The organism is Dehalogenimonas sp. NIT-SK1 (assembly GCF_055384165.1).
The window spans coordinates 792,566-907,908 of sequence record NZ_AP042352.1; the positions used below are offsets into that span (position 1 = coordinate 792,566).

109 protein-coding genes, 6 tRNA genes, 1 pseudogene and 2 other annotated features (2 of these 118 running past the window's edge) are annotated in these 115,343 nt (G+C 48.0%); of the genes and pseudogenes, 68 read left to right on the forward strand and 48 right to left on the reverse strand.

Annotated elements, in window-relative coordinates; genetic code table 11:
• Both ACZ48S_RS04155 and typA read right to left on the reverse strand, forming a co-directional pair.
• Positions 1–679 carry the 5' portion of a Maf family nucleotide pyrophosphatase gene (locus ACZ48S_RS04155; protein ID WP_464214388.1) on the reverse strand. Its footprint begins 1,166 nt before the window's first position, so only the first 679 of its 1,845 coding nucleotides appear in the window; the start codon lies at positions 677–679; its stop codon lies off the left edge, out of view.
• 42 nt (positions 680–721) lie between these two features.
• The gene (typA, locus tag ACZ48S_RS04160; protein ID WP_464214390.1) at positions 722–2,533 is read right to left on the reverse strand and encodes a translational GTPase TypA; all 1,812 of its coding nucleotides are present in this window, start codon (positions 2,531–2,533) and stop codon (positions 722–724) included.
• A gap of 221 nt (positions 2,534–2,754) precedes the next feature.
• On the opposite strand from typA, the gene ACZ48S_RS04165 reads away from it, so the two are divergent.
• Positions 2,755–3,744, forward strand: a complete 990-nt coding sequence (locus ACZ48S_RS04165) for an ATP-binding cassette domain-containing protein (RefSeq protein ID WP_464214392.1) — start codon at positions 2,755–2,757, stop codon at positions 3,742–3,744.
• Complete coding sequence (locus ACZ48S_RS04170) at positions 3,741–4,574, forward strand: ABC transporter permease (protein WP_464214394.1); 834 nt, start codon at positions 3,741–3,743, stop codon at positions 4,572–4,574. Before ACZ48S_RS04165 ends, ACZ48S_RS04170 begins: the two co-directional genes overlap by 4 nt.
• Positions 4,575–4,590: 16 nt before the next feature.
• Here the strand turns inward: ACZ48S_RS04170 and ACZ48S_RS04175 are convergent, their stop codons facing one another.
• The 4 genes from ACZ48S_RS04175 to ACZ48S_RS04190 form a co-directional block, all read right to left on the reverse strand.
• Positions 4,591–5,226, reverse strand: a complete 636-nt coding sequence (locus ACZ48S_RS04175) for a response regulator (protein WP_464214396.1) — start codon at positions 5,224–5,226, stop codon at positions 4,591–4,593.
• A 4-nt stretch (positions 5,227–5,230) separates the two neighbouring features.
• Positions 5,231–8,032 carry a histidine kinase N-terminal 7TM domain-containing protein gene (locus tag ACZ48S_RS04180; protein ID WP_464214398.1) on the reverse strand — a complete coding sequence of 934 codons (2,802 nt, stop codon included), beginning with the start codon at positions 8,030–8,032 and terminating at the stop codon, positions 5,231–5,233.
• Positions 8,033–8,149: 117 nt separating this feature from the next.
• Positions 8,150–10,636 (reverse strand): endonuclease MutS2, encoded by a 2,487-nt coding sequence (locus ACZ48S_RS04185; RefSeq protein WP_464214400.1) that lies wholly within the window; start codon positions 10,634–10,636, stop codon positions 8,150–8,152.
• A tRNA-Asp gene (locus tag ACZ48S_RS04190) sits at positions 10,609–10,685 on the reverse strand. The genes ACZ48S_RS04185 and ACZ48S_RS04190 overlap by 28 nt, the downstream gene beginning before the upstream one ends.
• 257 nt (positions 10,686–10,942) lie before the next feature.
• Here ACZ48S_RS04190 and rpsF point away from each other — a divergent pair.
• From rpsF to ileS, 10 genes and pseudogenes are all read left to right on the forward strand, one after another.
• Positions 10,943–11,257 carry a 30S ribosomal protein S6 gene (gene rpsF, locus ACZ48S_RS04195; RefSeq protein WP_464214402.1) on the forward strand — a complete coding sequence of 105 codons (315 nt, stop codon included), beginning with the start codon at positions 10,943–10,945 and terminating at the stop codon, positions 11,255–11,257.
• Positions 11,258–11,294: 37 nt separating this feature from the next.
• Positions 11,295–11,696: a single-stranded DNA-binding protein gene (locus ACZ48S_RS04200; RefSeq protein WP_464214404.1), complete on the forward strand. Its 402-nt coding sequence runs from the start codon at positions 11,295–11,297 to the stop codon at positions 11,694–11,696.
• Between the two features lie 42 nt (positions 11,697–11,738).
• A pseudogene (gene rpsR / locus ACZ48S_RS04205) lies at positions 11,739–12,020 on the forward strand (30S ribosomal protein S18); the annotation flags it as partial.
• Between the two features lie 269 nt (positions 12,021–12,289).
• A complete protein-coding gene (gene rpmH / locus ACZ48S_RS04210; protein ID WP_464214406.1) occupies positions 12,290–12,430 on the forward strand; it encodes a 50S ribosomal protein L34 in 141 nt (46 codons plus the stop codon).
• Between the two features lie 36 nt (positions 12,431–12,466).
• Positions 12,467–12,799, forward strand: a complete 333-nt coding sequence (gene rnpA, locus ACZ48S_RS04215; RefSeq protein ID WP_464214408.1) for a ribonuclease P protein component — start codon at positions 12,467–12,469, stop codon at positions 12,797–12,799.
• Positions 12,796–13,056, forward strand: a complete 261-nt coding sequence (gene yidD / locus ACZ48S_RS04220) for a membrane protein insertion efficiency factor YidD (RefSeq protein ID WP_464214410.1) — start codon at positions 12,796–12,798, stop codon at positions 13,054–13,056. The genes rnpA and yidD overlap by 4 nt, the downstream gene beginning before the upstream one ends.
• Complete coding sequence (locus ACZ48S_RS04225; RefSeq protein WP_464214412.1) at positions 13,035–14,105, forward strand: PQQ-binding-like beta-propeller repeat protein; 1,071 nt, start codon at positions 13,035–13,037, stop codon at positions 14,103–14,105. The genes yidD and ACZ48S_RS04225 overlap by 22 nt, the downstream gene beginning before the upstream one ends.
• Before the next feature lie 13 nt (positions 14,106–14,118).
• The gene (locus ACZ48S_RS04230; protein ID WP_464214414.1) at positions 14,119–15,072 is read left to right on the forward strand and encodes a YidC/Oxa1 family membrane protein insertase; all 954 of its coding nucleotides are present in this window, start codon (positions 14,119–14,121) and stop codon (positions 15,070–15,072) included.
• Positions 14,990–15,643, forward strand: coding sequence for an RNA-binding cell elongation regulator Jag/EloR (jag, locus tag ACZ48S_RS04235; RefSeq protein WP_464214416.1), 654 nt, complete (start codon positions 14,990–14,992; stop codon positions 15,641–15,643). The genes ACZ48S_RS04230 and jag overlap by 83 nt, the downstream gene beginning before the upstream one ends.
• Before the next feature lie 86 nt (positions 15,644–15,729).
• Positions 15,730–15,974 (forward strand) — a binding site (T-box leader).
• Positions 15,975–16,009: 35 nt separating this feature from the next.
• Positions 16,010–19,045 (forward strand): isoleucine--tRNA ligase, encoded by a 3,036-nt coding sequence (gene ileS / locus ACZ48S_RS04240; RefSeq protein ID WP_464214418.1) that lies wholly within the window; start codon positions 16,010–16,012, stop codon positions 19,043–19,045.
• A gap of 32 nt (positions 19,046–19,077) precedes the next feature.
• Here the strand turns inward: ileS and pdxT are convergent, their stop codons facing one another.
• Genes pdxT through ACZ48S_RS04265 form a run of 5 tightly spaced genes read right to left on the reverse strand, consistent with a single transcriptional unit; the run spans position 19,078 to position 24,626 of the window.
• Positions 19,078–19,674 carry a pyridoxal 5'-phosphate synthase glutaminase subunit PdxT gene (gene pdxT, locus ACZ48S_RS04245; RefSeq protein ID WP_464214420.1) on the reverse strand — a complete coding sequence of 199 codons (597 nt, stop codon included), beginning with the start codon at positions 19,672–19,674 and terminating at the stop codon, positions 19,078–19,080.
• Positions 19,675–19,705: 31 nt separating this feature from the next.
• Entirely contained in the window at positions 19,706–21,286 is a 1,581-nt protein-coding gene (serA, locus tag ACZ48S_RS04250; protein ID WP_464214422.1) for a phosphoglycerate dehydrogenase, read from the reverse strand.
• A 47-nt stretch (positions 21,287–21,333) separates the two neighbouring features.
• On the reverse strand, positions 21,334–22,422 hold the full coding sequence (locus tag ACZ48S_RS04255) for a pyridoxal-phosphate-dependent aminotransferase family protein (protein ID WP_464214424.1): 1,089 nt from the start codon (positions 22,420–22,422) through the stop codon (positions 21,334–21,336).
• A gap of 48 nt (positions 22,423–22,470) precedes the next feature.
• A complete protein-coding gene (gene tyrS / locus ACZ48S_RS04260; protein WP_464214426.1) occupies positions 22,471–23,685 on the reverse strand; it encodes a tyrosine--tRNA ligase in 1,215 nt (404 codons plus the stop codon).
• Positions 23,685–24,626: a bifunctional riboflavin kinase/FAD synthetase gene (locus tag ACZ48S_RS04265; RefSeq protein ID WP_464214428.1), complete on the reverse strand. Its 942-nt coding sequence runs from the start codon at positions 24,624–24,626 to the stop codon at positions 23,685–23,687. The genes tyrS and ACZ48S_RS04265 overlap by 1 nt, the downstream gene beginning before the upstream one ends.
• A 180-nt stretch (positions 24,627–24,806) precedes the next feature.
• Here ACZ48S_RS04265 and ligA point away from each other — a divergent pair, with 180 nt between their 5' ends.
• From ligA to ACZ48S_RS04280, 3 genes are all read left to right on the forward strand, one after another.
• Positions 24,807–26,861 carry an NAD-dependent DNA ligase LigA gene (gene ligA, locus ACZ48S_RS04270; protein WP_464214548.1) on the forward strand — a complete coding sequence of 685 codons (2,055 nt, stop codon included), beginning with the start codon at positions 24,807–24,809 and terminating at the stop codon, positions 26,859–26,861.
• Complete coding sequence (pth, locus tag ACZ48S_RS04275) at positions 26,861–27,430, forward strand: aminoacyl-tRNA hydrolase (RefSeq protein ID WP_464214430.1); 570 nt, start codon at positions 26,861–26,863, stop codon at positions 27,428–27,430. The genes ligA and pth overlap by 1 nt, the downstream gene beginning before the upstream one ends.
• Before the next feature lie 68 nt (positions 27,431–27,498).
• Positions 27,499–28,806 (forward strand): DUF1015 domain-containing protein, encoded by a 1,308-nt coding sequence (locus ACZ48S_RS04280; RefSeq protein ID WP_464214432.1) that lies wholly within the window; start codon positions 27,499–27,501, stop codon positions 28,804–28,806.
• A gap of 58 nt (positions 28,807–28,864) precedes the next feature.
• Here ACZ48S_RS04280 and ACZ48S_RS04285 read toward each other — a convergent pair whose 3' ends face one another.
• Positions 28,865–30,226 (reverse strand): TrpB-like pyridoxal phosphate-dependent enzyme, encoded by a 1,362-nt coding sequence (locus ACZ48S_RS04285; RefSeq protein ID WP_464214434.1) that lies wholly within the window; start codon positions 30,224–30,226, stop codon positions 28,865–28,867.
• Between the two features lie 101 nt (positions 30,227–30,327).
• Positions 30,328–30,590, reverse strand: a binding site (T-box leader).
• 140 nt (positions 30,591–30,730) lie between these two features.
• On the opposite strand from ACZ48S_RS04285, the gene ACZ48S_RS04290 reads away from it, so the two are divergent.
• The 10 genes from ACZ48S_RS04290 to ACZ48S_RS04335 all read left to right on the forward strand — a co-directional run bounded on the left by ACZ48S_RS04290 (position 30,731) and on the right by ACZ48S_RS04335 (position 42,920).
• Positions 30,731–32,242, forward strand: coding sequence for a class I adenylate-forming enzyme family protein (locus ACZ48S_RS04290; protein WP_464214436.1), 1,512 nt, complete (start codon positions 30,731–30,733; stop codon positions 32,240–32,242).
• Positions 32,243–32,290: 48 nt separating this feature from the next.
• The gene (locus ACZ48S_RS04295; RefSeq protein ID WP_464214438.1) at positions 32,291–32,872 is read left to right on the forward strand and encodes a P-loop nucleotide/nucleoside kinase family protein; all 582 of its coding nucleotides are present in this window, start codon (positions 32,291–32,293) and stop codon (positions 32,870–32,872) included.
• 11 nt (positions 32,873–32,883) lie between these two features.
• A complete protein-coding gene (locus ACZ48S_RS04300; RefSeq protein WP_464214440.1) occupies positions 32,884–34,389 on the forward strand; it encodes a leucyl aminopeptidase in 1,506 nt (501 codons plus the stop codon).
• 276 nt (positions 34,390–34,665) lie between these two features.
• Positions 34,666–36,558 (forward strand): AMP-binding protein, encoded by a 1,893-nt coding sequence (locus ACZ48S_RS04305; protein WP_464214442.1) that lies wholly within the window; start codon positions 34,666–34,668, stop codon positions 36,556–36,558.
• A 2-nt stretch (positions 36,559–36,560) separates the two neighbouring features.
• On the forward strand, positions 36,561–37,445 hold the full coding sequence (locus ACZ48S_RS04310; protein ID WP_464214444.1) for a branched-chain amino acid ABC transporter permease: 885 nt from the start codon (positions 36,561–36,563) through the stop codon (positions 37,443–37,445).
• 56 nt (positions 37,446–37,501) lie between these two features.
• Positions 37,502–38,557: a branched-chain amino acid ABC transporter permease gene (locus tag ACZ48S_RS04315; RefSeq protein WP_464214446.1), complete on the forward strand. Its 1,056-nt coding sequence runs from the start codon at positions 37,502–37,504 to the stop codon at positions 38,555–38,557.
• Positions 38,558–38,630: 73 nt separating this feature from the next.
• Positions 38,631–39,914 (forward strand): ABC transporter substrate-binding protein, encoded by a 1,284-nt coding sequence (locus tag ACZ48S_RS04320; RefSeq protein ID WP_464214448.1) that lies wholly within the window; start codon positions 38,631–38,633, stop codon positions 39,912–39,914.
• 71 nt (positions 39,915–39,985) lie between these two features.
• Positions 39,986–40,777, forward strand: a complete 792-nt coding sequence (locus ACZ48S_RS04325) for an ABC transporter ATP-binding protein (protein ID WP_464214450.1) — start codon at positions 39,986–39,988, stop codon at positions 40,775–40,777.
• Positions 40,778–40,804: 27 nt separating this feature from the next.
• Positions 40,805–42,067: a phenylacetate--CoA ligase family protein gene (locus ACZ48S_RS04330; protein ID WP_464214452.1), complete on the forward strand. Its 1,263-nt coding sequence runs from the start codon at positions 40,805–40,807 to the stop codon at positions 42,065–42,067.
• A gap of 1 nt (position 42,068) precedes the next feature.
• Positions 42,069–42,920 (forward strand): ABC transporter ATP-binding protein, encoded by an 852-nt coding sequence (locus tag ACZ48S_RS04335; protein WP_464214454.1) that lies wholly within the window; start codon positions 42,069–42,071, stop codon positions 42,918–42,920.
• On the opposite strand, the gene ACZ48S_RS04340 is transcribed toward ACZ48S_RS04335, so the two are convergent.
• Positions 42,917–43,177, reverse strand: coding sequence for a hypothetical protein (locus ACZ48S_RS04340; RefSeq protein WP_464214456.1), 261 nt, complete (start codon positions 43,175–43,177; stop codon positions 42,917–42,919). The genes ACZ48S_RS04335 and ACZ48S_RS04340 overlap by 4 nt on opposite strands.
• 98 nt (positions 43,178–43,275) lie before the next feature.
• Between ACZ48S_RS04340 and ACZ48S_RS04345 the strand changes: the two genes are divergently transcribed.
• Complete coding sequence (locus ACZ48S_RS04345) at positions 43,276–43,515, forward strand: hypothetical protein (RefSeq protein ID WP_464214458.1); 240 nt, start codon at positions 43,276–43,278, stop codon at positions 43,513–43,515.
• A gap of 13 nt (positions 43,516–43,528) precedes the next feature.
• Here the strand turns inward: ACZ48S_RS04345 and ACZ48S_RS04350 are convergent, their stop codons facing one another.
• Together ACZ48S_RS04350 and ACZ48S_RS04355 are read right to left on the reverse strand one after the other, a co-directional pair.
• On the reverse strand, positions 43,529–43,933 hold the full coding sequence (locus ACZ48S_RS04350; RefSeq protein WP_464214460.1) for a PaaI family thioesterase: 405 nt from the start codon (positions 43,931–43,933) through the stop codon (positions 43,529–43,531).
• Positions 43,930–45,447 (reverse strand): cobyric acid synthase, encoded by a 1,518-nt coding sequence (locus ACZ48S_RS04355; RefSeq protein ID WP_464214462.1) that lies wholly within the window; start codon positions 45,445–45,447, stop codon positions 43,930–43,932. The genes ACZ48S_RS04350 and ACZ48S_RS04355 overlap by 4 nt, the downstream gene beginning before the upstream one ends.
• A 97-nt stretch (positions 45,448–45,544) precedes the next feature.
• Between ACZ48S_RS04355 and nth the strand changes: the two genes are divergently transcribed.
• The gene (gene nth / locus ACZ48S_RS04360) at positions 45,545–46,183 is read left to right on the forward strand and encodes an endonuclease III (protein WP_464214464.1); all 639 of its coding nucleotides are present in this window, start codon (positions 45,545–45,547) and stop codon (positions 46,181–46,183) included.
• Positions 46,184–46,564 carry a hypothetical protein gene (locus tag ACZ48S_RS04365; protein WP_464214466.1) on the forward strand — a complete coding sequence of 127 codons (381 nt, stop codon included), beginning with the start codon at positions 46,184–46,186 and terminating at the stop codon, positions 46,562–46,564. It abuts the gene before it with no gap.
• Here the strand turns inward: ACZ48S_RS04365 and ACZ48S_RS04370 are convergent.
• The 13 genes from ACZ48S_RS04370 to ACZ48S_RS04430 all read right to left on the reverse strand — a co-directional run bounded on the left by ACZ48S_RS04370 (position 46,558) and on the right by ACZ48S_RS04430 (position 58,681).
• Positions 46,558–47,343: a TatD family hydrolase gene (locus ACZ48S_RS04370; RefSeq protein WP_464214468.1), complete on the reverse strand. Its 786-nt coding sequence runs from the start codon at positions 47,341–47,343 to the stop codon at positions 46,558–46,560. The two genes, ACZ48S_RS04365 and ACZ48S_RS04370, sit on opposite strands and share 7 nt — an antisense overlap.
• Positions 47,344–47,455: 112 nt before the next feature.
• Entirely contained in the window at positions 47,456–48,916 is a 1,461-nt protein-coding gene (locus tag ACZ48S_RS04375; protein ID WP_464214470.1) for an NADH-quinone oxidoreductase subunit N, read from the reverse strand.
• On the reverse strand, positions 48,917–50,407 hold the full coding sequence (locus tag ACZ48S_RS04380) for a complex I subunit 4 family protein (protein WP_464214550.1): 1,491 nt from the start codon (positions 50,405–50,407) through the stop codon (positions 48,917–48,919).
• Positions 50,408–50,429: 22 nt separating this feature from the next.
• Positions 50,430–52,391 carry an NADH-quinone oxidoreductase subunit L gene (gene nuoL / locus ACZ48S_RS04385; protein WP_464214472.1) on the reverse strand — a complete coding sequence of 654 codons (1,962 nt, stop codon included), beginning with the start codon at positions 52,389–52,391 and terminating at the stop codon, positions 50,430–50,432.
• A gap of 16 nt (positions 52,392–52,407) precedes the next feature.
• The gene (gene nuoK, locus ACZ48S_RS04390; protein ID WP_464214552.1) at positions 52,408–52,713 is read right to left on the reverse strand and encodes an NADH-quinone oxidoreductase subunit NuoK; all 306 of its coding nucleotides are present in this window, start codon (positions 52,711–52,713) and stop codon (positions 52,408–52,410) included.
• An 8-nt stretch (positions 52,714–52,721) separates the two neighbouring features.
• Entirely contained in the window at positions 52,722–53,207 is a 486-nt protein-coding gene (locus ACZ48S_RS04395; RefSeq protein ID WP_464214474.1) for an NADH-quinone oxidoreductase subunit J family protein, read from the reverse strand.
• The gene (locus tag ACZ48S_RS04400) at positions 53,207–53,794 is read right to left on the reverse strand and encodes a NuoI/complex I 23 kDa subunit family protein (protein ID WP_464214476.1); all 588 of its coding nucleotides are present in this window, start codon (positions 53,792–53,794) and stop codon (positions 53,207–53,209) included. The genes ACZ48S_RS04395 and ACZ48S_RS04400 overlap by 1 nt, the downstream gene beginning before the upstream one ends.
• Positions 53,781–54,836, reverse strand: coding sequence for an NADH-quinone oxidoreductase subunit NuoH (gene nuoH / locus ACZ48S_RS04405; RefSeq protein ID WP_464214478.1), 1,056 nt, complete (start codon positions 54,834–54,836; stop codon positions 53,781–53,783). The genes ACZ48S_RS04400 and nuoH overlap by 14 nt, the downstream gene beginning before the upstream one ends.
• Positions 54,836–55,939 (reverse strand): NADH-quinone oxidoreductase subunit D, encoded by a 1,104-nt coding sequence (locus ACZ48S_RS04410; protein ID WP_464214480.1) that lies wholly within the window; start codon positions 55,937–55,939, stop codon positions 54,836–54,838. Before ACZ48S_RS04410 ends, nuoH begins: the two co-directional genes overlap by 1 nt.
• Positions 55,929–56,378: an NADH-quinone oxidoreductase subunit C gene (locus tag ACZ48S_RS04415; protein WP_464214482.1), complete on the reverse strand. Its 450-nt coding sequence runs from the start codon at positions 56,376–56,378 to the stop codon at positions 55,929–55,931. The genes ACZ48S_RS04410 and ACZ48S_RS04415 overlap by 11 nt, the downstream gene beginning before the upstream one ends.
• On the reverse strand, positions 56,378–56,989 hold the full coding sequence (locus ACZ48S_RS04420; RefSeq protein ID WP_464214484.1) for an NADH-quinone oxidoreductase subunit B: 612 nt from the start codon (positions 56,987–56,989) through the stop codon (positions 56,378–56,380). The genes ACZ48S_RS04415 and ACZ48S_RS04420 overlap by 1 nt, the downstream gene beginning before the upstream one ends.
• Positions 56,980–57,354, reverse strand: a complete 375-nt coding sequence (locus tag ACZ48S_RS04425) for an NADH-quinone oxidoreductase subunit A (RefSeq protein WP_464214486.1) — start codon at positions 57,352–57,354, stop codon at positions 56,980–56,982. The genes ACZ48S_RS04420 and ACZ48S_RS04425 overlap by 10 nt, the downstream gene beginning before the upstream one ends.
• 151 nt (positions 57,355–57,505) lie before the next feature.
• Entirely contained in the window at positions 57,506–58,681 is a 1,176-nt protein-coding gene (locus ACZ48S_RS04430; protein WP_464214488.1) for a tubulin/FtsZ family protein, read from the reverse strand.
• A gap of 137 nt (positions 58,682–58,818) precedes the next feature.
• Between ACZ48S_RS04430 and ACZ48S_RS04435 the strand changes: the two genes are divergently transcribed.
• Both ACZ48S_RS04435 and ACZ48S_RS04440 read left to right on the forward strand, forming a co-directional pair.
• Complete coding sequence (locus ACZ48S_RS04435) at positions 58,819–59,070, forward strand: toxin HicA (RefSeq protein WP_464214554.1); 252 nt, start codon at positions 58,819–58,821, stop codon at positions 59,068–59,070.
• A complete protein-coding gene (locus tag ACZ48S_RS04440) occupies positions 59,063–59,383 on the forward strand; it encodes a type II toxin-antitoxin system HicB family antitoxin (protein WP_464214490.1) in 321 nt (106 codons plus the stop codon). Before ACZ48S_RS04435 ends, ACZ48S_RS04440 begins: the two co-directional genes overlap by 8 nt.
• A gap of 309 nt (positions 59,384–59,692) precedes the next feature.
• On the opposite strand, the gene ACZ48S_RS04445 is transcribed toward ACZ48S_RS04440, so the two are convergent.
• The gene (locus ACZ48S_RS04445) at positions 59,693–60,142 is read right to left on the reverse strand and encodes a universal stress protein (RefSeq protein ID WP_464214492.1); all 450 of its coding nucleotides are present in this window, start codon (positions 60,140–60,142) and stop codon (positions 59,693–59,695) included.
• Positions 60,143–60,182: 40 nt separating this feature from the next.
• A complete protein-coding gene (locus ACZ48S_RS04450) occupies positions 60,183–60,350 on the reverse strand; it encodes a hypothetical protein (RefSeq protein WP_464214494.1) in 168 nt (55 codons plus the stop codon).
• Positions 60,351–60,472: 122 nt separating this feature from the next.
• Here ACZ48S_RS04450 and ACZ48S_RS04455 point away from each other — a divergent pair, with 122 nt between their 5' ends.
• The 3 genes from ACZ48S_RS04455 (at position 60,473) to ACZ48S_RS04465 (ending at position 62,805) form a co-directional block, all read left to right on the forward strand.
• Complete coding sequence (locus tag ACZ48S_RS04455; protein WP_464214496.1) at positions 60,473–60,916, forward strand: pyridoxamine 5'-phosphate oxidase family protein; 444 nt, start codon at positions 60,473–60,475, stop codon at positions 60,914–60,916.
• 40 nt (positions 60,917–60,956) lie between these two features.
• Positions 60,957–62,426, forward strand: coding sequence for a dihydrolipoyl dehydrogenase family protein (locus ACZ48S_RS04460; RefSeq protein WP_464214498.1), 1,470 nt, complete (start codon positions 60,957–60,959; stop codon positions 62,424–62,426).
• Between the two features lie 112 nt (positions 62,427–62,538).
• Positions 62,539–62,805, forward strand: a complete 267-nt coding sequence (locus ACZ48S_RS04465) for a DUF5661 family protein (RefSeq protein ID WP_464214500.1) — start codon at positions 62,539–62,541, stop codon at positions 62,803–62,805.
• Between the two features lie 35 nt (positions 62,806–62,840).
• Here ACZ48S_RS04465 and ACZ48S_RS04470 read toward each other — a convergent pair whose 3' ends face one another.
• The gene (locus ACZ48S_RS04470; RefSeq protein WP_464214502.1) at positions 62,841–63,341 is read right to left on the reverse strand and encodes a hypothetical protein; all 501 of its coding nucleotides are present in this window, start codon (positions 63,339–63,341) and stop codon (positions 62,841–62,843) included.
• A 336-nt stretch (positions 63,342–63,677) separates the two neighbouring features.
• On the opposite strand from ACZ48S_RS04470, the gene ACZ48S_RS04475 reads away from it, so the two are divergent.
• From ACZ48S_RS04475 to uvrA, 3 genes are all read left to right on the forward strand, one after another.
• Positions 63,678–64,388: an NERD domain-containing protein gene (locus ACZ48S_RS04475; RefSeq protein ID WP_464214504.1), complete on the forward strand. Its 711-nt coding sequence runs from the start codon at positions 63,678–63,680 to the stop codon at positions 64,386–64,388.
• Positions 64,389–64,644: 256 nt separating this feature from the next.
• Positions 64,645–65,082 carry a hypothetical protein gene (locus ACZ48S_RS04480; protein ID WP_464214506.1) on the forward strand — a complete coding sequence of 146 codons (438 nt, stop codon included), beginning with the start codon at positions 64,645–64,647 and terminating at the stop codon, positions 65,080–65,082.
• Positions 65,083–65,287: 205 nt separating this feature from the next.
• Positions 65,288–68,113 carry an excinuclease ABC subunit UvrA gene (gene uvrA, locus ACZ48S_RS04485; RefSeq protein WP_464214508.1) on the forward strand — a complete coding sequence of 942 codons (2,826 nt, stop codon included), beginning with the start codon at positions 65,288–65,290 and terminating at the stop codon, positions 68,111–68,113.
• A 19-nt stretch (positions 68,114–68,132) separates the two neighbouring features.
• Here uvrA and ACZ48S_RS04490 read toward each other — a convergent pair whose 3' ends face one another.
• Positions 68,133–68,987: an alpha/beta hydrolase gene (locus ACZ48S_RS04490; protein ID WP_464214510.1), complete on the reverse strand. Its 855-nt coding sequence runs from the start codon at positions 68,985–68,987 to the stop codon at positions 68,133–68,135.
• Between the two features lie 76 nt (positions 68,988–69,063).
• Between ACZ48S_RS04490 and ACZ48S_RS04495 the strand changes: the two genes are divergently transcribed.
• A complete protein-coding gene (locus tag ACZ48S_RS04495; RefSeq protein WP_464214512.1) occupies positions 69,064–69,612 on the forward strand; it encodes an HD domain-containing protein in 549 nt (182 codons plus the stop codon).
• Here ACZ48S_RS04495 and ACZ48S_RS04500 read toward each other — a convergent pair.
• The 7 genes from ACZ48S_RS04500 to ACZ48S_RS04530 form a co-directional block, all read right to left on the reverse strand.
• The gene (locus ACZ48S_RS04500) at positions 69,609–72,200 is read right to left on the reverse strand and encodes an AAA family ATPase (RefSeq protein ID WP_464214514.1); all 2,592 of its coding nucleotides are present in this window, start codon (positions 72,198–72,200) and stop codon (positions 69,609–69,611) included. The genes ACZ48S_RS04495 and ACZ48S_RS04500 overlap by 4 nt on opposite strands.
• A gap of 51 nt (positions 72,201–72,251) precedes the next feature.
• Positions 72,252–73,778 (reverse strand): RNA polymerase sigma factor RpoD, encoded by a 1,527-nt coding sequence (gene rpoD / locus ACZ48S_RS04505; RefSeq protein WP_464214516.1) that lies wholly within the window; start codon positions 73,776–73,778, stop codon positions 72,252–72,254.
• A gap of 7 nt (positions 73,779–73,785) precedes the next feature.
• Entirely contained in the window at positions 73,786–75,564 is a 1,779-nt protein-coding gene (gene dnaG / locus ACZ48S_RS04510; protein ID WP_464211371.1) for a DNA primase, read from the reverse strand.
• A 1-nt stretch (position 75,565) separates the two neighbouring features.
• Positions 75,566–76,603, reverse strand: coding sequence for a deoxyguanosinetriphosphate triphosphohydrolase (locus ACZ48S_RS04515; protein WP_464211373.1), 1,038 nt, complete (start codon positions 76,601–76,603; stop codon positions 75,566–75,568).
• Positions 76,604–76,834: 231 nt separating this feature from the next.
• On the reverse strand, positions 76,835–79,099 hold the full coding sequence (gene ppsA / locus ACZ48S_RS04520; protein ID WP_464211374.1) for a phosphoenolpyruvate synthase: 2,265 nt from the start codon (positions 79,097–79,099) through the stop codon (positions 76,835–76,837).
• Positions 79,100–79,205: 106 nt separating this feature from the next.
• Complete coding sequence (locus ACZ48S_RS04525; RefSeq protein WP_464211376.1) at positions 79,206–79,745, reverse strand: integrase core domain-containing protein; 540 nt, start codon at positions 79,743–79,745, stop codon at positions 79,206–79,208.
• On the reverse strand, positions 79,681–80,268 hold the full coding sequence (locus ACZ48S_RS04530; RefSeq protein WP_464211378.1) for a COG3415 family protein: 588 nt from the start codon (positions 80,266–80,268) through the stop codon (positions 79,681–79,683). The genes ACZ48S_RS04525 and ACZ48S_RS04530 overlap by 65 nt, the downstream gene beginning before the upstream one ends.
• Before the next feature lie 245 nt (positions 80,269–80,513).
• On the opposite strand from ACZ48S_RS04530, the gene ACZ48S_RS04535 reads away from it, so the two are divergent.
• Positions 80,514–81,074 (forward strand): bifunctional nuclease family protein, encoded by a 561-nt coding sequence (locus ACZ48S_RS04535; RefSeq protein WP_464211380.1) that lies wholly within the window; start codon positions 80,514–80,516, stop codon positions 81,072–81,074.
• Between the two features lie 103 nt (positions 81,075–81,177).
• Here ACZ48S_RS04535 and ACZ48S_RS04540 read toward each other — a convergent pair.
• Together ACZ48S_RS04540 and ACZ48S_RS04545 are read right to left on the reverse strand one after the other, a co-directional pair.
• Positions 81,178–81,267: transfer RNA gene (locus ACZ48S_RS04540), tRNA-Ser, on the reverse strand.
• Between the two features lie 91 nt (positions 81,268–81,358).
• Positions 81,359–81,448, reverse strand: a tRNA-Ser gene (locus tag ACZ48S_RS04545).
• A gap of 97 nt (positions 81,449–81,545) precedes the next feature.
• Here ACZ48S_RS04545 and ACZ48S_RS04550 point away from each other — a divergent pair.
• The 10 genes from ACZ48S_RS04550 to ACZ48S_RS04595 all read left to right on the forward strand — a co-directional run bounded on the left by ACZ48S_RS04550 (position 81,546) and on the right by ACZ48S_RS04595 (position 88,152).
• Positions 81,546–82,823 carry a cation:proton antiporter gene (locus tag ACZ48S_RS04550; RefSeq protein WP_464211382.1) on the forward strand — a complete coding sequence of 426 codons (1,278 nt, stop codon included), beginning with the start codon at positions 81,546–81,548 and terminating at the stop codon, positions 82,821–82,823.
• A 62-nt stretch (positions 82,824–82,885) separates the two neighbouring features.
• A tRNA-Arg gene (locus tag ACZ48S_RS04555) sits at positions 82,886–82,958 on the forward strand.
• A 30-nt stretch (positions 82,959–82,988) separates the two neighbouring features.
• Positions 82,989–83,564: a 2-oxoacid:acceptor oxidoreductase family protein gene (locus ACZ48S_RS04560; RefSeq protein WP_464214556.1), complete on the forward strand. Its 576-nt coding sequence runs from the start codon at positions 82,989–82,991 to the stop codon at positions 83,562–83,564.
• Positions 83,557–83,853, forward strand: a complete 297-nt coding sequence (locus ACZ48S_RS04565; protein ID WP_464211384.1) for a 4Fe-4S binding protein — start codon at positions 83,557–83,559, stop codon at positions 83,851–83,853. Before ACZ48S_RS04560 ends, ACZ48S_RS04565 begins: the two co-directional genes overlap by 8 nt.
• A complete protein-coding gene (locus ACZ48S_RS04570) occupies positions 83,853–85,028 on the forward strand; it encodes a transketolase C-terminal domain-containing protein (RefSeq protein ID WP_464211386.1) in 1,176 nt (391 codons plus the stop codon). Before ACZ48S_RS04565 ends, ACZ48S_RS04570 begins: the two co-directional genes overlap by 1 nt.
• On the forward strand, positions 85,028–85,951 hold the full coding sequence (gene porB, locus ACZ48S_RS04575) for a pyruvate synthase subunit PorB (RefSeq protein ID WP_464211388.1): 924 nt from the start codon (positions 85,028–85,030) through the stop codon (positions 85,949–85,951). Before ACZ48S_RS04570 ends, porB begins: the two co-directional genes overlap by 1 nt.
• A 186-nt stretch (positions 85,952–86,137) precedes the next feature.
• A tRNA-Pro gene (locus tag ACZ48S_RS04580) sits at positions 86,138–86,214 on the forward strand.
• Positions 86,215–86,240: 26 nt separating this feature from the next.
• Complete coding sequence (locus tag ACZ48S_RS04585) at positions 86,241–86,543, forward strand: hypothetical protein (RefSeq protein WP_464211389.1); 303 nt, start codon at positions 86,241–86,243, stop codon at positions 86,541–86,543.
• 6 nt (positions 86,544–86,549) lie between these two features.
• Positions 86,550–88,019, forward strand: coding sequence for a dihydrolipoyl dehydrogenase family protein (locus ACZ48S_RS04590; protein ID WP_464211391.1), 1,470 nt, complete (start codon positions 86,550–86,552; stop codon positions 88,017–88,019).
• A 58-nt stretch (positions 88,020–88,077) separates the two neighbouring features.
• Positions 88,078–88,152: transfer RNA gene (locus ACZ48S_RS04595), tRNA-Gly, on the forward strand.
• 130 nt (positions 88,153–88,282) lie between these two features.
• On the opposite strand, the gene ACZ48S_RS04600 is transcribed toward ACZ48S_RS04595, so the two are convergent.
• A complete protein-coding gene (locus ACZ48S_RS04600; RefSeq protein WP_464211393.1) occupies positions 88,283–88,801 on the reverse strand; it encodes a DNA polymerase ligase N-terminal domain-containing protein in 519 nt (172 codons plus the stop codon).
• 77 nt (positions 88,802–88,878) lie between these two features.
• On the opposite strand from ACZ48S_RS04600, the gene ACZ48S_RS04605 reads away from it, so the two are divergent.
• From ACZ48S_RS04605 to hisB, 6 genes are all read left to right on the forward strand, one after another.
• The gene (locus tag ACZ48S_RS04605) at positions 88,879–89,646 is read left to right on the forward strand and encodes a biotin--[acetyl-CoA-carboxylase] ligase (RefSeq protein WP_464211395.1); all 768 of its coding nucleotides are present in this window, start codon (positions 88,879–88,881) and stop codon (positions 89,644–89,646) included.
• Between the two features lie 150 nt (positions 89,647–89,796).
• Positions 89,797–91,035 (forward strand): ATP phosphoribosyltransferase regulatory subunit, encoded by a 1,239-nt coding sequence (locus ACZ48S_RS04610; RefSeq protein ID WP_464211397.1) that lies wholly within the window; start codon positions 89,797–89,799, stop codon positions 91,033–91,035.
• Complete coding sequence (hisG, locus tag ACZ48S_RS04615) at positions 91,032–92,432, forward strand: ATP phosphoribosyltransferase (RefSeq protein WP_464211400.1); 1,401 nt, start codon at positions 91,032–91,034, stop codon at positions 92,430–92,432. Before ACZ48S_RS04610 ends, hisG begins: the two co-directional genes overlap by 4 nt.
• Positions 92,433–92,470: 38 nt before the next feature.
• Entirely contained in the window at positions 92,471–93,715 is a 1,245-nt protein-coding gene (gene hisD, locus ACZ48S_RS04620; RefSeq protein ID WP_464211402.1) for a histidinol dehydrogenase, read from the forward strand.
• Positions 93,712–94,812, forward strand: coding sequence for a histidinol-phosphate transaminase (hisC, locus tag ACZ48S_RS04625; protein ID WP_464211404.1), 1,101 nt, complete (start codon positions 93,712–93,714; stop codon positions 94,810–94,812). The genes hisD and hisC overlap by 4 nt, the downstream gene beginning before the upstream one ends.
• Positions 94,799–95,386 carry an imidazoleglycerol-phosphate dehydratase HisB gene (hisB, locus tag ACZ48S_RS04630; protein ID WP_464211406.1) on the forward strand — a complete coding sequence of 196 codons (588 nt, stop codon included), beginning with the start codon at positions 94,799–94,801 and terminating at the stop codon, positions 95,384–95,386. The genes hisC and hisB overlap by 14 nt, the downstream gene beginning before the upstream one ends.
• Before the next feature lie 8 nt (positions 95,387–95,394).
• Here hisB and ACZ48S_RS04635 read toward each other — a convergent pair whose 3' ends face one another.
• The 6 genes from ACZ48S_RS04635 to guaA form a co-directional block, all read right to left on the reverse strand.
• On the reverse strand, positions 95,395–96,303 hold the full coding sequence (locus tag ACZ48S_RS04635; RefSeq protein ID WP_464211408.1) for a phosphoribosylaminoimidazolesuccinocarboxamide synthase: 909 nt from the start codon (positions 96,301–96,303) through the stop codon (positions 95,395–95,397).
• A gap of 39 nt (positions 96,304–96,342) precedes the next feature.
• On the reverse strand, positions 96,343–97,698 hold the full coding sequence (gene purB / locus ACZ48S_RS04640) for an adenylosuccinate lyase (RefSeq protein WP_464211410.1): 1,356 nt from the start codon (positions 97,696–97,698) through the stop codon (positions 96,343–96,345).
• Between the two features lie 3 nt (positions 97,699–97,701).
• Complete coding sequence (gene purE, locus ACZ48S_RS04645) at positions 97,702–98,160, reverse strand: 5-(carboxyamino)imidazole ribonucleotide mutase (protein ID WP_464211412.1); 459 nt, start codon at positions 98,158–98,160, stop codon at positions 97,702–97,704.
• An 85-nt stretch (positions 98,161–98,245) separates the two neighbouring features.
• Positions 98,246–99,499, reverse strand: coding sequence for a phosphoribosylamine--glycine ligase (gene purD, locus ACZ48S_RS04650; RefSeq protein ID WP_464211414.1), 1,254 nt, complete (start codon positions 99,497–99,499; stop codon positions 98,246–98,248).
• Between the two features lie 65 nt (positions 99,500–99,564).
• Positions 99,565–100,122: a hypothetical protein gene (locus tag ACZ48S_RS04655; protein WP_464211416.1), complete on the reverse strand. Its 558-nt coding sequence runs from the start codon at positions 100,120–100,122 to the stop codon at positions 99,565–99,567.
• A gap of 24 nt (positions 100,123–100,146) precedes the next feature.
• The gene (gene guaA / locus ACZ48S_RS04660; RefSeq protein WP_464211418.1) at positions 100,147–101,826 is read right to left on the reverse strand and encodes a glutamine-hydrolyzing GMP synthase; all 1,680 of its coding nucleotides are present in this window, start codon (positions 101,824–101,826) and stop codon (positions 100,147–100,149) included.
• Between the two features lie 80 nt (positions 101,827–101,906).
• On the opposite strand from guaA, the gene ACZ48S_RS04665 reads away from it, so the two are divergent.
• The 14 genes from ACZ48S_RS04665 to ACZ48S_RS04730 all read left to right on the forward strand — a co-directional run.
• Positions 101,907–102,530 (forward strand): L-threonylcarbamoyladenylate synthase, encoded by a 624-nt coding sequence (locus ACZ48S_RS04665; RefSeq protein ID WP_464211420.1) that lies wholly within the window; start codon positions 101,907–101,909, stop codon positions 102,528–102,530.
• 3 nt (positions 102,531–102,533) lie between these two features.
• Positions 102,534–102,965, forward strand: coding sequence for a ribose 5-phosphate isomerase B (gene rpiB / locus ACZ48S_RS04670; RefSeq protein WP_464211422.1), 432 nt, complete (start codon positions 102,534–102,536; stop codon positions 102,963–102,965).
• Positions 102,966–103,090: 125 nt separating this feature from the next.
• Positions 103,091–104,758: a dihydroxy-acid dehydratase gene (gene ilvD, locus ACZ48S_RS04675; RefSeq protein WP_464211424.1), complete on the forward strand. Its 1,668-nt coding sequence runs from the start codon at positions 103,091–103,093 to the stop codon at positions 104,756–104,758.
• Between the two features lie 9 nt (positions 104,759–104,767).
• Positions 104,768–106,456: a biosynthetic-type acetolactate synthase large subunit gene (gene ilvB, locus ACZ48S_RS04680; RefSeq protein WP_464211426.1), complete on the forward strand. Its 1,689-nt coding sequence runs from the start codon at positions 104,768–104,770 to the stop codon at positions 106,454–106,456.
• Positions 106,456–106,974 carry an acetolactate synthase small subunit gene (gene ilvN, locus ACZ48S_RS04685; RefSeq protein ID WP_464211428.1) on the forward strand — a complete coding sequence of 173 codons (519 nt, stop codon included), beginning with the start codon at positions 106,456–106,458 and terminating at the stop codon, positions 106,972–106,974. The genes ilvB and ilvN overlap by 1 nt, the downstream gene beginning before the upstream one ends.
• Positions 106,975–106,985: 11 nt before the next feature.
• Positions 106,986–107,987, forward strand: a complete 1,002-nt coding sequence (gene ilvC / locus ACZ48S_RS04690; protein ID WP_464211430.1) for a ketol-acid reductoisomerase — start codon at positions 106,986–106,988, stop codon at positions 107,985–107,987.
• Between the two features lie 146 nt (positions 107,988–108,133).
• Positions 108,134–109,672, forward strand: coding sequence for a 2-isopropylmalate synthase (locus ACZ48S_RS04695; RefSeq protein WP_464211432.1), 1,539 nt, complete (start codon positions 108,134–108,136; stop codon positions 109,670–109,672).
• 14 nt (positions 109,673–109,686) lie between these two features.
• Positions 109,687–110,100, forward strand: a complete 414-nt coding sequence (locus ACZ48S_RS04700) for an MgtC/SapB family protein (RefSeq protein ID WP_464211434.1) — start codon at positions 109,687–109,689, stop codon at positions 110,098–110,100.
• A 2-nt stretch (positions 110,101–110,102) separates the two neighbouring features.
• Positions 110,103–111,350, forward strand: coding sequence for a 3-isopropylmalate dehydratase large subunit (gene leuC / locus ACZ48S_RS04705; RefSeq protein WP_464211436.1), 1,248 nt, complete (start codon positions 110,103–110,105; stop codon positions 111,348–111,350).
• Between the two features lie 6 nt (positions 111,351–111,356).
• Complete coding sequence (gene leuD / locus ACZ48S_RS04710; RefSeq protein ID WP_464214558.1) at positions 111,357–111,860, forward strand: 3-isopropylmalate dehydratase small subunit; 504 nt, start codon at positions 111,357–111,359, stop codon at positions 111,858–111,860.
• A 2-nt stretch (positions 111,861–111,862) separates the two neighbouring features.
• A complete protein-coding gene (leuB, locus tag ACZ48S_RS04715) occupies positions 111,863–112,954 on the forward strand; it encodes a 3-isopropylmalate dehydrogenase (protein ID WP_464211438.1) in 1,092 nt (363 codons plus the stop codon).
• On the forward strand, positions 112,951–114,543 hold the full coding sequence (gene cimA / locus ACZ48S_RS04720) for a citramalate synthase (RefSeq protein WP_464211440.1): 1,593 nt from the start codon (positions 112,951–112,953) through the stop codon (positions 114,541–114,543). Before leuB ends, cimA begins: the two co-directional genes overlap by 4 nt.
• A gap of 176 nt (positions 114,544–114,719) precedes the next feature.
• The gene (locus tag ACZ48S_RS04725) at positions 114,720–115,310 is read left to right on the forward strand and encodes a hypothetical protein (protein ID WP_464211442.1); all 591 of its coding nucleotides are present in this window, start codon (positions 114,720–114,722) and stop codon (positions 115,308–115,310) included.
• Positions 115,311–115,312: 2 nt separating this feature from the next.
• Positions 115,313–115,343, forward strand: the 5' end (the start) of a protein-coding gene (locus tag ACZ48S_RS04730) for a hypothetical protein (RefSeq protein WP_464211444.1). The gene runs 689 nt beyond the window's last position; only the first 31 of its 720 coding nucleotides appear in the window; it begins with the start codon at positions 115,313–115,315; its stop codon lies off the right edge, out of view.

Here is a 115,343-nt window from a genome sequence, read left to right on the forward strand (position 1 = left end):
GGGACGAAACTCGGAAACGGCGCCCCTTAAGGATCTCGTGATAATGCTGTTGCCCGGTAATCACCGTTATATCAGGATTCTTTAGACGCGGCTGAATCAGGTATTCATCGGTGTTGATCCCGTAGCGGATCGAAAACTGGGTGGTTTCAGCGCATCGATCCCTGAGAGCCGAAATCAGGCTGTTAATACCCTCGCTCATCAGCATACAGTGGTCAACCGGAACAAAACGACGGGTAACGCGGTTGATGAAGCCGAATTGATTCAGCCGGCGCCTTACCGTAAAACGGGCGTGATTTCGGTATCCATACTCCACGGGGCTGGCTTCCACCGGCCTGAGAGCGGCGGAATCAATATCGGCAGCTTCAAGGTGATGCCGGACGATACTTTGCTTCAGCTCCAACTGGTTTTGGTAAGTTATATGCTGCCACTGGCAGCCGGAGCACCGTCCAAAAAAGGGACAGGCGGCAGAACGCCGGTAGGGTGAAGGCGTGATAACATCTTCAACTACCGCCTCTATTATATCATCATTATTTCGGCGGATTATCCCCGCGGTGACTTTTTCGCCCGGGATGGCGCCGAATACACTGACTTGTTTTCCCTGGTATTGACCGATGGCTTCGCCGTATGGTCCGATATCATCAAGTTCAATCGTAATTATTTCAACAGATTCGTTATTCAAAATGCCACCCTGGATATTGATGGGTAATTGAAGCCTGGGGGTTTATTTTTCCGCCCTTTTACGCTCATGGGCAGAAAGTAGTTTTTTACGCAGCCTGATGCTTTTAGGCGTAACTTCAACCAGTTCGTCATCTTCGATAAAGTCCAATGACTCCTCCAGTGAGAGTCTCATCGGGGGGGTCAGTTTAACGGAGATATCGCTGGTCGAGGAACGGATATTGGTCATTTTCTTTTCTTTGCAGACATTGACGGCAAGGTCGGTGCCACGGGCGTTAAGACCGACTATCATTCCTTCGTATACTTCAGTCATCGGTTCGATGAAAGTAAGCCCGCGCTCCTGGGCGTTGCTCAGCCCATAAGTGACGGCGGTACCGCTTTGGGAAGCTACTAAAACTCCGCTTCGGGTGCTGCCGATTTCCCCCTGCCATGGTTCATATTTTAAAAACAGGGTATTCATGATGCCCCGGCCGCGAGTGGCCGTCAGGAAGTTGCTGCGGAAGCCGATCAAACCCCTGGTAGGAATATGATACTCCAGCCGAACGTTGCCCATGCCGTCATGGTGCAGGTTTGTCATCCGGCCTTTGCGTCTGGCCAGCATCTCGGTCAATTCTCCGATGTATTCCTCCGCGGTATCAATGGTCAGAGCTTCCAACGGTTCAGTGAGGACACCATCCGCGTCCCTGGTTATAGCTTCCGGCTTGGAAAGCTCAAGTTCATAACCTTCTCTGCGGAGTGTTTCTACCAGTATTGACAGATGAAGCTCGCCGCGGCCGGATACCATAAAGACATCCGGTGAAGCCGTATCCTCGACCCGCAGACTGATATTGGTTTCCAGTTCCCGATACAGACGGGCCCGCAACTGGCGGGAGGTGCAGTACTTACCTTCGCGGCCGGCCAGCGGTGAAGTATTTACCCCGAAAGTTATTTTAACCGTTGGTTCACCGATGGTAATTCCCGGCAGCGCTTCCGGCTGCTCCGGACTGGCTACGGTATCGCCGATGTTGATTTCGCCCAGACCGGTAACCGCTACGATATCGCCTGCCTCAGCTTTGCTGGTTTCCTGCCGCGCCAGTCCAAGGTGGGTGAAAACCTCATTTACCTGCTGGCGGCATATTTCCCCGTCTTTATTGATAATAACTACCTGGTCACGGGGTGAAATACTGCCGCGGCGTATGCGTCCGATGGCGATGCGGCCCTTGTGGGTAGAGTAATCCAGATTGGAGACCAGCATCTGCAGCGGGCCGTCATCAATTTCCGGGGCCGGAATTTCTTTGACTATGCACTCGAACAGCGGCACCAGGTCAACGCCTTCGCTATCCGGGTCGTTTACGGCGAAGCCTTCCCTTGAACTGGAATAAATAACCGGATAATCCAGTTGAAAATCATCGGTGGCCAATTCCAGGAAAAGGTCCTGAATCATGGACAGCACTTCTTTTATTCGCCGGGTAGGCCTGTCCATTTTGGTAATTACCACTATGGGCTTTAATTTTTTCTCCAGCGCCTGTTTCAGCACAAAGCGCGTTTGCGGCATGGGGCCATCGGTTGAATCCACCAGAAGAAGACAGCCTTCCGCCATGTTCAGCACCCGCTCAACCTCACCCGAGAAGTCAGCGTGACCGGGAGTATCAATAATGTTTATCTTTTGACCGAGATAAACTACCGCCGTATTCTTTGCCAGGATGGTAATGCCCTTTTCCCGTTCCAGGGCGTTGCGGTCAAGAATAAGTTCACCCACCTCCTGGTTTTCACGGAAAACATGACTCTGCTTGAGCATGATGTCCACCAGGCTGGTCTTGCCGTGGTCGACGTGGGCGATAATAGCGATATTACGAATATCATTACGATATTTGGACACAAAAGTCTCCTTTAATAAATGGCACGGTGAAAAACAGGACAAACAAAAATGACGCCTGAATCAAGCGTCTAGAGTCTGAATCGGTGTCGCTGCGGTCCGGCAACGAAATATAAACTCAAAACCATCTGCAATCATTTTAGCCGTATTCCGTGTGCTTAGCAAGTCTGCATGTTCAGCAGCTTTCTTGACCATGACATTGAGGGGCAGTAAACTGAAGCGCCTTGAAAGAAGAAACCTCACCTGATTCAGCGCCTTTGGCTGTTGAAACCAACGGCCTGGTGAAATTATTTGGAGAAACCCGTGCCGTTGACGGAGTCAGCCTGGCTGTTCCCGCCGGAGGTATATACGGCTTTCTAGGTCCCAACGGCGCCGGTAAAACGACCACTATCCGCATATTGGCAACTTTGCTGAAACCCGACGCCGGCCGAGCCTCAGTCCTGGGCTATGATGTGGTTAAAGATGCGGAAAAAGTCCGCCGCCGTGTAAGCCTGACTGGACAGTTAGCCTCAGTTGATGAGGACCTGACCGGATACGAAAATCTGTTAATGCTGTCCAGGCTGCAGGGGTTCAGCTGGACCCGGGCCAAAGCCAGATCTGAAGAATTGCTGGATACATTTGATTTAGCTGATGCTGCCCGTAAGCAGGTAAAAAATTATTCCGGAGGTATGCGTCGCCGTATTGATATCGCTGCCAGCATTGTAGTAACTCCGGAGTTATTGTTTCTCGACGAGCCTACTACCGGTTTGGACCCTAGAAACCGGAATCAGGTATGGGATATGGTAAGGGCAATGGCTTACCAGGGTACTACTATTCTGCTGACAACCCAATATCTGGATGAGGCGGACCAGCTGGCGGACAGGATCGCTGTTATTGACAGAGGCCGTATTATTGCCGAAGGAACCAGTGGTGAATTGAAAGCCAGGGTTGGTTCCGGAGCGCTTCATCTACGGCTGGTAGAAACTGAAGCGCGTCAAATGGCTGAAAAGCTGCTGGGAGAAGTTCTGGGTTTTGACGTCCACCCGGATAACGACCCGGCAGAATTGCTGGTACGTATAAATGACCCCAGCCATGCGACGCGGGTAATTCTTGAGCTAACCAAAGCCGATATCGGAGTCAGCAGTTTTTCCTTTGGACAGCCCAGCCTGGATGAAGTTTTTTTAACCCTGACCGGACACACCGCTGAAAATGAGAGCACTGAGGTTGCAAATTGAAAAACCGCAATTATTTACCGGCCGGGGGTAAAAACTTCAATAGTGTCCTTTCTGTTGGTCAAAGACCGGAACCATTGTCACCTTGGTCATCGGCACTGGTCTTTACCTGGCGGGCTATACTTAAGATTAAGCACGTTCCTGAACAACTTTTTGATGTGACCGCATCGCCGATAATATTTTTATTGATGTTCACCTATCTCTTCGGCGGAGCGTTGGCTGGTTCACCGGGTGATTATTTACAATTCGTATTGCCCGGCATATTGGTAATGACGGTTATGCTTATTACCATATACACCGGTGTTGGAATCAACAATGATATAAAAAAGGGTGTTTTTGACCGTTTTCGTTCTCTGCCGATATGGAGTCCGGCCATGATTATGGGGGCGCTCCTGGCTGATTCTGTACGTTATACCATGGCTTCGCTGGTGGTGGTTTTGCTGGGGGTTGCTCTCGGTTTTCGGCCCGAAGCCGGCCCTATAGGCGTGCTGTTGTCAATAGCAGTACTTCTTGTGTTTGCCTTTAGCTTATCCTGGGTCTGGATAACACTGGGATTGATCATGCGGACTCCGGAATCTCTGATGGCGGTGAGCATGATGATACTTTTCCCCCTGACCTTTGCCAGTAATGTCTTCGTTATGCCCCAGACTATGCCGGTATGGCTGGAGTCTTTTGTGAACATCAATCCCATTACCCACCTGGTAACAGCTGTGAGGAGCTTGATGTCAGGAAACGCCGCGGCGGAAGAAATAGTAATCGTACTGGCAGCTAGTGCTCTGTTGGTGGTGATTTTTGGTCCGCTGACTATGCGTATATACCGTAGCAGGAAGTAAAATAACCGTACAGCTTTCAATCTTTACTGTCTTCGGAAGTGTCTTGAATTATCTGTTCATAATATTCCGGATATAGTTTTTTGGCGCAATCCGGACAGATTGAATGCGTAAAATCCGCCCCTGCGTGTTCGGACATATAGTTTTCAACTGTCTGCCAGAATCCCCGGTCGTTTCTGATGTGCTTGCAGGAAGCACAGATGGGAATCAAGCCTTTAAGAGTTTTGACGTTCTCCAGGGCTTCCTGCAGCTTGCGGGATAATTCCCGCCGCTCGGCTTCCATCCGGGCTTTGTACAAAGCGATATCCACCGCCGCCCGCAGGTCATTTTCATTGAAAGGCTTGGTGAGATAGCCCAGGGGCTCGGCTTTTTTGGCCTGTTCCAGGGTTGCCGCGTCAGCGTAGGCGGTTAAATAGACAACCGGTATTTCAAAACGGTTTTTTAACTCCAGGGCGGTAGCGATTCCGGAATGGGCGCCTTTGAGCACGATGTCCATCAACGCCAGGTCCGGCTTGTGCTTTTCCGCCATAACCAGGGCGTCATCGCCGTTGGCCGCGGTCCCGACCACCTCGTAATCCATATCTTCCAGACTCAACCGAATATCCTGAGCTGTGATGGCCTCGTCCTCAACCACCAGTATTCTGGCCTTGGTCATGCTCTCAACCTTTCTTGAATGTGATTATAAATTCGGTGCCTTTGTTTTGAAGGTGCTCCAGGGTACCGCCCAGTTGATGTCTGGCTAACGCATTAACCAGCCTCATACCCAGTGACCGGTTGTTCTGCGGGTCAAAATTATCCGGCAGTCCGATACCGTCATCTTTAACCGTCAATCGGTATTCCGCCGTTTTATCCCCTGCAGCCAAGCCCACCCGGATGATACCGCGTCGCCCGGCTGGGAATGCGTATTTCATAGAGTTTGTCACCAGTTCGTTTATTATCAAGCCTAACGGTATGGCGGTGTCAAGGTCCAAAGTAATATCGGCCGCGTCTATCTCGGCCGATATCGCTCCGGGGGATATAGCATAAGCGTGTATCAGATTATTGACCAGTTCATTGACATAATCTTTGATATTTATCATGGCCAGGTCTGGCGACTGGTAAAGCTTGTTATATACCAGCGACATGCTTTTAATACGTTCCTGGCTTTCTTTCAGCATCAGTTTGGTTGGTTCATCCTCAACGAACTGACTCTGCATCTTCAGCAGGCTGGAGATAACCTGCATATTGTTTTTGACCCGGTGATGGATCTCCTTGAGCAGCAGCTCTTTTTCCCGCAATGCCCGTTTGAGGTTATCCCTGGAGCGATTGGCTTCGGTAATATCGCGGGCAATGGTGGAAAAACCGGTAATGGAGCCCTGAGTGTCTTTTATCGGAGAAATTGTGACGGAAACATCTATTAACTTGCCGTCTTTGCGCCGGCGAACGGTTTCCCAATGGCTGGCTGTGCCTGTTTCAAGAATGCCCTTTATAATTTCCGGCGTTTCATTGGCCATGTCAGGGGGGATAAGAGGACTGTTGGTCTGGCCAATCATTTCCGCAGCGGTGTAGCCCAGCATTTTTTCGGCGGCCTGGTTCCAGCTGGTAATGATGCCGTTAAGGTCGCGTCCGATAAGCGCGTCCGAAGAAAATTCAACTATCGCCGCCAGGTGTGACTTGGTTTCCCATATTTGTTTGCTCTCAGTGATGTCGGTAAATATGGTGGCGAAGCCTTTATCTCCCCAGGGGGTGATAGATATGTCGAAATATTTCTCCATTGGGGGGAAATATACTTCAAGGTTTTCCGGGTGGCCGGTCGTGGCCACCCGGGCATATTCCTTGATGTAAGGAGCTTCAGTGGTACCGTAGACCTCGGTGGCCAGCCTGCCGATAACTGAATCTTTTTTGATGTCGAGTATGGATTCAAACATCGGATTAACATCGACTATCTGGTAATCTATCGGCTCACCTTCATCGTCGGTTACCAGTCTGTGTAAAGCCACGCCTTCGGTCATGTTGTTGAACAGCAGTCGGAGCCTGGATTCGTTTTCCTTAAGTGCGATTTCCGCCTGTTTTCTTTCTGTTATATCCTTGATTACATGAACCGAACCGGCGCAGGCGCCTTCAGCGCTGATAATGGGTGAAGTGGAAACTTCAATAAACCGGTTCAGTCCCGGTTCCAGAAATTCAGCGGTGGATTGAACGCAGTTTTCAATTGTATGTACATGCGGACACTCGGGAAATGGTTCATCAGTGCCATGAATGACTTCAAAGCAGTGACGGCCGATAATCTCGGTATCAGGTTGGCTGACCAGTTGGCTAAAGCTTTGATTTACCCGGACAATCCGATGTTTCGGGTCGATGATGGCGATGGGGTCTTTTATGGAATCGAAGGTAGTAGTCCATTGGTCCGCTGCCTGTCGGGTTGCGTCTTCGGCCTTTTTACGGTCGGTTATATCCCTCAGGAATACAATTTTACCGAAGTTTCCTTTATCACCGGCTGTTTTTAAATCGGTAACGGTAGCTTCCAGGTAACGTTCACCATCTGGAAATCCCTTTAACTCAACCGGGGTAGCGTTAAAGCTTTCCAACTGGTCTAGCCACGGCGCAAGAGCTGTCAGGCTGTGAATACTTTGCCCCAGGTGGCGTTCTCCAGAAATACCGGTAAGTTTCTCCGCCGAACGGTTGATATCAATAATACGGTTGTTCTCATCCAACACCAGCATGCCGTCAGGAATCATATCGATCACTATATTCCGGGCTATAGGGGTGATATCCAGCAGCCGGCGCCCGAAAATGGCCAGCAGGAAAAATATGCCGGAAAACCCAAAGGCTACCCGGGTCAGATCATAACCGGGTAAAGGATTCAATCCGGAAACATATATAAGACCGCCCAGCCAGGGTATGGCTACACCTGAAAGCATCAGTACCGCCCGAACACGGAACTCCCGGTGGGTCTGCAGTGTCTGGCGGAGTATCAGCAGACTGCCTCCCAAAAGACAGAAAGTTGAATAACCAATGTTGGAAAACCAGAACCATGGGCCGTGGTGATAGATGATAAGATTCGAGCCGGCCTGTCCGGGGCTGAATGAAGTCCAGATTAACTGATGATACTCATTGGTAGCGGCCAATACCAGCGTGAATACAGGAATGATAAATAAAAGGGTGATACAGCGAAGGGTGAGCCACCGCTTCGCGCCGGCATAGGCTGCGGCGAAGATTAAGAAAAAAACCGGCGTACTCAAACCGCCGATATACTCTAATTTGGAAAGCAGTATTTTAGTTTCCTGAGCGGTGGCTGAGACTTCCAGAAGACCAAAGAGAGTCCAGATAGACGCGGCCGTCATTAGCAGGGTCAATGCCAGCCCTTGACCGGTGTGCCTTTTCCGCCAGGCCACCGCGATTACGCTGACGGTAATAAACAGGGAAACCGCATAGCCTATGCTATAAGGAGTCAGAACAAACGCCGCTGTCGTATCATTCATCAGCTGTACTGAAACTAATTTTCCGTTGTTTATGTTTTTTCGAACGCAAAGTCATGGATTTACCTATGGTAGCATAACGTGCTTCGTTGTCAAGATAATCACCGGTTTACCGGCGGCTTATTTAAGCCGCAAGACCGTCGCACCGTCGCCCCCCTGGTCGGACGGGGCGCTGCGGAAAGAAGCGACCAGCGGGTGTCTGGCGGATTGCTCCCGGACTATGTCGCGAACGACGCCTGTGCCAAAACCATGAATAATGCGCACTTCTGTTAAATTGGCGGACGTCGCGCTGTTCAAATATTCGTCCAGCAATGGTTCGATGTCATCAGCTCTTTTACCGCGCAGATCAAGTTCCAGGCTGATGTATTTATCCGCGGACCGAATGCCGATGCTTTTTTCAGTGTTTTTGCTTTTTGGACCGTTTATTTTAACTACTCCGCTCTTTTCCAGTTTGAAGCGAACGGGTCCGGCGGCAACCTCAATCTGTCCTGATTTCTGGTTGATGTCAACTACACTGGCTTCTATTTCCGCTTCTTTCAGCCATACCGTGTCGCCGATTTTTATTATGTTGTCATCGGCGGTGCTTACGTCTTTAGCTTCCTGTTGCCAGATACCGTGTTTTAGTTGCGCCCTGGCCAATTCGGAAACCTTACGCGCCATGGCTAATGATTCAAAGGAACGTTCTTTTTTCAGTAAGGAATGGGCCTGCTTCAGTTCTTTTTGCAATACAGCCATTTCTTCAACGATACTGTCTCTGGCATTCCGGATAATGGTCTGCTTTTCGTCTTTGATTTTCCTTAGTTCCTCTGCCAGGCGCTGATTCTGCCGGGTAAGGTCCGCCTTTTCCCGTTCAAGGAGTTTATTCAGGTCGCCGAACCGTGTTTTCTCGGCCTGCAGCTCATTTAGTAATTTTTCCAGCTGCCGTGATCCTTCTTCCAACATATTTTTTGCCGCTTTGATGACGCTCTCGGGCATGCCGAACCGGGCAGCGGTGGCGATGGCATTTGAACCGCCGGGTATACCCAATGTCAGTTGATAAGTAGGTTCAAGCGTCTGAGGGTCGAATTCAAAGGAAGCATTCTGCATTCCAGCAGTGGCGTGGGCAAAGGCTTTAAGATCTGCGTAATGAGATGTCGCCGTTCCCAGTACTTTCATTTCATGAAGCCGCAGCAGAATTGCCCGGGCAAGAGCGGAACCTTCCTGGGGGTCGGTGCTGGCGCCTAGTTCGTCGAGCAGAACCAGGTCGCCCTCTCCCATATGGTGGAGAATACGGGCGATGTTGCTGACGTGTCCGCTGAATGTGGACAAAGCCTCCTGGACGCTTTGTTCATCGCCGATGTCGGCATAGATGCCATTGAAGACCGGTAAAGTCGTCCCTGGTTCGGCAGGAACGGGCAGGCCTGCCTGTGCCATAAGGCAAAGCAGCCCGATGGTTTTCAGAGCCACCGTTTTTCCGCCGGTATTCGGGCCGGTAATGACCAGGATCGAATAATCACGGCCTAACTCCAGGCTGAGAGGAACCGCCGTGCCTCCCAGCAGCGGATGCCGTGCGTTGTCCAGTTTGATTACGGCAGGTTCAGATGGGGATGGCTGATATACAACTGCTTCGACCGCTTTAGCACGGCGAGCGTAGAGAGCTTTAGCCAATGCCAGGTCAATAATCGCCGCCGATTCCAGGCCGGCAAGGATACTTTTGCTTGCGCGGCCGATTTCAGCAGAAAGCTCGGTCAGAATTCGCTCGATTTCCCGTCCTTCGGCTATTTCCAGTTCTTTGAGTTCATTACCTGATTCAAGCGCGGCGAAGGGTTCGACAAATACGGTAGCCCCGGAGTTGGAAACATCGTGAACGATACCTTTAATCTCACCCTTGTATTCCGCCTTTACCGCTATCGAAAAACGACCCTCTCTTTCGGTGATAATGGGTTCCTGGATAAATCGCCTTGATGATTCTGATTCAATCAGATGCTGCAGTTTATCGGTAATTTCTGATCTTTTATGACGCAGCTTGCGTCGTATGTCGGTCAGCTTGTCAGAGGCGTCCGACATAAGTTCTCCTTCCGGAGAAATGGTGCGTTCGAGGTTTTTTTCCAGCCGACGGTAATCACCGATTTCCGCGGCGATGGTTGTCAACAGGGGCGTTTCCGCGGCGGTTTCTGATAATTTGGATTTCAGATGTCTGAGTACTCCCAGGCTGCGCCGAATCTCAGCCAGTTTTTTAGTTTCCAATATACGGCCAAGTTCGGTGCTGTGAACCTCTTGGCTTATGTCGGATAGACCGAATATCGAAAAACCAGGTTCCATCTCTAGTAAGGTCCGGGCTTCAGCGCACTCCTTTAGCCAGGCATGGATCCGGGAAATATCAGTTGATGGATCTAGGGCTGATGCTTTTTCTCTGCTCAGCTCAAAAGAGCAGTAATCAGCGATCATACTGCGGATGCGGGGAAACTCCAGCAGGGCAAGGTCTTTTAACAACATCGTTTTGGTTACAACGGCGCCTTTTTCCAATGTTTGGGATAGCACCAAAGGAATATTAGCAATATTAAAGACTGAGTTCAAACAGGGAAAAACATAGAAAAAAATGGCGACCCCGATGGGATTCGAACCCACGATCTCCACCGTGACAGGGTGGCATGTTAGACCGCTACACCACGGGGCCGCGCGACGGGAAAATATACCGTAATATTGGGCCTGCTGTCAAACAGGCAGGCCTTGCGGACGATAAAACGCTTTCCTCTCAGCCCCGCGAAGCCTGTTAAAAGGGAAGCCCCGCTGCGCCGCTGACCGGGAAGTTAGTTGAATAGAGTCGGCTGTTGTTAGACAAGAGGGCTTATGCTATAATACCGCGGTATTTTTATACAAAGTGTAACTTGGGAGGGAACTACCATCGCTGTTAAAGACAAAAAAACCCGTGAGATGACCGATTTTCTGCGGACGCGGACTGAGCCGGTCAGGAATTATGAGCTGGTTACCATTTACCGCGCTGAGCTGGACCAGGAAAAACTGGACGGCAGTATAAAACATGTTACCGACATGATAAGTCAGAGCGACGGTGAAGTTGAAGCAGTTGACAAGTGGGGCAAGCGAAAACTGGCTTATCCCATTCATCTTCAGAACGAAGGGATATACGTGCTGATAAAATTTTCCGCTGTATCCTCCTTGGTTAGGAAGATTACCGCCGATCTGCGTCTTTCGGAAAACGTTTTAAGGCATATGGCGATTAAGCTGTAATCAGTCTCAGCCAGCCTAGCCTTATCCAGGAGTTTATATGGTCAGTTTGAATAAAGTGATGATTATTGGTAATGTCGGTAATGACCCCGAGATGCGTTTCACGCCTAATGGTCAGCCGGTAACCACTTTCAGCGTGGCTACCAACCGCCGGTATGAATCAGCGGACGGGGAGCGCAAAGAAGAAACAGAGTGGTTCAGAGTAGTTGCCTGGAGAAAACTGGCGGAGCAGTGCAATCAGATTCTGTCCAAGGGAAGACTGGTTTATGTTGAAGGGCGCTTCCAAACCAGGACATGGGAAAACCAGGATGGACAGAAGCAATACCGCACTGAAGTAGTGGCCAATACAGTAAGTTCGCTGGACCGGCCTCCGGCGGCATCTGCTGATAATAACCCCGGTGAAACTAGTAACGATATTACTCCGGAAGACCTACCTTTTTAGAAAAACCGGAACGGTATAATTTTAATATTCAGGAGAAAGAATTTGGTAGCATCACGAGGATTTGGTTCAAGGCCGCAGGGAAGACCGGGCGGGCGTTTTGGCGGTCGCGGACGTTTTCAGGCGCGGCGCAAAGTGTGTGCCTTTTGCGCCGATAAAAGCATAGTCATTGATTACAAAGACACGGCCCGGTTGAGCCGTTATATTTCCGAAAGAGGCAAGATAAATCCGCGGCGCCGCAGCGGAACCTGCGCCAAGCACCAAAGGGCGCTGGCCAACGCCATCAAGCAGGCGCGCATGATTGCCTTATTGCCTTATGTTCCCGACCACATCCGGCAATCCGGTGTGTTCTGGACGGTAAGCCCGGGAGTTCCGAAGACAGCCGCGCCGGCTGCTGAAACGGCAGTTGAGCAGCCGGTTGAAGCCGGGCAAGCGAAAACAGAAGAGAAAACTGAAGCAATGACGAATGAAGCCGAAGTTGCCGCTGCTGAATCTGAAACCGAAAAGCCCTCCGAGGGCGAAGCCGAGACTGAAAATTCGGCAGAGAAGCCAGCACAAGAGTAGATAATTTCTGATTTAATGTGTGAGGAATAAAAGTGCCCAAAAGGACATACCAACCCAAAAAAATACCTCGGAAACGAGAGCATGGTTTCATGGCCCGCATGGCAACCCGTGGCGGGCGCAACGTATTAAAAGCCCGTAGGGCCAAAGGACGTCTGCGCCTGACTGTTGTTTAATGACAGTAGCCCCGCAGACCATGAGTCGGAGGGGCGATGGAAAAAAGCCGAAGATTAAGAAAGAGTCAGGATTTTCGCCGGATTATGGCACGCGGCCGGACATGGGCCGATAGAAACCTGGTATTAAAAATAGAAACCAATGAAATCGGCGGAACGCGCATCGGCATAATAACCAGTAAAAAAGTGGGTGGTGCCGTGATGCGCAACCTGATAAGACGGCGATTGAAAGAGATAATGCGCAGTCTACCGCTGGGTGAAGGTTATGACATAGTAGTTATAGCGCGGCTTCCCGCCCGGACAGCGCCATTTTCAGAACTGGCTCAGAGCGTGCGAAAATTAACCTGGCGGGCCGGATTGGTGAACAAATGAAAAAGACGGCACTCTGGCTGATTAGGCTGTATCAGAATAGCATTTCCAAGGCGACGCCGCCTTCTTGCCGATTTTTGCCTACCTGTTCCCAGTACACTTACGAAGCAATTGCCAGATTCGGTGTTATTAAAGGAATTTGGCTGGGGAGCAAAAGACTGGCCCGCTGCCACCCCTTGAACAAGGGAGGGTATGACCCGGTGCCGGACAAGCCTTGGGGTGCGAAGGAGAATAATTGTTGTCACTATCTAAAAAACTAATTACAGTTGTCCTAATGCTGACTGTTATAACACTAACGGTCAGCGGGTGTCTTGGGGGAGCAACACGGCCGCTTGGCTGGAGCGGTGTGGCCGTAGCCGGGGATGATTTGTACTACGCCACCCGCGACGGGCGGCTGGTATCAATAGACCAGGATAACGGGAATCTCAACTGGCAGACCGAGTTGGAAAAAAGCCAGGGAGTTTATAACTCTCCCCTGGTGGTCGGTGATGATATTTATGTAGCCACTTATGGCGGCTGGATTTTCGCGCTCAACAGCGCCGGCACTCTTAGATGGACACATCCATCTGATAATAAATTGCACGACCCGGTGGTCAGCGGCCTGGTTTATGAAAACGATATGCTTTACTACGGGAGTGATGATGGACATATATATGCGCTGGACGCCGGGTCCGGAACCAGGACCTGGGAATTTAAAACCGATCGCAAGATATGGGCTACCCCGATTATTAACGACGGCATATTGTATATCGGCTCCTTTGATAGTAAGTTTTATGCCCTGGATGCTGAAACCGGAAGTCAGATATGGCAGTTTGAGGCGGACGGCGTATTCAATGGAACCGCGGTAATATATGAAGACAACGTTATTGTCGGTTCTTTGGACCGGAACATGTACGCTCTGGACAAGGAAACCGGTGAACTGGCATGGAGTTTCCAGGCTGAACGCTGGTTCTGGACGCAGCCAGTTGTTCATGACGGCGTAATTTATGCTCCTAATACTGATAATAAAGTTTATGCGGTTGAAGCGTCCAGCGGCAATCTGGTGGCTGAATACGAATTAAACGCTCCGGTATCTTCTACCCCGGTTGCCGTGAACGGAAAAATAGTAGTTGCTGACCAGGGCGGCACCATTTTTATTATTGATCCCGCGGAAGGGACCAGCGAAATATTAACCGAACTTGAGGTTACAGTCAGGGCGCCATTGGCTGCCAGCGGTGATGTAGTTTATGTTCATTCACAAACTAATGAGGCGATTTACGCTCTAAACATAGTCACCGGCGCTCAGATATGGCTGCACACTGTTCAATAGAAGAGGTATTTGAGTGGATATTGGCGCAATATGGGACCTTATAATACTGAATCCGCTGATCAACGTCATGGTTTGGCTGTCCAGCATCTTGTTCAACAGTTTCGGGCTGACGGTGGTGGTATTGACTGCAGTAATATTTGCCGTAATGTACCCCCTTACCAGGAAGCAGATGCGGGCGGCCAAGGCAATGCAGGAACTTCAGCCAAAGATTCAGGAGCTGCAGAAAAAGTACGCTAAAGACAGGCAAAAGCTGGCCCAGGAACAGATGGCTTTGATGAAAGAGTCAGGCGCCTCCGCCTCCGGGTGCCTGGTGCCGATGCTTTTGCAGATGCCTATCTGGATTGCGCTTTACCAGTCCATTATCCGGGTGCTGGCGGTAACTCCGGAAGATTTTCTTAACCTGTCCGGGCGCCTTTATGACTGGCCGGTCCTGTTTCAATCATTGCCTTTGGACAGCCAGTTTCTCTGGGTTAACCTTGCGGTGCCGGATTATCTGTTGGCCTTCCTGGTGGGCGGCGTCATGTTCATTCAGCAGAAAATGACCACACCTTCCTCAAGTGATCCCAAAGTGGCGGCCCAGAGCAAGATGATGCTTTATATGATGCCGGGTATGTTCGTTTTTATATCCATAACTTTCCCGGCTGGTTTGGCCCTGTATTGGCTGACCTCCAGTATATTGCGCGTTATCATGCAGTTTTTTGCTACCGGTCCGGGTGAATTGAAGCCGATGATAGAGGGTCTGATGGCGCGTTTCGACCGGGATCGGGATATCAAAAAACGTATCAAGAAAAACGAAAAAGCTGATGCAAAGCCGGCGTCCAACGTCGTGGTGGAGCAGTCCGAGGAGATAGTAGATGGAACACCTGGAGATATACGGGCGGACGGTGGAAGAAGCGACAAGCCGCGCCCTGGAAAAACTAAAGGCAAGCAAGGACGAAATAGAGATCGACGTAATAAGCGAAGGTAGCAACGGTTTGTTTGGATTGGGAGCTGAAGAAGCCTGCATTCTGGCCAGGTTAAAAGAGGACAGGCAACCCAAAGCCGCGCTGTGCGCCGATGAGGCAGTAGCCCAGATAAAAGACATTATTGGCAATATCGTTGAGCGTATGGACTTTGACGCCGATGTTGAATATCTGCCTGATGCCATGATTACCGAAGAAGCCGAAAACGAATCGGGTTTGGTTTTTGACATATTGGGTGATGATCTTGGGCTTTTGATCGGGCGGCACGGTCAGACCCTGTCCAATTTTCAATATTTGGTAAGGATTTTAGCCGCGCAGCGTATAGGTGAATACCTGCCGATTCTGGTTGACGTCAATGGTTACCGACAGCGGCGGTTTAAATCCCTGGAAACACTGGCCCGTCGCACCGCAGAGCAGGTACGTACCAAAAAGATGCCTTTTTCACTTGACCCGATGTCCGCCTTTGAGCGTCGCATCATTCACCTGGTGCTGGCTAATGACCCCGTAGTCACTACGCAGAGCGTGGGCATGGGAGAAGAACGCAAGGTTGTTGTGGTTCCCCGGGAAGATTCCTGACCATCCGGGGCAATACTAGACATAAAGCAGGATGTTTGGTGAGAAGAAATGATTTGCCGATTCCGTCAGTCTTATGCTAATCTTACAACAAAGCTATGACGGAGAGGAGTAGCCGGGTTTAAGCCACAGCGAGTCCGGTACGGTGCGAGCGGACGGGATACAACCTGGTGAAAATCACTCCCGAGCTTCCAGGTGAACGAAGTGTTTTTCCAGTAACCGGGGACGGAGCCGACCGTTATAGCGGCAGGGCATGGTTGTGCCTGAAATGAGAGCCTTCATTTTTGTGAAGGAAACAGGGTGGTACCGCGGGTTATATTTTCCCGTCCCTCAGAGGACGGGATATTTTTATTATAAGGGGTTTGTTTAATGTTTGAGCCAGTATCCAGCCGTGTCAGTTTTCCCGAATTAGAAGAAAACATCCTAGGGGAATGGTCGCGGAAAGATGTTTTTAAACGCAGCATCGAGAATCGCCGGGGTGGTAAAAGATTCACTCTATATGAAGGGCCGCCTACGGCCAACGGCAAACCGGGGATACACCATGTGCTTTCCAGAGTATTTAAGGATATAATACCGCGTTATAAAGTCATGAAAGGGTATTATGCTCCCCGCATAGGCGGATGGGATACCCACGGACTGCCGGTAGAGCTGGAAGTCGAAAAAGAACTGGGCTTTAAGAGCAAAACAGATATAGAACAGTTTGGAATTGCCGAATTTAACCGTAAATGCCGGGAATCGGTGTTCCGTTATGTGAATGACTGGAATACGCTGACGGAGCGGATCGGTTACTGGGTTGACCTGGATGATGCCTATGTAACCATGAACAATGATTACATAGAAAGCGGATGGTGGGTGGTAAAGCGGTTGTGGGACAAGGGATTGGTTTACCAGGGACATAAAGTTACCCCGCACTGTCCCCGTTGCGGCACCTCTCTGTCATCTCATGAGGTCGCTTTGGGGTACGAAGAAAATACCAAAGACCCCTCCGTATACGTGAAATTCCAGGTTGAGCCGTCATCAATAACCGGCGATTTGCGGCAGTTCCAGGATAAGCCTGTCAGCCTGCTGGCATGGACAACCACTCCCTGGACGCTGCCGGCAAATACGGCACTGGCGGTATCTGATTCGGCTGAATATGCCGTACTGGACCTGGGTGAAGAGTATTTGGTACTGGCTGAGGCTCTGCTCCACTGCAACGGCTTGGGGGATGAAACCAAAGCCGGTTCTATATCCGGCGCCAGCTTGGAAGGGCTGCGTTACCGGCCGCTCTACAATCCATTTGAGTTTGGAGTGCCGGTCAGCCGGTTGCAGAAAGGGGAGCTTAAAGCTGTCGCTCAAGAGGAATTGTTTTTTCCGGTAATCGCGGCGGATTATGTTTCCATGGACGACGGTACCGGGATTGTTCATACCGCACCGGCTTACGGCGAGGTGGATTACGGTTCCGGCCAGAAGCATGGCCTGTATTTTATTCACCACGTTGACCTGCAGGGAAAAGTGACCGGTAATTACCCGGGAGCCGGTAAGTTTGTCAAGCAGGCTGACACGATGATTATTAAGGATCTTGAACAAAGAAATCTGATGTTCAAGAGTGAACAAATCTATCATACCTATCCTTTTTGCTGGCGCTGTGCTACACCACTGCTGTATTTCGCCAAGCAAAGCTGGTATATCCGTACTACCGCGTGCCGCGAATCGCTGATAGAGGGCAACGAGGCAATCAACTGGTATCCCGGCCATATTAAAAACGGGCGCTTCGGCGACTGGTTAAAAAACAATGTTGACTGGGCTTTTTCCCGTGAAAGGTACTGGGGCACACCGGTACCTGTCTGGCGCTGCCGTGAATGCGCCCAGACCGAATGCGTTGGCGGCTTGGAAGAATTAAAAAATAAATCCGGATTTTCCGGGTTAACCGACCCGCTCGACCTCCACCGTCCCTATGTTGACCAAGCTGTTTATGATTGTTCCGAATGCGGCGGAAAAATGCAGCGTGTTGCCGATGTCATTGACTGCTGGTTTGATTCCGGGGCCATGCCGGTGGCTCAATATCATTACCCCTTTGAAAGCGGCAGTTCCGCTATTTTTGAAGACGGACGTTTTCCGGCGGACTATATCTGCGAGGCTATTGACCAGACCAGGGGTTGGTTTTACAGCCTGCACGCCTTGTCCACCCTGCTTTTTGAAAGACCAAGTTACAAAAATGTCATCTGCCTGGGGCATATACTCGACGCCAAAGGCGAAAAAATGAGCAAATCCAAAAAGAACGTGGTTTTGCCGGAAGCGGTTATCGGGAAATACGGTGCTGATGCCGTTAGGTGGTACCTGTTCACCGCTTCACCGGCCGGAAACGCCAGGCGTTTTTCGGAAAAACTGGTTGGGGAAGTATCACGATCATTCATGTCGACTCTGTGGAATGTATATTCGTTTTTCGTGCTTTATGCCAATATCGATGATTTCCGTCCGTCCGATGGAAATTCTAAACCGGCATCAGAGCTTGACCGCTGGATTCTTTCCGAACTGAATCAGCTTATCGCGGAAGTAACCGAAGACCTGGATAATTATGACCCGGTCTCAGCGGCTCGGGCCATTGAGGCCTTTGTTGACTACCTATCCAACTGGTATGTTCGGCGCTCGAGAAGGCGTTTCTGGAAATCAGAAAGTGACGCCGATAAACTGTCCGCCTACCACACGTTGTATGAATGCCTGGTTAAGACAGCCAAATTATTGGCTCCGTTTACTCCGTTCCTGGCTGAGGCCATATACTGCAATCTGGTTGTCTCCGCCGATGACAGCGCACCGGACAGCGTGCATTTGGCGGATTATCCCCAAGCTGACGCGGTCCGTATTGATACCGAGATTTCAACGGCCATGCGCCTGGCTATGAAAGTTTCCAGTATCGGTCGAGCGGCACGAGCGGAAGCCGGGATTAAGGTTCGTCAGCCGCTGGGCAAAGCCATGGTTGCCGGTCTGCCGGCATCCGAACAAAAAGGGCTTCAGGGACTGTTGGATGCCGTTATAGAGGAGCTAAATGTTAAACAGGTAGAACTAGTGGCCGAAGGCATTGAGCTGCCGGAAAACGTTGTGCAGGCAACAGAAAGTCAGTTGACTGTTGCCGTAGACCCAATTCTCACCCCGGAATTGGCTGATGAGGGACTGGTCCGGGAAATTACTCATCGCATCCAGGGTTTGCGGCGAAGTGCTGATTTTAAAATTGAAGACAATATCATTACCTGCTATCAAGCCGACCCGAAGGTGGAAAAGGTAATTGAGCAATGGGCCGGATATATCAAGAGAGAAACCTTAACTCGGGAACTCACCAAGGGTACGCCGGCTGATGATAATGAACTCACCACCGGCACCTACAAGCTGGAAGGGTATGCCATAGAAATCGGAGTGAAAAGAGTCTGAGGAATATTATGCTGAAGCCTGACAGGCCACGTTTAGGCGTAAGCCTGGTAGGCTTCAGCTATATTCACGAAATAACGGTGAAAACGGTCGTCACAGCCCAACTCCGGGTGAAAAGTAGTAGCTAAAAGAGTGTCCTGGCGGACAGCAACAATACTGCCGTTTCCCAATCGAGCCAGTACTTCAGCCGGTGGTTCAGCGCTTTCAATTATCGGAGCGCGGATAAAAACCGCCGGGAAAGATACCTCTCCCAAGGCCGGTATTTTAATCTTATCCTCAAAGCTGTCAACCTGGCGCCCGAAAGCGTTCCGGCGTATCTTAATATTCATCAGACCAAGTCCGGCGGGCATATTGGGGTTGGTATTGCCGACTTCTTTTGCCAGCAGGATAGCTCCGGCACAGGTGCCCCAGATAGGGAAACCGGAAGCCGCCATTTTTCGTAGTTCCTGGTCAAAACGGTAGGCAACTGCAAGTTTCATCATGGAAGTGCTTTCCCCTCCGGGGATAATAAGGCCGGCTAAGCCTTTTAGCTGCTCAATGCGCCTCACCAGAACAACATTAACCCCAAGTGCCTGAAAGGCCGCCGAGTGCTCCGCAAAGGCTCCCTGCAGGGCCAGGATGCCAATATTCATATTGCTTGTATAGCCGCTGCCCATATCATTCCTAAAGCTTAACCAGCTTAACCGAATTAACACCATCCAGCGAACTGACTGTGTTCATTTCCGCTGCTGAAAGCGCCTCATCCAGCGCCAGTACCATCAATGCCTGCCCCCGGGGTTTGAGCCGGGAAAGATGCATATAACTGACATTGACATCCGCTTTACCGGTTATATTTCCTACTGCCCCAATAAGGCCGGGACGGTCCGTATGTTCGGCAAAAAGAAAGTAGCCGCCGGGAGAAATATCTATCCAGTATTCATTAACCTTGACAACATGAACGGCCTCCCGGGTGTAGGTAGCTGCTACTGAAAGAGCCCCGGCGGTAGTGCCTGCTTCCACGGTAATCAAGCTCTGGTAGTTGTCGCATACCGGTTCATTCTGCTCAGCAATTGAAATGCCGCGTTTGCAGGCTACGATGTCGGCGTTTACCACGTTGACTCGTTCCTCCGAGATCTGTTCCAGTATGGCGCCGAGCACCGTGGCTTTGAGAGCCTGTGTTTCATAATTGGCGATTTCACCGCTGTATTTGATATTGATGTTTTTTACCTGTCCTTCAGCCATCTGCTGCACCAGTCGTCCCAGGGTGCGGGCTACTTTGACATAAGGAGAAATCACCGGCAGGCTTTCAGCCGGAATGTAAGGAGCGTTAACCGCGTACCGCGCCGGTCTGCCGGCAAAAACATCAATAACCTGGGCTACTACGTCCGAAGTGGCCATGTCCTGGGCTTCGGCGGTTGACGCCCCCAGGTGGGGTGTTACTATGATATTATCAACTCCGAAAAGAATGCTCTCCGTACAAGGTTCTTTAACAAAGACATCCACGGCGGCGCCGGCCAGTTTTTTGCTGTTGATCGCTGCTACCAGGGCTTCTTCATCAATAAGGCCACCGCGGGCTGCATTGATAATGCGGGTGGTTGGCTTCATCATGGCCAACTCTTTAGCTCCGATCATGTTCTCCGTTTGTGATGTTAATGGCACATGCAGGGTAATGAAGTCAGCTTCGGAATAAATTTTTTCCAGTGAAGCCAGTTCAACCTGCATACTTTTAGCCCGTTCTTCGGTAAGATAAGGGTCGTATCCCAAAACTTTCATTTCAAAGCCACGGGCCCTTTTTGCTACTTCAGAACCGATGTTGCCCAGGCCGATAACACCCAGCGTTTTGCCTTTTAATTCAGTGCCCATGAAACTGGAACGCTTCCATTGACAGCTTTTTAACGATACGTTGGCCTGGGGGATGTGACGGGCCAGTGAGAGCATCAGCGCTATGGCATGCTCCGCGGCGGAAATGGTATTGCCGGTTGGCGCGTTGACTACAATTATACCCCGTTCGGTCGCCGCGTTGATGTCAATATTATCCACGCCGACTCCGGCGCGGCCGATAATCTGCAGTTTGCTGCCGGCTTTAATAACTTCAGCGGTAACCTTGGTCTGGGATCTGACCAGCAAGGCGTCGTATTCCCCGATGATATCGACCAGTTCTTCGGGTTTTAAGCCTGTTTTGACATCGACGTGGGCAGCGGTCTTGATTCGTTCAATACCGCTTGATGACAACGCATCGGCAACTAATACCTTTTTCTGTGACACACTTTTCTCCTTGAATTGATATGATTCATCTTCCTGTGTAAAATCGTTTAACCGGTAAACCCGGCTTTGGGCAAGGCTATTTTCAGCGCGTCGAAAACCGCCTGGATATCGCTCTCCCTGACCATGCCGAGGTGGCCGATACGGAATATTTTACCTTCCAGCGGGCCTTGGCCGCCGGCCAAAACAATGTCAAATTCCTCACGCATTATTTTGTTGAGCTTTTTGGCATCCAGGCCATGGTCAGCCACGACCGAGGTGACGGTATTAGAAGCATATCTTTCGTCCGCCAGGAGGTTGAGTCCCAGGGATTTTACACCATCCCGGGTGAATTTTCCCATGCGTTGATGGCGTGAAAAAATATTGTCCAGACCCTCTTCCAGCATCATATCCAGCGCCACACGGAAAGCCAGTACCGCTGATACGTTTGGCGTCCAGGGTGTCTGCCCTTTTTCCGCGCTCTTCCTGGCCTTTCCCAGGTCAAAGTAAAACCGGGGCATTTTGGCTTCTGCATAAGCCTGCCAGCCGGCTTCGGATACGGCTACCATGGCCATGCCGGGCGGCACCATCCAGCCTTTTTGTGAGCCGGATATAGCCACGTCTATACCCCATTCATCCACCGGAACATTGACCGAGCCCAGTGAACTGATGCAATCTACCAGCAATAGCTTGCCTGCGTCCTTTACCACCTTGCTGATAGATTCCAGGTCATTGGTGATTCCGGTTGAGGTTTCGTTATGGGTAACCAGCACCGCTTTAACACCAGGATTGGACTGCAGCGCAGAACGAACCTCAGCTACATCAGCGGCTTGGCCGTGAGTAAAATTCAAAGGTATTACGTCGGCTCCATAGGTTTCGGCTATTTTTGCGAAGCGTTCACCAAAAACGCCGATAGAAACAGACAAAACGGAATCACCGGGTGAGAGCATATTTACCACTGCCGTTTCCAGTCCGCCGGTACCCGACCCGGTCAGCAGGAAAAGGTCATTCTCAGTCTGGAATACCTTTTTCATCTTGGTGGTGACGTCTTTGAGCGCCTCGGCGAATTCAACACCGCGGTGGTTGATCATCTGGTGTCCCATGGCAGTCAGTACTTCCGGGGGACAGGGAGTCGGCCCTGGGATTCTCAAGTTCTGCATCTTTAATCTCCTCTTTTAGAAATTGTTCGTATTAAGTAGAAACACTGTCTAGCTGTCGGTATTAATGATTCGGGCAAAACGGCGCTTGCCCGCCTTGATAACGCTGCCGCTGACGAGTTCGAAGTTGTTTTCCCCGGTCAGTTTGCGGCCTTGAATGGATACGCCGCCCTGTGAAATAAGCCGTTTGGCTTCCCCTTTGCTGCCGGACAACCCCGCTTCCACCAGCAAAGACACCAGGTCTATCCGGCCTTCATTTTTTGAGAAAAGTTCTGAGAATGATATTCGGTGTTCTTTTATCTCTTCAGGGAGTTCCCGACGCTGATGCACCCGTTCAAAGTGGGCCGCGGCATCTTCAGTTTCCTGATTTGTGTAGAGTTGGGCCAAAATTTCTTTGGCCAGTCGTTTCTTAATCAGCATGGGATTGGTTTGGCCGCTGTTGATATCGTTTTCAATCTGCTGTAATTCCGTATCGGAAATGTCGGTAAGCAACTCAAAATACTGGTGAATCAGGTCGTCGCCGATGGACATTACTTTTCCGTAGATCACCTCGGGCGGTTCGGCTACTCCAATATAGTTGTTGAGACTCTTGGACATCTTTTTGACTCCGCCGGTACCGGTAAGAATGGGGGTCAGAAACACCTGCTGCGGCGTTTGTCCTTCCATAGACTGGAGTTCACGGCCGACCAGCAGGTTAAACATCTGGTCATTGCCCCCGAATTCCACATCGGCATTGATAGCCAGGGAGTCGTATGCCTGGAGCAGGGGATACAGAAATTCAGTTATGGTAATAGGACGGTTGGAATCAAAACGCTTTTTAAAATCATCCCGGGCCAGCATCTGGGCTATGGTGAACCGGCTGGTGAGTTTGATGACATCAGCCAGGGTAAACTCCCCGAACCATTCACTCTGCCACCTGACTTCCGTCCGGGATTTGTCCACTATTTTAAAAAACTGGGCCAGGTACGTCTCAGCGTTGGCACGAACCTGTTCGGCTGTCAGAATAGGTCGGGTAACGGAAGCGCCGCTGGGATCGCCGATCTGCGCCGTCCAGTCCCCAACGATCAGAACCACCTGGTGCCCCAAGTCCTGAAACTGCCTCAATTTGCGCAAGCCCACCATGTGGCCAAGATGAATATCCGGTGAACTGGGGTCAAAACCTTCTTTGAGCCGCAGTTTTTTGCCTGATGCCAATAACTTGCGCAACTCCTCTTCCGAGATAATATCACTGACGGCGCGCTTGAGAATGAAATCTATATCAGGCATCAGGAGCACTCCACTTTTTCTAATATACGCCGGGCTTCCGAAATATCCTTTTTGATGCGGACTTTGAGGGATTCCGCTGAACTGAACTTCTGCTCCGGGCGTATCTGCTCTATTATAGCAACTTCCATCTGCTGACCATAAAGAGATTGGTCACCGCCGTAGTCAATCAGGTGGGTTTCAACGGTGCGCTGGCCGGGACCGAAAGTCGGCCGCGTGCCTATATTGGTGATGGCTGGTATCTTCCGGTCTTTAATCTCAGCCCAGCCGGCGTAGACTCCGTCGGCCGGCAGAGCCTGGTCGTGCGCGATTTCAAGATTGGCTGTTGGTATGCCGAGTTTGGTACCTCGGCCTTCACCGTGAACCACGGTACCAGTTAGAGTAAAACACCGGCCCAGCAAATCGTGCACTTTTTGCATGTCGCTCTCTGCCATGGCTTTTCTGATCAGGGTGGAGCTGATTTTTTGGCCGTTTTTATATTCCGGCGATACAACCGTAACAGTGAAGCCCATCTCATCTCCGATTGCCTTTAATGTGTCTGCGTTTCCTTCACGGTTTTTTCCCAAGGCGAAATCCGGGCCGATGACCAGCACCTTCATTGAAAGGTATTTTATTGCCAGGCTGATAAAATCAGCCGCTGATAAAGCTGCCAGTTCTTCGGAAAATGTAAGGCTTATGACCTTGTTTATCCCTGTTTGCCTTAAAAGCTCAAGCCGCTTTGGTAGTGTAGTCAGATGAGGCAGCTCACGGTGTTTGCCCAGCACCAGCCTGGGATGACCGGTAAAAGTAATCACCCCGCTGGTATATCCCTTGATTTGGGCCTGTCGAATCGTTTCATCGATTAAAGCCTTATGTCCCAGGTGGACTCCGTCGAAGACTCCGACAGTGAGCACTGACGGCTGTTCTATCCCGGCGGAAACGAATTCATTTTCTAATTTTGTCACACGCAATAAACCAAAAAAGGGGATACCCCCCTGTAAAAACACCTGAAAACTATAGTGTATCTTATCATGGTACGTTAAAAAGCTCAATCGTTGAAGCCTTAAAATAACCGGCTACTGATTCTTTATTATTTAGTTGCCATGCTACTGATGTGTGATATAACATTGTCTATCATGACACAGATTTTACAGGCCCAAAAGCGGGTCGCCGAATTAAGAGAACGCATAAATCATCACAATTACCGGTATTACGTTCTCGATGCTCCTGAGATTTCCGATGCGGAATACGACGCGTTGCTGAGAGAACTGCAGCAATTGGAAACAGATTTTCCATCACTGGTCGAACCTGACTCACCTACCCAGAGGGTCGGGGCTGAACCATTAAAAGCATTTGGCATTATCGAACATCGGAAGCCTATGCTGTCACTGGCTAACGCTTTCAACCATGAGGAATTGAGAAACTGGCACAAAAGGATAATGAAGCTGCTGCCGGAGGAAAAGCTGCAGTTTGTCTGCGAACATAAAATGGATGGTCTGGCTGTTTCTTTGACTTACAAAGACGGAAAATTGGACACCGGGGCTACTCGTGGCGACGGACTGCAGGGTGAGAATGTCACCCAGAACTTGCGTACCATACGCAGCATACCGCTCAGTATCAATGACGGTAATCTCAAGAATTTCGAGGTGCGCGGCGAAGTGTTTTTACCCCGGGAAAGCTTTGAAAAACTCAATCGGAGCAGGGAGGAACAGGGATTGCCGCTCTTTGCCAATCCACGGAACGCCGCCGCTGGTTCAATTCGTCAATTGGACCCCAGACTGACCGCCGCCCGGCCGCTGGATATTTTCATTTATGCCCTGGGCTGGGCTGAAAAGTCTGATGTCCCGGAAACCCATTGGGGAACGTTGGAATTGATCAAAAGCTTGGGATTCAAACTTAATCCCCACAACCGCCTTGCAGATAATATGGCGGATATTGAGGCCTACTATGATAAATGGCTTCAGGAGCGCGACAGCCTGCCCTATGAGGCGGACGGCATAGTCGTCAAGGTCAACAGCCTGTCACAACAGCAGCGCCTGGGTTCGGCCGGTCGAGAACCACGTTGGGCCATTGCCTTTAAGTTTCCGGCGCATCAGGCACAGACGCAACTGAATGACATCGGCATCAGTGTCGGCCGTACCGGAACTCTTAATCCATACGCCATCCTGGAGCCTGTGTATGTGGGCGGGGTAGTAATCCGGCAGGCTTCGCTTCATAACGAGGACTATATTCAAAAAAAAGATATCCGTGTTGGAGATACGGTTGTTATCCAGCGCGCCGGAGATGTAATTCCCCAGGTTATCGGGCCGGTAAAGGAACGCCGCCGCGAAAATTATCCGGTTTTCAGTATAAGAGAAAAACTGAAAGGCCATGACGGTGTAGCCAGGTGTCCGATTTGCGGCGCCGAAATAGTCCGCGCCCAGGGTGAAGCCATGTATTATTGCCCCAACGCGGCTTGTCCGGCTCAGCTGGCTGAAAAGCTTGAACACTTCGTCTCTAAACCCGGTATGGATATCCGCGGTATCGGCGAGCGTTTGGCGGCATCTTTTTTGGCCGAAGGCCTGGTCAGGGATATTGCTGATATTTACCAGCTTGAAAAACAGCAATTGACCAGTCGGGAAGGTATGGGAGAAAAAAGCGCTGATAATATAATAGCCGCGATTGAAAAAAGCCGCACTCGGCCGCTGCCCCATGTAATATATGCCCTGGGTATTCAGCATGTAGGCGAAGAGAACGCGGCCATCCTGGCCCGACAATTCGGCAGCCTGCAGCAGCTGGCTCAGGCCGGACAGGAAGAATTAGCCCGAATTCCCGGTATCGGCCCAAAAATCGCCGGCAGTATCGTCGGTTTTTTTGCTCAGCCGCAGAATCAGGATATCGTGGCCAGATTAAAAAAAGCACTGAACACTCCCGGCATGGCACAGGAAAAACCGAAAGCGGACCAGGCTCTAGGCGGCCGGGAATTTGTTGTTACTGGGAAACTGCAGACCATGACGCGCTCTCAGTCCTGGGAAGCCATAAGATCCGCTGGTGGCCATATAAAGGACAATGTTACTAAAAACACCGCTTTTCTGGTAGCCGGCGAAGAACCTGGTTCCAAAGTGGAAAAAGCCAAAAAGCTGAAGATAAAAATAATCTCTGAAGCGGATTTGCTGGATATGCTGCGCAAGGCCGATGAACCGCAGCCGAGGTTGTTTTAATGCGATTGATAATAGGGCTGGGTAATCCTGGCCGCCAATACTTGGGCACTCGTCATAATGTTGGCTTTGCTGTGCTCGGGGCTTTGGCGCGGCGGCATGGCATTAACTTTGAAAAAAGCTGCTGCCGCTCCAGGGTTGGTGAAGGCTATATTGAAGGCGTAAAGATTGTTCTGGCCAAACCCCAAACCTATATGAATCTGTCCGGGGAAGCTGTTGCCGCTCTGGTGCGCCGCTACCGAGTCAGCTCTGACGATATAATCATTGTTCATGATGACATTGATTTACCATTGGGCCGCATTCGTATCAGAGGTGATGGCAGCGCCGGGGGGCATAACGGAGTCAAGTCCATCATCGGAGCTTTGGGTACCAAACGTCTTGTTCGTCTGAAAATAGGTATTGGTCGTCCTGAAAGTGAAACTGTTGCCCTGGCCGGAGTGGTGGATCACGTTCTATCCGGTTTCAGTCCGGATGAAAGGCAGGTCGCTGCGGAAGCCGTTGCTAATGCGGTAAAGGCTTTGGAAGCTATTATTGGTTATGACCTGGAAACCGCCATGAACCGTTTTAACTGATTTGAAACAAAATTGCGGATAATTTAAACTGATGACCTTCGCCAAGTTTCGGAAAGAAAGGAAGTTGAATGGCCGAAGTTCGACCGTTTAGAGCCGTGCGTTATGATTCGCAGAGCGCGTCTATGCCCCAGGTTATTTGCCCGCCCTATGATGTTATTGGTCCCGAACGGGAGAAAGAGCTGCTCGCGTTTAGCCCGAATAATTTCATCCGTATTGAATACGCCCAGGCATCGCCCGGTGACAATGACAGCAGCAATCGCTATACCAGGGCCAGAGCTATTCTGGAACAATGGATGGCTGACGGGGTGCTTATTCAGGATGATGCCAGCGCCTATTATGTGCACGAGCATACCTTTCATTACGAAGGCAAAGCAGCCCGAAGACTTGGCCTTTTCGCCCGGGTAAGGCTGGAAGAGTGGGACAGGATGATCGTCAGGCCTCATGAGAGAACCCTGGCTGGACCCAAGCGGGACCGCATTAAACTTATCAGTACCCTCAAAGCTAACACCAGTCCTGTTTTCAGTCTTTATCATGATCCGGAACGTGAAGTCGCGAAGATAATCGAGCAGGTAAGGCTAAGGCCGGTGAATTCCGAGTTCCCCGGTGAAAATGGTGAATATCATCGCCTGTGGGTTGTAAATGACCAAACGGCGGTCGCCGCCATGGAAAAAGCTTTTGCCGGCAAGCCCCTTTATATAGCTGACGGTCATCACCGGTACGAAAGCGCCCTGGCTTATCGTAATGAAAGTTATGCCGAAAGTCCCGATATACCACCTGATGCACCGCTTAATTTTGTTATGATGTCCCTGACCGATATGGCTGATCCCGGAATGCTCATATTGCCGACTCATCGTTTATTGAAAGGTATTGATACCACCAGCCTAAAAATCCTGCCTCAGGAACTGGAAGAGTATTTCCAGCTTGAGCATTGCCGTTTAGACAAAAAGGAACCCTGGCGTGATATTGAGTCATTTCCGCTTGAACACAGTTCACGCTTTTTTGTTTACGGCTTAACCGGCCAAAGCCAACTCCTGAAATTGACGGTTAAAGATAAGTTGCGGATAGAGGCGTTGATGCCCCGGGAACATACACCGGCTTACAAAGATATGGATGTCAGTGTTGTTGACCACGTTGTGCTGGAAAAAGCGCTGGGTTTGAACCCCATGGATGAAGAAATGGTGGCCTACGACCATGATTTAAGCTCGGCAATCAACCGGGTGGATTCCGGGGAATTTCAGCTGGCTTTCATACTTAAGCCGGTTCATCCTGAAACAATCCAATCCATATCTGACGCTAAAGATCGAATGCCGCGAAAAAGCACTTATTTCTATCCCAAGATACCTTCCGGGATGGTGCTATACCGGCTGGAAGAATAAAAAAAGGGGGCTTTCAAGGCCCCCTTTTTTACGGCTGGAAATAATCGTTCCGTCTAAACTATACCGCGCATTGCGGCAGATCTTTCAGTGCCTCGGCAACCAGTTCTTCCGGATACTCGTAGTCTGTGAGTTTACCGGAAAGATAGGCATCATAGGCCGCCAGATCAAAGTGACCGTGACCGGAATGGTTGAACAGGATAACCTTCTCTTCACCGGACTCGCGGCATTTGAGCGCCTCGTCAATAGTGGCGCGGATAGCGTGGTTGGTTTCCGGCGCGCTGATAAAGCCTTCCGTCCTGGCGAATTGCACACCGGCCTCGAAAGTCGGCAGCTGATGGACAGCCTTGGCTTCAATCAGACCCAGCTTGTGCAGGTGGCTGACAATGGGCGCCATGCCGTGATAACGCAAGCCGCCGGCATGTACCGGTGGCGGCATGAATTTGTGGCCGAGGGTGAACATCTTGGCTATTGGCGCCATCCCGGCGACATCACCGTAATCATAGGCATAAAGTCCTTTAGTCAGGGTGGGGCAGCTGGTCGGCTCCACCGCGACTATCCTTGTCTTTTTGCCGGCGGTCAGGTTCTGGTGTACGAAAGGAAGTGCCATGCCGCCGAAATTGGAGCCGCCGCCCACGCAGGCTATTACCACATCAGGATACTCACCGGCCATCTCCATCTGTTTCAGTGACTCAAGACCGATAACCGTTTGATGCATCAAAACGTGGTTGAGAACGCTGCCAAGTGAGTAATGGGTATCCTCGCGCGGGGCGGCATCTTCCACCGCTTCGGAGATTGCCAGTCCCAGGCTTCCCGGATTATCGGGGTCTTCAGCCAAAGCCTGCCGGCCCGAATTGGTGTCGGGGCTGGGGCTGGGTACGCATTTCGACCCCCAGGTTTCCATCATCATGCGCCGGTATGGTTTTTGCTGGTAACTGCATTTAACCATGTAAACTTTAAGTTCCATGTCAAACTGTGAACAGGCAAAAGCCAGGGAACTGCCCCACTGTCCGGCACCGGTTTCGGTGGTCAGTCTGTTGGTACCCTCTTTCTTGTTGTAAAAAGCCTGGGCGACAGCGGTGTTGGGTTTATGACTGCCGGCGGGGCTGGTGCCTTCGTATTTATAAAAGATTTTTGCCGGGGTATCAAGAGCCTTTTCCAATGCGTGAGCGCGGTATAAAGTGGTCGGTCTCCAGGAACGGTAGATATCAATGACTTCGCCTGGAATGTCAATATAACGTTCCTGGGAAACTTCCTGCATTATGAGTTCCATCGGAAATAATGGCGCCAGGTCAGCCGGTCCCAGCGGCTGCTTGGTACCCGGATGCAGATAGGGCGGCAGAGGTTCCGGCAAGTCAGCCTGGATATTGTACCAACTGGTCGGCATTTCTTTTTCATTCAGCAAGAATTTTGTGTGAACCATGGTAGCCTCCTTCAATTGTATTGTTTCTTATGTGGTGCGGGTTACGCTACTTTTTTGCCGTTTTTCCTTTCTGAGGATAACAAAAAACCCTCTGCCTTTATTTAAGGGGCAGAGGGCTCCGCGGTGCCACCCTTATTAGTCTTGTGAAAGACCATCTCATTACGGGGAATTCAGCAACTTGCGCTAAACTGAAAACTCCAGGGATTTTAACGCCTCCCCCGCGGTTGCGCCTACTTTCCGTCTTTACGGCTTTCAGGCAACGGCTCCCGAGTCCATTCCGTTCCCGCCCCGGCGCCGGATCTCAGCTGTCCCGGCTCTCTGTGCCTGGCGGCTCGAACGTACTACTCTCGTTCACAGCCTTTTTTTATTCAATAAGGTTAAATATAGTCCAAATAATATAAAACTGTCAAGTGCCATGGGGTATTAAAACTTAAGTATTAATTTGATTTGGCAACTGGGCCGGGATTTGATAGACTTCAACGCAATTTACCAACAAGGAAACATATGCATTTAGTAAAATTCCTGGCTGATATTTCACGCAGCCAAAATGATAGGACGGCATTCACCCACGGTTCTGAAAACATAACTTTCCAGGAACTGGAAAGGCTATCCAACGGTCTGGCCGAGAGCCTGATCGCCATGGGTATCAGCTTCGGTGACCGGGTCGCTCTGATACTTGAAAACAGCCCGAAATTTGCTGTTTGTTATTTCGGTATAATAAAAGCCGGAGCCGTAGCTGTACCCCTGGACACCAAGTATAAACTGATTGAACTGGAGTCCGTTTTTGGAGATTGTGAGCCCGCGGCGGTTATTGCCGAAAGGCCGGCCATAAGCTTGCTTCGTTCTAAATCCCTCGTTTTTAAATCGATAAGGCATTTTATCTGTATACAGGAGTCAGATGATGTCGATATAATCTGTTATGACTCACTGGTGAAACAGGAGCCCGCGGCGCCTGCCGTCAGTGCATACCCCGAGATAGCTCATATCGCCTATACATCCGGGCCCACACTGCGACCTCACGGAGTGGAGATAACCCAAAAAGCGCTAGTCGAGGCAGCAGCCGGTGCCGCCGTCGGATTTCGGCAAAACGAAAACGATATTGCCGTGCTTTTCGCGCTGCCCCTGCACCATACCATGGGTATAGCCATTATCATGATGACTTCCCTTTATGCCGGCAGTCGCATCGTAATGGTTAATGGTATTTCCATTGATAATGCTTTTGGTGCCATTGAAAGGGAAGGCGCCACCATGTTCCACGGCGTCCCTTTTATTCATGCCATGGTTGTAAAACACCTCAGGGCTAACGGATTGACGTATGATCTCAGCTCACTGCGTTTCTGTGGCAGCGCCGGGGCTCCCATTCCGGTCAGTGTAATCACTGAGTTTGAGTCGATGACCGGTAAGAATCTTATCCAGTATTATGGGTTGACCGAATCAACCACGCATGTTACCTGCCAGGATACCAGTTCTTCTGGTCGCAGCGGTGGTGTCGGGTGGGCTATACCTGGATTTGCTGTTCGTGTAGTGGACGAAAACGGCCGTGAAACAGCCGTCGGCGAACCAGGGGAAATCATCATAAGCGGTCCGATAATGCGGGCGTTTCATAATCTGCCGCGGGAGACTGAGCGTTTTATCAGAGAAGGCTGGTTTTATACCGATGATATTGGTTTTATTGACCCTAACGGGGAATTATTTATCCTGGGAGTCAAAAAACCGATGCTGATTACCAAAGGGCAGAATATTTATTTTTCTGATATATCGGACGTTTTATTGAAGCACCCATTGGTTGAAGACGCGGCGGCGGCCGGTATTCCCGATCCTGATGAGATGAGGGGAGAGGTTGTGCTGGTGGCGGTAAAGTTGAAACCCGGCGCCGCGATGACCGAACAGCAGGTAAAAAAATATTGCTTGGACAAACTGGCTAATTATAAATGCCCTAAAAAAGTAATTATAGTAGACACGGTCCCGCGAAACGGCAAAGGGCAACTGGCCGTAGATCACCTCTCGGAAATATAGCCGACCGACGGGTGGGCTGCTCGCTCAATTTTAAGCTATAATATTTTTATGACCAGATTGCATGATGATGACGCTGCCGCGTTGCGACGTGAGCTGGTGTCTAAACTTCCGGAAAAATCAGATAATCCGCTATTTGTAATCTTGGTGGGTTTGCCCGGCAGCGGTAAAAGTTATTTCGCCGAGGAGTTGGCTAGTCGTATTCCATTGATAGTGCTGAGCAGTGATTTCACCCGAAAATTGCTGATTAAAAAGCCGGTCTATACTCAGCGGGAGCATGACCGGGTGTTCAGCGTGCTGTATTATCTGGCACGGGAGTATTTGTCTCAGGGATATAGCGTGGTTTTTGACGCCACTAATCTTAATAAAAAATATCGCCGGCCACTGGGGGCAATCGCCCAGGAAACCGGTGCTGTTGCCGTAAATGTTTTTTTAAATACACCCCGGAATACCGCCAGGAAGCGCTTGAAAAACAGGCTGTCAGGTTACTCAGACGCGGATTGGGAAGTCTATCAGATGCTGGAATCTGAATTCGAGCCGCTTAGCGGTCATTATTATGATATTAAGCCGGATATGGACATTGGGCCCATAATTGATAGAATAATAGGCGATATCAAAGCGAAAAGAACATAAAGCGAGGTCTTATGGAAATTCGACTGGTTACTGAAAGTGTAGCAGAATTAAAAACCGGAGCCATTATTGTCGGTGTGTTTGAGGATGATGAACAAAGTGATTCCGAACAGACCGTCGATAGACTGCTGAAAGGCGATGTCAGGCGCTTGCGGCAACAAAAAGAAATTAACGGTAAGCCAGGTGAGTTGACCATTTTTCACTCTCCACAGGGTTTTCAGGCTTCCCGGGTTGCTGTTTTGGGGCTTGGCAAAAGGCGTCAAGCCACACCGGCTTTAACACGGTCTGCGGTAGCCGACGCCTGCCGCGGTTTGCAGCGAAAAAATATTATTGAACTGGGACTGTTGCTGCCGGAACAATTACTGGCGGACATTGATCTTGGATTAGCAGTCGCCGAAGGAGCTTATCTTGGGGGGTATGAATTCCACAGGCATAAAACCACCCGGAGTGAATATGGAAAATTGAAATCACTCTCAGTGGTCGCGTCTGGAGCAATGGATGAAAATGCCTTTAAAAAAGGAGTCGAAAAAGGAACCGTAGTCGCCCGGGCTGTAATGCTGGCCCGCGATATGGCTAATGAACCATCCAACCATATGACTCCGGCACACATGGCAGAACAGGCTCGAGCGACAGCTGATAACTCCGGCCTTAAAATCACGGTGATGGAACTTGCCGAGATGGAAAATTTGGGCATGGGTGGTATGGTCGGTGTTTCGCGTGCATCGGCCGCCGTTAATAAGCCGAAACTGATTATCCTGGAACACCGGGGGCGACCCGGCGACGGCTGGGACCTGGCTTTGGTGGGCAAAGGGCTGACTTTCGACAGCGGCGGTGTTTCCATAAAGCCTTCAGACAAGATGGAGGAAATGAAATTTGATATGAGCGGCGGAGCTGCAACTATCGCGGCGATAGGAGCCATAGGTCAGTTGAAACTGGGACTTAATGTTATTGCTGTGGTACCGGCAACGGAAAATATGCCGGACGGCGGAGCTTTTAAACCGGGTGACGTACTTCGGATGTTCACCGGGAAAACGGTTGAAGTCATTTCTACAGATGCTGAAGGCCGCTTGATACTGGCGGATGCCATGGGCTTTCTCGACCGGGAAAAACGCCCGGCTGCCATAGTTGATACGGCTACACTGACCGGGGCATGCGTTATTGCTCTGGGCGATAAAGCCAGTGCTGCGGTAACCAATAATCAGTGCTTAATGGATAAGGTTATCAGAGCCGGTGAATCTGCTGGAGAGCGGATCTGGCAATTACCCTCATGGGAGGAATACCGGGAACAGTACAAAAGCGATATCGCCGATATTAAAAACGTCGGTGGACGTCCGGCGGGGACCATTACTGCCGGACTGTTTTTGTCTGAGTTTATAAGCCAAGATACACCCTGGGTGCACCTGGATATTGCTGGGACTGCCTGGGGCGATAAAGAAAAAGGGCACTTGACTAAAGGCGGCAGCGGCGTTCCGGTAGCGACGCTGGTAAATCTGGCGGAGATGCTGGCGGAAAAAACCTGAAATATCCTGGTAACAGGCATTAACATATAGAGATATGGGTGTTTTGAGACTAGTCTTAGTTCTTAAGACATAGCGTTATTTGACAGGTAATTTGGCTTATGTTACTCTAACGCGTCATGTTGTTTTTAGGTCGCTTCAGCTTTAACTTCGCCTTTACCAGGCGCACCAGGGTGCGCTTGGGCGGGTCGAACACAGACTGAATCAACTTAGAAGGCGAAATTAAAAGACCACCTCCCAAGCGGGGGTGGTTTCTGTTTATGGGGGTGTTAACGGCAATTGGAAGCGCAAACCGTACCCGCTTTAATCATGCGTAATGCCCGGTACTGGCCGGGAAACACGGCCATGTGCTATAAAAACTTTGGCATCTGGCACCGATATTCATGGCAGCAATACTATGACCAGGTGAAATATTTTTCACTGGGTCTTACTAAACTGGGGCTCAGAAAAAACGATGTTACGGCCATTATCGGCGACAATGAACCCGAATGGTTCTGGGGTGAATTCGCCGTTCAGGCAGCAGGGGCCATACCCACCGGCATCTATGTTGATGCTGTGCCTGAGGAGGTGCGGTTTATAGTAAACCATTCAGGGGCGTCTTTCGCCATTGTAAATGACCAGGAACAGGCTGATAAGTTTCTGGAAATTCGGGAACAAGCTCCCCAGCTCAAGAAAGTCATCTACTGGGACCCCAAGGGACTGAAAAACTATGATGACCCTTTGCTGATGAGTTTCCGGGAAGTGGTTGAGATTGGGCGACAGATTGATTTTGAGCAGGCCGGCTTATTCGAAAAAAACCTTTCGGAAATAGACGCCGGGGACACCGCGTTTATTTATTATACCTCTGGTACTACCGGTCAGCAGAAGGCGGCTGTTTTGACTCATCGGGCGCTCATCTCTACCGCGTCGGGATTTGTCACCCGATACCCGCTGGATGACAAGAGTGACCTTATATCCAATTTTCCAGCCGCCTGGGTGGGTGACAGCTTTTTTGCTACTATTCCACATCTTATTTCCGGAGCAAGACTTAACTTTCCCGAAGAACCGGAAACCATTGCAGCTGATACCCGTGAAATCGGTCCTCATTTTGTTATTTACGGGCCTCGGCAGTGGGAAGGCGTCGTTTCCGATATGCAGGTAAAGATGATGGATGCCCATCCTTTCAAGCGGCTGGCTTATAAAACTTTTCTACCGGTGGGTTACCGGTTGGCTGAAGCCAAGTTGTCAGGTAAGGATGCGGGGCCTTTTTGGAAAGCCCTGGGAAAAGTATCCGATGGTCTAATGTTCCGTCCTCTGAAGGATCGCCTAGGCTTATCCCGGGTCCGCTGTGCCGTCACCGGGTCATCAGTACTGGCACTGGATACCTTTAAACTGATTCACGCTATCGGCATTGAACTGCGCCAGAATTACGCCAGCACTGAAGCCGGCTTTATTTCATCCCACTCAGCCGGTGAAATCGCTTTTGAAAGCGTCGGTCGACCGGCGCTCAATACTGAGGTGAGGCTGACTAATGAGGGGGAGCTTTTTGTTCGGTCTGACTGCATGTTCTCCGGCTATTATAAAGACGAGGAAAAAACCAGGGAAACCTTCGCCCCCGGGGGCTGGTTCCGTACCGGTGACGCGGTCAATATCAATGAAGACGGTCATATTATTTTCCTGGATCGATTGAAAGATATGGGTGAGCTTAAAAGCGGTGTCAAGTTTGCCCCGCAGTATATTGAAGGACGCCTGAGATTTTCACCCTATATCAAGGACGCCATGGTACTGGGAGATAAAGAGAAAGAATATGTCTCAGCCATCATCAACATCGATTTCTCCATGGTTAGTAAATGGGCTCAGAATAATCGCCTTAACTATACCACCTATGTTGACCTGTCCCAGAAAAAAGAGGTCGCTGACCTGGTAATCAAAGATGTCTTGAGGGTCAACGGATTTCTGCCGGAGCATTCCCGGGTGAGGAAATTCGTGATATTACATAAAGAGTTCGACCCGGATGAGGCAGAACTTACCCGTACTCGGAAACTGCGGCGCGGGGCCATGTATGAACGTTACCAGCAGCTCATTGAAGCCATGTACGGGGAAAACCAGGAAGTAAAAGTAGAAGCTCAGGTTACCTATCGGGATGGACGCAAGGGTGTGGTAACTACTTCCATTAAGGTAAGGGAACTGTAATTATGACTGATTTGATACAGTTTGTGCTGACCGGCATTACGGTAGGACTGGTTTATTCCCTCATAGCTCTGGGTTTTACCTTTATCTGGAAGTCATCCAGCGTAGCCAATCTGGCGCTGGGGCAGATGGTGCTGCTGTTCTCCTGGATCGCTTATGGTACGCTGCACCAGGCCGGCATGCCTTTCTGGCTGGGGCTGCCGGTAACCATCGCCGCCGCTGCCGGCATGGGCTGGATACTGGAGAGGGTTGCTTTGCGGCCCCTGATCGGGCAGCCGATTTTATCACTTATAACCGTAACACTTGGTATTGCCTTCGTGCTTGAAGGACTGGTAACCATGATATGGCCTATTTCCACCGCTGCCATGCCGGGCTTTATTCCTGATGAGCCGGTGCAGATTCTGGGCGCCGTGGTTTCACAGGAATATCTCTGGGCTGCCGGTATCGCTTTACTGCTTTTTGTACTGCTGAGCTTGTTTTTCCGCCATCATCGCATGGGAGTCGCTATGAGGGCGACAGCTGATGACCAGATGGCGGTCTGGGCCTGCGGTATTCCGGTAACCAAGATATTTTCTGTTTCCTGGATGTTTGCCGGTGCCTTGGCGGCAGTTGGCGGGATTTTGATGTCCAGTATCGGCGGCATCACTCATGGTCTGGTGGAAACCGGGCTGAAATCATTTTCCGTGGTTATTTTGGGAGGCCTGGATTCTTTCCTGGGCGCCATGGTAGCCGGGCCTATTATCGGCCTGGCGGAAAACCTGGGCGGCGGATACCTTACGGAGATGACGTGGTCCGGAATCAAAGATGTCATTCCCTTTATCATTATTATTATTGTGCTGTTTGTTAAGCCTTATGGTCTTTTTGGCCAGGTCAGGATAGAAAGGATATAGCTTTTGGCTGCTGAAATCAGGACTCGCTTAATTTGTCGAAAAGGGGGCTCCACCGTATGAGTGCCGGTCTGCCTTGCGGAACTCGAAACTTCAGCTATGCTTCGGACATGGCGGTTTTCCGCACTAAGACCCACTGGGCATTGCTTATAATCGGTTTGGTGGTATTGTTCACTGCGCCCCTTTACCTGTCTGTCTACTGGCTGGGGGTGGTCAATCTTATCGGCATTACCATTGTAGCCGCCAACGGCTTGAATCTGCTTACCGGGTATTGCGGGCAGCTTTCAGTCGGTCATGCCGGTTTTATTGCCGTTGGCGCTTTTACCTCCGCTGTCCTGACCGCTCAGCTGGATTTGCCTTTTCTGGTAGCTTTGCCCGCCGCGGGGATAATGTCGGGGTTGATAGGTGTATTTTTCGGCGTCGCTTCTCTCCGGGTAAAGGGTTTTTACCTGGCTATCGCTACCATTGCCGCCCAGATTATTATCATCTGGGTAATAAACCACCTGGATATTACCGGCGGTTTTTCCGGTATGAGTGTGCCCAGGGCTGAAATCTTTGGCTTGACCATCCGGTCTCCGCAAAATTTGTTTTTCCTGATAATGCCGGTGACATTGCTGGTTATATTCTTCGCCAAGAACCTGGCTCGGACCCGCATCGGTCGTGCCTTTGTGGCGGTACGGGACAATGACCTGGCCGCTGAAGTAATGGGAATAAACCTTTTCCGCTACAAGCTGATAGCCTTTTTTATTGGCTGTTTCTTGGCCGGTATTGCCGGTTCATTAACGGCTCACTGGATAGGCTACGTCAGTACTGAGCACTTTGCCATAAGTGATTCCATTCTGTATGTCGGTATGATTATCATAGGCGGTGCCGGCACCACTCTCGGCCCCATTCTGGGAGCGGTGGCTATCAGAATGCTGCAGCAGGGAGTGACTTATATTTCACCTATCCTGGAGTCATCAATTGATGGACTGCCTTCCGGTTTTACCGCGGGACTGGCGCCTTTTGTTTTTGGTCTGGTAATCGTGCTTTTTTTGGTAATTGAACCTAGAGGACTGGCCCATCGCTGGCAACTCTTTAAAGCCTCCTACCGGCTGTGGCCTTTTTCACACTGACGGTCGGAGGATAGGAATATGTGACAAATAGAATAATGAAGCAAAAAGAAAAAATAATAATGCGGAGGAAATTATGAAAGGGAAAAAATGGACCAGTAAAATAACCGTACTGATAATCACCCTGTTATTACTCGTTTCGCCGGTTTTGGCCGCCGGTTGCAACGGCGAAGATGATCCCCCTAACGGAACCACTGATCCTACCAGCACGGTAAAAGAACCTCTAAAAGTCGGGGTAATGTATCCCCAGACCGGAGTGGCCGCTGCCAAGGGACAGCCCATGGCAGCCGGAGTCATTGACGCCATCAAATATGTCAATGAGGAACTGGATGGTGTAGCTGGCCACCAGATAGAACTCATCGGTCGTGACAACGGCTACAACTCTTCAACCGCCACAACTATTATCAACCAGTTCATTTCCAGCGAAGCGCTGATGTTCACCACCCAGGCATCAGCTATGATGACCGCGGTAATGGGCATCGCCAATGAGGCTGGGTTGCCCGGGTTTACCGTTTTCTCTTCTCCTTCCATCACCCAGCCGCCGCAGCATATCTATGCCCAGATGCCTGACTACGGTGACGGCTGGGCTGTTTTTGCCCAGTATTATATGAATAATATCTGGCAGGGCGATGGCGCGCCGAAGATGGCTTTGATGCTTTTGAACAACTCTACCGGCTCCGGAGCAAAAGATGCGGCTGATGCGCTTGCGGAAGATTTGGGTATAGAAATCGTAGCCACCGAAGAACACAGCTCAAATACCTCAAACGAAATTGAAACGCTGACACGGGTGGCCAACCATAATCCCGATGTTATTTTTATTTCCAGTACCCCCCAGCCAACCTCGGTAATAGTTGATGGCATCCGCGACCTTCAGTCTGCCGGTAAATTAACCGGAGTAACCATCGGCTGCGGCCACGCCAGTTTTACCAGTGAAATGGTAAATTTGGCCGGGGCTGACCAGGCCGAAGGCGTTTATGGTGTCTTTCCCACCGCCAAGTGGGGCGAGGATGTTCCCGGCATGGATAAGATGACAGAGTATGTTAATCAGCATCATCCGGAATTCGCCGACAACATGGACTATATCACCTCCTGGGCCGAAGGTTTGTTGATTGCTGAAATCCTTCGAACCGCCATAGAAAACACCCCCGGCGGCGCGGAAAATCTGACGCCGGAAAATGTTGAGAAATATGGTTTCCAGATGCTGGACTATGATGTTGAAGGTCTTCATGGACCGGTCAGCTATACCGAAGGTGATAACCGGTTGAGCAAAGGCATGAGAGTATTCCAGGTACAGGATGGTTCCATTAATCCGATAAGTGACTGGATTGACGCCGCTTATATTGACTACGGTTTCGAATAAAACAGTTGGGCGGGAAGTCGGTATGGCTTCCCGCCCGTATCTGCCAATGATCAGGAAAATGTTTATAAACCATGCTTAAACTTAACAACATAGAGGTAACCTACCTGAATGTCATCCGGGTACTGCACGGCGTTTCGCTCTCGGTTCCGGATGGCCAGATTGTCACTTTGCTGGGCGCTAACGGCGCCGGTAAAACCACCACGCTGAAGGCTATTTCCGGTTTACTCCATATTGAGGAAGGTGAGGTAACTGACGGCAATATCGAGTGGGACGGCGAGCGCATTGACCGCAAGAATCCTGAGTATATTGGCCGGCTGGGTATCGTTCAGGCGCTGGAAGGCCGCCGTGTTTTTGAGCACCTGACTGCCGAGGAAAACTTGATGGTCGGAGCCTTTAACCGCAAGGACCGACAGGCGGTCAAAGATGACCTGGAGATGGTATATAACTACTTTTCGCGCCTGAAAAACCTGCGCAACAATACCGCCGGATATCTTTCCGGAGGAGAACAGCAGATGGTGGTTATCGGTCGGGCTATGATGGCCAGGCCGCGGCTCATGATGCTGGACGAGCCTTCACTGGGGCTGGCGCCGCTGATGGTGGATGAAATATACTCCATTATCCGGCGTTTTAACCAAGAACAGCAGACTTCAGTATTACTGGTGGAGCAGAATGTCCGCATTGCCCTTTCGGTCGCCAATTACGGCTATGTAATGGAAAACGGCAGGGTGGTGCTGGACGGCACCGCGGACTTTTTGCAGAACAATGAAGATGTTAAAGAATTCTATATGGGACTTTCGGCGGTTGGAAAGAAAAAGAGCTATCGGGATGTAAAACACTACAAGCGCCGCAAACGCTGGCTGTAAATTAGACGGGAGATGACTGCGCTTAATATGCAAGACCATTATGACAGACTAGAATCAATGACTGATGAAGAACGCCGCGCTTTTCAGGAAAGCCGGTTGCGGCGGGCGGTAACCCGGGCTTTCAGGGGGGCTCCGGCTGCCAGAGAAATGATGCTGCGGGCCGGTGTTAAACCCGGCAGCATAAAAACGGTGGCTGATCTGGAAAAGCTGCCCGTCACCCGCAAGCCTGACCTGATTGAGCAGCAACAGCGGAATCTGCCCTATGGTGAGTATTACATCGGCAAATATGAAGATATCGAACGCGTATTTATCTCACCCGGACCGGTATATGAACCGCTTCACGGTTCAAGGATAAAATGGTTCGCCAAATCATTCTGGGCCGCTGGCTTTCGTCGTGGAGATACTGTTATCAATACCTTTACCTATCATTTATCCCCCGCGGGCACCCTCTTCGGTGAAGCGCTGCGGCAGTGCGGTGCCACGGTGGTAGTGGCTGGTGCCGGCAACACCGATGTGCATATCAAAACAATGAAAGAACTAAGCGTCAACGGTTTTGTCGGTACGCCGAGTTACCTGTTAGGGCTGATTAACAAGATAGAGGAAACCGGAAATTTTAATAAGGACTTTGGCTTAAAAAAAGCCTGGTTTACCGGTGAAATGCTGTCCCGAACGATGCGCCGGTCGCTGGAGCAGGACTACGGCATTGATACCTACCAGGCTTATGCCGTAACTGAACCGGGTGGCGCCCTGGCTTACGAATGCCCTCAGAAAGATGGGCTGCACCTGATGGATGATTATATTATCGAGATAATAGATCCGGCCACCGGTCGACAATTGCCCGCGGGTGAGATTGGGGAAATAGTCGTAACACCTTTACATAATCCACGCTGGGGGCTACTGCGCTTCGGTACCGGTGACCTGTCGCGCCTGGTAGTGGAAGATTGCCCCTGCGGGCGTACCGCGCCTAAGCTGGGGGGGCTTCTCGGTCGCTGTGGTGATGCGGTTAAAGTAAGGGGAATGTTTGTGGTGCCAAAACAGGTAAGGAGTCTGCTGGATGAAATCAGTGGAGCCGGCAAATTTCAGCTGAAAGTGTGCCGCCAGGGCAACCGGGATCACTTGACATTGCGGGTGGAAACTGAGCGCCCGGTTCACGATGCCGGGTTTGAAACGGATCTGTCTGCAGCTTTCCAACGCGCCTGCGTGATAAAATTGGACTATCTGGAACTAGTGGCACCCGGTGATATATCATCTGATGCTGAAACCATAATAGATGAACGGGTATGGGATTAATATGGAACTCGACAGCATGACAGCAGAACGGGATATCCAGAACCTGGTTAAGATAAGTATGCGCAATCTGACTCTTTCCTTTGGCGGTATTACCGCCCTAAAAGACGTCTCAGTCGACATCCGGGAAAACGAGATTTTAGCCATTATCGGACCTAACGGTGCCGGTAAGACCTGCCTTTTGAACTGTCTCAACGGTTTTTATAAACCCCAGAAAGGCGAGGTGGTTTTCGATGGTAAAAACATTACCCGCATTCGGCCGGATAAGGCGGCCAAGATAGGTCTGGCCCGTACTTTCCAGAACATTGAGCTGTTTTCCGGTTTGACCACGCTGGAAAACGCTATGGCCGCGCGCCATGTTTTCATGAAGCAGAACTTTCTGACCAGCAGTTTGTATTTCGGGCCGGCGCATAATGAAGAGATAAAGCATCGCCGCATCGTAGAAGATATTATTGACTTCCTGGAGATTGAAGCCGTTCGGCATAACGTGGTGGCATCGCTGCCGTACGGAATGAGAAAACGTATCGAATTGGCACGCGCCCTGGCGCTGGAGCCTCGTGTCTTGCTGCTTGATGAGCCCATGGCCGGCATGAACAGTGAAGAAAAAGAAGATATTGCCCGCTTTATTGTGGATATATTCGAAGGTCAGGGTGAATGCTACCCGGAAACGCCGGTTCTACGGGACGGCGTGCGCACTATTGTATTGATTGAGCATGACATGGGCGTGGTCATGGACCTGGCCGACCGCATCGTCGTTCTGGATTTTGGCCGCAAAATCGCCGAGGGTACACCGGAGGAGATACGCAATAATCCGGAGGTTATTTCCGCTTATCTTGGGGAAAGCGCCAAGCGCTAAATCCGCTCTTCTTCAGCCATTATCCGGTCGCGGTATTCAGTAACCCGCCGGCAGTCCGGCCCCTCGCATTTGGGTGTGAAACCCCGTTTTCCGGTTTTTTTCTGTAGCCCGGTTTGGGCGTTCTTATCCGTTGAACCATATCTCGCGTAACTGGCGCAACGGGCTTCACCGTCCGGTTTAACCATTATGGTTATCTCGTCATCCACCGCTTCGCATTTGATGGTGGTTGCAGTAAGCTGCCAGTCCGGTTTCTTCATGACGGGCAATTATAACATATTTTCCGGGCGCTTATAATAACTAATCACGCTGAACAACGTTATATCCGGTGAAAGCACTTATCCGGAGCCAAAGCAATATGAAACAGAATTATTTGGAAGAGAACGATCCCATCTACGCCATGGCCATGGCGGTCGACAGCCGCGAACAAGGCCGCTCGATGATTATCGGCGGCGGTCTGCTCTTTGCCCTCGCCGCGGCCGGATTGGCTATCGGTTATGTTTCTCCATTGGCGCAGTGGGCGGTTACCGGATTTTTAGCCATCATCGGGTTATTGTTTATCGTAAGCGGCATTGGCAAGCTGGTTGCCGGAAGATGAAACCGAGGGTGTTTTATTGTTTCAGCGGTATTCCGGTTCCGGTAGCGCTGGCTATTATTTTACCGTCGCTGTCCGTCACCTTGATCTCCGCGGTAACGGCCCGTTTCCCTGCCTTTATTACCCGGCACTCCGCGCTCAGTTCCTTACCCGGGGCAGCGGCGTTCAGGAAATGGGTATTGAACTGGGCGGCCACGGTCGGGTAGTTCAATGAATTTACCGCGTAACCAAAGGCTGAATCCGCCAGGGTGACGATAATGCCGCCGTGGATGCTGCCGATAAAATTGGTGAATTCGGGTTTCGCTTCCATCTTTACCCGGGCATAACCGTCGGTCAGTTCTTCCAGCTTGATGCCCAGCAGCTGCCAGGCCGGCTCCGTCAGGCAGCCGCGGCGCAGCTTGTCGATGTTTTCCCGGCTCAACTGGTTATACCTTCATTGAGGATACGGTAAACCGCTTCCATGTCGGTTGAACTCCTCACCAGGTCGGCAAGGGCATCGTAGTGTTTTTCTTTGTCCAAAGGGGCGTCATAGACCCGTTCCGGCAGACCCTTTCGCTTGCGCAGATTGTTCAGCAGGCCGCGTCGGAAACCATGGCTCAGGAATATGCCGTGAATATAACTGCCGAGGACCATGCCGTCCCCGCTGATGCTGCCGTCAGCGTAATCCGCCGTGCCGTCCTGCGTTTCGTTAATCAGAAAGGGACGGTTCGGGCTTACAGTACGCCCCATGTGTATTTCATAGCCGCTGATGATTTCACCTTTCAGCCCGGCCAGAAGCCCGCGGTCGTCGATTATGGTGCCTTTTACCTGGGTGGTAGCCTTTTCACAGGCAAAAGTTGTTTCGGCGTTGATCAACCCCAGTCCTTCAATGGTGTCTTCTTCTGATTCCACGTGGTCCGGGTCGTGAATTACCTTGCCCAGCATCTGGTAGCCGCCGCAGGCGCCGAATACCGGTGTTCCGGCTTTGGCCTTTTTAACCACCGCATCGGCTACCCCGGATTTCCTGATGGCCAGCAGATCAGGTACCGTCGTCTTGGATCCGGGAATAATAATAAGGTCGGGGTTGCCCAGTTCGTCCGGCCTGGTGATGTAGCGGATGTTGGCGCCGTCTTCCTCCAGCGCGTCGAAGTCATCATAGTTGGAAATGCGGGGAATGCGGATTATAGCAATATCCAGGTCGGTTTCATCCTGTCGGTTTTGGCGTTCATCCAGATAGACGGAGTCTTCCTGCGCTAGGAGAATGTCCCGGAAGTAGGGAACTACCCCAAGCACCGGGCGGCCAGTCTTATTTTCCAGGTAGTCGTTGGCGTCCTTTATCAGGCTGACATCACCGCGGAACTTGTTGATGATAAAACCTTTTACCAGCTTGCGTTCCTCCTCGTCCAATATCTCCAGTGTTCCGACGAAAGAAGCGTATACCCCCCCGCGATCAATATCACCGGCCAGCAGTACTGGAGACTGGGCCAGTTTAGCCATGCGCATATTAGCGATCTCACGGGCTTTCAGGTTTATCTCAGCCGGTGATCCGGCCCCTTCAATGACAATGACATCATAGCGTTCTTTGAGGTAATCCAATGACTCCTTAACCTTGCCTAGCAAAAACTGGGTATGCTGATAGTAATCGGCGGCTGAAGTGTTGTCATGGATCTTGCCGTGAAGAATAATCTGGGAGCGGGCGTTGGCCTCTGGTTTCAGCAGCACCGGATTCATATGGATACTGGGAGCTATTCCGGCGGCTTCAGCCTGCATGGCCTGGGCGCGGCCTATTTCGCCGCCCTCGGGCGTTACAAAGGCGTTGAGGGCCATGTTTTGAGACTTGAACGGAACCACCCTGTAGCCGTCCTGCTTAAAGATACGGCAAAGCGCCGCCACCAGCACGCTTTTACCGACATTGGATGATGTACCCTGGATCATAATAATTTTTGTTTCAGACATAATGTTTATTATAGCAATTACTTATCCCGCGGTATAGGCTGCTTGATTAAACGCAATTTATCTTGTCAAAAAGTCAGTGTGAAGGTAAACTGATTTCATGACAGAAAACGCTGCCGATATCAATGAAACTATCAGACGCCTTAAGGACGCCTATTCTCACAACCAGATTGCATTAAATTTTTCCAATCCGCTGGAACTACTGGCCGCTGTAATCCTGTCCGCTCAGACCACCGACACTGTTATTAACTCTGTTACGCCAACACTTTTCGTCCGGTATAAAACGGCGCGGGATTACGCTGAGGCGGATATTGAAGAGCTGGAAAGCATCATCAAGCGTACCGGCTTTTTTCATAACAAGGCTAAAAACTTGATCGGCATGGGCCGGGTGCTGGAAGAAAAATTCAGCGGAAAAGTACCGCAGACCATGGCGGAGCTGGTACAAATCCCCGGCGCCGCCCGAAAGACGGCCAATATCGTGCTGTGGAATGCTTTCGGCAAGATTGAGGGAATAGCCGTGGATACCCATGTGGTCCGCCTGTCGCAGCGGCTGGGCTTTACCCAGCAGAAAGATCCGGTCAAGATTGAAAAAGACCTGATGATCCTGGTGCCGAAGGATGACTGGGGCCGCTTTCCCCACCTGATTCAGGACCACGGGCGCAAGATTTGCTTTGCCCGCAAGCCTAAGTGCACCGAGTGTTTTTTGAAGGATATCTGCCCCTCGGCATTTAAGGTATAAATGAAATTAGAAATTGACAACCATCACCTAACGATCAAATTAAACCCAGTGGAAAAGTTCCTGGCTGTACATGGTAAAGACTTAAAGATACCACTGGACCGTATAGTATGGGCAGCCGCGAATTCTCTAGGCTGGCAGATGGCTGCGGTGCGGGCACCAGGCACCCATATCCCATTCCTGGTAAAGGCCGGCACTTATATATCAGCCACCGGCCGTGAGTTCTGGTTTGCAACCGCCGGACGAAAGCACCTGACCATTGAACTGGAGGGTTGGGATTATCAGCGGATGGTGCTGGCCCCAGGCAATCCCGCAGATATAGCGGAAACAATCAATAAAGCCTTACCATCGTTCAAAAGTGATAACACTGAATTATCTCAGTGAACTCCAATATTGAAAAGCCGCTCGGTATTATCCGTTGTCGCCTGCGCCAGTTCTTCAACCGTTATACCTCGTATATCCGCCAGCGCTTCAGCCGTCTGGGCAATATAAGCCGGTTCATTGCGCTGCCCCCGGTGGCGCTGCGGCGGCAGGAAGGGACAGTCGGTTTCCAGCAGCAGCCGGTCCAGCGGGATGTGGCGGAACACCTCGTGGCTTTTTTGAGCAGAAGGATAACTGACATAGCCGCCCAGGGCAATGTAAAAGCCGGCGGCCAGGTACTTATCCGCGTTGGTGATGCTGCCGCCGAAGCAGTGGATAACGCCGCGCGGGTGGCCGGGATTGCTTTCAGCCCATTCCAGCAGCAGCGGCAGAATGGCATCATCCGCCTGGCGGCTATGAATGACCACCGGCAGCCCGGTACGCAACGCCAAATCCAGGTGGAACTCCAGCGAGCGCCGCTGTGTGCTTTCGGAGTAAGGTTTGTGGTAAAAATCCAGCCCGGTCTCGCCGATAGCCACCACCTTGGGTTCAGCGGCCAGTTTGGCTATCTCAGCCAGTGCCTCATCGGTGACATCAGCACTGTCACAGGGATGTATGCCCACGGTGGCAAAAATGTGTTCATAACGCCCCGCCAGCTTGACGGCTTCCCGGCTGGAGGCTGTGTCAATACCGATGGTAATCATTTTTTCCACGCCGGCATCTTTAGCCCGGTTGAGTACATCAGAAAAATCCGGCTGGAATTCCGGCATATCCAGGTGCGCGTGTGAATCAATTAGTTTCATGCTGGTAATTATGACGCAACAAAGGCCTGCGGTTCAAAGGACGCTTTCCGCAAACTTATATCTGATTCCCGAAAACTATTCGAAATTTTGATATTAGAATTTCCCTTGTGGCCTATCCGCCAAATACACCCCCGGCCATTTCCGCTACCTTCATCGCCACTGCCGGCAGTATGCCGAACAGCAGTATGCCGAATGAAGAAACCGCCAGGGCTGTTTTCAGCGCGCCGGATGCCGGGACCGCTGTTTTCATACTGGAATCGCGCAGCCACAACACCTTGATGACGCCGAAGTAATAATAAGCGGAAATAACCGTGTTTATGGCCGCTACCACCACCAGCCACAGCAGGTCAGCCTGGACACCCACGGCAAAAATATAAAATTTAGCTAAAAACCCCGCTGTCGGCGGGAAGCCGATTAGGGAAAGCAGCGCCAGCGTCAGCATACCGCCGATGAACGGTGATGTCCTTGCCAGGCCGGCATAGTCGGCAAAATTGTCGCTTTTCAGTTTTCGGGAGATCGCTATAATGCTGATAAAAGCCGCCAGGTCGCTCACCGCAAAGGCAATGAGGTAAAACAGGATACTGCCTACCGCCAGGGTAGAAAGCTCCGGGGCGTTGCCCAGGGCCGCCAGTCCCACCAGTATATATCCGGCGTGAGCCACGGTGGAAAAACCCAGCAGTCGCTTGAGGTTTTTCTGTGGGATGGCTATCAGGTTTCCCAGCGTCATACCTATGGCAGCCAGAGCGGCGATGACCGGTGCCCATTGCTGCGCCAGTACTCCGGGGTCAATAAAAGATGTCCCCAGGATACGAAGGATTATGGCAAAGCCGGCAGCCTTGGAGGCAATTGACAGATACATGGTAATCGGTGTCGGCGCGCCTTCATAAACATCGGGTACCCAGAACTGAAAGGGAACCGCCGCTATCTTGAATCCCAGCCCGGCAATAACCAGTATCAGTCCCATCAACAGTCCCGGCGAGTCCAGCAGCTGTGCCGGGGGAATTGCCTGGATAACTCCGGCGATCTCGGCTAGGCCGGTAGTGCCGGTGAAACCAAATATGAGAGCCATGCCATAGACCAGTACCGCGGAGGCCACTCCGGAGAGCAGTACATACTTAAGCGCGGATTCGGTTGATTTTTTATCTTTCTGGATGCCTACCAGCACGTAAAAGGAAACCGCGGTTATTTCCAATGCCAGGTACAGCGTAATAAGGTTGGTAGCCCCGGCCATCAGCATCATTCCCACCGCTGCCAGCAGCACCAGGGCATGATATTCGCCGCGGTAGCGCCGGAACTTGTCCGTCCAGTCAACGGAAGCCATGATAACCAGCCCGGCCATCACCGGGAAAAATATCTTGAAGAACCCGGCAAAGGCGTCATGGGCTATCATGCCGCCGAACATGCTGACCGGGGAGTCCGGCCATTGCGTGATGGATGTTACCACCGCCGCTGCCAGGCCGCCCATGGCTATCACCGCCAGCGCTGTCTTGCGGCTGGTGAACAGGTCGGCCAGTATTACCGCAACCGCGGTACCCAGCACAATTATTTCCGGTATCAGGTAGCTGAAATCCACTTATCCCGCTCCAAACAGGCTGGCAATCGGCGCCAGCCCGCCTTCAAAAACGTCGGTGATAATTCTCGGATAAAGGCCTATCACAAACATGACAACAACAAACACCACGGAGAACATCACCTCCACCCGGTCGGCATCCTTAACCTTGGCAAAACGCGTCAGCGGCTGGCCGAAGAACACTCGCTGGATGGTCCAAAGGATGTAGGCCGCCGCCAGCAGTATCCCCAGGAGTGAAACCAGTGTATAGATTTCAATACCCGGCACCACTCCGCTGGAGAAGGCGCCGATGAAGGTCCATACCTCGGCGATAAAGCCCGAAGTAGCCGGCACCGCCATGGCGCCAAGTCCTCCCAGTATAAATACCACCGCCGCCCGAGGCATCTGGTTGGCCAGCCCCCCCAGCTTGGGGATGGAGCGCTCGTGAGAGTTGTGCATCACCACACCGGTGATGGCAAAGAGCAAACCGGTAATAATGCCGTGGGAAACCATCTGCAATGAGGCGCCTATCATGGACAGGTGCCCCAGGGCAAAGACGCCCAGCAGCACAAAGCCCATGTGGCTGATGGAGGAATAGGCTATAAGCCGCTTTATGTCCGTCTGTTTCAGGGTTACCGCGCCGCCGTAGACAATGCTGATTACCGCCAGCACCAGTATTATCGGGGCAAAGTCAAGCGCCTGCTCCGGGAACATGGCCGCGTTGATGCGCAGCATGGCGTAGCCGCCCATCTTCAGCAGCGTGCCGGCCAGTATCACAGAAACCGCGGTCGGGGCGTCGGTATGGGCATCCGGCAGCCAGGTATGGAAGGGGAAGACCGGCAGCTTAATGGCAAAACCCAGGAAGAAGAATACAAAAGTCAGCGCCAGCAGGCCAGGTTTTATTAGTTCCGGCAAATTGGCCGCGGCCATCTGCGTCATGTCCAGTGAACCGGTGCCAAAGAACAGTATTAAAATACCGGCCAGGATGAAAGCGCCGCCCAGCAGCGTATAAAGGACGTATTTAAGCGCCGAGTATTCCTTTCGTCCGGCGCCCCAGATGGCTATCAGGAAATACATCGGAATCAGTTCCAGTTCCCAGAAGATGAAGAACAGCAGGAAGTCCAGGGAAATAAACACGCCGGTAATGGAAGCCTGCAGCAGCAGTATCCAGGCAAAGTATTCCCGCACCCGGAGGTCTATCTTCCAGGAAATCAGGATAACCAGGAAGCCCAGCAGGGTGGTCAGCAGCAGAAACGGCAGGGAAAGCCCGTCCACTCCCAGGGAGTAGTTGGCGTTTATGACCGGTATCCAGGATACCTTCTCGGCGAACTGGACCACGCCGTTCATATCCGCCGAGCGGTCAAACCCGGCAAAGACAATGATGGAAAAGATCAGGGGCAGCGCAGTAGCCGCCAGGGCTATACCTCTGATGGTTTTGCTGCAGAGCCGCGGCCAGAGGGCGATTAAAAGCGCGCCCGCTATCGGGATTGCGATTGTCAGCGTTAAAAAGGGCATATCCAATTAACAAACACCTCCTCTAACCGGCGAGAAACACCGCTACGACAATAATTAATATACCGAAGGAAATAAAAAGTCCGTAAGTCTGCAGCTGCCCGGTCTGGGCGCGCCGCATTACCGAGCCGGCAGCCACCGTATTGTCGGCTACCGCGTTGACCGTCCCGTCCACCGCCTTTTCATCAAAGTAACGGAAGCGGCCAAATAGTTTTCTGGTAATAACATTCTGCACCAGCATCGTGTTGATACCATTGTCCAGGATTCGGCTGTCAAAATACTGCATACCGGCAAACAAGCCGCGCAAAAGCGCCAGTTCACCGATGATCTTTTCATAAAGCTCATCCATGAAATATTTTCGTTTGACCAGTCCGTAAAGCGCCCCGAATCGGGCGGCGATTGCCGCTGGTGAAACCCAGCCGCGAATGTACATGGCGTAAGCCAGGAATATGCCGGCGCCGGCCAGCGCCAGCGACAGCCAGGTTTCAATATGGGTAAAGGCGCCGAACAGCCCTTCCAGCACGCTGGTGGCATGACCGTGGCCGAACAGCGCTCCGAAACCTCCGGTAACGTTGAATAGTCCGGAGCCGGCCGCCAGTACCGCCAGGAAAATCAGCGGCCAGGCCATAACCGCCGGGGATTCATGCGGTTGTCCCTGGCCCCGGTACTTGCCGTGAAAACTCATAAACATCAGCCGGAACATGTAGAAGGCGGTCAGAAACACCGTAATCAGCGCCAGTGTGAAGAGTATCGGCTGGGACGAGGAGCCGGCCACAATTTCGTCTTTGGAAAAGAAGCCGGACAAAGGCCAGATGCCGGCCATGGACAGTGAAGCTATCAGCATGGTGAAATAGGTCTTGGGCATTTTTTGCCTCAATCCGCCCATCCGGCGCATGTCAAAGGTGCTGGTAGCGTGATTGACCGAACCGGAACCCAGGAACAGCAGGCTCTTGAAAAAGGCGTGGTTCATCAGGTGGAATATGGCAATGGCCACCCCGCCGGTGCCCAGCCCCAGCATCATGTAGCCCAGCTGAGATATGGTGGAGTAAGCCAGTACCCGCTTCATGTCATTCATCACCAGGCCCATGGTGGCGGCGAATATGGCGGTAATACCGCCGATAACGGCTACCGTGGTCATTGACGTAGCTGAATGCTCAAACATGGGATAGGCGCGGGCTACCAGGAAAACGCCGGCGGCAACCATTGTTGCCGCGTGAATCAGCGCGGAAACCGGGGTCGGGCCTTCCATGGCGTCCGGCAGCCACACGTGCAGCGGGAACTGGGCGCTTTTGCCTACCGCGCCCAGGAAGATGCCCAGCGTGCCCATCGTCAGTACGCCGCCGGCCAGCACGCCGACTACGGCCAGTTCATTAAGTTCGCGAATATCCAGCGTGCCGGTATTGGCAAACAGCAGCACAATGGCCGCCAGGAAGCCGAAGTCGCCGATGCGGGTCACGATAAAGGCCTTCTTGGCCGCCGCTGCCGCCGCCGGTCGCTCGAACCAGAACCCGATCAGCAGGTAGGAGCACAGCCCCACCAGCTCCCAGAAGGCAAAGGTAATAAAAAGGTTATCCGCCAGCACCAGCCCGATCATGGAAACGGCGAACAATGAAAGAAACGCGTAATAGCGCCTGTAGCCCGGATCGCCGTGCATGTAGCCCTGGGAATAAATGTTGACCATCAAGGCTACCAGGGTGATAACTACCAGCATGACTGCGGTAAGCCCGTCCAGGATAATGCCGAAATTAAGTTCCATTCCGGCCACCGAAGCCCACTGGAACGGTTCAATGAATATTTCATGATGTTCCGAGCCGGCCACCCCGGCCAGCGCCCACAGCGAAAGCAGCAGCGCTCCCCCGGCGGCGGCTATGCTGAAATAACCGCTCACTTCCGGCCTTGCCTTGCCGAATTTAATAAGCAGGGCAATCAGCGCGAAGGCGGCCAGCGGCAGCAGCAGAATTGCCCAGACAAACGGCGCCGTAATCACTGTATGTATTCCCTCTTTACCATTTCATTAAATCAATCTTGGTTGCGTCAATAGTATCGCGGCTGCGGTAGATGGACATGATGATGGCCAGGGCCACCGTAGCTTCGGCGGCAGCTACCACGATGATAAATATGGTGAACACCTGCCCGGTCAGTAGTTCCGGCGTAATATAGCGGGAAAAAGCCACCATGGCAATCGCCGCCGCGTTAAGCATCAGTTCAATACACATCAGGATAACCACCGCGCTGCGCTTGGACAGGGCGCCGAACAGCCCGATGCCGAATAGCACCGCTGAAAGTATCAGGTAATGATTAAGCCCTATTTCCATTCCTAATCTTTATCCCTTACTAAAATTATGGCCCCGATAATGGCCGTCAGCATCAGTACCGCCGCCATCTCCAGTGGCAGCATATAGCCCTCGGGGGAAAAGAGCAGCGCCGCCAGTTCCGAGGTGGTGTCTTCCACCGGCGCAGCGGTTGAAACATTCCAGTCGGTCAGGCTGGTGGTGATGATGAGCGCCAGCGTTACTCCGCCGCCGGCCAGCAGTGCCGGTGTTTTCAGCCGGTTGGAAAGGTTTCCGGTCTGTATTTCCCGGGTCAGCATGATGGCCAGGATTATCAGCACCGATATGGCGCCGACGTAAATCAGCACCTGGATGGCGGCCAGGAAATCGGCAAATAAAGTTACAAACAATCCGGCCACCAGGAAGAAACACAAAATCAGCATCAGTGATGCCCGGAAAATATTTTTCAGCAGCACCACCGCCAGCGCGCTGCCGATTATGCCGGCCGCAAACAGGAAAAAGGCCAGTTCCATTACTTAGCCCCCTTCCTTTTATTTTTCTTAAAATCTTCGGCGTAGGTGGTCTGGTTTAGAAGCAGCGTCTGCTCCGGCAGCTCCGCCGCCCTTTCGGCGCGGTAATACCCGGAACGCGGCCGTCGCTGGTCGTCCGGCAGCAGCTGGTCGTTGGCAAATATCATCTGCCGGCAGCGCCCGTCGGAAGGCGTTTCGCCGGTCTTGGCCGTGTCGCACTGGGAACAGCCGTAGGTGGTGTTGGTGTAATTGTAGCCCAGGTATATGGACTTGCCGGTCGGGCAGGACTCAATGCACAGTCCGCAGAAGATGCACAGCCCCAGGTCGGCGGTGATGTCATCGGTCTTGAGCTTCTTGTCTTCGCCGCGGGAAACCTGCATCTTAATGGCGCCCACCGGGCATGCCCTTTCACAGGCCTTGCAGGAAATGCAGCTTTCCCGGTCCCATATAATGTCGGTACCGCGCACCCGGCGGGACATGGTCAGCTTCTGCTCCGGGTACTGCACCGTAATCCACTTGCGGCCCAGGTGCTTTATGGTCAGCTTCAGGCCGCGAGCCAGCCCCTCGCCATAGTGCTTAAGTGAGAACATGGCCGCCTCCGGTACGGAATTGCCGGCTCAGGCCGAGTATCAGCACCAGCGCCAGAGCCAGGTTCAGCGGAATGGCCAGCCACAGCTCGCCGGACAGGCCGGAAAGCACCAGGCCGGCGGTCAGCAGCAGGTTGAGAATAGCCATCGGCAGCAGGAACTTCCAGCAGAAGCCCATCACCTGGTCAATTCGCAGCCGAGGGAAAGTGCCCCGGACCCATATTATCAGGGTGAATATCGCCATAATCTTTATAATAAGCCACATGAACCCCGGCAGGAAATCCGGTCCGGCCCAGCCGCCCAGGAACAGCGTGGCGGCAATGGCGGATACGGACAGGGTTTCCGCGTACTCCGTCAGGAAAAACAGCCCGAACTTCATCCCGGAGTATTCGGTATGGAAGCCGGCGATGATCTCGGAATCAGCCTCCAGCAGGTCAAACGGAGTGCGGTTGATTTCAGCCATGGCCGCGGTCATGTAAATCAGGAAACCCAGCGGCTGCAGCAGGATGAAAGGCACTTCCTGGGCCTTGACGATCTCGTTGAGTGACAGCGAGCCGGCCAGCATCACTGCCCCCAGTATGGAAAGCACCAGCGGTATCTCGTAGCTGACTTCCTGGGCGATGGTGCGCATGGCGCCGATGATGGAGTATTTATTGGAGGAGCTCCAGCCGGCCATGAAAACGCCGATGACAATCATGGAGCTGATGGCCATTATATAAAGTATGCCGATATTGAGGTCGGCCAGCAGCGCGCCGTCGCCGAAGGGAATGACGGCAAAGACGGCCATGGCCGGCACAAAGGCCACCAGCGGCGCCAGGAAATGCACCGGCTTGTCGGCCAGGGTGGGCACGATGTCTTCCTTCAGCAGCACCTTGAGGGCGTCAGCCAGCGGCTGCAGCAGTCCGAACGGTCCAGCGCGGTTGGGCCCCGGCCTTAGCTGAAAACGGCCAAGGGCGCGGCGCTCGTACCAGATGAACAGCAGCACTCCGGAAATCACAAAAGCAAACAATATCACGGTGAAAAGAATGAAATGTCCCCAGTCCATCAGCGGTCCACCTCACCCATCACAATATCCACGCTGCCGAAGATGGCCATAAGGTCGGCCACTTTCCAGCCCAGCAGCATCTCCCTTAGCGCGGTCAGGTTGATGAAGCTCGGCGCCCGCACGTGCCAGCGATAGGGGTTCTCCGTGCCGTCGGCCACGATGTAAAAACCCAGCTCACCCTTGGAGCCTTCTACCGCGGCGTAGGTTTCCCCGGCCGGCGGGCGGATCAGCTTGGGTACCTTGGCCATAATCTCGCCTTCGGGCAGCGCCTTTACCGCCTGCTTTATGATGCGTACGCTCTGGCGCATCTCTTCCATGCGCACCATGTAGCGGTCGTAGGTATCGCCGATTTTTCCAGTCGGTATATTGAAGTCAAAACGGTCGTATATGGAATACGGCTGGTTCTTTCTCAGGTCCCACTTGATGCCGCTGCCCCGCAGCACCGGCCCGGCTGTTGAGGCGTTGACAGCCAGTTCCGGCGGCAGGACGCCCACGCCCTTGGAGCGCACCAGGACGATTTCGTTGGTGGTAATCAGCTGGTCATATTCATCAATAAATCCCGGCAGTTCAGCCAGCAGCTTTTTCAGCGCCGGTAAAAATTCGTCCGGCAGGTCCATGGCTACGCCGCCGAATCGCATGTAGTTGTAATTGAGCCGCTGTCCGCACACCATGTCAAACAGCTCCACTATCTTTTCCCGTTCACGGAACATATAGAGCAGTGGCGTCATGAAGGCGCCGATGTCGTTCAGGAAAAAGCCGATGCCGGCCAGGTGGGAGGCAATGCGCTGCAGTTCGGCCATGATAACCCGGATGTGCTGGGCGCGCTCCGGCACTTCCGCTTCCAGCAAATCTTCCACCGCCATGCAGTAAGCCTGGTTGTTTATCATTGAGGAAAGATAGTCCAGCCGGTCGGTCAGCGGGATATTCTTGGTGTAGTTGCGTCCTTCGGCAATTTTCTCCATTCCCCGGTGCAAATAGCCGAATATCGGCTCGACATCGATGATGACCTCGCCGTCCAGCGTCAGCCGCAGGCGGAACACGCCGTGGGTGCTGGGATGCTGCGGCCCCACGTTAATTACATAATGCTCTGTCTTAAGCGTCACGGCTTACCCAGTCCTTTCTGAAAGGGTATCCCGGGAACCCGTCCCACAGGAAAAGACGCTTAAGGTTGGGATGGCCGCTAAATTCTATGCCGTAGAAGTCATATATCTCGCGCTCCTGCAGGTCGGCGCCGCGCCACACGCCGGTTACCGAAGGCAGCGCCGGTTTTTCCCGGTCGCTCAACACCACGCGCAGCACCAGCCGGTGTTCTTTGGACAGCGAAACCAGGTGATAAACCAATTCAAAATACTCTTTATAATCCACCGCGGTAACCGAGCTAAGATAATCCAGCTTGAAATCTTCATGGTCGCGCAGTACTTCGGACGCCTCGGCAAGTCGCCCGGCCTCTATGACCAGCTTGTCTTCTTTTTCGGTTACCGCGCCGGCGCCCAGTTCTTTTTCCAGCAATCCGGCGGCCGCGGCAAAGTCCAGCTCTTTCATTACGGCTTGACGGCCTTTCTGGTTGGACTCATTTTGTTTACTTTATTATGGATGTCCAGTATTCCCTGCAGCAGCGCCTCCGGACGGGGCGGGCATCCCGGCACGTAGACATCCACCGGAACCACCTTGTTGAAACCCGGTACCACTGAGTAAGACCCTTTGAACAAACCCCCGGAAATACCGCAGGAGCCCATGGCAATGACCCACTTGGGGTCCGGCATCTGGTCATAAATCCGCCGCAGCCACGGCGCCATTTTCCAGGTCAGCGTTCCGGCTACGATCATCAAGTCCGCCTGCCGCGGGGAGGCACGGAAGATTTCCATGCCGAATCGCGCCAGGTCAAAGCGGGAAGCCGCCATGCACATCATCTCGATGGCGCAGCAGGCCAGCCCGAAGGTCACCGGCCACATGGAATACTGCCGGGACCAGTTGACCACCTTATCCACGCTGGTAAGCAGCACGTTGTCAGCCAGCGGCGGCGCGTTAAGCCAGTCAATCGGGTCCGGTATGGCCGCCTGGTGCTGGGCCAGGAATTTCTCGACGATATCGCCTTCGCGATTATCCAGCTCCAGGTCAGAGTAGGCAAAGTTGTGCGGCTGCTCTATTGCCATTGCAGCGCTCCCTTCTTCCAGGCGTAGAAATAGCCCACGCTTACCAGCGCTAGGAAGAAAATCACCATGAAGAAAGCCCCGGTGCCCAGTTCTCCCAGCGAAGCCGCCCAGGGGTAGAGGAAAATGGCCAGCACGTCCATTACGATAAGCATCAGGGCGTAGATATAGTAGCGGAAATTGAACTGCACCCATGAACGCCCGGTAGTTTCCATGCCGCACTCATAGGTTTCCTGCTTCACCTTGGAGGGGTTTTTGGGCACAATCTTGGTCAGCCGGCTCAGCAGTACCGGAATCCCCAGTGTTGCCAGGATAAAGCCGATGGCTATAATTAAAAAAAGCCCGACATAGGCGAACTCATTTTGCATAGTTAGACAGCCCTCCGCTATGGTACTAGGCCAAAAGTATTAGATTATTGTACACCAAAAAGGCCTGAAAAGAAAAATTAAGCGTTGTTTGTCAGTATATCATACCGCGCTAAATAGTTATTACTTTTCGCGGTTTCCGATCACCCTTGGCTCAGTCCAGCAGAGAAGGCACGTCGCGCGCCGCTTCCTCCGTCAGGTCAGCCCGGCTGGCCTTCAGCTTCTGCCGTTCCTTGAACTCGGCCGCCAGTTCCTTGGAATCCTGGTAGAATTGCCGCAGCAGCGGCAGGTCGGAAAGTTCGGAAAGAATGATGCTGACGTCAATGACGCCGCGTTCCCTCGGGTAATCACCCAGGCGCTGCTGCGCCACCGGCGCCACTTCGCGCAGCCGTTCTGATAGGTCGGATATCAGGTCCACGCTGATTTCCTTGGCCGGGCCGGAAACTAAGAGCGCCGCTCGTCCGGCGTCCTGCGGGTTAATGGCAATCGACATCTCGGCCAGCGCCTCGTCCATGGCGTACAGCCCGCGCTGTGATTCCAGGTTCTTTTTCATATAATTATTGGTATCCCGGAACTTGGGAATTATGTCCACGTCAACGGTGCCGTAGCCGATGCCGGTCCAGCCCACCAGTGTTTCCCGTATATCGCCGCTGTCCAGCACCGAAGTGCCGATGGCCTTGGGCTTGCGCTCTTCGCCGGCGCACAGCAGGTTATAGAACGGCGCCACGATAAGCTCGTTGATCTTTTGGAAGTTGCTGGCCATTGACTGGCTCTTGCGGATGAAGCGCTGGTTGTCCACCAGTATCACCGCGTCGGCCACTTCATTGACTGACTTGAGGCACATGGCGGTGTTGAAAACCGCGCGCTCCTCATTGTGCCGCTCATGCTCGTAGGGCAGTGCTACCATGGCATAAACCGGCTTTTCACGGAAGTTGTCCCGGAATGCCTGGGCTATCACCGGCAGTGTACCGGAGCCGGTGCCGCCGCCGCCGGACGCCAGCAGCAATATGGCGTCGGCTTCGTAGAAGCGCTCATTTTTCTTTACTATGCCGATGAGATAGTCTTTCTCCGCCTTGGCGATCTCGGCGCCCATTTCCGATATCTTGGCCACGCCGTGCCCGTGGGTCTGGGCGCCGCCGATAAGAATCCGGTGCTGCTGGTCTTTTTTGACCTTTACCAGGGATGACAGGTCAGCGGTGTCGGTATTGACTGCCAGGATATCCGTCACGATGCGGATTCCGCGTTCGCGGCGGGCCTTGATGGCTATCTCGGCAAACTCATCGGCAATCCGGCCCCCGGCCTGCCCCAGTCCGACTACCACTAATTTCATCGTAGTTTTCCTCTCATTATTAGTCGATTTGAGTCTAAATGGATGGGCCGGCTTTGTCAATAAGAAATTGGTTTATTTGTTGACTGAATATACGCCGCATATTGACAAATAGTATCATTATTGGTACCATTTTGGAGATGAAAGGGTTGGAAAGACTCGTCAGCCTGATGCGCGCTAATCCGGCTGATGTGCGGTTCAATGATTTATGCAAGGTTTGTGACCATTATTTTGGGGAATCCCGGCAAAAGGGAAGCAGTCATAGGGTATACAAGATGCCTTGGAAAGGTGATCCCAGGGTCAATATCCAGGATAAAAATGGAAAAGCTAAACCTTATCAGGTCAGGCAGGTATTACAGGCAATAGACCGGCTGGGAGGTGAAAATGGATAAATACACGTATAGGGTTACCTGGTCAGAAGAAGATAATGAATATGTCGGATTGTGTGCTGAGTTTCCAAGCCTTAGCTGGTTGGCGGATACCCAGGAAGAAGCTTTAGTTGGTATCAGGGATACAGTCGGGCAGGTTGTACGGGATATGAAATCAAACGGTGAGGATGTACCGGAACCTATCGCTGCCAGGCCTAGTTCAGGCAAACTCCAGGTGCGTATACCTCCCAGATTGCATACGGCGCTTCGAATCCAGGCCGCCGAATCAAAAGTCAGCCTGAACCGCCTTATCAGTGATAAATTAGCTCAGTGCTGAAGCTTGAATAATGGAAACTAGTTATCCGTCATTGCGGGCATAAATATCAAAAAGTGTTGCTGAGAACTGAAAGCTAAAAACTGAAAACTGATAACTGAGAACTGACCGCTGCCAACTAATAACTGTGAACTTATCAACTAAAAACTGTTAACTGAAAACTGACTACTAACATACTAAAAACTGATTACTGAGAACTGACCACTAACTACTAATAACTGTAAACTTATCAAACTGAAAACTGACTACTGATTACTTTTAACTTTTAAAACTTTAGATATTGTTTAGTATTTCGATATTAGTGCTTAGATTTTACCGCCCCTGCTCGGGTCTAATCAGCAGCACCGGTATATTGGCATGCTTGATAATATACTCAGCATTACTGCCGATAATAAGCCTGTCTATTCCGTGATATCCGTGCGTCGCCAGGGCTATTAGGTCATAAGAATTTCTTTTGGCGTAATCAACAATCGTTTTTCCCACCGGAGTAGTAGTCAGGATTTGGTAATCAGTTTGAATTCCTTTGGCAGTCAGGCTTTTCGCTATCTCTTCAAGGTAGGCTTTGGCCTGTTCGTCCGCATTCTTAAATAGTTCACAGGCCGTTGAGCGCTTAATATTTTTTACCTCGGTGCCGACCAAAAAATCCACTATCCTGACCAATGTCACCTGGCTGCCGGAACTTAATGCCAGCTGCTCGGCATGAGGCAGAATCCGCTCCGACATTTTTGTTCCGTCAAGGCAAACCAATATTTTCTTGTACATTTTCCAATGCCCTGCCTGTGGCTTTGTCGTTAAAGCAACTTTACAGTTTTTTAAGTATGGCTTTCAGTGCGTTTTCCTTTTCCTGGAGCTGCTCTTTAAAATCATAATTCTCGGTTGCTCCTACTTCCATACGCATCTCTGAAATATATTCCTGGCGTATTTCCACCATAAGTTTACGTTCTTCCGGGGTGAGCTCTAATGTAGACATGCCGCACCTCTTTGACGGTTATTAACCTGTAGATGATTATAGCATCCGTGTATATATTTTCGGAGATTAAAGTCATATGACCATCCTTCGGTTATAATGTGATAATTTAAGAAGGAAAAACAATGATCAAAGAAGAACCAGGAAACGCAGCCAGGAAGCTTATTGAGTCACAGTATTTTGGTGTTTTGGCGACCGCCGCTTCGGGACGGCCTTGCGCCTATTTGATGGCCTTCGCTGCCAGTGATGACCTCAGGTATCTGATGCTGGCCGCTGATATTAACAGCCAAAAATATCAAGATATCTCCAGGAATCGGCAAGTGTCTTTTCTTATCGATGACAGGAATAACGCCGAAACTGATATTAAAGACGGGACGACCTTGACTCTATTCGGTATGGTTACTGAATCAGAAGCTGATATTGAACGTCAAATGTTAAAATTGTACTCTACCAAGTATCCATCTCTTGCCGGTTTTATGACGCTTTCGGATACAGCATTCATTTTTATAAAAGTGAGCAAGTATATTATTTCTGGATTTGATTATTCTAAAGAGTTTAAACTGGGTTAGGTTATTCAGCCAGGGACTAGCCGAGTAAAAGGAGCAACAATTGAGATACGATTTTGATTTAATTGTGATAGGTAGTGGGATTGCTGGCTTAACCGGGGCTTCGATGGCTGCCGGGCTGGGGAAGAGGGTTGCCATAATTGAGAGAAGCCATTTAGGCGGCAAATGCACTTGGAATAACTGTCTGCCGTTAAAAGCCTTAATAAGAGCCTCGCTTGCGGAAAAACAGCTCTATGAGCTGCCTGACTACGGGTTGGAATTGGAAGATTCAGTTCCTAAAGTGAGCCGGAAAAAAGTACTTCAGAGAATTAAAACGGTAATTAACAAAGTATCTTCGGTAGATACCCCTGACAGTCTCATAGAGATGGGAATTAAGGTGCTTTTTGGTTCACCCCGTTTTGTTGATCGACATAATATAGAGATAAATGGACAAAACATTTCATCCCAGTATTTTCTGATTGCCACCGGGACTTCGCCGGCTAAATTGCATATTGAGGGTATAGAAGCTGCTGATTTCTTGGATTGCGAAAATTTCTATGATCAGGAGTCGTTGCCAAAGTCCTTTATCGTTATGGGCGGCGGCCCGGACGGCGTTGAGTTTGCTCAAGCCTTAAACAGTCTTGGATCTAAGGTTACTCTGGTAGATATGGCGGCCAGTATTCTGCCTCGGGAAGACTCAGAGTTATCTCAGATGCTGTCAAAACACCTGGCTGATTCAGGCTTGACCGTGTTAACCGGTTATCGGGCAACTAATGCTGTTAAAGAAAATGGGGTAATAAAGGTCTCGTTTATTGACTCTAATAATGAAACTGTTACCATAAGCGCCGATAAAATACTGACTACGGTCGGCCGCGTCGCTAATGTTTCCGGTTTAATGTTGGAAAAAGCCGGGGTGACTTACAGCGACAGGCGAATTGACACCGATAAACGGTTGCGCACTACTGCGCCGAATATATATGCAACTGGTGACGTTACCGGGCCTTTTCAATTGGCCACTATGGCTGAATATCAATCCTTGACCGCGGTAAATAATATGTTTTTACCTTTGAAAAAGACCTTTAATTCTCGGCAATTGATTTCAGTTGTTTATACTGATCCAACATTTGCCAGTAGCGGCCTGACCGAGGTTGAAGCCAAAAAACAGTATGGTAAGAATATAAGGGTGTATCGTTATAATTATAATGACATCCGCCGGGCTGTTATTGATGGAAGCGAGATAGGAATTGCTAAGGTTATTATAACTTCAAATGGAAAGATCGCTGGAGCTCATATATTCGGTAACCATTCCGAGGAAATAATACACCAGTTGCATTATTTGAGATTAACAGGCAAGCGTCTTTCCAGCCTTCATGCCATAAGCCATGCTTATCCGTCATATGCTGAAGCAATCATAAAAAGGATCGCTGATATCAACTATTTGGATCAAATGCAGTCCAACCCGTTTGTCAGGCTGGCACTGAAAATCCTGCCCGGGTTTAAAAATAATTTGGAAGCAGTAAAAAATAAACTTTAACTTGCCCAAAGTAAAATTTTACCTTGTTTAAAAGGGTGAATAAATATAAGATAATTCATTATCCGGCAAGGAATAACCTTGTTTCGCTGAAATAAAGTAAGGGGGCACTCAAATGACTGTCAAGCGCATGTTCACTTCAGAAGAAGCGGAAAAAATTGGAACAGAACTGGGCATTGATTGGAGCAAATTTGGTGTTGAGCAATTCAGGATGGGGCTGGACGTTGAGCTGGAACACGGCAAAATAGACCCTCACACCAACGTGACTGATGATGACCCCATTAAAACCGGGAAGATTGCCTTAGCCCATCTTAATGAATTCGCGGATTACTATACCAGGCTGTATAAGATGGAGGAGGAGGCTGAAGCACACTTAACATAAAAGTGTTTATCTTTACTTCTTGAGAAATTTACTTTCTAAATATATCTGCTGTCGTATGCCCAGTGCAGCACTGCTTGCCTTTGCTTTCGCCTGCAGCCTAAATCTTCCGGTAGGCAATTGTTTTGTATCTGGGCAATATGCCGTTTGATTGCCTTCCATCTTCTGATCTGCCTCTGGTCGTCCTCGTGCCTTCTTCCCAAGAAGTACCGGCAATACCATTGAAACCAGCCCCTGGGATCATCCGGGTGTACCCAGCCTTTTTGACGCCATACCCAGAGCGGTTCGCTGGCGTTTATTCGGAATAGATTAAGCTCCGGGTCGTGCTTTTCAGGGCACAGTTTTGCCCGGATAAACCAATCATCGGGGAACTCATTGATGCAGTCTGTCATGTATTTCCCGCCTAACACACCAAGCGCCAGCATTTCTCTCGGCGTTAATTCCGGCTTAAAATCGGGAGCAAAGTCTTTCCCTGCGGCACAGGAAAGTTGATAGACATAATTACTTTGCATTTTGTCATTGACGATAATTTTTTTCATGCTACTGTTTTGGGTATATGTAAGATTATTTTGTCTCTGACCATTATATGGTGGCGCTATGCACACGGCAATACCCTGTAATTGTATTTTACATGTAGTTTAGACTGTTATTTGATGGTATAGCGATTTGTTGTTGATTTTTAGTGTAGATGGAGGAAAGGGGGGCTCTACTGAAAACATCGCATGTGATATCTAAAATGGGTTAATTGGGGAAGTGGAAGCAGGTGCTTATTTACATTCCCTAAGTTCTTTATCTTTGACCTTGATTTCAGTCGTATAATCAGTAATGATATCCTTCTTTTTAGTTTGCTGTAAATTATTAATTGAGGTTACTTAATGACGGATAGTTTTATGGATTCTTGGATTAATGAGACAAAAGCTAAAATAAAAGGTTTTGGTGGCGAATTGAAAACCAGAGCAAGCCAAGCTATACTCCTTGACCCTAAGGTCTATCGTGCTTTCAATAATATACTAATTAATAATGAAACAGGAACTTCCCAAATCGACCACATTGTGGTTTCTCGTTACGGGATATTTGTGATTGAGACCAAGGATAAAGGTGGTTGGATTTTCGGTGAAGAAAAACAATCACAATGGACACAAGTGATTTTTAATAAAAAATATCAGTTCCAAAATCCGCTTAGACAAAACAGTGGACATATTAAAAGCCTATCAGACAAATTAGGTATCAAGAAGGATAAATTCTTTTCATTGGTTGCTTTTTGGGGCGCTGAATTTAAAACTAAAATGCCGGAAAACGTTGTCAAAAACCCTTTAGAATATAGGAATTTTATTACACAGAAAAAAGCAGTATTGTTGTCGGATGATGAAGTATTTATGATAGTTAGTACCATTGAGAATATAGCAGAATCAACCAATTCTTCAGACCACACAACCCATGTCAATAGAATTAAGGAAAGATCATCGTGCCCTAAATGTGGCAGTCAACTTATTCAAAGAACATCCCAAACAGGCCGAAATCCCGGAAGGAAATTCCTTGGTTGTTCAGCTTTCCCTAAATGCTGGTACAAACGTGAACGGTTTTAATATACTTCTTAGTGAAATATTTCTACGCTAGTATCTTTGATGGTTGCGCATTTCTAATAGATAATTGGAAAACAATGTTAAAAGCTATATTGATATGTCAGTATAGTGCGTTCTTAATGTCATTTATCGATAGAATGGTACCCTAAAGAAACGCGGGGTACCCATTTAAGATGCTTTAACAGGTCAATTAATATTTCCTAAAAGTGTAACTTCTGCTTATTGACTATAATTGTTCATGCGTACTAATATACGCTTGATGTATAATAATATTAATTGTACCCCTGAAGTTCTTTCTGAAAGTCGTTCCCAATCCGGTGCGCCGCCGGGACGCCGGGGGGCGCCGCGCGGCAATCAGAACGCCCGCAGGCATGGTGCCTATTCCCGGTATTTTGAACAGGAACTGCGGGAAAAGCTTTCCAGGGCCGCGGACTTGCCGGCCCTGGACCGGGAGCTGTACCTGGCATTGATCCGTGCCGGCAGAGTGGTCCATAACCCTCCGGACAATGAACGGGTCGTGAACCGACTGACCGCCAGGCTGGTGATGCTTATATGCCTCAAGTATGACTTGAGTCCGGATGACCGTGAAGGCATAGTTATTGCCATTGACAAGGCCGCTGATAACCTTTCGCGGCTGGAGAAGGCAGTAGGGCCGTTGGCGGCCGGTTCCGCCGGGATGCCCCGGGGAATTGTTTGAATTGATTTGGTTTGAATTGGCAAAACGACTTACGTTTGAAGGGTATTTTTTCCGTAGCTGAAAATAAGAGTCGTTTCTGTGAGGAGCCACCAGGCTTGCGGAAACAAAAACAAATCGGCGCGAGCTATTGTCAGCCAAACCCCCGCGGATTGTCCGAAAAGGCGTTTCAGGGGTATAATGAAAGACTGTTTTCTAAGGAGTTTCCATGCCTCTGGATAAGATTGTCGTTAAGGGCGCGCGTGAGCACAACCTTAAAAATATAGACGTTACCATACCCCGTGACCAGCTGGTGGTCATCACCGGCGCTTCCGGCTCCGGCAAGAGTTCCCTGGCTTTTGACACCATTTACGCTGAAGGCCAGCGCCGCTACATGGAGTCGCTTTCCTCCTATGCCCGGCAGTTTCTGGGCCGCATGGAGAAGCCGGACGTGGATTATATAGAAGGCCTGTCGCCGTCCATTTCCATTGACCAGAAGGGCGCTTCGCGCAATCCGCGCTCCACCGTGGGCACTACCACCGAGATTTATGATTACCTGCGGCTGCTTTTCGCCCGAGTCGGACGTCCCCATTGTCCCGGATGCGGCCGGCCGATAGCCATGCAGACCATTGAGCAGATAGTGGATACGGTCAGGAAACTGCCGGCAGAGTCCCGCATTATGATCCTGGGCCCGCTGGTCAAGGATCGCAAGGGTGAGCACCAGGCCATGTTCGGCGAGCTGCGCAAGTCCGGCTACGCCAGGGTGCGCATTGACGGAAAGGTGCGGGACCTGGCGGATGAAATTGAGCTTGATAAAAAGAAAAAACACAAGATAGAAGTGGTGGTTGACCGGCTGGTCATTGGCCAGTCTGACGAACAGAGCCGCCTGGCGGACTCCATCGAGACGGCGCTTAAGCTGGGCGAGGGTAATGTCATGGTGGCTGTTATCGATGGGGCGGAGTACATGTTCTCCGAGAAATTCGCCTGCGCGGACTGCGGCATATCCCTGCCGGAAATAGAACCGCGCTCTTTCAGTTTCAATTCACCGCACGGCGCCTGCCCGGATTGCACCGGGCTGGGGGTGAAGATGGATTTTGATCCGGAACTGGTCATCCCCAATAAAAAGCTGACCCTGGCCGAAGGCGCCATCAGCCCTTACCAGTGGCAGACCTGGTATTTTTCCCAGCTGGAGGACGTAGCTCGTCGTCATAAATTCAGCCTGAACGTACCGGTGGAGCAGCTGACGCCGGAACAGCTTGAAGTGGTGCTTTATGGTGAGGGCGGGCGCAAATTCAAGATGAAAAATCGCTTCGGCAAGACGCGGGAATACACCGCCGGCTTCGAAGGGGTGATACCGCGGCTGGAGCGCCTGTGGCGAGACTCCGAGTCCGAGCAGGTCAAGTCCGGCATCGGCCGCTACATGGTCGCCAATATTTGTCCCACCTGCGGCGGGCAGCGCCTGAAGCCCGAAGCCCTGGGGGTGCTGATAGACAGCCGCAGCATAGCTGACGTTTCCGCCTTGTCGGTGGCCGACAGCTTGGAGTGGGTGGACGGCCTGGGCGGTGAGAAAACGGTCTTTTCCGAGAAAGAGCAGCTTATCGCCCGCCAGATTATCAAGGAACTGAAGTCCCGGCTGGGCTTTTTGAAAGACGTTGGCCTGGACTACCTCTCCATTGACCGGGCTTCGGCCACCCTTTCCGGCGGTGAGTCGCAGCGCATTCGGCTGGCCACCCAGATCGGCTCCGGCCTGATGGGTGTGCTTTACATCTGCGATGAGCCTACTGTCGGGCTTCACCCGGCCGATGATTCCCGGCTGATTGAAACGCTGAAGCGCCTGCGTGACCTGGGCAACTCCATTATAGTGGTAGAACATGATGAAGCCATGATGCGTGCCGCTGACTGGATAATTGACCTCGGGCCGGGGTCCGGAGAGCACGGCGGCCATGTGGTGGTTTCCGGGCCGCTCCAGGAAGTGCTGGAATGCCGCCACTCCATGACCGGGCAATACCTCTCCGGCCGCAAGACCATACCGCTTCCGGAGCATCGGCGAGAAGGCAACGGCCGGGAAATGGTCGTCCGCGGGGCGCGCCAGAACAATCTTAAAAATATCGATGTTCATATTCCCCTGGGCCGGTTGGTCTGCATTTCCGGCGTGTCCGGCTCCGGCAAGAGCACGCTGGTCAACGAGATTTTATTCAAGAAAATGGCCCAGGTCTTCAATAACGCGCGGCAGAAGCCCGGTGACCATGACGGTATCGACGGCCTTGAGTACATTGATAAAGTCATTGCCATTGACCAGTCGCCCATCGGCCGTACGCCACGGAGCAATCCGGCTACTTATACCGGCGCCTTTACTCCTATCCGTGAACTGTTCGCGTCGGTGCCGGAAGCCCGGGTGCGTGGTTACAACGCCGGGCGCTTTTCCTTTAATGTAAAAGGCGGCCGCTGTGAGGCCTGCCGCGGGGAAGGCTACATTGAAATAGAAATGCAGTTTCTGCCCGATGTCACCGTACCCTGCGAGGTTTGCCACGGCCAGCGCTACTCCCGTGAAGTTCTCGACATCCGCTTCAAGGGGCAGAATATCGCCGAGGTACTGGACATGACGGTGGACCACGCGCTGGAGTTTTTCACCAACGTCCCGTCAATTAAAAACAAGCTCAAGAGCATGCACGATGTCGGCCTGGGATATATCCGGCTGGGGCAGCCGGCGCCGACGCTCTCCGGCGGCGAGGCGCAGCGCATCAAGCTGTCCACCGAGCTGGCGCGCCGTCCATATGGACATACACTCTACATCCTGGACGAACCCACCACCGGGCTGTCCTTTGATGACGTGGCCGCTTTACTCAAGGTAATGCAGCGGCTGGTGGAAGCCGGCAATTCGGTAGTGGTCATTGAGCACCAGCTGGACATAATCAAAAACGCGGACTGGATTGTTGACCTGGGGCCGGATGCCGGTCACCGCGGTGGGGAAGTAGTGGCCGTAGGTACACCGGAACAAATCGCCGGGGTAGCTGCCTCAGCCACCGGCCGATACCTTCAAAAAGTGCTGCCCTGAAATAATTTTAGGACGTCTGTTATGCGGAGGCCGGAATTGGGGAGAGCTGCCGGTTCAGCCATTTGCCCGTTACCGCCAGGGCCGTGTCGCCGCAGACTTCGTTGAATATCTCGTGGTAGCACTCCGGGAAAATATGCAGTTCCTTATCAACTGAAGAAGCGTGCTCAAACAGCAGCTTTCCGCCGTCCGGCAGCGCCATGCGGTCTTCACCGCCGTGAAGTACCAGTATGGGCAGGTTTATTGCCGGCAGATTGGTACTGACTGCTTTGACACTGCGGAACATCTCGGCGCCCATGCGCGCCGGAATCTTGCCGGTATAAACCAGTGGATCGTTTACATAATCTTGTACCACACTTTTATCCCGGCTGATGGTATCGGAAGGCAGCTTCTGCAGTCCCAGTCTCGGCGCCAGTTTGGAAAACACGCTGGCCAGTTTTACCAGCAGTTCAGGAGTGTTGTGATGGATGCACAGCGGCACGGCGGATAGAATAGCCCCATGGATATCGTTGGCGCCGCCGGCGGCATAATCAGCCGCCTCAAGCGCTCCCAGGCTGTGTCCCAGCAGGAACAGGGGGGTATCCGGATGGTCTGATTTAACTCTGGCAATAAATTTAGCCAAATCGCCGGTAAGATCGCCGAAGTTATTGACATAACAGCGCTGTCCCGGTGAGCGTCCGTGGCCCCGCTGGTCGTAGGTCCAAACTGGCATTCCCTGGCCAAGCATATAGCTGATGACTGACTCGTAGCGACCGGAATGCTCCGCCAGGCCGTGAATGAGCAATATAACCGCCCGCGGCGACGCGTCCGGCTGCCATGCCCGGTAAAAAAGACCGCCGTCGCAGCCGTTGTCGAAAAAGCCCTCAATGTGCCGCATGGGCCTCAATATAGCAACAACTTAAGTTTTTGACAATGCGGCTTCAAGGTGACTAAGATACCGCATGGAGAACAAGATGAATAGAGAAGAAGCACTTAACGCGGTAAAACGTGAGGTTTCAAACTTGAACCTGGTCAAGCACATGCTGGCCACCGAAGCGGTTATGCGCGGCCTGGCTGAAAAACTGGGCCAGGACCAGGATGAATGGGGCTTGGCCGGCCTGCTGCATGATATCGACCTGGATCGCTGCGGCGGCGACATGAGCGTTCACGGTCGCATGTCAGCAGATATGGCGCGGGAGATGGGGGCATCCGAAGAAATCTGCCACGCCATCCTGTGCCACGGCATGCTTGGAGAGCCGCGTCAAACGATGATGGACAAGGCGCTTTACTGCGCTGACCCGGTAACCGGTCTGATAACCGCCGGGGCGCTCATCCGGCCGGAAAAGAAGCTGGACGTGGTGCAGGCCAAGTCTATACTGAAGCGTTTTAAAGAAAAAAGCTTTGCCGCCGGCGCCAACCGGGAACAGATTGCCACCTGCTCCGAAATCGGCCTTACCCTGGAAGAGTTCGTGGAATTATCCCTGAAATCAATGCAGGGTGTCGCCGCTGACCTCGGGCTTTAGTTGTAACTGATCTTGATGTCGCTGCCGTCAGCGGTTTTAAGCACCTCAATGCGGGCCGGGAAGGCTTCCTTGAACTCTTCAATGTGGGTGATAACCAGGATGCAGTCAAACTGATTCTGGATGCTGGAAATGGCCTCTTTGAGTTTATCAATGCCGGAAGTGTCCTGGGTGCCAAAACCCTCGTCGATGATAAGAGTTCGAAGCGGCGCGCCGGCCTTGCGGTTGACCAGCAGCCGTGAAAGAGCCAGTCTAAGCGCCAGGTTGATGCGGAAAGCCTCGCCGCCGCTGAAGAGGTCATAGTCGCGGGTACCGAGTTCGTCGGCGATTTTGATATCAAATGTTTCGGCCGTTTCTCCCTTGCGGGTGGTACGCTGCAGTTCCAGCTTGAGGCTCATGCGGTTGTCGGTCATCCTGGCCAGCAGGCGGTTGGCTTCGGATTCCATTTCCGGGATGGCGTTTTCTATGATAAGAGCCGGTATCTTTTTACCGAAAGCTTCCTGCAGCTCTTTGTAGATGCTTTCCGCCGCGGCGTGTCGGTTCATTTCAGCCGTCTTGTCCGCGATTTCCTTTTCCAGGTCATCCAGGTAAGCCAGGTTCTGCTTGAGTCCGCCGAGTTGTTCGGAAAGCTCACCCACTTCGGTGGTCAGTTTCTGGAGTTCGCGCTCGGCGCCTTCAATCTCGCCGGCCTCTATGCGCGGAAGCTCGTTTATTCTACCGGTCAGCTCACCGGCCTCATTGCGGCGGGCCTCCAGGCGCTTCTTGAGCTCGGCGATGGCGGATTTGCCGCTTCGGCATACTGACTGCTCCGAGGCCAGCAGTTTCTCAGCTTCCGATAGCTCCCGATGCTGCCGGTCGTAAATTTCCAGCGTCTTGATTTCAGCGCTCACCTGCCGGTGCTCCTCAGCATCGTAATCAAGCTCGGCAATGGCTTTGATAATTTCGGCGAGTTTGGTGTTTTCATCCGGGGCGTAGTCGCCCTTTTGTATCCTGGCCGATATCTCAGCCAGCTGCTTCTGGCCTTCCGGTAGGCGCTTGGCCGCGGCCTCGGCCTCTTCAATATTTTTTAACATAACCGCCTGCTGGGAGGATAGCTTGTTTCTTTCCGCTTTCAACGCGGATTCTGCCTCGAGTTCCCGTTCGATTTGGGCAATTTCGCCGAGTTTATCTTTCCTGTCAGTCTCCATTTTACCCAGCTTGCTCTGTTGTTCCGCCATTTCGGTTTCATACTTCAGCTTGACGTTACCCAGGCGTTCCTGGCTGAGTTCGGTTTCGCATACCGGGCAGGCCGCGGCTTCCGACGCCGCCAGCAGCTTGATCTTTTCCCTGATTTCCTCGATGTTCTGTCGGCCCCGGGTTACCTCTGAGTCTATCCCGGCTATATGAATTTTGAGTTCTTGAACCCTGCTTTTAAGGGTTTCCAGTTGCTTTTCCCGTTCCGCTAACTGACCAAGCGCTGAATCCGTTTCCTTCAGCGAGTTGCGGAGGCTTTCCAGTGCTTCCGACTTGGCGGCCAGGTCGTCATAAGCCCTTTTCCACTCATCGTGTTTGCGCTCCAGGCCGTGCCGGGCCTCGGTAATTGTCTGGCGCAGCGCTGCGGCCTGGGCTTCCTTTTGTCTCAAACCGGTCAGCTTCTGGTTTAGGACCTCATTTTTTTGCTTGACCGCCTGATATGCCGCAAAACCTTCTTCCACTCTTTGCTTTTCCGCAATGACCGCCTGGTAACTTTCAATCCGCTTCTCAGCTTTTTCCAGTTCTGACTGCTTATCGGCCATGTCCTGTTCTATCTCTTTTATGATCTGCCGGGTTTGCCGCAGCGAATCTTCCAGCCCGAGTGTTTTCTGGCGTAAGCCGCGCAGTTCATCCAGCCGGAGCTGCTTCTGATTCAGTGATTTACGGCTTTCAGTCAGTTTTTGACTGGTGGTATCCAGTGATTTTTCCAGTTCGGGACGCTGCTGTAACTTCTCCATTTCCAGCTTGATGCGTTCCGCTAGCAGCTTCCGGTAGCTGGCAGCTTCAGAGGCCTTGGTCTTGGCATTGGCCGCCAGCGAATCGTAAATGTCCAGTCCCAGGATATTGGCCAGCACCTCTTTGCGCTCATTGGGACGCAGTTCGGTAAAATGGTCGGCCTCTCCCTGCTTAAGATAGGCGCTGTTGATAAAGGTATCATAGTCAAGATGAAGCAGTTTTTTTATCTGTTCACCTGTTTCGCTCATGACGGAACCGGATATATCCTTGAATTCATCCCCAGCGCGATGAAACAGCTTCAGTTCTGATTGCCCGCTGCCGCTGGTTTTTTTAGGCTTAGTGCGTTTCCTTTCTACCCGGTACACCTGGCCGTCACCAGCCAGGAAGTCGAAAGCCACCTCCGCCGTTTGTTCTCCCTGGGTGATGAGGTCGTCATCAGTGGTGGACTTGCTCCTTAGTCTTGATTTGCCCCAGAGCGCCCAGGTAATAGCGTCAATAATGGATGTTTTTCCAGCCCCGTTATCACCTGAAATACAGGCCAGGTGTATACCCTGGAAAGAAAAGGGAAGTATCTCTCCGCGATAGGGCAGGAAGTTTTTTAATCTGAGACGCACAGGTATCATGTATGAATCCTTAAACGCTGTTCCGTTATATTCGCTTTCCCTGCCGGAAGCTTATTCCAGGTAGTCCTTCAGTTTCCGGCTGCGGGTAGGATGGCGCAATTTCCTTAAAGCCTTGGCCTCTATCTGACGGATACGTTCGCGGGTAACATTAAACTCCTTGCCGACTTCCTCCAGTGTTCTGCTCCTGCCGTCTTCCAGGCCGAAGCGAAGTTGAAGGACGCGTCGTTCCCGTGGCGTAAGGCTGTCCAGTACGTTATCAATCTGCTCCTTGAGCAACTGGCGCGAAGCCGCGTCAGGCGGTGGCAAGGCATTTTGGTCCTCAATAAAGTCACCAAGGTGCGAATCCTCTTCTTCGCCTATGGGGGATTCCAGGGATACCGGCAGCTGGCTTACCTTGGCTATTTCCCTCACCTTCTCCGGCGGCAGTTCCATTTCAGTGGCAATTTCATCCGGGGTGGGTTCACGTCCCAGTTTTTGTGACAGGGCTCTCGATATGGATAGAAGCTTATTGATAGTCTCCACCATATGTACCGGAATACGGATGGTGCGCGCCTGGTCAGCGATGGCTCGAGTAATAGCCTGTCGTATCCACCAGGTAGCGTAAGTGGAGAACTTGAAGCCGCGGTGGAAGTCAAATTTCTCAACCGCTCGGATAAGCCCTATGTTGCCTTCCTGGATAAGGTCAAGCAGCGGCATACCCCGTCCTATGTGTTTTTTAGCGACGCTGACCACCAGTCTCAGATTGGCCTGAATAAGATGCCTCTCTGCTTTTCGGGCCTCAATCTCAATGGTGTCCAGGTAGCTTTTAAACTGGTGTTCATAGTTGGCTAATCTGCTTACAAAAGCTGTGCTTTCTACCAGGGCGTTTATTTCCGACAGGTCGGTTTCCTCAGGGATACCTTCAAGCACTTTCTGGGGCAGCAATTCGCTGTTCAAAGACAGGTCAATCAAGGCTTGCTCTATCTGTGAGACCGGCTGGCCCTGCTCCTCAGCAATGCTCCTGGTAAGTTCCTGGTCTATTTCCTGGTCTATACTGGCTCGCAACTTGGGAGCGAAAACAGCCTCTTTAAAATTGGTAGAATCATCCAGCCCAAGCTGTTTTTGTAGCAGAGCAACTGTTTCCGCGGCTTTAACCAGCTCCTGGAGCATACAGACAATGACCCTGACTGAATTCGGATTTTGACCGTCAGTTTCGCGGCATACTTCTTTTATCTCGCGAATACGTTTACCCGCTTCCATCTTCTTAGCCAGCATTTTTTCGGTTTCCGCGTTAAGCAGAGGCACCCGCCCGATTTCATGTAGATACATGCGGACCGGATCATCAACGATTCCGTGTTCCAATTGCTCGGTGGCAACATTCAGACTAGTAGGCAGCATATGTTCGGCCTCTTCAGGAATTGAATCCGAGTCCGAATCTTCATCTTCACTCAAATCATCCCCGTTTACGTCATCAGCAGAAGGCGCCTTTTCTTTCTCTTCTTCCTCGTCATCGGATTCCTCACTGGGGATAACGGTTAAAGCTTTGGCCAATTTGCCCTCTTCATTATTGTTTAAGTGACTGGTGATTTCTTTTTCCATATCTATGTTACCTCTCCGGGCTGCGGCCCCTGTCTTCTTTTCGCTTGAATAAATCAGCAAGGCGACTGTCCAGTTTCAGGCCTTGTTCATGATACTTTAATATTTCCGCAGAACTTCCGTGATTTTCTTCGGCGTTCAATACCTCTTTGATTTTAGAAGCGGTATTTTTAAGATATTTTTCTTCTAATCTCATAACGCATTCGGTTATCCGGTCGTTCAGTCGATTGTCAGGACATTTCTGAGTTAATAAATAATCCAGCCGGTCGTGCAGCATTGAATCCAGTTCATCTGTGACAGATGTAATTTCTTTGTTTGCCAGTAAAGCTTCGAAAATAAGCCGGTTCTCTGTGTCCTCAAAATACTCCGGGCGAAGCAATTCGGCTTGGTCTTTCAGTTCGGGGTGTTTTAATAGGATTGTAAGCACATAACTTTCCACCGAATTTACCGCCCCGGTTTCGACGATGCTTTTCTCAGGGGTCGTGACAGCATCTCGTGCTTTGGGTGGTCGGGAGATATTCTTTAGTTTGTTCATCTTATACTGCATTTCAGTCGGCGATATACCCACTTTTTTCGCCGCTTCTGTTATATAATGACCGCGCCTGACCGGATCTTGTATTTCAACGATAACCGGCAACAGTGAATTCGCCAAGTCCGCTTTGCCTTGAGCCGTGTTTAGGTCATATTTGGCTGATTTTTTCATAAGTATGAAATCCATCAGAGGCACCGCAGAACCAATCATCTTCCTCCATTCTTGGTGATCACTACGGATAACATCATCCGGGTCTTGTTCTGGAGGTGATGTTATTACTTTGATTTCACTGTCCAGCAAATTTTCAAAGCTGATGCACCGTGAAACCGCTTCTTCACCCGCTTCATCGGCATCCATCGCAAGGACGATGTGTTTGGTCAGTTTTTTAAGTATTGCAATCTGTTTATCGGTAATCGCTGTACCCATGCTGGCAATGGTGTTGTTGAAGCTATATTGATGACTGATTACCGTGTCAAAATAGCCTTCGGTGATAATTGCCATATCCTGTTGACGTATAGCTGGAGCAGCCAAACCAATTCCAAACAGGGTTGAGCTTTTAGAAAATACCAGGGTTTCGGGTGAATTTAGATATTTGGGCTGGGAATCGTTAAGTACTCTGGCACCGAAACCGGAAATACGACCTCTAATTTCAGCAATGGGAATTATCAGTTGGTCTCGAAAGCGGTCATAGCAACGACCGGAATCGGAACTGCCTAATAATCCTGCTTCAAGTAGGATGCTATCATCAAAACCGGCTTCATTCAGGTTTTCTCTGAGGGCCTGCCATTCGGGTAATGCATAGCCTAATTGAAAATTTGCGATTGAGTTTTCGTTAACTCCTCGTTCCTGAAGATAAGCTCTGGCCTTAGCCGCCTCCGGTGAGTTCAGCAACAGGTTGTGAAAGTATTGGGCAGCGGCTGCGTTTGCCTGATAAATCCTGTCATAACGCTCTCTTTCCGGCGAAGTCGTTTTTTTCGATGAGATTTGAATGCCGTATTTTTCAGCAAGTCTGTCTATCGCTTCCGTGAAGGATAGCCCTTCTTTTTTCATTATGAATGAAAAAATATCCCCCCCGGTAGAACAGGCTCCAAAACAGTGCCAGCTCTGATTTTCCGGATACACGAAAAAGCTGCCGTGCTTTTCTGAATGAAAGGGGCAGAGACCCTTGAGGGTTTTCCCGGAACGCACCAGTTTAGTATATTGACCAATGAATTCTACAATATCGGCCTTAGCCTTAATTTCAGATACAGTATCCATATTAGACCAATCCAAATGACATGGCCATGCTTGAAGCGTAAAGGTCTGTCATGCCGGCGATATAATCCACCACTCCGCGCTCTGGATCATCTTCATAAATATACTCATCCGGAAGGCGATGGGGAAAGCGCAGTAAAAAACCGTATAATGATCTGACCATGTTTCGGGCGGCCTCAGCATCCGCATCCTGCCGTTGATATACGCGTTCAAACATAAAATCGCGAAGAATATTAGTCGCTTTCAGGACCGGTTCACTCATACCGATTACCGCGGGGGATTTATCATTTTGTTCTGAGATGCCGTGAGAAAAGTTGATTACGTCCTTAATCATTGTATCAATTCTTGCTGAGTGACAGCTACCGAGAACCTTCACCGCAGTAGCGGGTAGTTCTTTTTCCTCGATGATACCGGCTCGGACAGCATCACCAATATCATGATTAACGTAGGCCAAAGCGTCTGCTAAACGACATATCTCACCTTCAGGCGTTGACGCATGACTTGTTTTAACCGAAGTTATACCTGTTCTTGATTTTGAGTGGTTCAAAATTCCGTCTCTGACCTCCCAAGTGAGGTTTAAGCCGCGCCCCTTTTTTTCCAGTTTATCCACCACGCGAAGACTCTGTTCATGGTGCCGAAACCCCCCAGGGTAAAGTTCATTCAGGACTTCCTCACCGGCGTGCCCAAAAGGAGTGTGCCCAAGGTCATGGCCTAAGCTTATTGCCTCGGCAAGGTCTTCGTTTAGACGGAGACCACGAGTGATGGTTCGTGCTAGTTGCGATACTTCAAGGGTATGAGTAAGACGAGTTACATAATGGTCACCCATGGGTGCAATAAAAACCTGCGTCTTATGTTTTAACCTGCGGAAAGCGTTGGAATGAATTATTCTGTCACGATCCCGTTGAAATTCTGTACGAATAACGCACGGTGTTTCATCGACCATGCGACCGCGACTATCGCGAGATAGTGTAGCGAAAGGAGAAAGCCATACACATTCGCGTTCTTCAATTTCATTTCTGATGCTCAACTGATCATTACTCATTAATTAAACTCGAGAGTATTTCCGATATCATGCCAGTATGAAGATTGGCTTTCAATGATAGTATAATATCCGTGAATTGTTGTTGATTACAAACACTGGTAAAAATTGCTCTCAGTTTTAATTTTTCAACGGTATTATATTACTGTTAACCGTACATAAAAAGGAACCAACTTCATAAAGAAACAACAATATTATTTCTGTAACAGAAATACCGAAAAAAATTAGGGAAAGCTATTTTTTCAGTTTTGCTTCAGCTTTGGCGATAATTTCCCGCGTGGTGCCTATCATATCCGGGCTAACCGAAACTGAAGTAATTCCCCAGGCGACAAGCTTTTCAGTTAATTCCGGATATACGGATGGCGCCTGACCACAGATTGAGGCGGTTATGCCCTTGGCTTTGGCGGTCTTTACCGCAATTTCCAAAGCAGCCATCACCGCTTCATTTCTTTCATCAAAAGTTTCCTGTAATTTTTCTGAATCACGATCTATTCCCAATACCAACTGGGTAAGGTCATTGGAACCGATGGAGATGCCGTCAATACCAGCATCGATGAATTTGTCTATAAGGAATATATTAGCGGGTATTTCTGTCATCATCCAGAGCTTGAAATCCGGCCCGCGTTTCAGACCTTCTTCTTCTAGAATGGCGATTGTCTGCTTCAGCTCATCGACGGTTCTTACGAAAGGAATCATTACCCACAAATTGGGATAATTTTCACGCACCCTTTTTATGGCTTCGATTTCCATTTTGAAGCTTTCAATGTCGCGGATATAGCGAGATGCGCCCCGGTATCCCAGCATGGGATTTTCCTCGGATTGCTCATAAATATCCCCGCCTTCAAGTTCACGATATTCATTGGACTTAAAGTCAGTAGTCCTGTAGACAACGGGCCTTGGGTGGAATGCCTTGGCGAAGGGCAAAATCCCTTCATAAAGCTGCTGGGTGAATTCTTCTTGGCGTCCATTGTCCACCATGAAGTTCGGGTGCTTGCCGATGGCACTTATGATAAATTCTGCCCGAAGAAGACCCACACCGTCTACATTTCGTGCCGCAACAAGGTCAGCTAATTCTGGTTGCGCTAAATTAACGTAAACCTTAGTTTTTGTAGCTATAGCGTCCCGTACTAAACTCGCTACAGATGAAGTTTGCACTCGTCTGGTTACTTTGCCGTTGTAAACTTTACCGTGTGCCCCATCAACAGTGATCACCTGGCCGTCTTTCAGCAAAGAAGTGGCTTCACCAGTGCCCACTACGCATGGTATACCGAGTTCCCGGCTCACAATGGCGGCATGGGAAGTACGGCCACCACGGTTAGTTACGATTGCGGAAGCACGTTTCATGGCTGGGACAAAATCTGGAGTGGTCATCTCAGCCACCAGGATGTCTCCGCTTGAAACACGGTCGATTTCAGATGGGTTAAGGGTAATTTTTACAGGTCCCGAGGCTAAGCCAGGTGAGGCCGCAGCTCCAGCCAGTAGAATGGGCTGTTTTATTTCCGGTTCTACCTCAGAACTCTCTTTAAGAGCGGTAACCGGACGCGATTGCACTATATAAATATTGCCATCTTCTTTAGCCCATTCGATGTCCTGATGTGAATTATAATGCTTCTCAATGTGAACGGCTAGTTCAGCCAGTTTGATTATTTCTTCATCGGTAAGTTTTTGTAGTTCCTGCTTGGACGGCGGGATAGATTGCCAGTAGTTCGTACCTTCGGCACCCGGCTCGGAACCGGAAGTATTGCGTACCAACCTGCGTGTCTGCCTGCTTATTCGGCGGGATTGAATTGATGGGCCTGTTTTGTCAACAATAAAAAGATCGGGGGTAATTTCACCGGAAACCAGGCCCTCACCCAAACCGTAAATAACTTCTATAACCAGTTTTGAGGCATCGCTGGTAATAGGTTCAATAGTGAATATGACTCCCGATGTAACCGATTGCACCATTCGTTGAACCGGAACAGCTATTCCAACCTGAAAATGATCAAATCCTTGCTCGGAACGATAATAAACAGCGCGCGGCTCAAATAAAGATGCCCAGCATTTCTGCACGGCTAAAACTACCTCATCCGAGCCTGCAATATTTAGATATGTACTTTGCTGTCCGGCAAAAGAGGCCTCCGGAAGGTCTTCCGCAGTTGCAGAAGATCTTACAGCTACAAGACCTTCACCTAAATCTAGATAGGCCTGTTTTATTTTTTCCCCCAGCTCCGGCGGCATTGGGGTATCCATTATCAACTGCTTGACTTTCCCGGCGGCGCTAGATAGTTCCCGCGAGTCTTCGACGTCAAGGTTGTTAAGTAGATGTTTAATTTTGGGTTGTAATCCGGAGGCGCTGATAAAATCATAATAGGCGTTTGCGGTTACGATGAAACCCGGAGGAACCGGAATCCCGGCTCCGGACATTTCACCCAGATTGGCGCCTTTGCCGCCAACTACTGGGATATCATTTTTAGTTACCTGGTTGAACCACAGAATCGCCTCCGAAGTTTTTTGCATTTGTCTTTGTCTCCTTCCAGATAGCTAATTATCTTTCTTAAAACACAATGCCAGCATCTTTATAATACAGGGAACTGAATATGATTTGTAATTATAAGTGGGCTCGTTATTCTACTACAAAATGAACCATTGTTAAAGCCATTGTAAGGGTCCAGTACATATTGGACTTTTGCGGGTCAGTGATGAATTTATCCAGATAATAGCGTAGTGGGGGTATTTTGCCAATACCCCGGTGGGCCTTTTCGGTGTTGTACCAGATCAGGTACTCCATAAGCGGCCGGTTAAAATCATCCGGTTCATCTATGCAGTCGGTATGGTAATAGGCAAACTGTTCCTGTATGGTACGGTTAAATCTCTCCAGGTGGCCGTTGGACTGGGGACGGCGGGGATAGTTGAAATAATGGATGAGCCCCTGGTTTTGGGCGGCGTGAGCAAAATGCTTCAGGAATTCAGATCCGTTATCTGTTTGAAGCCTGGTTATCTTAAAGGGTGCTACCCAGTTAAGCTTGCCCAGGAAGTCTTTGGCTGAAGCTGATGAACCGGTCTTGTAGATAAAGGCAAAGGCAAAGCGGGTAGGCAGGTCAATAGCGGTAATCAGATACCGATTGAGACCATCCACAAAGATATCCACAGTATCTATTTCCACCAGCTCTCCCCGGTAGCTTTGGGGCAAAGCCTTTCCTTCTGGTTTTCTTTATGGCCTTACGGGGTGCTTTCTCGTGCAGTCTGCCGGTCCTGCCATTGATAGTGACCTTTGCCCCTTTGGGCAGCAGTCCATGTTTCTTGAGATCCCCAATGATTCGGCCGATGGTTGATTCCGAGGGCGGTTTAATGCCTTTAGCCTCACAGGCGGCTTTGAGCACCGGGGTTATGGTCATCTTGTCTACTCCGGGATGAATGGTGCGGTAATCCAGAATGAAGCTCTCAATAAAGGGGTCATGCCTGCGCTTTCTCCGGCTCTTGGGTGTCTTATCCCCTGGAGCCAGGCTTGAGAGTTTGCCGCCTGAGTTGTTGAGCTTCTGTTTCCAGAGGTAAATGGTAGAACGGCTCTTGTCGAAGGCTTTCCTGGCAGCTTCTGCACCATATTCATCAAAGAACTCGATGATTTTTATCCTTTGCTCAATTTCCCTGGACTTGGGGTGAGACAGGATATCGTTGATCTTTTGCATCCAACGACTATAGCCTCTACGGTAACAGCTTTCCACATATATCTGTTTCACTAAAAAGACTCCCGGGTTTCACCTCCCCGGGAGTCCAATATGTTTCTGAACTTTTTCAGCCATATTTCAACTCACTGAATTTCAGTTGGCACCATTTTATTTTGTTTGCGTTTCATTGACACTTAAAGAGCATGAAGGTAGAATTGCCTTGTTTATACTTATATGAGATAAGAGCAACGGAGGCCCTCGAAAAGATGATTGAAATGACCATTGAAAGCATTCGGGTTAGCTTGGTCAATTACCAGAGGGTGGTAATGCTCAAAGAAAAGGATACTTTGCGTTATTTGCCTATTTGGATTGGCTCAGCCGAAGCCCAGGCTATAGCCATCAGGCTACAAGAAGGGATTCAGGTGCAAAGACCTATGACCCATGACTTATTAGCCACCACCATTGAAGTACTAGGTGGGCAGGTGGAATATGTAGTTGTCAATGACCTGAAGAACGATACTTTTTATGCTAAAGTACTACTCAACGTTAATGGAAATCAGGTTGAAATAGACTCCAGGCCTTCAGACGCTCTCGCTTTGGCAGTAAGGGTTGATGTTCCCATATACGCAGATGATTCTGTACTTGATAAAGCGGGAATCGTATTAGATAGAGAAAATGAAAGTGAATCATTTGAAAGTATCAATGGAACAAGTGAAGTTACAGAACGGCGTAATAAAGCCAGTGAGGATGAGATAAATAAAATGAGCGCTTTCCGTGATTTTATTGACAACCTTGATTTGGAAGACTTCGACAAGAGAAAATCTTAAAACTATTGCGATGAAAAAAAGCGGGGCTTTTATAGCTCCGCTTTTTTTGTTAACGGGGTTTACGATAAACTCTCTCGAATCAATTCTGACTCTTGAATGTTGGTGGCGGAGAGGGTGGGATTCGAACCCACGGTCGGGTTGCCCCGACTCACGCTCTCCAGGCGTGCCTGATAGACCACTCCAGCACCTCTCCGCGACTTAGATGAGTGAATTCCGCCAATAATAAATAAATCGTGGCAGTTAGTCAAACAACCGGTTTTTTCAAAAAGTAACTATAAAAACCTTGGCGGAGAGGGTGGGATTCGAACCCACGCTCCGTATTAACGGAGATCGCTTTTCGAGAGCGACACCATAAGCCACTCGGACACCTCTCCTCTGATATTCTAAGATATTCTAACGTAATAGGACCACATTGTGAAGGGAATAGCAGATTGGAGAAATCCTTCGTAATCTGATAAAGTAAATCCCACCATGGAAACTGAACTGATATATTTTAAATTAATATTAACTTTTGGTTTGGTTTTATTAGCGGCTAGAATCGGCGGTGAAATTGCAGAGCGTTATTTAAAGCAGCCGGCAGTTATTGGTGAGTTAGCTGCCGGTATTATTATTTCCCCTTTTCTTCTCGGTGGCCTACTTAACGATCCGGTGATACTAAATTTTGCCACTATTCAAGGTCATTTTTTAAACGGCGGACTCGAAGTTGAAAATTTTAATCCACTCCAGATCGTTTCCGAAATAGCTGTCATCGCCTTACTATTTGTTGCTGGTTTGGAAACAGATGTGAGAGCTTTTGTTAAAAACGCTTTTTCAGGTGCTTTGATTGCTATTGGGGGAGTAGTATTGCCATTTGTGCTCGGATATTTTTCAGCTATGTATTTTTTCCCTGATATTGGTATTATCGGCTGGTTATTTACCGGTGCAGTTTTAACAGCTACCAGTATTGGTATTACAGTACGTATTTTAATGGATATGGGTAAACTTGGCACCAGGGAAGGTACCATTATTCTGGTTGCTGCTGTTATTGATGATATCTTAGGTTTGGTAATTTTGTCAGTAGTTATATCTATGGCGCAGACCGGTGAGCTGTCACCGGGAAGCGCTATTTTGACCGGAGCTATAGGCTTCGCAGTTTGGCTGGGCATCCTATTTTTTGGATATTTTGGCCATAAATATATATCAAGATTCCTATTAGCTCCTTTTAAAGATTCAGGACTGATGCCAGTGACCGCATTGGTTATTGGGATCCTGATTTCATATGGAGTTACATTGGTAGGTCTACATCCGGTCGTTGGCGCTTATGTAGCCGGATTGATGTTTGCAGCCACTGCCGAGAAAGAAGATATCATATATCAAACAAGGCCAATCATGCTATTCTTAGCCCCCTTCTTTTTTGCATATCTTGGTATGCAGGTAGAATTAGGGGCTATCGGGGCCGTGATTCTTCCCGCCTTTGCAATCATTATTCTGGCAGTCTTCGGAAAAGTAGTTGGTTGTTATCTTCCAGCCCGTTTTTTTGGCAAATGCGACCATCGTAGCAGTTTAGCTATTGGCGTCGGCATGGTTCCTCGCGGCGAAGTTGGTCTAATTGTGGCAGGTGCTGGCTTGCTGGTTGGAGCTATTAGCCGCGATATATTTGGTGTTGCCGTTGCAGTCAGTCTAGTGACCACACTCATTGCTCCTTCTCTTCTCAAGCCTTTGTTCAAAAAACAAGTTGGCTCTTCCTCGGGTAATATCGATAGTCATTAACATCAAAGCTGATTTCTTGTCAAGAATACTTTTATTAAGATAGAATATAAACTCATCTATTAGCCCCTGTAGCTCAGGTGGATAGAGCACCAGCCTCCGGAGCTGGTTGCGAGCGTTCGAGTCGCTCCAGGGGCATTTGAAAAAACGGGCAAGGAGGGCTCAGCTATAAAAACCAAACTTGCTGAAATAAGATGGCACGGTCGTGGTGGCCAGGGTGCTGTTACATCCGCCGAGCTATTAGCTCAAGCCGCAATATCCGAAGGGAAGTATGCTCAAGGATTCCCAAGTTTTGGACCTGAACGAAGGGGTGCACCGGTAATGTCTTTCAACCGAATAAGAGAAAGTGCCCCCATCAGGAATCGTGCTGGTATTATCGAACCTGATGTTGTCATTGTTCTGGATCCCAGCTTGATAAAAATTGGTGATGTCACTTCAGGTTTGAAACCTGGTGGAACGATTATTATCAATACCACAAAAACAGCAGACAATTTCCCGGATTTTGAGGGAAAATGGAGAGTCGCGGTAATTGATGCAAATCAGATCGCCAAGGAAGAACTGGGTGTTACCATCGTGAATACCACAATGCTTGGAGCTTTTATTAAAGCTACAGGATTGATCGGATTGGAAGCAATCAAAGAACCCATTAAAGCTAGATTTGAAAAATTATCTGATAAAAATCTAAAGGCCTTAACTCGCGCTTTCAATGAAACACGGGTGGAGGAGATAAAACAAATTGACTAAAAAAGATTTTGAATTAACTTGGAAAGATATTGAAATAGGAGCCGCTGTCGTCGATCCAGGAAATGCAGCTAAGAATAAAACGGGAGACTGGCGGTCGCGAAGGCCCGAATATGATTTTTCTCTCTGCGATAAGTGCGGTGCGTGCTATATGTTTTGCCCAGAAGCCTGTGTCAAAGAGAACCTAAAAGGGTTTTTTGTATTTAACCCTTATTATTGTAAAGGTTGCGGTATTTGTGCATATGAATGTCCTACAAAAGCGATCCAAATGCGAGAGGAGACTGAAAAATAATGTCTAAGCGCGTTGGAAAAGAAGTTTCTGTCGCTTTGGCTGATGCAGTAAAATTAGCTAATGCCGATGTCATTGCAGCTTATCCCATTACACCACAAACACACATCGTCGAACATCTCGCTGAACTGGTAGCCGACGGGGAACTAAATGCCGAGTATATCCCAGTAGAATCTGAGCATTCTGCCATGAGTGCTTGTTTGGGTTCAGCGGCCGCAGGGGCCAGAACCTTTACCGCGACAGCAGGGCAAGGCCTCGAATTGATGCATGAAGTGCTCTACGTTGCTTCCGGTATGAGATTGCCCATTGTAATGGCTGTTGTAAATAGGGCTTTATCCTCACCTTTGTCCGTATGGGGAGACCATTCAGATGTTATGGCTGTTAGAGACACCGGTTGGATACAAATATTCGCTGAAAATGGTCAAGAAGTTGTTGATCAAATTATATGTGCTTTCAAAATAGCGGAAAATCACAAAGTGCTTTTGCCGATAATGGTTCATTTAGATGGGTTCCATCTTTCACATGTAATTGAACCCATAGAGATGCCAGATCAATCCGATGTAACTGATTTTATACCAGCAGGTAAATATCCTTTAACTCTACATCCCTCTAAGCCTGTAGCGATGGGGGATTTTGCACCGCCCGTAATATTTACCGAAGCAAAATGGGCTCAGGTAAAAGCCATGGACGGCGTCAAAAACACCATAAATGAAGTTTGGAAAGAATTTCGAAATAAATTTGGGCGACAATATCAATCCGTAGAGCTGTACAAAGGTGAAGAGGCGAAAATACTATTGTTTACTATGGGCAGTTTTTCTGAAACCGCAATGACTGCTGTTGATGAGCTAAGAGATGAAGGCTTTGAAATCGGCTTAATTAGATTGAGGCTCTGGAGGCCCTTTCCTTTTGAGGAATTTCGAGCTGTAATGAAAAAAGTTAATGCATTGATTGTTTTGGATCGGAGTGTATCTCCTGGAGGACCCGGGGGACCAGTAGCTTCAGAAATAAAAGCCGCTCTGTACGATACTGAAAATAAACCTAAAATAATTAGTTATGTTGGTGGTTTGGGTGGACGTGATATAACTGTTGAAGATTTTAAAAAGTTAATCAATCAAGGTAAAGAATTAATAAATACAGGTTCTGAGTTTGAATATGAAATTTTTGGGGTGAGAGATTAATGGAAAATATGGATATATATGATCCCCGTATAGTATCTAAAGAAGAACCTTTTGCACCCGGGCATAAAGCATGCATTGGTTGTGGTGAAGCGTTAGCGGTACGATTGGCAGCTAAAGCTTTTGGCAATAATTCTATCGTGGTTAATGCAACTGGTTGCATGGAAATTGTGGCTTCCCAACTCCCCTATACATCATGGAAGCTTCCTTGGATACATACTTTATTTGAAAATACTGCCGCAGTGGCTTCCGGTATTGAAGCTGGTTTGAAAGTTCAAATGAGGAAAAACAAGATTCCTGATGAAGATATTAACGTGGTTTGCATTGCAGGGGATGGTGCAACCCTTGATATTGGTTTACAGGCCTTGTCTGGAGCATTGGAGAGAGGACACAATTTCCTTTATCTTTGTTTTGACAATGAAGCTTATATGAATACAGGAATTCAACGCTCATCAGCCACTCCATTTGGCGCTTCAACTACCACCTCTCCTGTAGGAAAAGTGCAATCAGGGCAAATGTCTTGGAAGAAGAATATGCCTGAAATAGCGGTTGCACACAATATCCCGTATGTAGCCACAGCATGTCCCAGTTATCCCATAGACTTGATTCAAAAGGTGAAAAAAGGTTTGGAAGTTGAAGGGCCCGCTTATATTCAAGTATTTTCAGTTTGCCCTACCGGTTGGCGTTGCGAAACTGATATTACAATAGAACTAGGACGGTTAGCTGTTGAAACTGGGGTTTTTCCACTTTATGAAGTAGAAGATGGTAATTATAAGATGAGCTTGACTCCAGAAAAATTGAAGCCTCTGGCTGAGTATACAAAGCTACAAAGAAGATTCCGTCATTTGAAACCTGAAGCACTGGATGAAATAGAAGAGCGTGTCAGTGCAGAGTATCAACGGTTGCTTTCTAAATCATTATCATAGTAAAAACCGAATTAGTAGATATAGGTATATGGGTACATAGGTTGTCGCTTTTGGTGCAGTATTATAATTCCACATATATTATTGGGATACATAAAAATTACAATATCAAGTAAGAACCCTTTTAGCTATTGTTAAATATTTACCGGTGATTGCTCATTATGATGCCAGGTATTATACTCAACTGCACGGGGTGTGGCGCAGTCGGCTAGCGCGCAGCGTTTGGGACGCTGAGGCCGGAGGTTCAAGTCCTCTCACCCCGACCATTTTAATGGCAGAAAGGGATAGAAAGATGTCGTCTAAAACGGTTGAGTTATTCGTTCAAGAAATAGATATAGAGCTTTCATCATTTGTTCAATTATATTTTAAAAATCTAATAAAGGCCATTTTAACAACCCTGGATTGTACCGTGAAACACGGTAACGTAATTATTGAATCAGGACAACCCGCATTATCATTATGTGTAGATGATGTCCCTGTTAATCTTAACCCATTTGTATCGAAAATGGTGTATAACACACTTAAAGGGATGATTCTAAGTTTGCATGATATTGGTTCCGCGGAAGATTATAGAATATTACTCAAGCTGGAATAAAAACCATTGCGTAAATATGATTATGACCTAATTGTCATCGGTGCTGGTATTGGCGGCCTTGCATCAGCTACTTTTGCTGCTGGATTGGGGAGAAAAGTGCTGTTGGTTGAGGAAGACCGCATAGGTGGAAGTTGTACTTTACGAACGTGTATGCCTACTAAGTCACTCATACGATCAGGAGTCGTGGCGAATATTTTACAAAGGGCTTCTGATTACGGGATTGTTTATAATTTAACCGATTACAATGCCGATGGTGTGTTTCCTTATATCAATAAAGTTGTTAATGATGTAAATGGTATTGATACACCAAATAGTTTTAATCAGATTGGAATAAATACTGCAAAAGGGGCAGCTAAATTTATTGATAGACACACCATCGTTATTAAAGAAAACAGATATTCTTCACAGAACTTTATAATAGCTACTGGAAGTATTCCGGCCAAACTTGGAATTGATGGTGAAGAAAACAAAGTTTGTCTTGATATTGAAGCTCTATTTAGGCTTAATAACCTGCCGCGATCTATTGTGGTAATAGGTGGTGGGGCCGCTGGAGTGGAATTAGGCTTAGCTATGAGACTATTGGGTTTGGAAGTGACTATTCTGGAGGTCGCTGATACCATACTATTTCATGAAGATAGTGAAATTGTTTCATATTTAACCGAGTATTTGCAACAGTTAAATATCAAAATATACAGTGGCTGCAAGATTTCTAAAATAACCGAAAATAAAGGCGGTGCGGTTGTTACTGTTAAAAATTCTAATACTTACCCATGGACAATAAATAGCGATGCAGTATTGATGACGGTTGGCCGTAAACCAAAAGCGGATGGTCTTGCACTTGAAAAAGCAGGCGTATCTTACTCAACCAAAGGTATATTGGTGAATAACCAGATGAGAACATCAAAATCTAATATCTTTGCTTGCGGAGACGTTACCGGAAAAGCACACAATGCTTCCATGGTTGAGAAGCAAGCTTTGATTGCGGCTAATAATGCAGTTGTTCCTTTTTTAAAGAAATCTATTAAGTTAGATAATGGGATTTCGGTTATTTTTACAGAACCTCCTTTAGCAAGAATAGGATTGACTGAGGATGATGCATATAGAAAATATGGAGATCAGATTAGGGTGTATAAATATAATTTTCGAGATCTTCGCCGAGCCAAGATGGAGCGTCAAGATTTTGGAATAGCAAAGATTATATGTAAAAAAAATGGTTCGATTATTGGAGCGCATATATTGGGAGAAAGGGCTGAAGAATTGATACACGAACTGCAGTTGTTGGTTGCAACAGGTAAACCGCTGCATTTTTTACACCAAGTTGGTCATGCGTATCCAACATTTTCCGAAGGTATTCTAAAGCGTCTTGGTGATATGGCATATATTGACAAGATGAGGAATAATATTATGGTTCGCATAGGGTTAAAAATACTGCCAGGTTTTCGAGATAATCTAGAGAGTATTAAGACAAAGCTATAATATGATAAGTAACTTTGACACTTATCGTTACACTTATTAAAATAGTAAATATCATCATGCGGGTGTAACTCAGTGGTAGAGTGCCTGCCTTCCAAGCAGGTTGTCGCGAGTTCGAGCCTCGTCGCCCGCTCCAGTTTTGAGCAACACCCTTTTATTTATTATTATTGCCATTACTCAAAAATAAACTGAAAATACAAGTTCTTATTACTCATTAAAAATTTGGTTTAAATTGAGTCCACTAATAGCTGATTCCGGTGCTTCAACTAAAATATCTTTTGCTCGTCTATAGTTGTCCATTTTTTTAAAAATAGCCAATTACTGTTTGTCTGAATCAAAGCAAAATTACCGTTAAGTTTTTTCCCTTCAAGAAACACTTCAATTTTTCCTTGTTTGAAGGCATCTCTCATAGAAACCGGGCGATTATTGTTTAATTGTATATTACGGTAAGTACTGATATCCCATACCATAACGGTACCAGCACCATATTCATTATTTGGGATGGTACCTTCAAATATGGCATATGATAACGGATGATCTTCTGTCAATATGGCTAAACGCTTTATGTGTGGGTCGAGAGATGGGCCTTTTGGGAGCACCCAGCTTTTAAGAACACCATCAATTTCCAGTCGCAGGTCATGGTGTAAATTCGAGGCCGAGTGTTTTTGAATGACAAAAATTTGCCCCTGTGTTTCAATTTCTACTTCCGGGCTTGGTTCATTAGTGAGTTTGAAATTACGTTTTCGGCTATATTCCTCTAATTTTTCGCGAACCCTTTTACTCATATTAACCTCATAACGATGTATATATCTATTATATTTTATCAATAGCACACATAGAATTGTAATGATATACTGGCGATATGAGCTCGCTGACTCAAGAAAATGTTAAACATGTTTTACAGGGTTGTCATCTCGTTAATTATATTTATACTTATTCATCAATCACTTCAACAATGGATAAAGCCAAAGAATTCGCATTGTTGGGGTATCCTGAAGGCACCTTAATAATTGCTGAAGAGCAGACTATGGGAAGGGGACGTATTGGGCGTAAATGGGTTTCCCCAAGAGGCACATTGGCTTTTTCTATATTATTACGACCGGACAAAGTAAAAATCCGTTATTTATCAATGGCAGCCGGAATTGCCGTAAAACACACTTTACAGAATATGGTAAGTAAAAACCGAGTGCAACTAAAATGGCCTAATGATGTATTAATTAATGGCAGGAAGGTTTCCGGCATTTTAGTCGAAGGTGGAGGTGCGCACGAACATCAATATGCCGTGATAGGAATAGGCGTTAACATAAATTCAAATTCAGGTCTTGAAATTAACGCAACATTTCCGGCTACAAGCTTGTCAAATGAGATGGGTGAATTGGTAGATCCGTTGATTGTGTTAAGGGATTGTCTTTTAGAATTATCTAACTTATATAAAGAACAAGAACCGGAATATATATATAATGTGTGGAGAGCTGATTTAAGCACATTAGGGCAAAACGTAAAAGCAAATACTGGCAAAACGATCATTCAAGGAATTGCCGAGGACGTCAATCAAGACGGGGCCCTAATTATCAAATCACAAGATGGAAAGAGGGTTATTGTAGCCTCGGGTGATGTCATGCTGCGTTGAGATGACTCGAACGACACAACCTTTGTTCAAATTATTTATGTTCCAATTCAACAACCCTAATTACATTTTTAGTCTTTATATACTTTATTCTATTTGAAGCATATTCTAGGCTAGTGTAAAATCTGTCTATTCGATAATGAGGGAGATAACATGACACAAGACAGGTGTCGCGGTTGCCGCGATCTTGGCCCAGAAGAAATGACAAAGTTTCGCTTGGCGGAATCAGTGTTCATTGATACAGCAATAAAGTGGGGTTATGAAGAAGTAAGAACTCCTGTATTAGAATATTTGCATTTATTTACTTCTGCGGGTACATTGACTCCAGGAATGTTAAGGCAGGTCTATTCATTCCTTGATTGGGATGGATGGAGTGGTGAACGCGTAGTAATGCGTCCTGATGGTACAATCCCCAGTGTTCGTTTTTTAACAGACAATTTGCCAAATAATGATGTAGATAGATTGTTCTATGTTATCAACGTATTTAGATTTAAGGATGATCCTGAAGAAAAAAGAGAGCAGTGGCAGTTTGGGGCCGAGCTCGTTGGTGGAAACTCTGAGGTAGCCGATGCTGAACTTATCAGCATGGCAACAGAAGCCCTTAACCTGATTGGTTTGGATACACATATTAAAATCTCACATTCTGGAGTTATCAGAGCAGTATTATCGCAATTGGAACCTGATTCGGAAACCCAGCATGAATTGTTTGACAAAATACTAGATGGTAACAGTTCGGCTTTGGCAAGTTTAAAAGAAAAGCAACCAGATCTTGTAAACGGTTTAGAGATGATGTTGAATGTTCAAGGAAAATCAAGCGCGTATGTTAACAACTTGAAAGCTCTTTTTCCTAAATCTATGGCCTTAGACAGCGCTGCCGAGGATTTTGGTAAGACACTGAGTATGCTGGATACCCTTGATATTAAATACGAAATTGATTTAGCTTCGGGTAGAGGGTTTGAATACTATACTGGAATAATATTTCACTTGTTTACCCGCAATAGTCTGGTTGGTGGCGGAGGCCGCTATGATAACTTGACTAATCACATGGGGGGAACTCCGAAACCAGCGGCCGGGTTTGCTTTATATGTTGATGATATGATTGAACTAGTTGATGTTGGGATATATAGTCTTGATGAACCTGACCGGTTTTTGATTAATTTTTTATCCGGCGATGAACTTCGTGCTTTCGAAATTGCGACTGAACTACGAGATGCTGACTACACCGCAGAGATAAAAATTGGTAATCCGGATATCACCCGCTATGACTGGTTATTAAATTTGAATGAAAATGGACGACTGGTATTAGCGGACACTGAAACCGATGAGGAATTTGAATTTGATAGTGTTGACGAAATAATCGAAATGATGGGCGGGGAGGCATCTGAAGAATGAGAATAGCATTGCCAAAAGGGAGGCTGCTATCTAATACAGCAGAATTGCTGGACAGAGCTGACTGGAAATTGAATGATTACCAATCTAAAGCTCGTCTTTATCGACTAACTAGTGTTAAGTTTCCCGAACTTTCCGCCAAAATGTTGCATGAAAAAGACATTCCAGTTCAGGTAGCAATAGGAAATTATGACTTAGGTATCTGTGGGGCCGATTGGTTAGAGGAGTTGGTTTCGCGTTATAGGCTAAGCTCTATAGTTAACATAAAAACACTTGGATACGGCGAAGGAGCAATATTTGTTGCCTCAGCTTCTGATGATGGTATAAAGAAAATGTCTGACCTGACGCAGAGTAATTATAAAATTAGACTAGCTTCAGAGTATCCAAACTTAGCTGAAAAATTAGCAATAGATTTGCGTTTAAAAAACTTTGCTATATATCCTTTATGGGGAAGCGCCGAAGCATATCCGCCTGAAACCGCGGAGGTTGTTATTCTACCACGGAAAAGCCCCGATGAATTGACATCAAAGGGGCTTAACGTATTAGGTAAAATAATGGATTTTAAAGCAGTTTTAATAGCCAATCGAGAAAGCCTGGCTGAAAAGGATTTGTCCGCTGCCATCTCTTCAATATTAGAATATGATTTACCGGTACAAAAAGATGAAGCCTTGGTTGGATTCAAAGCTACCACATCAGTAGAGGCTTCTCATAACTATAACGCAGACGCTGTGCGTTTAGCGTTGCCTGATGGACATCAACAACCTCACGTTCGTAAAATATTGGATGATGCAGGCATAAAAATTGAAGATTATCCTTCTAAACGAGGTTTTAGAAGACCAAAAAGTGATTTAGAAGGATTCCATATTAAAACTATCAGACCACAAGACATGACTATTCAGGTAGCAAACGGTAATTTCGACTTAGCAATTACAGGATGGGACTGGCTAAAAGATCACCTCACTCAATTTCCGACAAGTCCCGTGAAAAGATTATTAGACTTAAAATATGGTTGGGTGCGTATTGTAGCCGTAGTAGATAATAAATTGCCGGTTACCAATGCGGCAGAGTTAAAAGAATATTTTCGGGGTACAAATCTACGGGTGGCTACCGAGTATGTAAATATAGCTGATAGTTACGCTCGGAATAATCATTTTGGGCGATATCGAATCGCGCCAACTTGGGGTTCGACAGAAGCGTTTTTACCCGAAGATGCGGACCTTTTAATTGAGAATACCGAAACTGGCGGCACCATAGCTCGTCATAATCTACGAATAATTGACACTTTATTCGAATCGACTGCCTGCGTAATCGGCAACACTAAGGCTGTTGACAATCCGATTAAACGTCAACGCATAGAAGGCCTAATCTCCCGTTTAGCCGGTGCTTTGGAGAAAACGTAGTGCGAGTTTCGTCCGGTTTTGAGAATTCCAAAAAATTGTTGCTACGAAAAGCAAGCCATTTTACTGGTAATTCTGAAGTTGAACGAACAGTGGAAAAGGTTATCGCGGACGTTATTCAGAATGGAGATAAAGCTGTAAGAGAATATTCAAAAGAGTTTGATGGTGTAACTTTAGATGAGTTTGAAGTAACACCGGATGAAATACAGTTCGCAGTAAATAATGCGCCTTTGGAATTGGTCTCAGCTTTAAGAGTAGCTGGGGAACGTATCAGGAATTATCATCTGGAACAATATGAAGCTGTTGAAAAATCGATAACATTTATGAAGAACAGGCAAATGCTGCGTTCTTTAAATAAGGTAGGAATATACGCACCTGGAGGAAAGGCTTATTATCCATCAACCGTACTGATGACCGCGATTCCGGCTAAAGTTGCTGGAGTAGAAAATGTTATCTTGGCTACTCCGCCAGGACCCGACGGTAATGTGCCCGCACCAACATTAGCTGCAGCGGCAATAGCCGGCGTTGACCGTGTATTCAGGATAGGAGGAGCACAAGCAGTCGCAGCTATGGCTTTTGGTACAATGACAGTGCCTCAAGTAGATAAAATATGCGGTCCGGGGAATATATATGTAATGACAGCCAAACGACTAGTTTACGGGTCTGTGGCTATTGATGGACTACAAGGTCCCAGTGAAGTACTTATTATTGCTGATGAAACAGCCGATCCTGCGTATTGTGCCGGTGATATATTAGCGCAAGCGGAACATGATCCCATGGCTCAGTCTATTCTCATTACTACATCTAAAGAATTAGCTCACCGAGTTATTGGTGAAATCCGAGTTAAGATAAAGGGTTTAGAACGACGGGATATAATTGAAAAATCCCTGGAGGAACGGGGATTGATAGCGGTGGTTGATTTCATCGATGAGGCAATCGAATTATCCAATATATATGCTCCGGAACACTTGATTATATTTTCTGAAAAAAGTAGTGAATATTTACATAAAATAAAAAATGCCGGGTGCGTTTTTACAGGTAATAAAGCGACTGTAGCAGTGGGTGATTATATTGCCGGACCGTCTCATGCTTTGCCAACAGGAGGAACAGCGCGTTTTAGTTCCCCCCTAAATGTTCTCGATTTCGTGAAGTTAATTGATGTAGTTTATGTTGATGATACTATGCTTGATGCATATGGTTCAGCAGCGGTTATTATAGCTAGGGCTGAGGGATTGGAAAGTCATGCCCGTGCTATAGAAACAAAATTAGAGGCTGATACCAAATGATGGATATTAGCAAGTTCATGCGTTCAGGTCTGAATAAGTTTACTGGATATAGTGCTTGTAAATCACCTGATGTTTTGGATAAAGAGATACGCCAACTCGGCGTACTAAAAATGGATGCTAATGAAAATCCGTATGGACCTTCTCCGAAAGTAAAACGAGCATTATCCAATTTGGATGATATTCAGATTTATCCTGATTCCTGCCAAACGGAATTACGTGACGAATTATCTGCTTATACCGGGGTTGACGCTGAACAAATTGTTGCCGGCTCTGGATCAGACCAACTGATTGATTTGATAATCAGATTATTTGTTAACCCTGGTGATGAAGTAGTCAGTTTTACTCCTACTTTCGCAATGTATAAGTTTTTTACTGAACTTTCTGGTGGAGAATTCGTTCCCATACCAAGAGACGAAGAATTTAATGTTGTGTTAGACAATCTTTCTGAATACCTATCGCCAAAAACAAAGCTTATTTTCATAGCAATGCCCAATAATCCTACAGGCACCCAAGTTTCAAAGGCAACTGTTGATAGATTAGTTAATACAGGTTTTCCAATTGTGGTTGATGAAGCTTATTATGAATTTACGGGCCAGACTTTCTCCGGGGAACTTGGTAAAGCGTCCAATTTGATGATATTGCGTACTTTTAGTAAATGGGCTGGTTTGGCAGGATTAAGAATTGGATATGGATTGTTCCCACCTAGAGTTGCCGAACGTTTGAATGCTATTAGAGACCCTTATTGTGTAAATACCGCAGCGATGATCGCCGCAAAAGAATCTATTCGTGATGTAGAATATTTACAAAAAAATGTAAAATTGATAATCGGCGAACGCGAGAGGCTGTTTAGTGACTTGTCAAACTTAGGCTATATAAAACCATATCCATCGAGTGCTAATTTCATTTTGTGTAAAATTCACAAAAGAGATGCTTTTGAGGTTCAGAAAAGATTAGAAAGCCAGGGAATTCTCGTAAGATATTTCAATTCTCCATTAATGGAGAATACTCTACGTTTCAGTATCGGAAAACCAGAAGACAATGATAGACTAGTAAAAGAACTTCAAAACATTGGTGAGGAAAAAAATGACGGAACGTAAAGCTGTTTTGAAACGGGAAACTAAGGAAACCAATATAAATGTTGTGGTTAATATAGATGGAACCGGAGTGGATGAAATACGTACTGGTATACGTTTATTTGACCATATGTTGGCACAATTATCACGCCATGGGAGGATCGATATAAACATTTCGGCCACCGGTGATGATGTTCATCACCTAGTTGAGGATGTTGGTATAGTTCTGGGTAAGGCTTTTAATGAGGCACTAGGTGAAAAACGAGGGCTGGTGCGTATTGCGGATGCAACCGTGCCTATGGATGAAGCTATCGCAACAGTAGCGGTAGATTTTTCAGGCCGGGGTTATTCGGTTCTGAACGTGGAATATGAGACCAATGATATGTCCGGTTTCCCGGCTGATCTACTAAGGCATTTTCTTGAAAGTTTTGCTATTGAAGGTAGATTTAATCTCCATGCAAATGTAGCCTATGGAACAAACGACCATCATAAAGCCGAAGCTTTATTCAAAGCGTTAGGTCGTGCAATTGGCAAAGCAACGCGTATCGATTCACGACTGGATAATAAGTTACCCTCAACCAAAGAGTACATAGGATAGTAAAAACATTAAAACGCCTTACCTGTTAATGTTTCATAGGCGTGAATATAACGCTTGCTGGTGTCAGTAATTATTTCGGGGGGCAAAATCGGTCCCGGTGGTTCTTTATTCCACCCGGATGTTTCCAGCCAATCCCGAACCGGTTGTTTATCATAAGAATCCTGGGGTTCACCGGCTCTATGAAAGCGGTCATCCCAGAAACGAGATGAATCTGGAGTCAAGGCTTCATCGATCAGCATGAGATTACCGTTGTCCAGCCCAAATTCAAATTTGGTATCAGCGATGATTATACCTTGATTACGGGCATAATCACGAGCGAAAGCGTAAACAGCGGTGCTTATAGCCTTAAGTTTTAGAGCTAATGCGGCCCCAACAGTTTCTTCAACCTCCTGGTAAGTCATCGGAAGATCATGAGTGTTATCCCCTTTGGTGGTAGGTGTAAATATTATCTCTGGTAACATTTGACTTTGGCGAAGGCCTTCAGGTAATTTTACACCGCAAACAGATTGACTGCTTTTGTATTCTGACCACCCTGAACCTGCTAAATAGCCGCGAACAACACATTCAACAGGTAATCTTTCCACCTTTTTGACTATCATTGATCTGCCGATGAGATAATCAGGATAATCAAATCGGGCTTCTTTTGGTAGATATTCATCTAATTTATCTTTGTTGTCTATTACCGTAACTAAATGGTTAGGAATAATATGTTTTGTTTTTTCAAACCAAAAAGCTGAAATAAGATTAAGAACCTCACCCTTACATGGAATACCGACCGGGAGAATTACATCAAAGGCGGAGATTCTATCGCTCACAACTATTAGAAGATAACTCCCAAGGTCATAAGTATCTCGTACTTTACCTGATATAAATTTTTTGAGTGGTAAACTGCTATTTAATACAACCTGTTCTGACATAAAAAACCCTCAAATTATTAAATTTGCACAGCTAGTTCTTTAAAGTGAACGTGGCGAGAGGTTTTCGATATTAGACTCGGGATGAGCCTTCCATTGTGCTGCAGTTAACCCGAGTCTTTTAAAAATATCGTCAACGTGTCTTGTATAGTATTTGTAATCAAAAAGTTCATTTAGTTCGTCGCTAGATAATTTGGCACATACTTCCTCGTCTTTGTTTAATAGGTCAATGAAATTATTGCATTCACTGTTCCAAGTAGCCATGGCGTTTCGTTGTACTATTTTATAAGCAGACTGACGCGAGAGCCCTTTGTTGATAAGAGCGAGAAGTACTCGTTGCGAAAAAAGTAGCCCTCTTGTTAAACCCATATTTTCTTTCATGCGTGTTGGGAAAACATTCATTCCTTTTATTACAGAAGTAAATATATCGAGGGCATAATCTAATGCTAAACACGCATCGGGAAATATAATTCGCTCGGTTGAAGAGTGGGATATATCCCTCTCATGCCAAAGAGCTATGTTTTCAAGTGAAGTCATGGCATATCCTCTCAACAGCCTTGAGATACCGGTAACACGTTCGCATAATTCGGGATTTCTTTTATGAGGCATGGCTGAACTACCAGTTTGGTCTTTACCGAAAGGTTCTTCCAATTCCCGGAATTCGGTTTTCTGAAGTGCTCTGATCTCTACTGCAAACTTTTCTAAAGAACCACCAATAATAGCCAATGTACTGACAAATTGAGCATGCCTATCACGCTGTATGACTTGATTAGATATTGGAGCGGGCGACAACCCAAGTCGTGTGCAAGCGAATTCTTCTACTTCTGGTGGTACTGTAGCATATGTTCCAACAGCACCACTCATTTTTCCTACGGAAATAATCTTGATAGCATCAGATAATCGTTGACGATTGCGCTGCATTTCTTCCATCCAAAGAGCAAGCTTTAAACCTAAAGTGATTGGTTCTGCATGAACACCATGAGTGCGACCGGCCATGACGGTATATTTGTGTTCAATCGCTCTTTTTCCCAGGGCGGTAACCAATTCCTTAAGACCGTTTGCCAGCATATGTCCGGCTTCTGCTAACTGCAAGCTGGTCGCGGTATCCATAACATCGGAAGAAGTCAAACCTAAGTGAATGAATCGAGATTCTTCACCAACACTTTCGGCTACTGAGCCCAAAAAAGCAGTCATATCATGATGTGTTTCTTGAAGAAGTTCTTCCATGCGTTTGATATTTATGCGGGCCATTTTAATTTTTGGCAATGCTGCTCTTGGCACAGCACCCTGTTTTACCCATCCCTCTACGACAGCAATCTCGACATCGAGCCATTTTGAGAATTTGTTTTCATCACTCCAGATTTTTTTCATCTGGGGCCTGCTGTAACGTTCAATCATTGCTTATTTTCCTTTTAATTCCATGCGATAATCGTTGTAAGCTTTGTCGATTTCAGGGTATTTTATCCCAAGTATCTGAGACGCAAAAAGGGCCGCATTTTTTGCACCAGCAATCCCAACTGCCATCGTAGCTACGGGAATTCCGGCAGGCATTTGCACAATCGAATACAAAGAATCAATACCCCTGAGATCGCTAGAAGGAATGGGTACTCCGATAACGGGTATGGTTGTCCAAGATGCAATTACTCCCGGTAGGTGTGCTGCAGCCCCGGCTCCAGCAATAATGACCTCAAATCCTTCTTCTCGGGCACCAGAGCAAAATGATTGGACTTTTTCTGGTTGGCGGTGAGCCGACATCACAAATATTTCATATTTAATATTCAACTTTGATAGTATCTCAGCAGATTTTTCCATAGTGCTCATATCAGATTTTGACCCCATTACTATTGCTGCTTTTGTCATTCCATCCTCCAAGAATAAAAGTTATCCAAATTTATAAACTCTTCTATATAAGATAATTGTTCATGTAAACTCTTGATTGAAGGGTCTATTGAGCATGTTGAGCAATATCATTTCGGTAGTGAGCACCATTAAAGGCGATTTTGTTGATATTACTATATGCGTTGTGACGGGCTTCATCAAATGTTTCGGCGCAACTTGTTACATTTAGCACTCTGCCGCCTGAGGTTATTAATTGACCGTTGTCCAGGATTTGTGTTCCGGCGTGAAATACAATTGCATCATTGTTGATGTCATCAAGGCCTTTAATAACAAAGCCCTTGTTATAATGCTCGGGATAACCTCCAGAGGCCATAACTATATTAACGCATTTTTTATCTTCCCATTCAATAGCGCATTTTTCGAGCTCGCCATTAATGATCCGAACAATGATTTCTGCTAAGTCTGTTTTTAATTGGGGGAGAATCACCTGGGTCTCAGGATCACCAAATCGGGCATTAAACTCAAGAACCTTTGGACCTTGGTGAGTCAACATTAACCCTGCATATATGATGCCCTTGTACGAAATACCCTCTGAATTCAACGCGCGTATAATAGGATACATAACCGTTGATTCTATCTGGGTGGCCAAACGATCGGTAAAGAAGGGTGGAGGTGAATATGCCCCCATGCCACCTGTATTAAGCCCCTTATCACCATCGAATACTCGCTTATAGTCGCATACAGCTGGCATAGAACTTATTGTTTTACCATCAGTAAAGGCGAGGAAACTCACCTCTTGGCCTACAAGGCATTCTTCAATTACTACTTTGTCTCCGGCACTGCCAAAAACGCGATTACACATGATTTTCAACAATGCTGCTTCGGCTTCCTCTAGATTATTGCATATAATTACGCCTTTACCAGCGGCAAGTCCATCGGCTTTAATGACGAGAGGAAAATCTTGTGTATTGACATATGTCATAGCTTGATCAAATTCATCAAAATCCTGTCCCCTAGCACATGGTATGGTATATTTTTCCATTAGGAATCTGGCATAAGTTTTACTAGCCTCCAGCTGAGCGGCAGCCTTAGTAGGGCCAAATACCGGAATGAATCGAGATTGGAATTCATCGACAATTCCAGCAGCCAACGGGGCTTCAGGGCCAATTATTACCAAATCTATTTTATTTGTATCAACGGAAGCTAATATATGAGAATAATCCGTAGGATCAATATCCAAAATTTGGGCTAGGGAGGCAATACCACCGTTGCCCGGTGCAGCATAAATTTTGTTAACAATGGAACTTTGTTTTAATTTCCAGACGATTGCATGCTCTCTGCCGCCGCCGCCGATTACCAATATATTCAGGGCAGTCTCCTTGAATAGTATTTTAGAAAACTTATTATTTCTTCAGGGAAATTTTACTAGTTGCTGGTCCGTTGATTTAAAGAACGAGGGCGCCAATTATCTTGAGAAATGAACTGTTCAACACGGTCAAATAATTGCTTTAGATCGACATCAGTAGTGTTCAGTAATTTAAGGAGTTTCCCTTCTTCCACTTCTGCTGCACTACGAGAATGCTCGCTTTTTGTTTGCAATTCTTTTAAAGCCACGCTATCAACATCGCGTTTTTCCAAACGGGCTTCCAATGCTTCAGCTTGTGCTACAGCCCATGCTAAATAATCTATATAGGCAGCATGCCAGGCAAAAAAAAGAGAAGTCGCTTTATCAGGAACCGACGTGATTGCATCTTTACGACGAATCAATTCAGCGGCAGACAAAGCCAGTCGATTAGCGGCATCTAAAAGATGTTCGATTGACGAATCGTCTTTGGAATTATGGCTACTGTAACAATCTAATGCTTCAGTATAACGAGCAGCTTCTTGTTCTTGAAAGGCCTTCAATTTCCATTCTTCACCAAGGTAATCAAGATAATGCAATAGTTCGTCGCCCTGAATTTTACGCTTGCTAAAAAGACCCATAATAAAATTCTCCTGATAATTGGGTTATTCCCACTCAATGGTACCAGGTGGCTTAGAAGTTATATCGTATACAACTCGATTAACTCCGGGCACTTCATTCACAATGCGGTTGGAAATTCGCGATAGTAAATCATAGGGCAATCTAGCCCAATCAGCTGTCATGGCGTCATCACTGGTAACTGCGCGAATGGCTACAAGATGCCCATAGGTCCGATAATCCCCCATGACGCCGACGCTTTTGACATCGGTTATGATAGCGAAACTTTGCCATACGTGTCTATAAAGTCCGGCTTTCTTGATCTCATGCATTACAATCCAATCAGAAGCCCTCAACATATCAAGCTTCTCGCGAGTAACCTCACCTATTACCCTAATAGCCAAGCCTGGGCCAGGGAATGGCTGTCGCCAGACCATTTCCTCAGGTAAACCTAGCTCAAGTCCTACCTTTCGGACCTCGTCCTTAAATAGGTAACGTACTGGCTCTAATAGCTTAAGTGCCATATTTTCTGGTAATCCGCCAACATTATGATGACTTTTTATTTTTGCAGAAGCGCTACTAGTGGTAGATATGCTTTCGATTACATCTGGATAAAGAGTCCCCTGAGCCAAGAAGTCGACTTTACCTAATTTGAGAGCTTCTTCTTCGAAAACATTAATAAATTCTGAACCAATAGCTTTGCGCTTTAATTCTGGGTCAGTGATGCCGCTCAATCTATCTAAGAAACGATCTGCCGCATCTAAATAGATAATATTCATGCCAAGGTTCTGCCGGAAAACCTTCAAAGTTCTATCAGCTTCTTCACGACGTAGAAGCCCATTATTTACAAAAATACAAGTAAGTTGGTCCCCAATAGCCCGGTGAATTAATGTGGCAACAATAGAAGAATCAACGCCGCCGGATAAAGCAGCAATAACTTTGCCGTTCCCTACTTGGCTGCGGATTTTTTCTATACTCTCGGTAATAAAATGTCCTGGTGTCCAAGTCGGCTGGCAACAACATATATCATAAACAAAATTTTTCAGCAGTAAATTTCCATAAGGTGTATGAGCCACCTCTGGATGAAACTGTAATCCGTATATGTTATTGCTGTTACCCATGACGGCATAAGGGGAATTTTCAGTATATGCCAAGGATTTGAAGCCAGGAGGTAGTTGTTCAACACGATCACCGTGGCTCATCCAGGCTGTTGAGGTATCTGGTAGTTCTTTAAAAAACGGTTCATCTAATTCACTCAAATGCAGCACAGCGTGGCCATATTCACGTGCTTGGCCTTCAGCTACGATACCTCCGAGCTGGTGAGTGATAAGTTGCATCCCATAACAAACACCGAGAATCGGCAATTTTTTTTCGTAAATGTAAGCTGGAGCCATAGGAGCATCAGTAGTGTAAACACTTGAAGGCCCACCTGAAAGAATAAATCCTTTTGGATTGAGATGCGCGATTTTCTCCCATGGGGTATCATGTGCTACCAATTCGCAATAAACATTTAGTTCACGAATACGTCTGGCAATTAATAGACTGTATTGAGAGCCGAAATCAAATATTACGATTGATTCTCTGGATGCGCCGGAAACGGCTTCACCTGCTGCCTGAGGTTTACCTGTTGCTTGTTTGGCGATTTCCAAATAGGTGGATACTTCAATGTCCCCTGAAGTGGCGACACGGTGGGTAATGTGGGAATCAGATTCATTCGTTTCAGTCATATTTATAGTATAAAAGATTAGCATTCTGCTATACTAGCGTCAAGCAAATTAATAATACTTAACATAAGGTTATGTATTTGGTGAAAAAACAACCATTAACCATCAGTCAAGATTTAGCAACTGCAGTTACAGCTATCATAAATGGGGGTGTTGTCGCCTTCCCGACAGATACTGTTTACTGTTTAGCTGCCTCAATAAATAAACCTGAGGCAGTAGAACGTATTTTTTCTATTAAAGGGCGTGAAGCAACCAAAGCTTTACCTGTATTGGTTTCGGACATCCAGCAAATAAGGCAAATAGCCGAAGTATCCGTATTAGCGGAAAAATTAATCAGACAGTTTATGCCGGGTGCTTTGACCCTAATTTTAAAGAAAAACAATAGTGTTTCCGATATTGTTACCGGTGGCAGTAATAATGTTGCGGTGAGGATTCCAGGTAATGGAATTGCGCGAAAGATTATTGATAGTGTTGGAGCACCAGTTACCGGAACCAGTGCAAATTTAAGTGGGCGAGGAAGCGTGTGTTCCGCCATCGAAGTTAATAAACAACTCGGCGAAAAATTGGACGTAATCATAGATAATGGAAATTACCCTATAAGTGGCACTGAATCAACGATCATTGATGTCACTATTGATCCTATCCGGATTATTCGAGAAGGAGCTATTAGTGTTTATGAAATCGAATCATTTTTGTTGGGCAAATAAAATATGAAGGTTGCGGTTGGCAACGATCATCGCGGTTATAAATCAAAGATTCACGTTATTAACTGGCTTACGAGCCAAAGACACGAGGTCATCGATTGTGGTTCGAATGATGAAATCCCTTCGGACTATCCGGATTATGCCCGCAAAGTTGGTGAAGCTGTTTCAAAGAAGGTTGCTGACTTTGGAGTTTTAATTTGTGGCACTGGGATAGGCATGTGCATGACAGCCAATAAAATTAGAAATATTCGAGCTGCCTTATGTTATCAGCCTGAATATGCAGTTTTAACAAGAAAGCACAACAACGCTAATATTTTATGCATTGGAGAATTGAATGGTGATAGCCTCAACTTGGAAGTTTTAGAGTCATTTATGAATACGGATTTTGAAGGCGGAAGACACCAAAGACGAATCGAAAAAATTGACTGCAACTGTTAATTCTGATTTCTCAAATATCATTAATATTCAATCGTAATTTCTTGATAATTTAACGTTCCTGTGATAAGGTTAAACTTATCTGATTCATCCGTCCCCTCGCGGACGGATTTTAGTTAGGCGGACGTATGAGAAGTGATTCCATTAAAACCGGATTGGAACGCGCGCCCCATCGCGCACTATTGCACTCTTTGGGGCTAAGTTCATCCGATTTTAAGAAACCGTTTATTGGTATAGTAAATAGCTTTACTGATATTGTTCCAGGACACCGTCATTTGAGGGGAATTGCGGACTCGGTAAAAAAAGGGGTTTATCAGGCTGGGGGGATTCCATTTGAGTTTAACACTATAGCTGTCTGTGATGGATTAGCAATGAATCACGAAGGTATGAAGTATAGTCTTGCATCTCGTGAATTAATAGCCGATACAGTTGAGGTGATGGCCCAGGCACACTCCTTTGATGGGTTAGTGTTCATACCAAATTGCGATAAGGTAATTCCCGGAATGCTGATGGCCGCAGTCAGGCTTAATATTCCTGCTATTTTTGTATCTGGTGGACCGATGATGGCAGGCGATTTACATACTGAAGAAAATAATAAAAAAATCGATTTGAGCTCTGTTTTTGAGGCAGTTGGCGGATATATGAAAGGCACAGTAACAGAGGAAGAACTTGGTAACATCGAAAGAATGGCCTGTCCGGGATGTGGCTCTTGCTCAGGACTATTTACGGCTAATACAATGAATTGCCTCACAGAGGTACTTGGAATTGGATTGCCTGGAAATGGAACAATCCCGGCCGTGGACAGCAGGAGACAAGCACTGGCTAAAGAAGCCGGGGTGAAAATTTTAGATGTTATAGCGGAAGATCTTAAACCTAGGGATATCATCACCAGAAAAGCAATTGATAATGCTTTCCTGGTTGATGTTGCGCTTGGAGGTAGCAGTAATTCTGTTCTGCATTTGACGGCTATTGCTCATGAAGCAAAAATCCAATTCCCGTTAAGTCATATAAACACCATAAGTGACAAAACACCATGTTTATGTCATATCCGTCCGGCAGGAGAATATCATATTGAAGATTTGGACAGAGTAGGTGGGATACCAGTAATAATGCACGAACTTAAGGGAATGCTGAACCTTGATGTCCGTAGCGTTACGGGTGGTATTATCGGCGATATAATAAGCTCAGCACATCAAGTTGATGGCAAAGTCATTAGAAAATTATCTAACCCTTATTCTAATTATGGGGGCATCGCTATTCTATTCGGCAATCTGGCACCTGAAGGTGCTGTTGTTAAGCGATCAGCAGTGGCCTCAGAAATGTTGGCACACTCCGGACCCGCAAGAATTTTTGAATCAGAAGAAGATGCAACTCGAGGTATCAAGAATGGTGAAATCCAAGCCGGTGATATAATTATAATACGTTATGAAGGACCCCGCGGCGGACCCGGCATGCGTGAGATGTTAACCCCAACTTCTTTATTGGCTGGTATGGGGTTGGATAAAGAAGTCGCATTAATCACTGACGGTCGTTTTTCAGGAGCTACACGAGGAGCCGCCATCGGTCATGCTTCACCCGAAGCTGCGCTGAGAGGACCTATTGCCGCACTAAGAGATGGGGATATAATAGACATAGATATTACTCGGCATAAAATTGATGTCAGACTCAGTGATGATGAAATTACCGATAGATTGGCGCAGCTGGATGAATTTAAACCAACAGTAAATAGCGGATATCTAAAACGTTATGCCGCGCAAGTAAGCCCAGCCAGTTGTGGTGCAGTGTTTCTGGATTAGGAGCATGAAATGAGAAAAACCGGTTCACAAATATTATGCGAAAGTCTTTTAAAAGAAGGCGTCGAGGTTATATTTGGTTATCCCGGGGGGCAAGTATTGCCACTTTACGATACATTGACACAATACCCCAATCTGCGACATATTCTAGTAAGACACGAGCAAGGTGCTGTTCATGCTGCTGATGCCTATGCTAGGGTAACCGGGCGGGCGGGTGTTTGTTTGGCAACTTCCGGACCAGGTGCCACTAACTTGGTGACCGGTTTAGCTAATGCTTATATTGATTCTGTACCGTTAGTGGCTATCACTGGTCAGGTACCTCTGACGATGGTGGGGAGAGACGCATTTCAAGAAGCTGACATAACTGGTATAACCTTACCTGTTACTAAGCATAATTACATGGTAATGAACATAAATGATTTAGCTAGGACTGTAAAAGAAGCATTTTATATAGCCTGTACCGGAAGACCGGGGCCAGTACTCATTGATTTACCCCGGGATGTACAGCAAGATTTCGCCGAGTTGCTTTATCCCAACAAAGTTAATTTGCCCGGATATAAACCCACCCGGATAGGCAATCCAATGCAAGTAAAAAAAGCAGCGAAACTCATTGCCGAAGCAGAAAAGCCAGTAGTTATTGCGGGTCATGGTGTCCGAATTTCTAACGCCTATAAAGAGCTGAAACAGATGGTAGAAACCGCGCAAATACCGGTGGTGACTACACTACTAGGAATTTCTAGTTTCCCAGAAAGCCATGAATTATCCTGCGGTATGCTAGGGATGCATGGCCTTGCTTATGCTAATATGGCGGTTACAAATTCCGATCTTCTTATAGCAGTTGGCATGCGTTTTGATGATCGGGCTACCGGAAAAATTAACGCATTTGCTCCACACGCCAAAGTAATCCATATCGATATTGACCCGGCAGAAATTGGAAAGAACGTAAAGGTTGATATTCCGATTGTTGGCGATGTAAAAACTGTTCTTAAGGAGTTGAATAAGGAACTAATTCCCCATCGTCATGATGACTGGATTTGTCAGATACAACAATGGAGAAAAGAATTTCCTTCAGGTTTTGAAATACGGGAGTCAGACAGCATTTTACCCCAGTATGTAATCCGAAAAATCTGGGAAAAAACCCTGGGAAATGCCACTGTCGTTACTGGAGTTGGCCAACATCAAATGTTCGCTGCGCTGCATTATTTCTATGATAAACCTAACAGTTTTATTACATCAGGTGGTTTGGGCACCATGGGGTTTGAACTTCCTGCTGCCTTTGGCGCCAAGATTGGTTTGCCTGACGAAACGATATGGTGCATCGCCGGTGATGGTAGTATTCAGATGACCATCCAAGAATTGGGTACTATTAGGCAAGAAAATGCAGCGGTTAAAATAGCCATTATTAATAACGGCTATTTAGGAATGGTACGCCAATGGCAGGAATTATTTTATGAGAGAAACTATTCCTCAACTCCTTTGTGGTGTCCTGACTTTGTCAAAATTGCTGAGGGATATTCCATTCCCGCTAAGAATGTCACTTCTAAGTCTGAAGTTGAACCAGCAATCGAACAAGCGATGGCAGAGCCGGGTCCTTACATATTAAATTTCATTGTTGAACCTGAAGAAAATGTTTATCCAATGGTGCCCCCGGGGGCTGGTATTAATAATATATTGCATGAACCCCGAAAGGAGGCGTGCTGATGGCCACCGCTAAACATACGATAGTTGCGCTGGTAGCTGACAGACCCGGGGTTTTAAACCGTATGGCCAGTTTATTTAGACGCAGGGGATTTAATATTGATTCTATAGCTGTTGGCCATTCAGAAACACCGAATTTATCGCGGATGACAATTGTAGCAGAAGGTACTAACACTCAAGTCGAACAAATCAGAAAGCAAGTTGAAAAAATTATTGAAGTCATTCGGGTACAAGACATAACTAATCAAGATATCGTTACTAGGGAATTAGCTTTGATTAAAGTAAAGTCCGAACCGGAAAATCGTTCTGAAATAATGCAGATAGTAGACATTTTTCGAGCAAAAATTATCGATGTTTCAGCCGGATCTCTTATAGTTGAAGCGACCGGAGATGAGGAAAAAGTTGATTCCTTGTATAATCTGCTTAAGCCTTTTGGGATTCAAGAAATGACGCGTACTGGGCGTATTGCTATGCCGAGGGGATCCCAAAAAACAAATATGGGTAAAAATAAGATTCAATAATAGGAGTAATTATGGCAAAAATATATTATGAAAATGATTGTGACCACGGGATATTAAATGATAAAACCATTGGAATTATTGGATATGGTAGCCAGGGTCATGCACACGCACAAAATCTGCGTGATAGCGGGTTTAAGGTTATTATCGGATGCAAATCCGGATCTTTTACCGGCAAAAAAGCCGGGGCTGATGGTTTTGATGTAGTATCCAATAAGGAATTGACTAAACGAGCAGATATTATAATGATGCTTGCTCCGGACCAAGTTCAAGCGAGGATTTACCAGGAAGATATTGAACCTAATCTACGTCCCGGAATATCTTTGATGTTTGCCCATGGTTTTAATATTCATTTTAGCCAGATACTGCCTCCAGATGATATCGATGTTACCATGATCGCACCCAAAGGACCGGGACATATGGTGCGCCAGGTATACACCGAAGGTGCTGGGGTTCCAGCGTTGATCGCCGTATATCAAGATGCTACTGGAAAAGCTAAGGATACAGCCTTAGCATATGCTTATGGGATTGGCGCTGCTCGTGCCGGTGTTTTAGAAACTACTTTTGCTGAAGAAACAGAGACGGATCTTTTCGGAGAACAAGCAGTTCTTTGCGGCGGAACCTCAGCACTGGTTAAGGCCGGGTTTGAAACGCTTGTAGAGGCCGGTTATCAGCCTGAGGTAGCCTATTTCGAATGTTTGCACGAGTTAAAGCTTATCGTAGATTTACTTTATCAAGGTGGTTTACGCTATATGCGATATTCCGTCAGCGACACTGCTGAGTATGGGGATTACAAAACCGGTCCTAGGATTATTACCGAAGAAACTAAAGATGAAATGTGGCGCGTTTTAAATGAAATCCAAGATGGTACTTTTGCTCGTGAGTGGATTCTCGAGAACCAGGCTGGCAAACCTCATTTCAACGCTACTCGTCGCATAGAAGCCTCTCATCCAATTGAAATAGTGGGTGAGGAATTAAGAGGAATGATGAGCTGGCTTAAAAAACCGAAGGAATAGTAAATAACCAATATTATCAGAGAAAGTTTTTGTGTCATGAAATACATATCCGGGAAAATTCTCATCCTTAGCTGCCCCTCTTCTAGGTAGGAAGAGGGGGTAGCTGTTATTTTCGTTAATTATATAAAAGGGGGAGAATCTCGGAGATGAATAAGTTATTAATTTTTGATACGACTCTGCGTGATGGTGAACAAGCAGCCGGGGCATCGCTGAATATACAAGAGAAGTTAGAAATAGCGCGCGCTCTTGAAGCGTTGGGTGTTGATGTTATTGAAGCAGGGTTTCCGATTACTTCTGCGGGTGATTTCCAAGCGGTTAAACAAGTCGCGACAGAAATAAAAGACTGTAGTGTTTGTGGGTTAGCCAGGGCTAATCCTAAAGATATTGACAGTGCTTATGAGGCTCTGAAAGGCGCTGTATCACCACGAATTCATGTGTTTATTTCGACCTCAGATGTTCACATGGTTCACCAGCTAAAAAAGAGCCGTAGCGAAGTCTTGCATTTGGCTAAAGATATGGTTTCTCGTGCAAAAAACTATCTGCCGGACGTTGAATTTTCACCCATGGATGCATCACGTTCCGATCCCCAATTTTTATACGCGTTACTTGAAGCTGTTATAGAAGCCGGGGCAACCACGGTAAATATACCCGATACTGTTGGCTATGCCATGCCAGTAGAATTTGGAGGGTTAATAGGTGGTATCAAAAAAAATGTACCAAATATTGATAAAGCTATCATTAGCGTACATTGTCATGATGATTTGGGATTATCAGTGGCCAATAGCCTTGTGGCTGTTCAGCATGGTGCCCGCCAAGTGGAATGTACTGTCAATGGCATAGGTGAAAGGGCTGGTAATGCAGCCTTAGAAGAATTGGTAATGGCTATTAAAACCCGCCAGGATTATTATGAGGTTGCTTCTTCCATCAAGACTGAATTGATATATCCCATTTCACGATTAGTCAGTCAACGGACCGGTTTTATGGTTCAACCCAACAAGGCAATTGTTGGGGCTAACGCTTTCCGGCATCAATCCGGCATTCATCAGGATGGCGTAATAAAAATGGCCAAGACATACGAAATTATGGATCCGCGTTCCGTAGGTGTTCCTGCTTCTACTCTGGTATTAGGAAAACTGTCGGGTCGCCACGCTTTTAAAGAGAGGCTGGCAGAGCTTGGTTATAATATTTCCGGCGCAGATTTTGATCGTGTTTTTAATTCTTTTAAAGAACTGGCAGACAAAAAAAAGGAAGTTGCGGATCGAGATATCGAATCATTGGTAGCTGAGGAACAAAGGACGATATCTGAAGCATATCATTTGGAACGAATTCAGGTGACTTGTGGAGACCAGGGAGTGCCGACGGCAGCGGTTCGCCTTATTTCACCCGATGGGGATATGATCGAGGATGCAGCTTTGGGTACAGGACCGGTAGATGCCGTATATAAAGCAATAAATCGCCTTGTTGGTGTGCCAAATCGATTAACTGAATTTTCCGTTACTTCGGTAACTGCCGGTATTGATGCCATTGGAGAAGTTTTTATACGAATTGAGAGTGATGGGGTTTCCTACTCGGGTCGAGGTGCCGATACGGATATTATTGTGTCGAGTGCTAAGGCTTATATGAATGCACTCAATAGACTGTTGTCGGTACGAAATAACGCAGTTAATCCTAATAAGAAAGGCTGATAGTACGCTCTATAATGACTGAAGAAGTTACTATGGTTGTCAGATTGATGTTGGCCGGATTATTAGGGGCCGTGGTGGGGTTACAGCGGGAAAAGGCCGGTAAATCTGCTGGTGTACGTACTTTAGCGCTTATTTGTTTAGGAGCTACACTTTTTACGCTAATTTCCGTATTCGCGCTTGAAGAGGGGGATTCGTTTCGTATTGTCGCTAATATAGTAACCGGAATTGGCTTTTTGGGAGCGGGGGCAATAATACGCCGCGAAGATGAAGGGATGATAGAAGGGCTGACAACCGCGGCTACTGTTTGGTCTGTGGCAGCCATAGGTATTGCTGTAGGCGTAGGGTTATACTTGGTAGCCAGTGTGGCTACTATTATCGTGCTAATTATACTAATTTCGTCACGTGTTATTGATAAAGGGAGTAAATAAGGGTGAATTTAGCGGAAAAATTACTGGCTGATCACGCGGGTAAAGCAGAAGTAAGACCAGGGGATTTTATAAGTGCTCGTGTCGATGTGGTTCTTGCAAATGACATCACCGCACCGATCGCTATACGGGAATTTTGGAAGCTGGGTCAAGATAAGGTTTTTGACCCGAAGAAAATAGTTTTTGTCCCCGACCATTTCGTGCCGAATAAAGATATAGCCTCGGCAGAACAAGTTAAGATAGTTAGAGAATTTGCCAGGGCTCAAAGCGTAAATTTTTTTGAATGCGGGCAAATGGGTATTGAACATGTTATCTTACATGAAAAAGGCTTAGTAATGCCTGGTGATTTAATAATTGGGGCGGATTCTCATACTTGTACTTACGGAGCCTTAAGTGCTTTCGCAACCGGAATGGGTTCAACAGATATTGCAGCGGCTATGGCGACAGGTGATATCTGGATGAAAGTACCGCCGACTATTAAATTCAATTTTAAGGGTAAACTACCTAAGTATATAAGTGGTAAAGATCTTATTTTGTATACTATTGGACAGATTGGGGTGGATGGAGCTCTTTATGCGGCTATGGAGTTTGGGGGGGAAGTGATTGATAAATTATCAATGGATGGTCGTTTTACAATGGCCAACATGGCTATTGAAGCCGGGGCCAAAGCTGGGTTGTTTTATGCGGATAAGAAAACAATTTCGTATGCAAAAAACCGAGGTGACAGAAACCCTGTTGTATTTGAACCTGATTCCGAAGCTGAATACGAACGAGTTTACGAATATGATGTTAGTAAGCTTGAGTCACAAGTTGCGTTGCCACATTTGCCCTCTAATGTAAGACCTGTAAGTCAGGTTGGGCGGGTTTATCTTGACCAGGTAGTTATCGGATCGTGTACCAACGGACGGTTTGAGGATCTACAAGTAGCCGCCGGGATTATGAACGGGAAAAAGGTTAATTCAAATCTGAGATGTATCATTCTTCCAGGATCACAGCAAGTTTACCTTGACGCGCTTCGTTCCGGTTATATTGAGGTATTTATAAAGGCGGGTTGCGCGGTATCTACTCCAACTTGCGGACCTTGTTTGGGCGGCCACATGGGAATACTTGCTGCCGGTGAAAAATGCCTGGCAACTACTAATCGTAATTTTGTTGGGCGTATGGGAAGTCCGAAAAGTGAAGTGTATTTATCAAGCCCGGCCGTTGCGGCTGCAAGTGCCATCGCAGGAAAAATTGTTTCGCCGGATTATTAGGGGGTAATTTTGTTTAAAGGTTTTGTTCATAAATTTGGGGCAAATGTTGATACAGATGCCATAATACCTGCTCGGTATTTAAACGTATCTGAACCATCAGCTTTAGCAGAACATTGCATGGAAGATATTGACATAAAATTTGCCAAAAAGGTTAAACAAGGGGATATCATTGTTGCTACCTCCAATTTTGGATGTGGCTCATCAAGAGAGCATGCCCCAATTGCTATAAAGGCCGCAGGTGTTTCAGTCGTTATTGCTAAAAGTTTCGCTCGAATATTTTTTCGAAATTCTATCAATATAGGACTGCCATTACTGGAAAGTCCTGAAGCTGTAGAAACAACAGATACGGGTGATGAGTTAGAAATTGATATTTCAGCCGGAACAATCAGAAACATAACAAAAGGCAAAGTCTTCAGCGCCAAACCATATCCTGATTTTATGAAAAAGATAATTCAATCAGGTGGACTAGTTGAATACACACAAAATAGAATTATTGAAGGGGCTGTTTAGCATTGAAATATAAGATTACTATTCTTTCCGGAGATGGTGTTGGTCCAGAAGTAATGAAACAAGGCCTCAAAGTATTAGATGCAGTCGCTAGTAAGTTTGGGCATATTTTTGAATATAAAAATGAGCTCATCGGCGGGGTAGCAATAAATACTACAGGGTTGGCCCTACCTGAAATAACCTTGAAATCAGCCCGGGAAAGCCATGCTGTGTTATTAGCCGCAGTGGGTGACCCCCAATTTGACGATCCTCAATTACCAGTACATCCTGAGGACGGTTTATTAGCATTAAGGAAAGAACTAGGTCTTTTCGCTAACTTGAGACCGGTCAAGGTTTTTGATGAACTTGTTGATGCCAGTACCGTCAAACCGAGTGTTTTAAGGGGAACAGATTTTATTTTTATCAGGGAACTTACAGGAGGTGCCTATTTCGGGAAGCCTAAAAAAGAATGGTTAACCTCTCGCGGTCGAAAAGCTGTCGATTCAATGGTGTATTCTGAACAGGAAATTGAGCGCATCATGCGAGTTGGTTTCGAAATAGCGAGAAAACGTAAAAAGAAACTGGTGTCTGTTGATAAATCAAACGTATTGAAGTCATCACGACTTTGGCGGCAAATAGCTATAGAAGTATCTGTGGATTATCCAGATGTGGCTCTAGTCCATACACTAGTGGATGCATGTGCAATGCAACTTATACGCACTCCTGCCACTTATGATGTTATTGTAACTGAAAATCTCTTTGGTGATATTCTATCTGATGAAGCGGCTCAGTTAGCTGGTTCAATGGGTATGTTGCCTTCAGCAAGTCTGTCTGGTATTCCGTTAGCCGGAAGACCAACTTTCGGCTTATACGAGCCTGTTCATGGCAGTGCCCCAGATATAGCAGGAAAGGACATTGCTAATCCGATTGCAACCATATTGTCCGTGGCAATGATGCTCAGGTATTCAATGGCTTTAGAAAAAGAGGCTGACGCTGTCGAGAAAGCCATAGAAATTATATTAAAAAAAGGATACCGTACTGCTGATATAATGTCACCGGAAAAAAATATAATTGGCACGCAAAAAATGGGAGATATGATTGCAACTGAGGTCCGATGATATCTAAAATAGTCTTATACGACACAACTCTAAGAGATGGTTCCCAGCGCGAAGGGATTTCCTTATCAGTGCTGGATAAGATTCGCATAGCCAGGAAGCTTGATGATTTTGGTTTCCAATATGTTGAAGGAGGGTGGCCAGGAGCTAATCCAAAGGATAATGAATTCTTTCAGTGTATGCTGAATGAGGGATTAAAGAACGCCCGTTTAGTTGCATTTGGGAGTACCCGGAAAGCAGGAACAGCCGCAGAAGAAGATGTAAACCTTAGAGCGCTCTTAGAGTCTGGAGCTCCGGTAGTCACTTTGGTAGGCAAGTGTTCATCTAAACAGGTAACAAAGGTGCTAGGAACTAGTCTTGAGGAAAATCTTCAAATGGTGGCTGATTCAATAGCTTATCTGAAATCTAAAGGCAAGGAAGTATTCCTTGATGCGGAGCATTTTTTTGACGGTTTTAAAGATGATAAAGATTATTCATTAAAAGTACTTGAGGTCGCGACTGAAGTTGGTGCTGATTGTCTGGTTTTGTGCGATACAAATGGAGGTGCTCTACCAGAAGAAATAGCGAAGGCTGTAAAGGCCGTAATTGAACGATTCAATGTTCCCGTTGGAATTCATGCCCACAATGATGGTGAATTAGCCGTAGCCAATACTCTCGCAGCGGTATCTGCGGGTGCTGTTCATGTTCAGGGTACTATCAATGGATATGGTGAACGTTGTGGAAATGCCAATTTATGTTCTATCATTCCTGCACTAAAATTAAAAATGGGTTTTAATGTTCTTACTAAAGATAAACTCCAAAGATTGACTGAGCTGGCCCATTTCGTATCTGAGGCGGCAAATCTAGCGCCTGATCCATTTTTACCTTACGTTGGCCATAGTGCATTTTCTCATAAAGCCGGGCTGCATGTTTCTGGGCTATCAAGGTGGGTTTTTGCATACCAGCATATAGACCCGGAGACCGTGGGGAATAAGCCTCGCACGCTGGTATCTGAACTATCCGGGAAAACGAATATTATCCATAGAGCAAAAGAGATTGGAGTTGACCTGTCTTCAAAGGGAGGAGAGGTTAAAAAACTGCTTGAAAGAGTAAAAGAGCTGGAAAGCTTGGGTTTCCAATATGAGAATGCTGAAGCATCCTTTGATCTTCTAGTGCATCGCGCGTCACCGACTTACCAAGCACCATTTGAGCTTATCGATTTTATGGTTGTAATTGAAAAACGTCGTAGAACGCCGATGTTGTCTTTACCTCATGAAGAAATGATGAGTGAAGCGATAGTCAAAGTTAGAGTTTACGACCAGATAATGCACACCGCAGCCGAAGGTAATGGACCTGTTAATGCCCTTGATATCGCTTTACGAAAAGCTTTACTTCCGTCATACCCATCATTAGCCCATGTAAACCTCAAAGACTTCAAGGTGCGTATATTGGAAGAAAGCATAGGAACTGGATCCGTAGTAAGAGTTCTTATTGAATCGACGGATGGAAATGAAGAATGGCACACCGTAGGCGCCTCTTCTAATATTATTGAAGCAAGTTGGCTCGCTCTTGTTGACAGCTTAGAATATTGGCTACTAAAAAACCGTAATTAGAGAGTTACAGAAGTTAAAATTAAGCCCCATACTATTATGATAGTTTTGTTTTAAAATTTTGGATGACATTAACTTATGTACTATAAATTAATAGGGAAGTTGTTGAATGGGTTGTTTTATTGGTAAATACCTATCTTGTATAATCAGAATTAGTGTTAAATATGATGGGGGAAATAATGAGTGAAATCCGTTCTGCTCGGGAAATTGCGCTTGAAAAAGTAAACGAAATAGAAGACATTACGGAAGAAGATAGATTGCGATGGAAACTTGTGCCAATAGGAGAAAAATTAGCACAGCGGTATCTTACTGAAGATTTAGATTTGGAACAGGAAATTGCATCGTATAACCCTGGCGAATTATTGTATATTAAGCAAGGCATGATCCCAATAATAATCGCGGGATTGGATTTACCACGAACTGAAGTAATCAAAGATAATAATCAGAAAATTTCGACAGCCGTTATGATTCTGAAGGACGATAAAGAAGCTGTTGCGGAATTATTAGGTAAGTTGCAACAACTTTTTGACCATTATAAAAAAGTGGGTGACCAACAAAAACAACAAGCTTATCAAGCATTTAAAACAAATTTTGAAAATCGTATCCGACAAACTGTTAAAGAACAACAAGGTATAGAGTATTCTGGAAATATGAACGTTGAACAATATCCGCAATTTCAAGAAGAATGGAAGAGAGTTTCAAGTCAATATGATCGTCAATATATGAACTCTATCGACCGAATAAGGAAAGAACTTTTGGAAACAGCTTAGTTTTGAGTATGCAAGATTATAGCCACCATATCA

Excerpts from the sequence above, each read along its gene's own strand:
- uvrA (WP_464214508.1), top strand. The coding sequence starts at position 65,288 with ATGCCTCTGGATAAGATTGTCGTTAAGGGCGCGCGTGAGCACAACCTT.
- ACZ48S_RS04700 (WP_464211434.1), top strand. The coding sequence starts at position 109,687 with ATGACTGAAGAAGTTACTATGGTTGTCAGATTGATGTTGGCCGGATTA.
- ilvN (WP_464211428.1), top strand. The coding sequence starts at position 106,456 with ATGGCCACCGCTAAACATACGATAGTTGCGCTGGTAGCTGACAGACCC.
- ACZ48S_RS04280 (WP_464214432.1), top strand. The coding sequence starts at position 27,499 with ATGGCCGAAGTTCGACCGTTTAGAGCCGTGCGTTATGATTCGCAGAGC.
- ACZ48S_RS04500 (WP_464214514.1), bottom strand. The coding sequence starts at position 72,200 with ATGATACCTGTGCGTCTCAGATTAAAAAACTTCCTGCCCTATCGCGGA.
- ACZ48S_RS04425 (WP_464214486.1), bottom strand. The coding sequence starts at position 57,354 with ATGCAAAATGAGTTCGCCTATGTCGGGCTTTTTTTAATTATAGCCATC.
- ACZ48S_RS04605 (WP_464211395.1), top strand. The coding sequence starts at position 88,879 with ATGAGCTCGCTGACTCAAGAAAATGTTAAACATGTTTTACAGGGTTGT.
- ACZ48S_RS04490 (WP_464214510.1), bottom strand. The coding sequence starts at position 68,987 with ATGCGGCACATTGAGGGCTTTTTCGACAACGGCTGCGACGGCGGTCTT.
- ACZ48S_RS04725 (WP_464211442.1), top strand. The coding sequence starts at position 114,720 with ATGAGTGAAATCCGTTCTGCTCGGGAAATTGCGCTTGAAAAAGTAAAC.
- ACZ48S_RS04465 (WP_464214500.1), top strand. The coding sequence starts at position 62,539 with ATGACTGTCAAGCGCATGTTCACTTCAGAAGAAGCGGAAAAAATTGGA.
- ACZ48S_RS04695 (WP_464211432.1), top strand. The coding sequence starts at position 108,134 with ATGAATAAGTTATTAATTTTTGATACGACTCTGCGTGATGGTGAACAA.
- hisC (WP_464211404.1), top strand. The coding sequence starts at position 93,712 with ATGATGGATATTAGCAAGTTCATGCGTTCAGGTCTGAATAAGTTTACT.
- ACZ48S_RS04345 (WP_464214458.1), top strand. The coding sequence starts at position 43,276 with ATGAAACAGAATTATTTGGAAGAGAACGATCCCATCTACGCCATGGCC.
- pdxT (WP_464214420.1), bottom strand. The coding sequence starts at position 19,674 with ATGAATATTGGCATCCTGGCCCTGCAGGGAGCCTTTGCGGAGCACTCG.
- hisG (WP_464211400.1), top strand. The coding sequence starts at position 91,032 with ATGAGAATAGCATTGCCAAAAGGGAGGCTGCTATCTAATACAGCAGAA.
- nth (WP_464214464.1), top strand. The coding sequence starts at position 45,545 with ATGACAGAAAACGCTGCCGATATCAATGAAACTATCAGACGCCTTAAG.
- ACZ48S_RS04610 (WP_464211397.1), top strand. The coding sequence starts at position 89,797 with ATGACACAAGACAGGTGTCGCGGTTGCCGCGATCTTGGCCCAGAAGAA.
- ilvC (WP_464211430.1), top strand. The coding sequence starts at position 106,986 with ATGGCAAAAATATATTATGAAAATGATTGTGACCACGGGATATTAAAT.
- ACZ48S_RS04570 (WP_464211386.1), top strand. The coding sequence starts at position 83,853 with ATGTCTAAGCGCGTTGGAAAAGAAGTTTCTGTCGCTTTGGCTGATGCA.
- ACZ48S_RS04200 (WP_464214404.1), top strand. The coding sequence starts at position 11,295 with ATGGTCAGTTTGAATAAAGTGATGATTATTGGTAATGTCGGTAATGAC.
- ACZ48S_RS04445 (WP_464214492.1), bottom strand. The coding sequence starts at position 60,142 with ATGTACAAGAAAATATTGGTTTGCCTTGACGGAACAAAAATGTCGGAG.
- ACZ48S_RS04495 (WP_464214512.1), top strand. The coding sequence starts at position 69,064 with ATGAATAGAGAAGAAGCACTTAACGCGGTAAAACGTGAGGTTTCAAAC.
- ACZ48S_RS04335 (WP_464214454.1), top strand. The coding sequence starts at position 42,069 with ATGGAACTCGACAGCATGACAGCAGAACGGGATATCCAGAACCTGGTT.
- ACZ48S_RS04550 (WP_464211382.1), top strand. The coding sequence starts at position 81,546 with ATGGAAACTGAACTGATATATTTTAAATTAATATTAACTTTTGGTTTG.
- purB (WP_464211410.1), bottom strand. The coding sequence starts at position 97,698 with ATGATTGAACGTTACAGCAGGCCCCAGATGAAAAAAATCTGGAGTGAT.
- ACZ48S_RS04330 (WP_464214452.1), top strand. The coding sequence starts at position 40,805 with ATGCAAGACCATTATGACAGACTAGAATCAATGACTGATGAAGAACGC.
- ilvB (WP_464211426.1), top strand. The coding sequence starts at position 104,768 with ATGAGAAAAACCGGTTCACAAATATTATGCGAAAGTCTTTTAAAAGAA.
- ACZ48S_RS04480 (WP_464214506.1), top strand. The coding sequence starts at position 64,645 with ATGTATAATAATATTAATTGTACCCCTGAAGTTCTTTCTGAAAGTCGT.
- ACZ48S_RS04515 (WP_464211373.1), bottom strand. The coding sequence starts at position 76,603 with ATGAGTAATGATCAGTTGAGCATCAGAAATGAAATTGAAGAACGCGAA.
- ACZ48S_RS04310 (WP_464214444.1), top strand. The coding sequence starts at position 36,561 with ATGACTGATTTGATACAGTTTGTGCTGACCGGCATTACGGTAGGACTG.
- ACZ48S_RS04340 (WP_464214456.1), bottom strand. The coding sequence starts at position 43,177 with ATGAAGAAACCGGACTGGCAGCTTACTGCAACCACCATCAAATGCGAA.
- ACZ48S_RS04400 (WP_464214476.1), bottom strand. The coding sequence starts at position 53,794 with ATGTTCTCACTTAAGCACTATGGCGAGGGGCTGGCTCGCGGCCTGAAG.
- ACZ48S_RS04415 (WP_464214482.1), bottom strand. The coding sequence starts at position 56,378 with ATGAAAGAGCTGGACTTTGCCGCGGCCGCCGGATTGCTGGAAAAAGAA.
- ACZ48S_RS04435 (WP_464214554.1), top strand. The coding sequence starts at position 58,819 with ATGAAAGGGTTGGAAAGACTCGTCAGCCTGATGCGCGCTAATCCGGCT.
- ACZ48S_RS04440 (WP_464214490.1), top strand. The coding sequence starts at position 59,063 with ATGGATAAATACACGTATAGGGTTACCTGGTCAGAAGAAGATAATGAA.
- ACZ48S_RS04295 (WP_464214438.1), top strand. The coding sequence starts at position 32,291 with ATGACCAGATTGCATGATGATGACGCTGCCGCGTTGCGACGTGAGCTG.
- ACZ48S_RS04475 (WP_464214504.1), top strand. The coding sequence starts at position 63,678 with ATGACGGATAGTTTTATGGATTCTTGGATTAATGAGACAAAAGCTAAA.
- rpsF (WP_464214402.1), top strand. The coding sequence starts at position 10,943 with ATGACCGATTTTCTGCGGACGCGGACTGAGCCGGTCAGGAATTATGAG.
- ACZ48S_RS04600 (WP_464211393.1), bottom strand. The coding sequence starts at position 88,801 with ATGAGTAAAAGGGTTCGCGAAAAATTAGAGGAATATAGCCGAAAACGT.
- ACZ48S_RS04380 (WP_464214550.1), bottom strand. The coding sequence starts at position 50,407 with ATGCCCTTTTTAACGCTGACAATCGCAATCCCGATAGCGGGCGCGCTT.
- ACZ48S_RS04325 (WP_464214450.1), top strand. The coding sequence starts at position 39,986 with ATGCTTAAACTTAACAACATAGAGGTAACCTACCTGAATGTCATCCGG.
- ACZ48S_RS04315 (WP_464214446.1), top strand. The coding sequence starts at position 37,502 with ATGAGTGCCGGTCTGCCTTGCGGAACTCGAAACTTCAGCTATGCTTCG.
- ACZ48S_RS04655 (WP_464211416.1), bottom strand. The coding sequence starts at position 100,122 with ATGGGTCTTTTTAGCAAGCGTAAAATTCAGGGCGACGAACTATTGCAT.
- ACZ48S_RS04180 (WP_464214398.1), bottom strand. The coding sequence starts at position 8,032 with ATGAATGATACGACAGCGGCGTTTGTTCTGACTCCTTATAGCATAGGC.
- porB (WP_464211388.1), top strand. The coding sequence starts at position 85,028 with ATGGAAAATATGGATATATATGATCCCCGTATAGTATCTAAAGAAGAA.
- cimA (WP_464211440.1), top strand. The coding sequence starts at position 112,951 with ATGATATCTAAAATAGTCTTATACGACACAACTCTAAGAGATGGTTCC.
- rnpA (WP_464214408.1), top strand. The coding sequence starts at position 12,467 with ATGGAAAAAAGCCGAAGATTAAGAAAGAGTCAGGATTTTCGCCGGATT.
- ACZ48S_RS04535 (WP_464211380.1), top strand. The coding sequence starts at position 80,514 with ATGATTGAAATGACCATTGAAAGCATTCGGGTTAGCTTGGTCAATTAC.
- ACZ48S_RS04470 (WP_464214502.1), bottom strand. The coding sequence starts at position 63,341 with ATGAAAAAAATTATCGTCAATGACAAAATGCAAAGTAATTATGTCTAT.
- ACZ48S_RS04355 (WP_464214462.1), bottom strand. The coding sequence starts at position 45,447 with ATGTCTGAAACAAAAATTATTATGATCCAGGGTACATCATCCAATGTC.
- ilvD (WP_464211424.1), top strand. The coding sequence starts at position 103,091 with ATGAGAAGTGATTCCATTAAAACCGGATTGGAACGCGCGCCCCATCGC.
- ACZ48S_RS04175 (WP_464214396.1), bottom strand. The coding sequence starts at position 5,226 with ATGACCAAGGCCAGAATACTGGTGGTTGAGGACGAGGCCATCACAGCT.
- rpoD (WP_464214516.1), bottom strand. The coding sequence starts at position 73,778 with ATGGAAAAAGAAATCACCAGTCACTTAAACAATAATGAAGAGGGCAAA.
- ACZ48S_RS04585 (WP_464211389.1), top strand. The coding sequence starts at position 86,241 with ATGTCGTCTAAAACGGTTGAGTTATTCGTTCAAGAAATAGATATAGAG.
- ACZ48S_RS04635 (WP_464211408.1), bottom strand. The coding sequence starts at position 96,303 with ATGTCAGAACAGGTTGTATTAAATAGCAGTTTACCACTCAAAAAATTT.
- nuoH (WP_464214478.1), bottom strand. The coding sequence starts at position 54,836 with ATGGACTGGGGACATTTCATTCTTTTCACCGTGATATTGTTTGCTTTT.
- ACZ48S_RS04300 (WP_464214440.1), top strand. The coding sequence starts at position 32,884 with ATGGAAATTCGACTGGTTACTGAAAGTGTAGCAGAATTAAAAACCGGA.
- ppsA (WP_464211374.1), bottom strand. The coding sequence starts at position 79,099 with ATGCAAAAAACTTCGGAGGCGATTCTGTGGTTCAACCAGGTAACTAAA.
- ACZ48S_RS04365 (WP_464214466.1), top strand. The coding sequence starts at position 46,184 with ATGAAATTAGAAATTGACAACCATCACCTAACGATCAAATTAAACCCA.
- ACZ48S_RS04395 (WP_464214474.1), bottom strand. The coding sequence starts at position 53,207 with ATGGAACTGGCCTTTTTCCTGTTTGCGGCCGGCATAATCGGCAGCGCG.
- guaA (WP_464211418.1), bottom strand. The coding sequence starts at position 101,826 with ATGACTGAAACGAATGAATCTGATTCCCACATTACCCACCGTGTCGCC.
- pth (WP_464214430.1), top strand. The coding sequence starts at position 26,861 with ATGCGATTGATAATAGGGCTGGGTAATCCTGGCCGCCAATACTTGGGC.
- hisB (WP_464211406.1), top strand. The coding sequence starts at position 94,799 with ATGACGGAACGTAAAGCTGTTTTGAAACGGGAAACTAAGGAAACCAAT.
- ACZ48S_RS04285 (WP_464214434.1), bottom strand. The coding sequence starts at position 30,226 with ATGGTTCACACAAAATTCTTGCTGAATGAAAAAGAAATGCCGACCAGT.
- ACZ48S_RS04420 (WP_464214484.1), bottom strand. The coding sequence starts at position 56,989 with ATGGCAATAGAGCAGCCGCACAACTTTGCCTACTCTGACCTGGAGCTG.
- rpiB (WP_464211422.1), top strand. The coding sequence starts at position 102,534 with ATGAAGGTTGCGGTTGGCAACGATCATCGCGGTTATAAATCAAAGATT.
- ACZ48S_RS04290 (WP_464214436.1), top strand. The coding sequence starts at position 30,731 with ATGCATTTAGTAAAATTCCTGGCTGATATTTCACGCAGCCAAAATGAT.
- tyrS (WP_464214426.1), bottom strand. The coding sequence starts at position 23,685 with ATGCCTGATATAGATTTCATTCTCAAGCGCGCCGTCAGTGATATTATC.
- ACZ48S_RS04450 (WP_464214494.1), bottom strand. The coding sequence starts at position 60,350 with ATGTCTACATTAGAGCTCACCCCGGAAGAACGTAAACTTATGGTGGAA.
- ACZ48S_RS04430 (WP_464214488.1), bottom strand. The coding sequence starts at position 58,681 with ATGAAATTAGTGGTAGTCGGACTGGGGCAGGCCGGGGGCCGGATTGCC.
- ACZ48S_RS04255 (WP_464214424.1), bottom strand. The coding sequence starts at position 22,422 with ATGCAGAACTTGAGAATCCCAGGGCCGACTCCCTGTCCCCCGGAAGTA.
- ileS (WP_464214418.1), top strand. The coding sequence starts at position 16,010 with ATGTTTGAGCCAGTATCCAGCCGTGTCAGTTTTCCCGAATTAGAAGAA.
- purE (WP_464211412.1), bottom strand. The coding sequence starts at position 98,160 with ATGACAAAAGCAGCAATAGTAATGGGGTCAAAATCTGATATGAGCACT.
- dnaG (WP_464211371.1), bottom strand. The coding sequence starts at position 75,564 with ATGGATACTGTATCTGAAATTAAGGCTAAGGCCGATATTGTAGAATTC.
- ACZ48S_RS04320 (WP_464214448.1), top strand. The coding sequence starts at position 38,631 with ATGAAAGGGAAAAAATGGACCAGTAAAATAACCGTACTGATAATCACC.
- yidD (WP_464214410.1), top strand. The coding sequence starts at position 12,796 with ATGAAAAAGACGGCACTCTGGCTGATTAGGCTGTATCAGAATAGCATT.
- ACZ48S_RS04530 (WP_464211378.1), bottom strand. The coding sequence starts at position 80,268 with ATGCAAAAGATCAACGATATCCTGTCTCACCCCAAGTCCAGGGAAATT.
- ACZ48S_RS04370 (WP_464214468.1), bottom strand. The coding sequence starts at position 47,343 with ATGAAACTAATTGATTCACACGCGCACCTGGATATGCCGGAATTCCAG.
- ACZ48S_RS04455 (WP_464214496.1), top strand. The coding sequence starts at position 60,473 with ATGATCAAAGAAGAACCAGGAAACGCAGCCAGGAAGCTTATTGAGTCA.